The sequence below is a fragment of the Nocardioides conyzicola genome, assembly GCF_039543825.1.
Taxonomy (GTDB): Bacteria; Actinomycetota; Actinomycetes; order Propionibacteriales; family Nocardioidaceae; genus Nocardioides; species Nocardioides conyzicola.
Genome location: NZ_BAABKM010000001.1, coordinates 225881 through 338289 on the forward strand (window position 1 = coordinate 225881; position 112409 = coordinate 338289).

The 112409-nt window shown below is 72.0% G+C and carries 107 protein-coding genes, 1 pseudogene and 1 riboswitch (2 of these 109 running past the window's edge); of the genes and pseudogenes, 29 read left to right on the forward strand and 79 right to left on the reverse strand.

Annotated features, from left to right (window positions below; translation table 11 throughout):
* From ABEA34_RS01135 to ABEA34_RS01150, 4 genes are all read left to right on the forward strand, one after another.
* Window positions 1-478, forward strand: partial view of a FecCD family ABC transporter permease gene (locus ABEA34_RS01135; RefSeq protein ID WP_345518379.1) — the final stretch only. Its footprint begins 569 nt before the window's first position; 478 of the gene's 1047 nt are visible here — the last part of the coding sequence; the start codon falls outside the window, past its left edge; the stop codon is at window positions 476-478.
* Window positions 475-1545 (forward strand): FecCD family ABC transporter permease, encoded by a 1071-nt coding sequence (locus ABEA34_RS01140; RefSeq protein ID WP_345518381.1) that lies wholly within the window; start codon window positions 475-477, stop codon window positions 1543-1545. Before ABEA34_RS01135 ends, ABEA34_RS01140 begins: the two co-directional genes overlap by 4 nt.
* 68 nt (window positions 1546-1613) lie before the next feature.
* Window positions 1614-2426 carry an ABC transporter ATP-binding protein gene (locus ABEA34_RS01145; RefSeq protein WP_345518383.1) on the forward strand — a complete coding sequence of 271 codons (813 nt, stop codon included), beginning with the start codon at window positions 1614-1616 and terminating at the stop codon, window positions 2424-2426.
* A 53-nt stretch (window positions 2427-2479) separates the two neighbouring features.
* On the forward strand, window positions 2480-3427 hold the full coding sequence (locus ABEA34_RS01150; RefSeq protein ID WP_345518385.1) for an ABC transporter substrate-binding protein: 948 nt from the start codon (window positions 2480-2482) through the stop codon (window positions 3425-3427).
* Between the two features lie 15 nt (window positions 3428-3442).
* Here the strand turns inward: ABEA34_RS01150 and ABEA34_RS01155 are convergent, their stop codons facing one another.
* The 7 genes from ABEA34_RS01155 to ABEA34_RS01185 all read right to left on the reverse strand — a co-directional run bounded on the left by ABEA34_RS01155 (window position 3443) and on the right by ABEA34_RS01185 (window position 9811).
* Window positions 3443-4285, reverse strand: coding sequence for an SDR family NAD(P)-dependent oxidoreductase (locus ABEA34_RS01155; RefSeq protein ID WP_345518387.1), 843 nt, complete (start codon window positions 4283-4285; stop codon window positions 3443-3445).
* A 22-nt stretch (window positions 4286-4307) separates the two neighbouring features.
* Window positions 4308-5219, reverse strand: a complete 912-nt coding sequence (locus tag ABEA34_RS01160; RefSeq protein WP_345518389.1) for an MBL fold metallo-hydrolase — start codon at window positions 5217-5219, stop codon at window positions 4308-4310.
* A gap of 34 nt (window positions 5220-5253) precedes the next feature.
* Window positions 5254-6318 (reverse strand): ABC transporter substrate-binding protein, encoded by a 1065-nt coding sequence (locus tag ABEA34_RS01165; protein ID WP_345518391.1) that lies wholly within the window; start codon window positions 6316-6318, stop codon window positions 5254-5256.
* A complete protein-coding gene (locus tag ABEA34_RS01170) occupies window positions 6302-7324 on the reverse strand; it encodes an ABC transporter substrate-binding protein (protein WP_345518393.1) in 1023 nt (340 codons plus the stop codon). The genes ABEA34_RS01165 and ABEA34_RS01170 overlap by 17 nt, the downstream gene beginning before the upstream one ends.
* Window positions 7325-7411: 87 nt before the next feature.
* A complete protein-coding gene (locus ABEA34_RS01175) occupies window positions 7412-8491 on the reverse strand; it encodes a branched-chain amino acid aminotransferase (RefSeq protein ID WP_345518395.1) in 1080 nt (359 codons plus the stop codon).
* 91 nt (window positions 8492-8582) lie between these two features.
* Entirely contained in the window at window positions 8583-9662 is a 1080-nt protein-coding gene (locus ABEA34_RS01180; RefSeq protein ID WP_345518397.1) for a 3-isopropylmalate dehydrogenase, read from the reverse strand.
* 11 nt (window positions 9663-9673) lie between these two features.
* Entirely contained in the window at window positions 9674-9811 is a 138-nt protein-coding gene (locus ABEA34_RS01185; protein ID WP_345518399.1) for a hypothetical protein, read from the reverse strand.
* A 391-nt stretch (window positions 9812-10202) separates the two neighbouring features.
* Here ABEA34_RS01185 and ABEA34_RS01190 point away from each other — a divergent pair, with 391 nt between their 5' ends.
* Window positions 10203-10769 carry an O-methyltransferase gene (locus tag ABEA34_RS01190; RefSeq protein ID WP_345518402.1) on the forward strand — a complete coding sequence of 189 codons (567 nt, stop codon included), beginning with the start codon at window positions 10203-10205 and terminating at the stop codon, window positions 10767-10769.
* A gap of 113 nt (window positions 10770-10882) precedes the next feature.
* On the opposite strand, the gene ABEA34_RS01195 is transcribed toward ABEA34_RS01190, so the two are convergent.
* From ABEA34_RS01195 to yczE, 11 genes are read right to left on the reverse strand one after another with little or no spacing between them, the layout of a single operon-like run.
* Entirely contained in the window at window positions 10883-11581 is a 699-nt protein-coding gene (locus tag ABEA34_RS01195) for a double zinc ribbon and FHA domain-containing protein (RefSeq protein WP_345518404.1), read from the reverse strand.
* The gene (locus ABEA34_RS01200) at window positions 11578-12855 is read right to left on the reverse strand and encodes a vWA domain-containing protein (RefSeq protein ID WP_345518405.1); all 1278 of its coding nucleotides are present in this window, start codon (window positions 12853-12855) and stop codon (window positions 11578-11580) included. The genes ABEA34_RS01195 and ABEA34_RS01200 overlap by 4 nt, the downstream gene beginning before the upstream one ends.
* Complete coding sequence (locus ABEA34_RS01205; protein ID WP_345518407.1) at window positions 12848-13999, reverse strand: PP2C family protein-serine/threonine phosphatase; 1152 nt, start codon at window positions 13997-13999, stop codon at window positions 12848-12850. Before ABEA34_RS01205 ends, ABEA34_RS01200 begins: the two co-directional genes overlap by 8 nt.
* Window positions 13996-16341 carry a serine/threonine-protein kinase gene (locus ABEA34_RS01210; RefSeq protein WP_345518409.1) on the reverse strand — a complete coding sequence of 782 codons (2346 nt, stop codon included), beginning with the start codon at window positions 16339-16341 and terminating at the stop codon, window positions 13996-13998. The genes ABEA34_RS01205 and ABEA34_RS01210 overlap by 4 nt, the downstream gene beginning before the upstream one ends.
* Window positions 16338-17447: a hypothetical protein gene (locus ABEA34_RS01215; protein ID WP_345518411.1), complete on the reverse strand. Its 1110-nt coding sequence runs from the start codon at window positions 17445-17447 to the stop codon at window positions 16338-16340. Before ABEA34_RS01215 ends, ABEA34_RS01210 begins: the two co-directional genes overlap by 4 nt.
* A gap of 18 nt (window positions 17448-17465) precedes the next feature.
* The gene (locus ABEA34_RS01220) at window positions 17466-18431 is read right to left on the reverse strand and encodes a glutamate ABC transporter substrate-binding protein (RefSeq protein ID WP_345518412.1); all 966 of its coding nucleotides are present in this window, start codon (window positions 18429-18431) and stop codon (window positions 17466-17468) included.
* The gene (locus ABEA34_RS01225) at window positions 18428-19675 is read right to left on the reverse strand and encodes a hypothetical protein (RefSeq protein ID WP_345518414.1); all 1248 of its coding nucleotides are present in this window, start codon (window positions 19673-19675) and stop codon (window positions 18428-18430) included. Before ABEA34_RS01225 ends, ABEA34_RS01220 begins: the two co-directional genes overlap by 4 nt.
* Window positions 19672-21021, reverse strand: coding sequence for an AAA family ATPase (locus ABEA34_RS01230; RefSeq protein WP_345518416.1), 1350 nt, complete (start codon window positions 21019-21021; stop codon window positions 19672-19674). Before ABEA34_RS01230 ends, ABEA34_RS01225 begins: the two co-directional genes overlap by 4 nt.
* Complete coding sequence (locus ABEA34_RS01235; protein ID WP_345518418.1) at window positions 21018-21530, reverse strand: hypothetical protein; 513 nt, start codon at window positions 21528-21530, stop codon at window positions 21018-21020. The genes ABEA34_RS01230 and ABEA34_RS01235 overlap by 4 nt, the downstream gene beginning before the upstream one ends.
* Window positions 21531-21535: 5 nt before the next feature.
* Window positions 21536-22771: a toxic anion resistance protein gene (locus tag ABEA34_RS01240; protein WP_345518420.1), complete on the reverse strand. Its 1236-nt coding sequence runs from the start codon at window positions 22769-22771 to the stop codon at window positions 21536-21538.
* Window positions 22772-22811: 40 nt separating this feature from the next.
* Entirely contained in the window at window positions 22812-23492 is a 681-nt protein-coding gene (gene yczE, locus ABEA34_RS01245; protein WP_345518422.1) for a membrane protein YczE, read from the reverse strand.
* A gap of 61 nt (window positions 23493-23553) precedes the next feature.
* Here yczE and yczR point away from each other — a divergent pair, with 61 nt between their 5' ends.
* The gene (gene yczR, locus ABEA34_RS01250) at window positions 23554-24987 is read left to right on the forward strand and encodes a MocR-like transcription factor YczR (RefSeq protein WP_345518424.1); all 1434 of its coding nucleotides are present in this window, start codon (window positions 23554-23556) and stop codon (window positions 24985-24987) included.
* A gap of 203 nt (window positions 24988-25190) precedes the next feature.
* Window positions 25191-25583, forward strand: a complete 393-nt coding sequence (locus ABEA34_RS01255) for a DUF2510 domain-containing protein (protein WP_345518426.1) — start codon at window positions 25191-25193, stop codon at window positions 25581-25583.
* Window positions 25584-25627: 44 nt separating this feature from the next.
* Here ABEA34_RS01255 and ABEA34_RS01260 read toward each other — a convergent pair whose 3' ends face one another.
* The 3 genes from ABEA34_RS01260 to ABEA34_RS01265 form a co-directional block, all read right to left on the reverse strand.
* Window positions 25628-25972: a hypothetical protein gene (locus ABEA34_RS01260; protein ID WP_345518430.1), complete on the reverse strand. Its 345-nt coding sequence runs from the start codon at window positions 25970-25972 to the stop codon at window positions 25628-25630.
* A complete protein-coding gene (locus ABEA34_RS24110; RefSeq protein WP_425576850.1) occupies window positions 25930-26121 on the reverse strand; it encodes a DUF4304 domain-containing protein in 192 nt (63 codons plus the stop codon). The genes ABEA34_RS01260 and ABEA34_RS24110 overlap by 43 nt, the downstream gene beginning before the upstream one ends.
* 95 nt (window positions 26122-26216) lie before the next feature.
* Window positions 26217-26798, reverse strand: coding sequence for a hypothetical protein (locus ABEA34_RS01265; protein WP_345518432.1), 582 nt, complete (start codon window positions 26796-26798; stop codon window positions 26217-26219).
* Between the two features lie 92 nt (window positions 26799-26890).
* Between ABEA34_RS01265 and ABEA34_RS01270 the strand changes: the two genes are divergently transcribed.
* The gene (locus ABEA34_RS01270) at window positions 26891-28387 is read left to right on the forward strand and encodes an amidase (protein ID WP_345518434.1); all 1497 of its coding nucleotides are present in this window, start codon (window positions 26891-26893) and stop codon (window positions 28385-28387) included.
* A gap of 25 nt (window positions 28388-28412) precedes the next feature.
* On the opposite strand, the gene ABEA34_RS01275 is transcribed toward ABEA34_RS01270, so the two are convergent.
* The gene (locus tag ABEA34_RS01275) at window positions 28413-29192 is read right to left on the reverse strand and encodes a hypothetical protein (RefSeq protein ID WP_345518436.1); all 780 of its coding nucleotides are present in this window, start codon (window positions 29190-29192) and stop codon (window positions 28413-28415) included.
* Between the two features lie 139 nt (window positions 29193-29331).
* Here ABEA34_RS01275 and ABEA34_RS01280 point away from each other — a divergent pair, with 139 nt between their 5' ends.
* Window positions 29332-29565, forward strand: a complete 234-nt coding sequence (locus tag ABEA34_RS01280) for a hypothetical protein (RefSeq protein WP_345518438.1) — start codon at window positions 29332-29334, stop codon at window positions 29563-29565.
* 9 nt (window positions 29566-29574) lie between these two features.
* Here ABEA34_RS01280 and serA read toward each other — a convergent pair whose 3' ends face one another.
* Window positions 29575-31155 (reverse strand): phosphoglycerate dehydrogenase, encoded by a 1581-nt coding sequence (gene serA / locus ABEA34_RS01285; protein ID WP_345518440.1) that lies wholly within the window; start codon window positions 31153-31155, stop codon window positions 29575-29577.
* A 222-nt stretch (window positions 31156-31377) separates the two neighbouring features.
* On the opposite strand from serA, the gene ABEA34_RS01290 reads away from it, so the two are divergent.
* Together ABEA34_RS01290 and ABEA34_RS01295 are read left to right on the forward strand one after the other, a co-directional pair.
* Window positions 31378-32910, forward strand: coding sequence for an ABC-F family ATP-binding cassette domain-containing protein (locus tag ABEA34_RS01290; protein WP_345518442.1), 1533 nt, complete (start codon window positions 31378-31380; stop codon window positions 32908-32910).
* Window positions 32911-32912: 2 nt separating this feature from the next.
* Complete coding sequence (locus ABEA34_RS01295; protein ID WP_345518444.1) at window positions 32913-33452, forward strand: GNAT family N-acetyltransferase; 540 nt, start codon at window positions 32913-32915, stop codon at window positions 33450-33452.
* Here the strand turns inward: ABEA34_RS01295 and efeB are convergent.
* The 4 genes from efeB to ABEA34_RS01315 form a co-directional block, all read right to left on the reverse strand.
* Window positions 33434-34693: an iron uptake transporter deferrochelatase/peroxidase subunit gene (gene efeB, locus ABEA34_RS01300; protein WP_345519109.1), complete on the reverse strand. Its 1260-nt coding sequence runs from the start codon at window positions 34691-34693 to the stop codon at window positions 33434-33436. The two genes, ABEA34_RS01295 and efeB, sit on opposite strands and share 19 nt — an antisense overlap.
* Window positions 34690-35856: an iron uptake system protein EfeO gene (efeO, locus tag ABEA34_RS01305; protein ID WP_345518446.1), complete on the reverse strand. Its 1167-nt coding sequence runs from the start codon at window positions 35854-35856 to the stop codon at window positions 34690-34692. Before efeO ends, efeB begins: the two co-directional genes overlap by 4 nt.
* Window positions 35857-35882: 26 nt before the next feature.
* Window positions 35883-36731 carry an iron uptake transporter permease EfeU gene (efeU, locus tag ABEA34_RS01310; protein WP_345518448.1) on the reverse strand — a complete coding sequence of 283 codons (849 nt, stop codon included), beginning with the start codon at window positions 36729-36731 and terminating at the stop codon, window positions 35883-35885.
* Between the two features lie 66 nt (window positions 36732-36797).
* Window positions 36798-37505: a DsbA family oxidoreductase gene (locus ABEA34_RS01315; protein WP_345518450.1), complete on the reverse strand. Its 708-nt coding sequence runs from the start codon at window positions 37503-37505 to the stop codon at window positions 36798-36800.
* Between the two features lie 103 nt (window positions 37506-37608).
* On the opposite strand from ABEA34_RS01315, the gene ABEA34_RS01320 reads away from it, so the two are divergent.
* The 3 genes from ABEA34_RS01320 to ABEA34_RS01330 are packed head-to-tail and all read left to right on the forward strand — an operon-like array spanning window position 37609 to window position 39240.
* Entirely contained in the window at window positions 37609-38112 is a 504-nt protein-coding gene (locus tag ABEA34_RS01320; RefSeq protein WP_345518452.1) for an RNA polymerase sigma factor, read from the forward strand.
* A complete protein-coding gene (locus ABEA34_RS01325; RefSeq protein WP_345518454.1) occupies window positions 38109-38789 on the forward strand; it encodes a hypothetical protein in 681 nt (226 codons plus the stop codon). Before ABEA34_RS01320 ends, ABEA34_RS01325 begins: the two co-directional genes overlap by 4 nt.
* Window positions 38790-38805: 16 nt before the next feature.
* The gene (locus ABEA34_RS01330; RefSeq protein ID WP_345518456.1) at window positions 38806-39240 is read left to right on the forward strand and encodes a hypothetical protein; all 435 of its coding nucleotides are present in this window, start codon (window positions 38806-38808) and stop codon (window positions 39238-39240) included.
* Here the strand turns inward: ABEA34_RS01330 and ABEA34_RS01335 are convergent.
* The 3 genes from ABEA34_RS01335 to ABEA34_RS01345 form a co-directional block, all read right to left on the reverse strand.
* On the reverse strand, window positions 39218-40465 hold the full coding sequence (locus ABEA34_RS01335; protein WP_345518457.1) for an HNH endonuclease signature motif containing protein: 1248 nt from the start codon (window positions 40463-40465) through the stop codon (window positions 39218-39220). The two genes, ABEA34_RS01330 and ABEA34_RS01335, sit on opposite strands and share 23 nt — an antisense overlap.
* A gap of 210 nt (window positions 40466-40675) precedes the next feature.
* Window positions 40676-42460, reverse strand: a complete 1785-nt coding sequence (locus ABEA34_RS01340) for a sensor histidine kinase (protein WP_345518458.1) — start codon at window positions 42458-42460, stop codon at window positions 40676-40678.
* Window positions 42461-42494: 34 nt separating this feature from the next.
* Entirely contained in the window at window positions 42495-43886 is a 1392-nt protein-coding gene (locus ABEA34_RS01345; RefSeq protein WP_345518461.1) for a serine hydrolase domain-containing protein, read from the reverse strand.
* A gap of 77 nt (window positions 43887-43963) precedes the next feature.
* Here ABEA34_RS01345 and ABEA34_RS01350 point away from each other — a divergent pair, with 77 nt between their 5' ends.
* Entirely contained in the window at window positions 43964-44566 is a 603-nt protein-coding gene (locus tag ABEA34_RS01350) for a TetR family transcriptional regulator (RefSeq protein ID WP_345518464.1), read from the forward strand.
* 30 nt (window positions 44567-44596) lie between these two features.
* On the opposite strand, the gene ABEA34_RS01355 is transcribed toward ABEA34_RS01350, so the two are convergent.
* The 9 genes from ABEA34_RS01355 to ABEA34_RS01395 all read right to left on the reverse strand — a co-directional run bounded on the left by ABEA34_RS01355 (window position 44597) and on the right by ABEA34_RS01395 (window position 53846).
* Complete coding sequence (locus ABEA34_RS01355; protein ID WP_345518466.1) at window positions 44597-45718, reverse strand: calcium-binding protein; 1122 nt, start codon at window positions 45716-45718, stop codon at window positions 44597-44599.
* A 49-nt stretch (window positions 45719-45767) separates the two neighbouring features.
* Entirely contained in the window at window positions 45768-47123 is a 1356-nt protein-coding gene (locus tag ABEA34_RS01360) for a calcium-binding protein (RefSeq protein WP_345518468.1), read from the reverse strand.
* On the reverse strand, window positions 47117-48328 hold the full coding sequence (locus tag ABEA34_RS01365; RefSeq protein WP_345518470.1) for a calcium-binding protein: 1212 nt from the start codon (window positions 48326-48328) through the stop codon (window positions 47117-47119). Before ABEA34_RS01365 ends, ABEA34_RS01360 begins: the two co-directional genes overlap by 7 nt.
* Before the next feature lie 93 nt (window positions 48329-48421).
* Window positions 48422-49489 (reverse strand): ketol-acid reductoisomerase, encoded by a 1068-nt coding sequence (gene ilvC, locus ABEA34_RS01370; RefSeq protein WP_345519111.1) that lies wholly within the window; start codon window positions 49487-49489, stop codon window positions 48422-48424.
* The gene (ilvN, locus tag ABEA34_RS01375) at window positions 49479-50033 is read right to left on the reverse strand and encodes an acetolactate synthase small subunit (protein ID WP_345518472.1); all 555 of its coding nucleotides are present in this window, start codon (window positions 50031-50033) and stop codon (window positions 49479-49481) included. Before ilvN ends, ilvC begins: the two co-directional genes overlap by 11 nt.
* Window positions 50030-51865: an acetolactate synthase large subunit gene (locus ABEA34_RS01380; protein WP_345519113.1), complete on the reverse strand. Its 1836-nt coding sequence runs from the start codon at window positions 51863-51865 to the stop codon at window positions 50030-50032. Before ABEA34_RS01380 ends, ilvN begins: the two co-directional genes overlap by 4 nt.
* 143 nt (window positions 51866-52008) lie before the next feature.
* Window positions 52009-52695, reverse strand: a complete 687-nt coding sequence (locus ABEA34_RS01385; RefSeq protein WP_345518474.1) for a 4a-hydroxytetrahydrobiopterin dehydratase — start codon at window positions 52693-52695, stop codon at window positions 52009-52011.
* A complete protein-coding gene (locus ABEA34_RS01390; protein ID WP_345518476.1) occupies window positions 52692-53108 on the reverse strand; it encodes a VOC family protein in 417 nt (138 codons plus the stop codon). Before ABEA34_RS01390 ends, ABEA34_RS01385 begins: the two co-directional genes overlap by 4 nt.
* Before the next feature lie 33 nt (window positions 53109-53141).
* A complete protein-coding gene (locus ABEA34_RS01395) occupies window positions 53142-53846 on the reverse strand; it encodes a GNAT family N-acetyltransferase (protein WP_345518478.1) in 705 nt (234 codons plus the stop codon).
* Window positions 53847-53868: 22 nt separating this feature from the next.
* Here ABEA34_RS01395 and ABEA34_RS01400 point away from each other — a divergent pair, with 22 nt between their 5' ends.
* Window positions 53869-54219: a UBP-type zinc finger domain-containing protein gene (locus ABEA34_RS01400; protein WP_345518480.1), complete on the forward strand. Its 351-nt coding sequence runs from the start codon at window positions 53869-53871 to the stop codon at window positions 54217-54219.
* A 4-nt stretch (window positions 54220-54223) separates the two neighbouring features.
* Here the strand turns inward: ABEA34_RS01400 and ABEA34_RS01405 are convergent, their stop codons facing one another.
* Complete coding sequence (locus ABEA34_RS01405) at window positions 54224-54601, reverse strand: winged helix-turn-helix transcriptional regulator (RefSeq protein ID WP_345518482.1); 378 nt, start codon at window positions 54599-54601, stop codon at window positions 54224-54226.
* 113 nt (window positions 54602-54714) lie between these two features.
* Here ABEA34_RS01405 and ABEA34_RS01410 point away from each other — a divergent pair, with 113 nt between their 5' ends.
* Window positions 54715-55077, forward strand: a complete 363-nt coding sequence (locus tag ABEA34_RS01410) for a DoxX family protein (RefSeq protein WP_345518484.1) — start codon at window positions 54715-54717, stop codon at window positions 55075-55077.
* Window positions 55078-55089: 12 nt separating this feature from the next.
* Here the strand turns inward: ABEA34_RS01410 and ABEA34_RS01415 are convergent, their stop codons facing one another.
* Both ABEA34_RS01415 and xylB read right to left on the reverse strand, forming a co-directional pair.
* A complete protein-coding gene (locus ABEA34_RS01415; RefSeq protein WP_345518486.1) occupies window positions 55090-56295 on the reverse strand; it encodes a kynureninase in 1206 nt (401 codons plus the stop codon).
* Window positions 56292-57704: a xylulokinase gene (gene xylB / locus ABEA34_RS01420; protein ID WP_345518488.1), complete on the reverse strand. Its 1413-nt coding sequence runs from the start codon at window positions 57702-57704 to the stop codon at window positions 56292-56294. The genes ABEA34_RS01415 and xylB overlap by 4 nt, the downstream gene beginning before the upstream one ends.
* Before the next feature lie 38 nt (window positions 57705-57742).
* Here xylB and ABEA34_RS01425 point away from each other — a divergent pair, with 38 nt between their 5' ends.
* Window positions 57743-58645 (forward strand): aldose-1-epimerase, encoded by a 903-nt coding sequence (locus tag ABEA34_RS01425; protein WP_345518490.1) that lies wholly within the window; start codon window positions 57743-57745, stop codon window positions 58643-58645.
* Here the strand turns inward: ABEA34_RS01425 and ABEA34_RS01430 are convergent.
* Window positions 58632-59630, reverse strand: coding sequence for a hypothetical protein (locus tag ABEA34_RS01430; protein ID WP_345518492.1), 999 nt, complete (start codon window positions 59628-59630; stop codon window positions 58632-58634). The two genes, ABEA34_RS01425 and ABEA34_RS01430, sit on opposite strands and share 14 nt — an antisense overlap.
* Before the next feature lies 1 nt (window position 59631).
* Window positions 59632-61314 (reverse strand): dihydroxy-acid dehydratase, encoded by a 1683-nt coding sequence (gene ilvD, locus ABEA34_RS01435; protein ID WP_345518494.1) that lies wholly within the window; start codon window positions 61312-61314, stop codon window positions 59632-59634.
* A 101-nt stretch (window positions 61315-61415) separates the two neighbouring features.
* Between ilvD and ABEA34_RS01440 the strand changes: the two genes are divergently transcribed.
* Both ABEA34_RS01440 and ABEA34_RS01445 read left to right on the forward strand, forming a co-directional pair.
* Entirely contained in the window at window positions 61416-62135 is a 720-nt protein-coding gene (locus tag ABEA34_RS01440) for an HAD family hydrolase (protein ID WP_425576842.1), read from the forward strand.
* Window positions 62132-64708 (forward strand): glycoside hydrolase family 65 protein, encoded by a 2577-nt coding sequence (locus tag ABEA34_RS01445; RefSeq protein ID WP_345518496.1) that lies wholly within the window; start codon window positions 62132-62134, stop codon window positions 64706-64708. The genes ABEA34_RS01440 and ABEA34_RS01445 overlap by 4 nt, the downstream gene beginning before the upstream one ends.
* Window positions 64709-64727: 19 nt before the next feature.
* Here ABEA34_RS01445 and ABEA34_RS01450 read toward each other — a convergent pair whose 3' ends face one another.
* Both ABEA34_RS01450 and ABEA34_RS01455 read right to left on the reverse strand, forming a co-directional pair.
* Window positions 64728-65183 (reverse strand): SRPBCC family protein, encoded by a 456-nt coding sequence (locus ABEA34_RS01450; protein ID WP_345518498.1) that lies wholly within the window; start codon window positions 65181-65183, stop codon window positions 64728-64730.
* A gap of 2 nt (window positions 65184-65185) precedes the next feature.
* A complete protein-coding gene (locus ABEA34_RS01455) occupies window positions 65186-66274 on the reverse strand; it encodes a WD40/YVTN/BNR-like repeat-containing protein (protein ID WP_345518500.1) in 1089 nt (362 codons plus the stop codon).
* 42 nt (window positions 66275-66316) lie between these two features.
* On the opposite strand from ABEA34_RS01455, the gene ABEA34_RS01460 reads away from it, so the two are divergent.
* The 3 genes from ABEA34_RS01460 (at window position 66317) to ABEA34_RS01470 (ending at window position 68758) form a co-directional block, all read left to right on the forward strand.
* Complete coding sequence (locus ABEA34_RS01460; protein ID WP_345518502.1) at window positions 66317-67189, forward strand: EamA family transporter; 873 nt, start codon at window positions 66317-66319, stop codon at window positions 67187-67189.
* 117 nt (window positions 67190-67306) lie between these two features.
* Window positions 67307-67528 carry a hypothetical protein gene (locus ABEA34_RS01465; protein WP_345518504.1) on the forward strand — a complete coding sequence of 74 codons (222 nt, stop codon included), beginning with the start codon at window positions 67307-67309 and terminating at the stop codon, window positions 67526-67528.
* A 69-nt stretch (window positions 67529-67597) separates the two neighbouring features.
* Entirely contained in the window at window positions 67598-68758 is a 1161-nt protein-coding gene (locus ABEA34_RS01470) for a PQQ-dependent sugar dehydrogenase (protein ID WP_345518506.1), read from the forward strand.
* Here the strand turns inward: ABEA34_RS01470 and ABEA34_RS01475 are convergent.
* From ABEA34_RS01475 to ABEA34_RS01515, 9 genes are all read right to left on the reverse strand, one after another.
* A complete protein-coding gene (locus ABEA34_RS01475; protein ID WP_345518508.1) occupies window positions 68745-69560 on the reverse strand; it encodes an ECF transporter S component in 816 nt (271 codons plus the stop codon). The genes ABEA34_RS01470 and ABEA34_RS01475 overlap by 14 nt on opposite strands.
* Window positions 69557-71128: an ABC transporter ATP-binding protein gene (locus ABEA34_RS01480; protein ID WP_345518510.1), complete on the reverse strand. Its 1572-nt coding sequence runs from the start codon at window positions 71126-71128 to the stop codon at window positions 69557-69559. The genes ABEA34_RS01475 and ABEA34_RS01480 overlap by 4 nt, the downstream gene beginning before the upstream one ends.
* Entirely contained in the window at window positions 71125-72231 is a 1107-nt protein-coding gene (locus ABEA34_RS01485; RefSeq protein WP_345518511.1) for an energy-coupling factor transporter transmembrane component T, read from the reverse strand. The genes ABEA34_RS01480 and ABEA34_RS01485 overlap by 4 nt, the downstream gene beginning before the upstream one ends.
* The gene (locus ABEA34_RS01490) at window positions 72228-73100 is read right to left on the reverse strand and encodes a hypothetical protein (protein WP_345518512.1); all 873 of its coding nucleotides are present in this window, start codon (window positions 73098-73100) and stop codon (window positions 72228-72230) included. The genes ABEA34_RS01485 and ABEA34_RS01490 overlap by 4 nt, the downstream gene beginning before the upstream one ends.
* Window positions 73101-73102: 2 nt before the next feature.
* Window positions 73103-74680, reverse strand: coding sequence for a prenyltransferase/squalene oxidase repeat-containing protein (locus ABEA34_RS01495; protein ID WP_345518513.1), 1578 nt, complete (start codon window positions 74678-74680; stop codon window positions 73103-73105).
* 113 nt (window positions 74681-74793) lie between these two features.
* Window positions 74794-74943, reverse strand: a riboswitch (cobalamin riboswitch).
* A 100-nt stretch (window positions 74944-75043) separates the two neighbouring features.
* Complete coding sequence (gene gatB, locus ABEA34_RS01500) at window positions 75044-76537, reverse strand: Asp-tRNA(Asn)/Glu-tRNA(Gln) amidotransferase subunit GatB (RefSeq protein ID WP_345518514.1); 1494 nt, start codon at window positions 76535-76537, stop codon at window positions 75044-75046.
* Window positions 76534-78054: an Asp-tRNA(Asn)/Glu-tRNA(Gln) amidotransferase subunit GatA gene (gene gatA / locus ABEA34_RS01505; protein WP_345518515.1), complete on the reverse strand. Its 1521-nt coding sequence runs from the start codon at window positions 78052-78054 to the stop codon at window positions 76534-76536. The genes gatB and gatA overlap by 4 nt, the downstream gene beginning before the upstream one ends.
* A complete protein-coding gene (gene gatC / locus ABEA34_RS01510; RefSeq protein WP_345518516.1) occupies window positions 78054-78350 on the reverse strand; it encodes an Asp-tRNA(Asn)/Glu-tRNA(Gln) amidotransferase subunit GatC in 297 nt (98 codons plus the stop codon). Before gatC ends, gatA begins: the two co-directional genes overlap by 1 nt.
* 9 nt (window positions 78351-78359) lie before the next feature.
* The gene (locus ABEA34_RS01515) at window positions 78360-78851 is read right to left on the reverse strand and encodes a winged helix-turn-helix transcriptional regulator (protein ID WP_345518517.1); all 492 of its coding nucleotides are present in this window, start codon (window positions 78849-78851) and stop codon (window positions 78360-78362) included.
* Window positions 78852-78908: 57 nt separating this feature from the next.
* Between ABEA34_RS01515 and ABEA34_RS01520 the strand changes: the two genes are divergently transcribed.
* The 3 genes from ABEA34_RS01520 to ABEA34_RS01530 all read left to right on the forward strand — a co-directional run bounded on the left by ABEA34_RS01520 (window position 78909) and on the right by ABEA34_RS01530 (window position 83300).
* Window positions 78909-80345 carry an MFS transporter gene (locus ABEA34_RS01520; protein ID WP_345518519.1) on the forward strand — a complete coding sequence of 479 codons (1437 nt, stop codon included), beginning with the start codon at window positions 78909-78911 and terminating at the stop codon, window positions 80343-80345.
* A 61-nt stretch (window positions 80346-80406) separates the two neighbouring features.
* Complete coding sequence (locus ABEA34_RS01525; RefSeq protein WP_345518521.1) at window positions 80407-81651, forward strand: hypothetical protein; 1245 nt, start codon at window positions 80407-80409, stop codon at window positions 81649-81651.
* Window positions 81652-81707: 56 nt separating this feature from the next.
* Window positions 81708-83300 carry a SigE family RNA polymerase sigma factor gene (locus tag ABEA34_RS01530; protein ID WP_345518523.1) on the forward strand — a complete coding sequence of 531 codons (1593 nt, stop codon included), beginning with the start codon at window positions 81708-81710 and terminating at the stop codon, window positions 83298-83300.
* A 3-nt stretch (window positions 83301-83303) separates the two neighbouring features.
* On the opposite strand, the gene ligA is transcribed toward ABEA34_RS01530, so the two are convergent.
* On the reverse strand, window positions 83304-85421 hold the full coding sequence (gene ligA / locus ABEA34_RS01535) for an NAD-dependent DNA ligase LigA (RefSeq protein WP_345518525.1): 2118 nt from the start codon (window positions 85419-85421) through the stop codon (window positions 83304-83306).
* 179 nt (window positions 85422-85600) lie between these two features.
* Between ligA and ABEA34_RS01540 the strand changes: the two genes are divergently transcribed.
* Both ABEA34_RS01540 and ABEA34_RS01545 read left to right on the forward strand, forming a co-directional pair.
* On the forward strand, window positions 85601-86218 hold the full coding sequence (locus tag ABEA34_RS01540; RefSeq protein ID WP_345518527.1) for a TetR/AcrR family transcriptional regulator: 618 nt from the start codon (window positions 85601-85603) through the stop codon (window positions 86216-86218).
* Window positions 86211-87821 (forward strand): MFS transporter, encoded by a 1611-nt coding sequence (locus tag ABEA34_RS01545; protein ID WP_345518529.1) that lies wholly within the window; start codon window positions 86211-86213, stop codon window positions 87819-87821. The genes ABEA34_RS01540 and ABEA34_RS01545 overlap by 8 nt, the downstream gene beginning before the upstream one ends.
* Before the next feature lie 79 nt (window positions 87822-87900).
* Here the strand turns inward: ABEA34_RS01545 and ABEA34_RS01550 are convergent, their stop codons facing one another.
* The 14 genes and pseudogenes from ABEA34_RS01550 to ABEA34_RS01615 form a co-directional block, all read right to left on the reverse strand.
* Window positions 87901-88437: a type 1 glutamine amidotransferase domain-containing protein gene (locus ABEA34_RS01550; RefSeq protein WP_345518531.1), complete on the reverse strand. Its 537-nt coding sequence runs from the start codon at window positions 88435-88437 to the stop codon at window positions 87901-87903.
* A 35-nt stretch (window positions 88438-88472) separates the two neighbouring features.
* Window positions 88473-89468 (reverse strand): uroporphyrinogen decarboxylase/cobalamine-independent methonine synthase family protein, encoded by a 996-nt coding sequence (locus tag ABEA34_RS01555; protein ID WP_345518533.1) that lies wholly within the window; start codon window positions 89466-89468, stop codon window positions 88473-88475.
* On the reverse strand, window positions 89465-90559 hold the full coding sequence (mnmA, locus tag ABEA34_RS01560) for a tRNA 2-thiouridine(34) synthase MnmA (RefSeq protein ID WP_345518535.1): 1095 nt from the start codon (window positions 90557-90559) through the stop codon (window positions 89465-89467). Before mnmA ends, ABEA34_RS01555 begins: the two co-directional genes overlap by 4 nt.
* Before the next feature lie 10 nt (window positions 90560-90569).
* Window positions 90570-91751, reverse strand: coding sequence for a cysteine desulfurase family protein (locus tag ABEA34_RS01565; RefSeq protein WP_345518537.1), 1182 nt, complete (start codon window positions 91749-91751; stop codon window positions 90570-90572).
* Between the two features lie 22 nt (window positions 91752-91773).
* Window positions 91774-92238: an SRPBCC family protein gene (locus tag ABEA34_RS01570; protein WP_345518539.1), complete on the reverse strand. Its 465-nt coding sequence runs from the start codon at window positions 92236-92238 to the stop codon at window positions 91774-91776.
* A 100-nt stretch (window positions 92239-92338) separates the two neighbouring features.
* Window positions 92339-92908: a DUF6801 domain-containing protein gene (locus ABEA34_RS01575; protein WP_345518541.1), complete on the reverse strand. Its 570-nt coding sequence runs from the start codon at window positions 92906-92908 to the stop codon at window positions 92339-92341.
* Between the two features lie 129 nt (window positions 92909-93037).
* Window positions 93038-94000, reverse strand: a complete 963-nt coding sequence (locus ABEA34_RS01580) for an endonuclease/exonuclease/phosphatase family protein (protein WP_345518543.1) — start codon at window positions 93998-94000, stop codon at window positions 93038-93040.
* A gap of 22 nt (window positions 94001-94022) precedes the next feature.
* Complete coding sequence (proB, locus tag ABEA34_RS01585; RefSeq protein WP_345518544.1) at window positions 94023-95138, reverse strand: glutamate 5-kinase; 1116 nt, start codon at window positions 95136-95138, stop codon at window positions 94023-94025.
* A complete protein-coding gene (gene obgE, locus ABEA34_RS01590; RefSeq protein ID WP_345518545.1) occupies window positions 95135-96673 on the reverse strand; it encodes a GTPase ObgE in 1539 nt (512 codons plus the stop codon). The genes proB and obgE overlap by 4 nt, the downstream gene beginning before the upstream one ends.
* 85 nt (window positions 96674-96758) lie before the next feature.
* Window positions 96759-97013: a 50S ribosomal protein L27 gene (rpmA, locus tag ABEA34_RS01595; RefSeq protein WP_345518548.1), complete on the reverse strand. Its 255-nt coding sequence runs from the start codon at window positions 97011-97013 to the stop codon at window positions 96759-96761.
* 46 nt (window positions 97014-97059) lie between these two features.
* Window positions 97060-97368: a 50S ribosomal protein L21 gene (rplU, locus tag ABEA34_RS01600; protein WP_345519117.1), complete on the reverse strand. Its 309-nt coding sequence runs from the start codon at window positions 97366-97368 to the stop codon at window positions 97060-97062.
* 843 nt (window positions 97369-98211) lie between these two features.
* Window positions 98212-100653: pseudogene (locus ABEA34_RS01605) on the reverse strand (Rne/Rng family ribonuclease); the annotation flags it as partial.
* 346 nt (window positions 100654-100999) lie between these two features.
* A complete protein-coding gene (locus tag ABEA34_RS01610) occupies window positions 101000-101710 on the reverse strand; it encodes a TIGR03936 family radical SAM-associated protein (protein WP_345518552.1) in 711 nt (236 codons plus the stop codon).
* Between the two features lie 9 nt (window positions 101711-101719).
* Entirely contained in the window at window positions 101720-102913 is a 1194-nt protein-coding gene (locus ABEA34_RS01615; RefSeq protein ID WP_345518554.1) for a winged helix DNA-binding domain-containing protein, read from the reverse strand.
* 51 nt (window positions 102914-102964) lie between these two features.
* Between ABEA34_RS01615 and ABEA34_RS01620 the strand changes: the two genes are divergently transcribed.
* Entirely contained in the window at window positions 102965-104149 is a 1185-nt protein-coding gene (locus ABEA34_RS01620) for an MFS transporter (RefSeq protein ID WP_345518556.1), read from the forward strand.
* A 91-nt stretch (window positions 104150-104240) separates the two neighbouring features.
* On the opposite strand, the gene ABEA34_RS01625 is transcribed toward ABEA34_RS01620, so the two are convergent.
* The 9 genes from ABEA34_RS01625 to ABEA34_RS01665 form a co-directional block, all read right to left on the reverse strand.
* Complete coding sequence (locus ABEA34_RS01625; protein ID WP_345518558.1) at window positions 104241-106208, reverse strand: TIGR03960 family B12-binding radical SAM protein; 1968 nt, start codon at window positions 106206-106208, stop codon at window positions 104241-104243.
* An 86-nt stretch (window positions 106209-106294) separates the two neighbouring features.
* Window positions 106295-106453 (reverse strand): hypothetical protein, encoded by a 159-nt coding sequence (locus tag ABEA34_RS01630; protein ID WP_345518560.1) that lies wholly within the window; start codon window positions 106451-106453, stop codon window positions 106295-106297.
* Between the two features lie 28 nt (window positions 106454-106481).
* Window positions 106482-107069 (reverse strand): hypothetical protein, encoded by a 588-nt coding sequence (locus ABEA34_RS01635; RefSeq protein ID WP_345518562.1) that lies wholly within the window; start codon window positions 107067-107069, stop codon window positions 106482-106484.
* Window positions 107070-107145: 76 nt separating this feature from the next.
* Window positions 107146-108789 (reverse strand): MDR family MFS transporter, encoded by a 1644-nt coding sequence (locus ABEA34_RS01640; protein WP_345518564.1) that lies wholly within the window; start codon window positions 108787-108789, stop codon window positions 107146-107148.
* An 11-nt stretch (window positions 108790-108800) separates the two neighbouring features.
* Complete coding sequence (locus ABEA34_RS01645; protein WP_345518566.1) at window positions 108801-109460, reverse strand: hypothetical protein; 660 nt, start codon at window positions 109458-109460, stop codon at window positions 108801-108803.
* On the reverse strand, window positions 109457-110086 hold the full coding sequence (locus tag ABEA34_RS01650; protein ID WP_345518568.1) for a GTP cyclohydrolase II: 630 nt from the start codon (window positions 110084-110086) through the stop codon (window positions 109457-109459). Before ABEA34_RS01650 ends, ABEA34_RS01645 begins: the two co-directional genes overlap by 4 nt.
* On the reverse strand, window positions 110083-110778 hold the full coding sequence (locus ABEA34_RS01655) for a RibD family protein (RefSeq protein ID WP_345518569.1): 696 nt from the start codon (window positions 110776-110778) through the stop codon (window positions 110083-110085). Before ABEA34_RS01655 ends, ABEA34_RS01650 begins: the two co-directional genes overlap by 4 nt.
* Entirely contained in the window at window positions 110771-111535 is a 765-nt protein-coding gene (locus tag ABEA34_RS01660; RefSeq protein WP_345518570.1) for a lysylphosphatidylglycerol synthase domain-containing protein, read from the reverse strand. The genes ABEA34_RS01655 and ABEA34_RS01660 overlap by 8 nt, the downstream gene beginning before the upstream one ends.
* Window positions 111532-112409: the 3' portion of a glycosyltransferase family 4 protein gene (locus ABEA34_RS01665; RefSeq protein WP_345518571.1), read on the reverse strand. 25 nt of this gene lie beyond the right edge of the window; 878 of the gene's 903 nt are visible here — the last part of the coding sequence; the start codon falls outside the window, past its right edge — the gene reads right to left on this strand; its stop codon occupies window positions 111532-111534. The genes ABEA34_RS01660 and ABEA34_RS01665 overlap by 4 nt, the downstream gene beginning before the upstream one ends.

Below are 112409 nucleotides of genomic sequence, written 5' to 3' on the forward strand. Positions count from 1 at the left end.
CGACGCCTACCGGTTCTGGGCGGTCGGCTCGGTCTCCGGGCGAGGCATGGACGTCTTCTGGGAGGTCCTGCCCTTCATGGTCGTCGGGCTGGTGCTGGCCGTGCTGAGCGCCTCGACCCTCAACCTGCTGCAGCTCGGGGACGACGTCGCCGTCTCGCTCGGCATGCACCCGATGCGGCACAAGGCCATCGGCGTGCTGGGCGTGATGCTGCTGACCGGTGCGGCGACGGCGGCGTGCGGTCCGGTCGGCTTCGTCGGCCTGGTCGTGCCGCACGTGGCCCGGCACTTCGCGGGCGTCGACTACCGCTGGGTGATCCCCTACTCGGGCTTCATCGGCGGCCTCCTCGTGGTGCTCGCCGACGTCGTCGGGCGCGTCGTCGTACGCCCCGGTGAGCTGCAGGTCGGCATCGTGATGGCGCTGGTCGGCGGACCGGTCTTCATCTACCTGGTCCGCCGCACCCGGATGGTGCGGATATGAGCACGCTCAGCACGCCCCTTCGGGTCGGCCCGCTGTCGTGGCTGGTGCCGATGCGCGCCGGGATCACCGTCGTCGGCGGCCTCGTGGTGCTGGGGGTGCTGGTCGCGCTCGACCTCTCCATGGGCGACTTCAAGATCCCGGTGAGCGACGTGCTCCGCACGCTGCTCGGGGGCGGCGACGCCGGCGAACGGTTCATCGTGATGGAGCTGCGCCTGCCGCAGACCCTCGTCGCCATCCTCGTCGGCGCGGCCCTCGGCCTTGCCGGCGCGCTCACCCAGACCTTCGCCCGCAACCCCCTGGCCAGCCCCGACATCCTCGGCGTCACCGAGGGTGCCGCCCTGGGCGCGGTCGCGGTGATCGTGATCGCCGGGGGCTCCGGGTACGGCGGCGGCCTGGTCGCCGGCACCCTCCAGACCGTCGGGCTGCCGGTGGCGGCGTTCGCCGGCGCGCTCCTCACCGCCACGCTGCTCTACGTCCTGTCGTGGCGCCGCGGCATCGACGGGCAGCGCCTGGTCCTGATCGGCATCGGCCTCAGCTTCGTCCTCTCGGCCGGTACGTCGTGGCTGCTGGTGAAGGCCCGGATCCAGGACGCCGCCAGCGCCCAGGTGTGGCTCAACGGCTCGCTCAACGGGCGCGGCTGGGAGCAGGCGACGCCGTTGCTCTGGGCGCTCGTCGTGCTGGTGCCGGTGTCGGTGCTGCTCGCGCGGTCGCTCAACGCCCTCCAGCTCGGCGACGACTCGGCGCGCGGCCTCGGCGTACGCCTCCAGCTGACGCAGCTGATGACCCTGGTCGCGGCCGTCGGCCTGGTCGCGGTCTCGGTCTCCGCGGTCGGACCCCTGGAGTTCGTCGCCTTCGTCGTCCCCCAGATCGCGCTGCGCCTGACGGCCGGCTCCCGGCCGCCGATGCTGGCCTCGATGGTCCTCGGCGCCTGCCTGGTCGTGGGCGCGGACCTCGTGACGCGCGTGGTCATCCCCTTCCCGCTCCCCGCCGGGATCGTCACGGCGGCGATCGGCGCGCCGTACCTGATCTGGCTGCTCCTCCGTAGGAACCGAAAGGTGTCGGCATGAGCACCCCACGAAACTGCGGGCCTCCCCCGCTTCGCTCCTCCATCCCACACTTTCGAGGGGACCCCGCAATGAATGCACGTCTGCGCACCGAGTCCGTCACCGTCGGGTACGGCGGCGACCCCGTCGTCCGCGACCTGTCGCTCGACCTCGCCGACGGCCACGTCACGACCATCGTCGGGCCCAACGGCTGCGGCAAGTCGACCCTGCTGCGCACCATGTCGCGGCTCCTCAGGCCGACCAGCGGCACGGTCTACCTCGACGGCGAGTCCATCCACGACGTGCACACCCGCCAGGTCGCCCGGACGATGGCGCTGCTCCCGCAGAGCCCGATCGCACCGGACGGCCTGCTCGTGCGCGACCTGGTCGGCCGGGGCCGCCACCCGCACCAGCGCTGGTTCAGCCAGTGGTCGCCCGAGGACGAGCAGATCGTCGACCGCGCGCTCGAGATGACCGACACCGCCGCCCTGCGGGACCGGCCGCTCGACCAGCTCTCCGGCGGCCAGCGGCAGCGGGCCTGGATCGCCATGACCCTGGCCCAGGACACCGACCTGCTGCTGCTCGACGAGCCGACGACGTACCTCGACCTCGCCCACCAGGTGGAGATCCTCGACCTGGTGACCCGGCTCAACCGGGAGCGCGGCCGCACCGTCGTGATGGTGCTCCACGACCTCAACCTCGCCGCCCGCTACAGCGACACGATCGTGGTGATGAAGGACGGCGTCGTGGTCACCCAGGGCGCCCCCACCGACGTCTTCACGCCGGCCCTGCTCGCCACCACGTTCGGCCTCGCGGCCGACATCCTGCCGGACCCCCGCACGGGGCTCCCGATCATCGTCCCCACCACCCAGCTGAGAGAACTCGCCGATGCGCCGCACTCCTGACCCCCCCCCGACGCCGACTCCTCGCGGGAGGTGTCGCCCTGCTCACCGCGGCCGTGCTGGCCGCCTGCGGCAGCGACTCCGGCTCGAGCGCCGCACCCGTGGGCAGCGCCACCCCCAGCTCGGGCCCGTGGTCCTACACCGACGACCTCGGCCAGACGGTCAAGCTGGACAAGACGCCCGTGCGGATCGCGGCGTACGGCGACGCCGCCGCCGCGCTGTGGCACTTCGGGATCACGCCGGTGGCGATCTTCACCTGGATGGACCCGGCGAAGGACACCATGTTCGACGGCCTCGACCTCGGCGACACCGAGGTCGTCGGCTCGACGTACGGCGAGATCAGCCTCGAGAAGCTGGCCGCCGCGAAGCCCGACATCATCGTCGCGACGTCGTACACCGGCGACACCGCCGACGAGATGTACGGCTTCAAGGACAAGACCCAGCTCGCGAAGATCAAGGCGATCGCGCCGGTCGTCGCCGTGGCCCAGGTCGGGTCGATGAAGGACGTCATCGAGACCAACGAGGAGCTGGTCGCGTCGCTCGGCGTCGACACCGGCGCGGGCAGCCAGGTGGCCGAGGACAAGGCGGCGTTCGAGGCGGCCTCCGCCGACCTGACCGAGGCCGCGAAGAGCGGTCTGTCGGTGATCCCGATCTACGCGGACGGCGACGGCCTCTACATCGCGAAGGCGCCCGACGACCCGGCGCTGAAGTACTACCAGGACCTCGGCGTGAGCTTCACCGAGATCGGCGGCAAGGACTACTACTGGGAGATCCTCAGTTGGGAGAACGCCGACCGCTACGAGGGTGACGTCCTGATCAACGCGACCCGCAACTCCTACTCGCTGAAGCAGCTCGGTGAGCAGCCCACCTTCGCCCGGCTGGCGGCGTTCCAGGCCGGGCAGGTCCACCCGTGGGACTCCGCGTCGATGGACTACCCGTCGCAGACGGTCTACATGAAGGAGCTCGCCGGCTGGCTGAGCACCGACGAGGACGTCGTCTCGTAGGTCGGCCGCTACCGCTCAGGCCAGACCGACCAGCGCCGCCGACCGCTCCCAGAGCCCGTCGATGATCGCCTGGTCGTGCGCCTGCTTGTTCTCGCGGCCGTCGGCCTTGAAGCGGTCGAAGTACCGGCCGTTGAACTCGGGGTCGGGGCCGCGCTCGGCGAGGGCGATCAGCGGCGCCGCGCCGTCGGGGACGCTGATCGTGGCCCAGCGCTTGACCGGCGAGCGGTAGACGAGCCCGATGAACCACGAGTCGCGCCCGAAGGAGCTGCCGACCGGGCCGGGGTGCACGGCGACCGACACGACGCCGTCGTCGGCCCACCGCTGCTGGATGCCGCGGGTGAAGGCGATGTTCATCAGCTTGCCGGTGCCGTAGGCACGCAGCTCCATCGCCCGCCGGTGCTCGTAGTCGAGGTCGTCGAGCACGATCTTGCCCATCAGGTTGCCGATGCTGGAGGTGTTGACGACCAGCGACGAGCCGGCCGCAGCGAGCTTCGGGCGGAGCAGGTTGGTGAGCAGGAACGGCGCCAGGTGGTTGACCTGGAAGTTGGGCTCGTGCCCGTCGTGGGTCTTCCTCGACGGGGCGAACGTCCCACCGGCGTTGTTCATCAGCAGGTCCAGCGTCCCCACCCGCTCGCCGACCTCGTCGGCCAGGCGGCGTACGTCGTCCAGCCGGGAGAAGTCGGCGATCAGCGGCTCGGTGCCGACCGCCTCGGCGACCGGCCGGAGCTTGTCCGCCGACCGCCCGGTGACGTGCACCGTCGCTCCCCTGGACGCGAGCACCCGGGCCGTCTCGGCGCCGATCCCGTCGCTCGCACCGGTCACCAGGACCGTGCGGCCCGCCATCGTCTGATCGCTCATGCGCCGAGCCTAGGGCCGCCTCCTACGACCAAGGGTCCTCACGCTGCCACACGGTCGGGAAGTGGACCGTGAGGCCCGACGCCGCGGCGAGCTCCTCGAGGAGCCGCACCGTGACGTCGAGGTCGTCGCCGAGGTAGGGCAGCGCGCGCAGCGGCTGGTCGAGCGGGCGGAAGAAGTCGTCCCAGTGGGTCAGCACGACACGCGTCGCGCCGACTGCCGCGACCGTCTCGGCCCAGTAGGTCCGGATGTAGTCCTCGCTCTGGACGCCGAGCTGGCCGACGCCGAGGTAGGCGACGTCGGCACGCCGCCCGGTCAGCGAGCCCTCGACGTACCCGGCACTCCCCTGCAGCAGCGCGCTCTGCCCGCCGGCGTGCTCCACCAGGATCGACCAGGCCTCACCGCACTTGTAGGCGCCCGCCTTCACGGGAGGTACGACGGGCGCGGTGATCTCGCCCGGGAACCGGTCGGGTGGGCAGTGGTGCGACTCGATGAACGTGAGCGTGAAGGCGCCGTACGACATCGGCTCGCCGGGCGTCACCACGCGGATCCGGTCCTCGGGGAGGCCGTGGCCGCGGCCGACGTACGCCGTGGACGCGCCACCGACGAGGTCGGCGCCCGTCCGGTCGGCCACCACGGCGGAGTCCATCGCGTGGTCGTAGTGCGAGTGCACCGGGATGACGGCGGCCAGCCGGTCCGCGCCGACGCGGGCCAGGGCGGCGTCGATGCGGACCGGGTCAGGCGCGATCCTGCCGAGCGTGACCTTCCCGAGCGAGGGTCGCGAGAAGAAGCCGTCGGTCAGCAACCGCGTCTCACCGTCGTCGAGCAGCAGGCTCGTGACGCCGAGGAAGGTGACGCCGAAGAGCCCCGCGGCCGGCGGGACGTCGAAGCGGTCGGCGTACTGGCCGATGTCGGGGCGGCCGAGCTTGAGGCGCATGGCCGCACGCTACCCAGGTCGCCCCGACCCCGGGTCAGTCCTTGACCGCGGGCGGCTCCGTGGTGGGGTCGCCGTCGGCGGCCGCGGCCAGCTGCGGCACGTAGCGGTCGAGCAGGTAGGGGATGCTCAGCGGCGTCACGAAGCTGTGGGCGACGTAGTAGCTGCCGTTGGCCGGGCTGATGTCGAACCACCGGCCATCGTCGTACGCCTTGGTCTTCTCGAAGAGGCTCTTCACCTGATTGTCGGCGTCGAGGTCGATCCACACGGCCACGCCGGCGTCGGCAAGGTCCGAGGTGCGTTCGGCACTCAGCGAGACCCCGAACTCGCTGTCGTCGGCGTCGGTGATGAGCGGGTGCAGGTCGAAGCCCAGGTCGAGCAGCATCCGCGACCGCGGGTCCTCGGGGCCGTAGAGGAAGAGGCCCTCGTACGGCGTGACGACGCCCGCGGTCTGGCCCTTGAACTCCGGGTGTGCCGCGGCCTCGTCCGAGATCCGCTGCTTGACGTCGTCGATGAGCTGCTGGGTCGCCTTCGGCTTGCCGACCGCGGTGCCGATGGTCAGGGCCGCCTCGTCCCACGGCGTGCCGTAGTCGGCGTAGTCGCCGCTCTGCGCGACGACCGGGACCCCCATCGCGCTGAGCTTCTTGTAGTCCTGCTCGGTCAGGCCGGAGTAGGTGCCGATGACCAGGTCCGGCGCGAGGGACGCGACCTTCTCGAGCTGGACGCCGCCGGTGTCCTTGAGGACCGTGGGGAGCTCGGCGTCGCCGAGGCGGTCCTGGGCCCACGGGTAGACGCCCTGGAGCTTCTCGTCACCGAACCAGTACGTGACGCCGACCGGCACGATCCCCAGCGCCATCAGGGTGTCCTGGTCGGTGAGGCCGACGCAGACGACCCGCTGGGGGGCCTTCTCGATCGTGGTCTCGCCGTACTTGTGCTTGATGGTGACGGGGAACGCCGACTCCTCGGGCGCTGCGCTGCTGGAGCCACCGCCGGACGGGGTGGAGGGGGAGTCGCTGTCGCTGCCGCAGGCGGCGAGGACCGGTGCGAGGGCCAGGACCGAGAGGCCGGCCAGGAAGCGTCGGCGGTCAGGACGGGTATTCACGAGGTGCCTTTCCTTCGGATGCTCCTTCGAGCATCGGGGTGAGGTGCTCGAGCGCGTAGGCGCGGCTGAGCGGGGTGTCGAAGTAGATGGCGCCGGCGAGGGTCCCGTCGGTGTACACCGCGCGGTTCTCCTCGACAGCGGCGAGCGAGCCGACGGTGCCGAAGTCCTGCAGGGCGTCGAAGCCCTGCTGGTCCTCGGTCGCGAAGACGATGACGTCGGCGTCGATCAGGCCGACGTTCTCGGCGGAGATCTCGGCCTGCGAGCCCTTCGGCGCGTAGTCCTCGAAGCCGGTCGTCATCGTGAAGCCGAGCTCGGTCAGGAAGTCGGTGCTCAGCCCGGGCGGGTAGACGTAGAGGATCCCGTCGTACGGCGCGCCCTGGGAGAACGTCGCCGTCAGGTCGGCCCACTCCGGGTGCTCGGCGGCGACCCGCGCGTAGTCGGCCTCGAGGTCGTCGACGACCTGCTGACCGTCGGCCTCGCGGCCCAGACCCCGGGCGATCTGCAGCACCTGGTCCTGCCACGGTGAGAAGAAGTCGTTGGCGTCCTTGCTGCTGGTGATGGTCGGCGCCATAGCCGAGAAGAGCTCGTAGTCCTTCTTGGTCATGCCCGCGTTGGTGCCGACGATCAGGTCGGGCTCGAGGGCTGCGATCTTCTCGAACTCGAAGCCGTCGTCGGTCGTCAGCACTTCGGGGTGCGCGCCGTCGAGCAGGTCGTGCGCCCAGGGCCAGGTGGCGTCCGGCTGCTCGCCGTACCACTCCGTGACGGCGACGGGGACGACGCCGAGCTGCAGCAGCACGTCCTGCTCGGTGACCCCGACGCTGACGACCCGCTGGGGCTCCGCGGGCACGACGGTCTGTCCGAACTTGTGGGTCACCGTCACGGGGAACGCGCCGCCCTCGTCCGCTCCGGATGACCGGTCCGCGGCGGGCGAACCGTCGGAGCCGCACGCCGTGAGCAGCACCGGCAGGGCCAGGACGGCGGTGGCGACGATCGAACGCAGACGCATCGGCTCTCCTTGTTAGGTGAGCCTTACCTTAATCAGGTTGCGGATGGCGTCGCCACCGGGGGTCCAGCCGGTGGTCGCGCGATCGCGTCAGACGATCCGGTGCATCCAGCCGAAGGTGTCCTCGGCGCGGCCGAACTGGACGTCGACCAGCTGCTGCCGGATCCGGCGCCACAGGTCTCCCCCGCCCTCGGGGGTCGGGACGGAGCCGCCGTCCCACTTGAGCTCGCCGACGGGCGTGATCACGGCGGCCGTGCCGCAGGCGAAGATCTCGGTGATCTCGCCGCTGGTGATGCCGTCGCGCCACTCGTCGATGGAGAACTTCCGCTCCTCGACCTGGTGGCCCATCTTGCCGGCGAGCTCGATGATGCTCGCCCGGGTGATGCCCTCGAGGATGGTGCCGGTCGCGGGCGTGACGATGTGGCCGTCGGCGTACACGAAGTACATGTTCATGCCGCCGAGCTCCTCGACGTACCTGCCCTCCTGGCCGTCGAGGAAGACGACCTGGTCGCAGCCGTGCTGGGTGGCCTCCTGCTGGGCGACGAGCGAGCTGGCGTAGTTGCCGCCGGTCTTGGCCGCGCCCATGCCGCCGCGGCCGGCGCGGGTGTACTCCTCGGTGAGCCAGAGGCTGATCGGCTTCACGCCGCCCTTGAAGTACGCGCCGGCGGGGCTGGCGATCACCATGAACGTGACGTGCTGCGACGGGCGGACCCCGAGGAACGCCTCGGAGCCGAACATGAACGGCCGCAGGTAGAGGCTCTTCTCCGACGACGTCGCGTCGGGCACCCACCGCTGGTCGACCGCGACCAGGGCGTCGACGGCCTGCACGAAGTCCTCGGCCGGGAGCACCGGGAGCGCCAGCCGGTGGCTGGAGCGGACCATCCGCGCGGCGTTCTCCTCCGGCCGGAAGGACCAGATCGAGCCGTCGCCGTGGCGGTAGGCCTTCATGCCCTCGAACGTCTCCTGCGCGTAGTGCAGGACGGCCGTCGCCGGGTCCAGGGTGAGCGGGCCGTAGGGCTCGATCCGGGCGTCGTGCCAGCCGGCGTCCGGGGTCCACTCGACCGTGAACATGTGGTCGGTGAAGTGCTGGCCGAAGCCCGGGTTCTCGAGGATCTCCGCGAGGCGGGCGTCGTCGACGGCGGTGGTCGACGGCGTGGTGCTGATCTCCATGGGGGACAACTTAGTAGGCCTTCCTGGTAAATGCCGATGGCCGGGCCCACTAAGGTGAGCCCGGCCGTCGGTGCGAGTCGACGAAGGGCGGTCAGCCGGTTACTCGGGCGGCGATGGCGTCGCCGACCTCGGAGGTACGGCGGGCCGCGCCCGGCTGGCGGGCGGCCAGGTCCTCGATCACCGCGGTCTCGATGGTCGCGGCGGCGTCGGCGTACCCGAGGTGGTCGAGCAGCAGGGACGCGGAGAGGATCGCAGCGGTGGGGTCGGCCTTCTGCTGGCCCGCGATGTCGGGCGCGGAGCCGTGGACCGGCTCGAACATGGAGGGGGCCGTCCGGTCGGGGTTGACGTTGCCGGAGGCCGCCAGGCCGATGCCGCCGGTGATCGCGGCGGCGAGGTCGGTGATGATGTCGCCGAAGAGGTTGTCGGTGACGATCACGTCGAAGCGTGCGGGGTCCGTGGTCATGAAGATCATCGCGGCGTCGATGTGCATGTAGTCGGTCGTGACGTCGGGGTGCTCCGTCGCGACCTCCTGGAACAGCCGCCACCACAGGGATCCGGCGTTCGTGAGCACGTTGGTCTTGTGGACCAGGGTGAGCTTCTTGCGCGGACGGCGCGCGGCCCGGGCGAAGGCGTCGCGGATGACGCGCTCGACGCCGAAGGCGGTGTTGACCGAGACCTCGGTGGCGACCTCGGCCGGCGTACCGACGCGCAGGGCGCCGCCGTTGCCGGTGTACGGACCCTCGGTGCCCTCGCGGACCACCACGAAGTCGACCTCGCCGGGGTCGGCCAGGGGCGACGTCGCACCCGGGAAGATCCGGGACGGCCGCAGGTTGACGTAGTGGTCGAGCTCGAAGCGGAGCCTGAGCAGCAGCCCGCGCTCGAGCATGCCCGGGGGCAGGTTCGGGTCGTTGGGCTTGCCGCCGACCGCGCCGAGGAGGATGGCGTCGTGCTCGCGGATCTCGCTGAGCACGGAGTCGGGCAGCACCTCGCCGGTGGCGAGGTAGCGCTCGGCGCCGAGGTCGTAGCGGGTCTGCTCGAACTTCACGCCTGCCGGGGACGCGACCTCGAGCACCTTGAGGGCCTCGCCGGTCACCTCCTGGCCGATGCCGTCGCCGGGGATGACGGCGAGCTTGATCGTGCCGGTGCCGGCGGGATTCGAGTCAGTGGTCATGAGGCGAGAGGTTAGTTGTCGTCCGGGCGTTCGCCGCCGTTGTCCCGCAGGTCGAGCGAGGCCTGGACGGCCTGGCTGATGTTCTCGTGGCTGCGCGGGTTGTCGGGGTTGTGCTGAGCCGGTCCCCACTCGGGGTACATGTCGTACATCGGAGGTCGCTTCCTGTGTCTGTTCCAGTGGATGTTTCGTGGTGATCCATTCGGCTCGACACACCTGAAACGAAGACTCTCCGGACGAGTGATCAGTCCGGGACCCCATGGATCGCACGGGGAGGAGGAGAACCAGCAGAGCTGCGGATCGCGCGGTACTGAAGGGCGGTCACGCGGCGGAGGCGTCTTCGATTCAGATGTATCGAGAGGCCGTCAACGCCGAATCACCGCGGCGAGGTGGCCTCTCTCAGGCCCCGCCGCGGTATTCGATAAGTACGAAGACGCTCCGCATGGTGAAGCCACCGTACGGCGCCCTCCCCCGATCGGTCAGCGGATTTCACAGAGTGTTCGCCATGCGAGACAGTCGTCCCGCAATGAAAGACTCGACGGCATGAGCGCTCCCCCCGACCTCCCCGAGATCGTCCAGCGTGCGTTCGACGTCTCACGCAAGGCGGGCTACGCCTCGTTCTGCCGCAACGAGACCGGCCGGCTGCTGGCCACCCTGGCGGCGACCCGCACCGGCACGATGGCCGAGTTCGGCACCGGTTGCGGCGTGGGTACGGCGTGGCTGCGCTCCGGCGTACGCGGCGACGCGAAGATCCTCAGCGCCGAGCTCGACGCCAAGCTCGGCGACGCCGCCGCGGTCATCTTCGACGACGACCCGCAGGTCGAGGTGCGCTCGGCGGACTGGTCGACGCTGCTCGACCAGGGGCCGTTCTCGCTGCTCTTCCTCGACTCGGGCGAGCCGACGGAGGTCAGCGTCGACTCGATCGCGGACCTCATGGAGCCCGGCGGCATCGTCGTCCTCGACGACTTCAACCCGTGCGAGCTGTGGCCGCCGGTCACCTACGGCCGGGTCGACACCCTGCGCGAGCAGTGGCTCACCGACGACCGCTTCACGGCGGTCGAGGTGATGGTGGCCCCCGACGCCTCCGTGGTCATCGCCACCAAGCACTGAGGTCGAGTCGGGACCTCTGACGGTCGAGTCGGGAGTTGTGACGGTCGAGTCCGGAGTTCGTACGTCGAAAGTCCCGACTCAAGCGTCACAACTCACGACTCGACCCGTGGGGGTCAGGCCTCGCCGTCGGCGGCCCGGCGTACGACGATCCGCGTCCAGGCGCCCACGTAGATCCGGTCGTCGGCGGAGACCTCCTGCTTCTGGCCCGGCGTGAGGGGCGTGGTGGGCAGGGCCCCGACGTTGCCGCCGACGTACGTGCCGTTGGAGGAGCCCAGGTCCTCGACCCACCAGCGGGTGCCGTCGGTCGTGAGCTGCGCGTGCCGCCGGCTGATGCCGTTGTCGGAGGACAGGTCGATGTCGGGGGTGATGTTGCGGCTGCGCGAGAGGCGGCCGATCAGCACCGAGCTGTTGCGCAGCGGCACGATCAGCGGCAGGCCGGGCGACGGGAGCGGGTCGGTCGACTTCTGGTCGGTGTACCAGTCCGGGTCGATCCAGACCTCAGCCACCCACTTGTCGGCGAGCGGCGGGGACGGGTTCGCGGACGGGGCATCGGGCGCGGCCGGAGCCACCGGCGCCGGCGGCGCCGCCGGGCGCGGCATCGACCCCGTGGTGAAGTCGTAGCCGCACGCCTCGCAGAAGAGCGCGTTGGCCGGGTTGACCGCCGAGCAGTTCGGGCAGGTGCCGCTGACCGCCGACTCCACCGTCGTCGACGGTTCGGTCGGCGCGGGTGTGGGCGCCGCACCCATCGCGATGCCGCAGACGTCGCAGTAGTCGGTCGCCGTCGTCTCGTGCCCGGCGGGACAGGTGCTCACTTCTTGATCCGGGTGGTCTTGGTCGACGCGGTGTCGAGGGCCATCTCGTCCGCCTTGGCCACCGCCGCCTTGAGCCGGACGGTGCCTTCCTTCTCGTCGTCGATGTCGACCACCTTGCGCAGCTTGGACGTCGCCTCGTCGTTGCCGGTCTCGGCAGCGAGCTGTACGGCGCGGCCGAGCTTGGTCGTCGCGGTGGCCTCGTCACCCGCGGCCTTGGCGGCCAGACCCTCCTGGATCATGGCGGCGAGCTCGGTCTGGCCGGTGTAGTGCGCGACCTGCTGGTCGATGCGCGCCGTCAGCTCGGAGTTGCCGGACCAGGTCGCCTTCACCAGGCCCTGGGTGACGACGTCGTTGCCGATCGCGAGCTGGACCCGGGCGGCGAGCTGCTCCTGCCCGATCGCCTTGGCGGCGACGCGGACGCCGACGTGGTAGTCGCGGGACTCGTCGGCCCAGGCGCCGGTGGGATAGCCACCGGTGAGCGGGTTGACCTCGACGCGGCGGTCGGTGAGGTCCTCGACCGACGGCGAGACCTGTCGGACGAAGAGGATCTGGGCGCCCTGGGGCGTCCACACCCGCAGCTGCGCGTCGGCGACGCCGCGCGCCATCGAGGCGCGCATCATCTCCTGGAACTGCGCCTGCATCTCGGAGGGCTTCGGGATGATGTCGACGGTCCCGAGCAGGGCCTGCGAGATCCGGCGGAGCTCGGGCACCACCCAGTCGGTGCCGGCGCCCCGGCAGTCGCACTGGAAGAAGCCGGTGGCCCGGGCGATCGCCGTGTCGAGGGCACCCGGACGCTCGCGGTTCTCGCCGTCGGTGAGCAGGATGGCGTGCCGCTGCGTCACCTCCGGCACCGAGGTGAAGATCGTGCCGGCCAGGTCGAGCCAGGTGCTCATCGCCGTACCGCCGGCGCCGCTGAAGCGGCCGATCGCCTCGCTGGCGGCCTCGCGGGCACTGGCGTCCATCCGGACCATGCCCGGCCCCGACGCCACCGGCGGGAAGGCCAGCTCGGCGTGGTCGGAGCCGGAGATGACCGCGAACCAGGTGCCGTCCACGATCTCGGCCAGCGCGGCCTGCGCCGCGGACCGCGCGGCCTGCATCGTCTCCGGGCCCATCGAGCCGGACGTGTCGACGATGATGATCTCGCCGGCCGCGCCCCCGCCCGTCTGGCCCGCGGTGCCGGCCCCGGAGCAGGTCACGGTGACGATCGCGTTGACGTCGGTGCCTCCGTCCGGGAGGAACTCGTTCTGGTAGACGCTGGCGGTGAACTCAGCCATCGGGCTCCTCCTGGTGGTCGAGCGCGGGTGCGCTGGCATTCTGCCCCGAATCCTGCACGGTCGCGGCGGGCTCTACACGTGCCAATGCCGCGGTGATGTTGTCGCGGCCTCCCTGGGCGTTGGCGAACGCCACCAGGGCGAGCGCGAGCGCGAGCGGCTCCGTCGTCCCGGCGGCGGCGACCTGGGCGGCCAGGGCGTCGGGCTCGGACGCGTAGTTCCACAGACCGTCCGAGCACGCCAGCACCCACCCGGGGGCGGTGATCTCGACCTGACCGGTGCGGGGTCGTACGTCGGGCGCGTCCCGGCCGAGCCACTTCGTGATCGCGTGCGCCTGGGGGGACGTCTCCGCGATGGCACGGGGTACGCCGTCCTCCATCTGCTGCTGGGCCGCCGAGTCGTCGACGGTCAGCTGCACGGCGGGTCCGGCGTCCGGCAGCCAGTAGACGCGCGAGTCGCCGATGTTGGCGTAGGCCAGCAGCCCCCGCTCGACGACCGCGACCGCGAACGTCGCCGACGCGGGGTTGGTCGAGGCCGGGTCGGTGACCGCCACGACCGCCTCGTTGGCGGCCGCGGCCGCGTCCGCGAAGACCTTGGTGATCGCCCCGGTCCGGCTGGCGGCGGTGCCCATCCCCTGCGGGAACGGCGTCCGCAGCGTCTCGCGGGCCGCCTTGGCGCCGGCCAGCGACGCCACGTCGGAGTCCGTCGAGTTGGACACGCCGTCGAGGACGACCAGCACGGCCCGCTCCCCCGGGGTCTCCGAGGCGAGCAGCGCCATGGCGTCCTCGTTGCGGTGGTGCACGAGGCCGCGGTCGCAGACCCCGGCGACCCAGGCGGCCGGCGTCTCGCGGAAGTGGTCGCGCTCGGTCGGCGCCTTGGCACCACACGTCTCGCAGTAGCCGTCGGGGCCGACGACGCCCTGGCAGACCAGGCACGGACGGGGGCCGGTGTCGACCACCTCGTCGGTGGACTTGCGATGGGTCGGCGCGCTGATCGGGCTGAGCTCGTCGAGCACCGCGGCGGCGACCGGCGCGGCCGGCGCGGCATCGCCCAGCGGCTTGCCGCAGCTCTCGCAGAACTTCGCGCCCGGCGTGGCCGGGGCGCCGCAGGACGGGCAGGTGGCCGTGGGGGTGATGGTCTCGGTCATGTCAGCGTCCAGCTCCGTACGGCGTTGGCCTGGTTGACGAGCTCCACCCGGTCGGAGCGGAGCGGGGCGTCGCGGGCGAGGGCGCGGTAGGCCTTCTCGAGACCGTCCCGCAGCCCGTCCTCGGTGGCGGTGTGGCTGCCCACGGTCGCCGCCGGCCGGCTGGAGGCGGCGCCGAGCGCGGCCGCGTTGCCGGAGGTGACGACCTCGAGCGCCTGGGTGAGGATCCGCACCGTGTAGCGCTGGCGGGTGGTCGCGTCCATGGGGACCGACTCGATGCTGCGCATCGCCTGGTCGAGCACGGCGAGGTCGCTGCCGCCGCCGGCAAGCAGCGCCTCGGCGCGCAGCTGCCGGCTCTCCGGGTAGCCGCGGCTCGTCGACGGCACCTGGTCGAGCGCGGCGACCGCGCCCGCGGTGTCCTTGCGGCGCGCGCGGACCCGGGACAGCCCGAAGGCGGCCGGGGCGACGTACGTCGCGTCCGTCGCCGCGCAGGTGAGGTAGAGGCCCTCGGCGACGTCCGGCAGGCCGCCCTTCTCGCAGGCGATGGCCAGCGCGAGCTTGGGGGCCAGCTCGCCCGGCACCTGCTGGTAGACGGCGTTGAACGCCGACTGCGCGGCCGCCCAGTCCTCCTCCTGCATCGCGGCGAGACCGTCGATCCACAGGGCGCGCCAGTCCCAGGGGTCCTGGCCGAGCAGCTCGTCGGCGTACGCGTGGGCGGCCGCCGGGTCCTTGAGCTCGAGCGCGGCGTGGGAGCGGGCGAGCAGCACCTCGGCCGACGCCTCGGGCGCCGCCGCCAGGTCCTTGAGCCGCTGCGCCGGGTCGTCGCTGCCGACGCTCGAGAGCCAGGCGTGCTGGGCGTCGGTGGTGTCGGCGCGCAGGGCCGGCAGCTCGGACCAGGACAGCACCGACACCGACGCGGCGGGCGCCTCGAAGAGCACGGAGGCGGCCGAGGTCAGCGCGGTGCCGGAGGTGCGGGCCGCGACCACCTCGCGGAGCACGCCGAGCAGCTGGCCCCGCAGCTCGTCGGCGGACGCGAACCGGTCGGCCGGGTCGGGGGCGCAGCACTTGGCGATCAGGTGGTAGAGCGAGTCGTGCTGCGCGAAGAGCGGCGTCGACTCCGGCGGCGGCAGGGCGTGCAGGTAGGTCCCCTGGTAGCCGCGGAACTCCATGCAGAGCACGACCAGGGTGCGACCGATCGTGTAGATGTCGCTGGCGATGCTCGGGCCGACCTCGGCGACCTCGGGCGCCTGGTAGCCCACGGTGCCGTAGATCGCGGAGTCCTGGTCGTCGATGCGGCGTACGCCGCCGAGGTCGATCAGCTTGATCGCGTCGCCGACCTGGATCAGGTTGTCCGGCTTGAAGTCGCAGTAGACCAGCCCGAGGTCGTGGAGGTACTGGAAGGCGGGCAGCACCTCGAGGATGAACGCCAGCGCCTGGTCGACCGGGAGCGCGTCGTAGGCACCGTTGTTGGCGCTCATCCGCTGCTTGAGGATCTGCTTGAGCGACTTGCCGCCGACGTACTCCATGACGATGTAGCCGGCACCCTCGTGCGTCACGAAGTTGTAGATCTCGACGATCAGCGGGTGCTCGACCTGGGCGAGGAACTGCTGCTCCGCGATCGCCGCGGCGAGCGCGTCGGGGTCGCCGGAGTTGAGCAAGCCCTTGAGGACCACCCAGCGGTTGGAGACGTTGCGGTCCTTGGCGAGGTAGATCCAGCCGAGGCCACCGTGCGCGATCGCGCCGACCACCTCGTACTGGCCGCCGACCAGGTCGCCCGGCTGCAGCTTCGGCGTGAACGAGAACTCCTGGCCGCACTGGGGGCAGAAGCCCTCCGTGCGTCCCGGCTTGCCGTCGATGCTGCGGCCGATCGCGTGGCCGCACTTGGAGCAGGTCCGCTTGTCCTCGGGGACCTCCGGGTGGGGGTTGATCGCTTTGCTGGCGTCCACGGCGGGAGCGGGAGGTACGACGGTGAGCCCGGCGCCGAGCCGCGCGGAGCGGACCCGCTCGGAGCCGGACCGGGTACGCCGGGTCGAGGTCGAGCCGGTCGACTGGGCGAGCCGGGAGCCGATCGCGGCGGACTGCACCCGGCTGGCGGACGTGGCGACGGAGCCGTCGCCGCCCGAGAGCGGCTGCGCCTCGTGGGCGACCGAGGGCGCGGCGGTCGCGGGCGACCCGCACACGTCGCAGTAGCCGTCGAGGATCGACCCGCTGCAGCCGGGCTGCGTGCACTTCGTGCCGTCGGTCGGGGGTGCGGGCGCGCTGGCCGCCGGCGCGGCGGCCATGCCGCACACGTCGCAGTAGCCGTCGGTGATGGTGCCGCCACAGCCGGGCTGGGTGCACTTCATGCGGACTCCTTCGAGTGGTCGACCCAGGTCTGGTAGGTGCTCACGAGCTGGCGGCAGACCGCCATCGGAGCGGGTTCGCGGGCGAGCACCTCGCGCGCCCGGCGCTCGCTGTCGGCGAGGTCGGGGCGGTCGGCGACGCCGATCGAGCGGGCCTTGGCGACGTACGCGTCGAGCAGGTCGGCGAGCTGGGTCCGCTCGGCGATCGCGTCGGCGTACTTCTGCTGGGCGAGCGTCAGCGCCTGGGAGACCCGCTCGAGGCGCTGGAGGTACGGCGCCAGGCGCTCGGGTGTGTTGGGGATCGGGCCGAGTGCCTCGACGTCGGGTACGGCGTAGCGCGGCGACGGCTCGACCGTGCGCACGCAGGTCGCCTCGAGCACCCGCAGCGCCTCGGCCCGCGCCACGAGGTCGGACCGCAGCTCCCGGGCGGTGACCAGCTGGTCGCGGGCGTCGCGGCGCCGGGCGTTGCCGACGATCAGGTCGCGCTCGAAGGTCGAGGCGTCGCTCTCGAGCGGCGCGAGGAGCCCGCCGACGTCGGCGCCGCGCTGGGCCCGGTCCGTCACGTCGGCCAGCCGCTGGAGCAGCTCGGCGAGGCGCTCGACGGCGGCGTCGCGCGCGACCGCGGGCTCGAGCCCCACCTGGTCGCGGACCCGCTCGAGCTGGGCGCGCAGGTCCTTGATCCGAGCGGCGGCCGCATCGGCGCCGGGCATCAGCGAGAGCGCCGTCCGCAGCTGGCCGGCGAGCGCATCGGAGAGCCGGCAGGCCTCCGGCAGCGACACGGCCATCGCCTGGGTGGGCAGGGTGCTGTCGAGGCGGCCCCAGATGAGGGTGGTGATCTTGGTGCGCTCGGTGACGCCCACGCGCCCGCCGTCCCAGGTCGCCCACATCAGCTGCCAGCGGTCGGCGACCGCCTTCCAGAGCGCGAGGGACAGCGCCATGTCGGAGGCGACGTCGGCCCCGCGCTGCGCGGCGAGGGCGGCGGCGTCGAGCTCGTCGAGCTCGGCGCGGCGCCCGCGCACCCACTCGTCCAGCGCGTCCAGGTAGACCTGGAGCACGGCCGGCTCGGGCGCGCCCCCCATCGCGCCCGGTGGCGCGGGGGCGGTGCTCATGCGGTGCTCATCGAGGTCTCATCGGCCGTAGACCGGGGTCGGCTGGGTCGCGTCGACCTTGAGCGACGGCTTGAACCACTTCGTGTACGACGCCTGCCACGACCCGTCGGCGCGCATCCGCTCGAGGACCGCGTTGATGAAGCGCACCAGGTCGACGTGGTCGGAGTTCACGCCGATCCCGTAGGGCTCGTCGGTCAGCGCCTCCCCGGTGAGGACCTCGGCGTACGGGTCCTGCGCGGCCAGGCCGGCGAGCACGGTGTCGTCGCCGGTGATGGCGTCGGTCTCGCCGTTCTGGAACTTCAGCAGGCAGCCGGTGTGGTTGCCCGCGGTGACCGGGATGGCATCGGGCGCGAGCTCCTGGATGTTGTCGAGGCTCGTGGTGCCGGCCGGTGCGCAGGCGCGCTTGCCGGCCAGGTCCGAGACCTTGTCGATGCCGGAGCCCTTCGCCACCAGGACCTTCTGGCCGGAGTGGAAGTACTCCGCCGAGAAGGCGATCTGGTCCCAGCGCGCGCAGTTGATGGTCATGTTGCGCGCGACGATGTCGACCTCACCGGACTGCAGCAGCGGGATCCGGTCGGCGGCGGAGATGACCCGCAGCTGCACGTGACCCTCCGCGGTGCCGAAGATGGCGGCGGCGACCTGGTTGACCATGTCGATGTCGAAGCCCTCGACGACCCCGGTGAACGGGTTGCGCGACGCCAACAGGTAGCTGTCGCCGGAGACCCCGGCGACCAGGTGACCGCGGGCCTTGATCTTCGCCATCGTGGAGCCGGCCGGGAGGTCGCCGGGTGCGGGCAGCCCGCCGTCAACAGGCTTGTAGGAGCGCGTCGGGTTGCCGGTGTCGGTGCAGGGCGCAGACGAGGCCGGGGTCGCCGGCTCGGGCACGACGGCCTCGGGGACCGGCGTCGCCGAGTAGCCGCACCCGGCCAGCACGAGCAGGCTGGTCGCGGAGATGAGCAGCCGGAGCGTACGAGGGGTCTTCATGAGTACTCCCTGCGTCGTTGGCCGATGCCCCAGACCGCCATGCCCGCGGCGGCCAGGCCGAGGAGCAGGGTCACGATCCCGAGGACGAGGATGCCGGTGTTGCCGCTGCGCAGCGCGTCGGTCGTCTGGGCGCCCGAGTCGCTGATGATCTCCTGCGACCGGGTGTCGAACGCGTCCAGCTTGGCGGTCGACCCCTCGGCGTCGGTCGTCGTCGAGAGCTCGACCGCCTGCTCGTACTTGCCGCCCTCGTCGAGCTTGACGACCTGCTGGTGGACCTCGGCGTACTGGTCCCAGAGGCCGGACGTCTCGCGCGACGCGTTGTCCTGCACCACCTGGGAGGCGACGGCCCAGCGGTCCTCGTAGACCTGCCCGGAGCCGCGGGAGATGAGCCGCAGGCTCTCGTTGGCCTTGGCGTCGTTGCCGGCGGTGCGGGCGGTGGACTCGCGGTAGGACGTGGCGTAGCTGCCGTCGCGCAGGTCGCCGTTGTTGGTGGCCTGGACGGTGGCGACCACGCAGGCGACCAGGGTCAGCGCGGCCACGGTCACGAACGCGGCCGCGACGCCGAGGTTGATCCGCCGGCGGAAGCGGCGCGCCAGCTGGCGGTTGACCCACCAGAGCAGCGCGAGCGTGACCAGCCCGGGCAGCAGGATCAGGAAGGGGTGCTGGGAGCCGAGCTCGTCCTCGGCGCGCTCCTTGTTGGCGGCGACCAGGGCCTGCGCGATCGGGATGGCGGAGCCCTTGACGCTGGTGTCGCGGAGACCGGTCGAGGCGGTCCGCAGGTACTCCGCCCCCACCGGGAAGCCCTGGCGGTTGTTGGCCCGCGCCTGGGCGATGGCGGCGTTGTAGTCGGTGATCGCCGCGCTCAGGTCGGAGAGCGCCGCGCGGTCGGCGGGCTGGGCCTCGGCCGCGTCGGTGATCTGCCGGGTGACGGTCTCGATCGCGTCGTCGTACGCCGCCCGCTGCTCCGGCGGCTCGAGCCCGCCCGTGAGGAACGACGTGGTGGCGAGGGCGTCGGCACGAAAGAGCGTGGACTGGATGTTCTGCACCCGGACCAGCTGCTCGGTGTTGTCGGCGGCTGCCCGGTTGGCGTGCCAGGACAGCGCCTGCAGCCCCGCGGTCAGGGCCGCGAAGAGGACGCAGGCCAGGACGGCGATCGCCTGCCAGCGGCTGAGCAGCCGCGGCACGTCCACGGTCGCGGGCGGTGGGGCGGCCACCGCCGGTGGTGCCGCCTGGGTCTGCATCATGGCGTCTCCTCTTCGGCGGGCTCGGGTTCGGCGGGCTCGGGTTCGACGGGCTCCGGCTCGGGTGGCTCGAGGTCGTCGACCAGGATCGTGCGCAGCTGCTCCAGTGTCGGGACCTCCACGTCGCGCAGCCGCCAGGCGTGGCGGCCGATCGCTGCCTCGAGCAGGTTGCGCACGTAGCGAGCATTGCCGAAGGTCGGCCCTCGCGTCACGGTCCCGAGGATCTCGCGCAGGCGGGCGACGACGGACTCGTCGACGTCGTACTCCGCGGCCTTCGCCATCACCTCGAAGATCGAGGCCAGCTCGTCGTCGGTGTAGTCGGTGAAGTCGATGGTCGTGCGGAAGCGGCTCTCGAGACCGGGGTTCTGCGCGATGAAGACCGCCATCGGGAGCGGGTAGCCGGCGACGATGACCACCAGGTCGTCGCGCTTGTCCTCCATCTCCTTCACGAGGGTGTCGATCGCCTCGGTGCCGTACTGGTCGCCGGAGAGCGAGTAGGCCTCGTCGATGAAGAGCACGCCTCCCTCGGCGGACTTCACGACGTCGGCCGTCTTCATCGCGGTCTGGCCGAGGAAGCCGGCGACCAGCTCGGACCGGTCGACCTCGACGAGCTGGCCCTTCGACAGCAGGCCGAGCGCGCGGTAGATGCCGGCGACGAGCCGGGCGACGGTCGTCTTGCCGGTGCCCGGGTTGCCGTTGAAGATCATGTGGCGGGTGATCGTGGGCGCCTTCAGGCCCGCCTCGGCGCGCAGCCCCTCGACCCGGAGCACCGCCGCCTGGCGGTGGATCTCGGCCTTGACCTCGGTGAGCCCGACCAGACCGTCGAGCTCGGCGAGCAGCTCCTCGACCGACTTGGGCTCCGGTTCGGGGGCCTTCTCCGGCTCCGGCGTCCCCGCGGGCGGCGGCTGGGCGGCGGTCGGGGAGGTCGGCGCGGTGGGCAGGGTCGGGGCGGTCGGCGCCTCGACCAGCTGGGCCGACGCCGCCGTCGCGGCGTTGCCGACCGAGCGCGGGTTCATCTCGCCCAGGCCGCTGCCCGCGACGGCGACGTCCGCGAGCGCCCGGGCGTACGCCGCGGCGTGCGGCGAGCCGGCCAGCGCGAGTGCGCTCATCACCGGCGTCGGCGCGGACCGGTAGCGGCGTCCCTTGGACGCCGCCTCCATGAAGTCCTCGGCGCCTCGTCCGTCACCGCGGCCACCGCCGGTCTGCTCGACCCAGTCGACGTACGCCCCTCGCGACGGCTCGGCCACGGTCGCGGCGAGCCGCTCCCCCTCGGCGCGCGCCTCCGCGGGATCCACTCCCGCCTCTGCTGCTGCGGACTCGAGCGCGGCCAGCGCCTCGGTGAGGTTCATGCCGGGGGTCCCAGCGTGAGGTTCGGCCCCGACGGCGTACCGAACTTGGCCTGGAGGAACATCCCGTGCGCGATCAGCGCCTGCGCGTCGGCGCGGTTGGCGGCGTCGAGGATCTTGTCCATCGTCGAGGCGAGCAGCTCGAGCTGGTCGACCAGCACCATCAGCGAGGTCTTGTAGCCGTCGATCGGACGCGTGTCCGCCCACTCGCGTGGCAGCCGCAGGTAGCCGCCGACGGCCTCGGGCAGGTAGTCGGTCGCGGTCGCCATCACCGAGTAGCTCTCGATGGTGCCGACGCCGAGGTGGCGCAGCTGGGGCAGGGTGTCGCGGACGGTGCGGGCGATCCGCTGCACCCGCGAGGTGATGACCGGCGGAGCATTGCCCTCGACGAGCATCGCGTTGACCCGGTTGAGCGCAGCCAGGATGTCCTGCTCCGTCGGTGGGGACGGGATGGCGGTCCCGGCCGCCTCCCCCTCACCACGCAGGCGCCCCCACCACGACTTCAGGCTCACGGCTCTCAGCTGGTCGGCAAGGTAGACAGGTCCAGCGTGCCCGCGGCGTTGCGCGCGTCGTGCGCCTGGACCCGGTCGAGGTAGGCCTTCGACTTGTCCACCTCGGTCTCGAGCACGCCGATGGTCTGGGACATGGAGTCGAGCGCCTTGAGCTTGAACTCGTCGATGGAGTCCATGGTCGCGTAGATGTTGCTGAACGCCGCCTGCAGCTGCTCGATCCCGATGCTGGACGACGCCGCCTGCTCCTGGATGGCCGCGGAGTTGTCGCGGAGCATCTCGGAGGTCCTCTGGATCATCCCGGACGTGGTGGTGTTGAGCGCCGTGATCTGGTCGAGCACGAGCTTCTGGTTGCCCAGCGCCTGGGCCACGATGACCGCCGTACGCAGTGCGGAGATCGTCGTCGTCGACGCGCGGTCGACGCCCTTGATGAGCTCGATGTTGTTCTTGATGATGATGTCGATCGCCAGGTAGGACTGGATCGAGACGGCCAGCTGCGTCAGCAGGTCCTGGTGCTTCTGGCGGACGTAGAAGAGCACGTCCTGCGACAACGCCTTGGCGGCCTCGGGGTCCGAGAGCTCGAGCTCGGCGATCCGCGCCGACAGCTTGGTGTCGAGCCGCTCGGCGACGTACACATACTGGTTGAGCCGACCCATCGACGCCCAGAGGTTGGTCTTCTCCAGGTTGAGGGCGACGTTGTCCTTGGTCAGCTCGTCCTGGCCGTTGCGCAGGCTGTGCAGGATGCCGTTGAGCTGGCTCTGCGCGGACTGGTACTTGCGGAAGTAGTCGGTGACCTTGTCGCCGAAGGGCAGCAGGTCGAGCCACTTGCGCGCGCCCGTGGCCTGGCTCGGGTCGAGGTCCTCGACCGTGCGCCGCAGCTCGAGCAGCGTCTTGCCGACGGCCGAGCCCTCGGCGATCCCGCCCTCCTGGAGCGCTCGCACGGGCTGCTGCAGCATCCGGTTGGAGGTCTCGGCGGCCTTGCGGATGTCGGCATCACCCATGGTGCGCACGCTCTCGGCCTGCTTCGCGAACTCCGGGCTGTTGACGGCCGTCGCGCTCAGCGCGGTCATGAAGCCCTCGACCTTCGCGTCCAGCTCGGGCAGCGCCTCCGCCGAGACCTGCGGGGCCATCCGGGGCGCCTGCGTGGTGGTCACCGCGGCCGGCGCCTCGGGGGCCACCAGTGTCAACGACGCGTCCGGCGGAGCCAGCGGTGCGACCGCGGCCTCGCCCTGGTTCTCGGTCATGCCGTCCCCTCCCGATCGTGGTGACCGGAAGTCTGTCAGATCAACCGAGGCGGCGGGACCCAACGCTGGTCGAACGAGGCTCGATCGTCCACGCCGGCAGCCACAGCTGGGTCAGCGGACCGATCGCCAGCGCGTAGAGCACGGTGCCGACGCCGATCCCCCCACCCAGGAGCAGCCCGAGCACGACCACCGTGACCTCGAGCCCGGTCCGCACCAGCCGCAGCGAGAGCCCGGTACGCCGCGCGAGCCCGGTCATCAGCCCGTCGCGCGGGCCGCGGCCGAGCTGGGCGCCGATGTACATCGCGGTGGCCAGCCCGCAGAGCACGATCCCCCCGAGCATCAGCGCGACCCGCAGCACCATCGAGTCGGGCGTGTCGAGGAGCGCGAGGGTGCCGTCCGCGGCGAACCCGACGACCAGCGCGTTGGAGATCGTGCCCAGGCCCGGCTTCTCGCGCAGCGGGATCCACAGGAGCAGCACCACGAAGCTCATCCCGACGACCGCCTCGCCGAAGGTGATCGGCAGGTAGCGCGTGAGCCCGGAGTGCAGCACGTCCCACGGCGCCAGCCCGACGTCGCCACGCACCATGAAGGCCAGCGAGACGCCGTAGGCCACCAGGCCGACGTACAGCTGCGGCAGCCGGCGGCCGAGGCGGCCGGTGCGCAGCTGGGCGATCGGGCCGAGGTCGGCGAGCTGCGGGGGCGCGGTGGCGATCGTGGTCACGCATCCATGGTGACCACGATTGGCCTTCTCTGAAATAGCCAATCGTGGAAGAGTGGCCTGCATGACCCGCCTCATCGGCGCCGGCCGGGTAGCCACCCTGGTCGGCGAGTTCGACCGCTCCCCCGCGTACGCCGGCCTGGCCGACGCCCTGATCCTGCTGATCGGCGACGGCCGGATCTCGGTGGACACCCGACTGCCGAGCGAGCGCGAGCTGACCGAGGCGCTCTCGGTCTCGCGGACCACGGTCACCCGGGCGTACGCCGCGCTGCGCGACGCCGGGTACGCCGAGGCGCGGCGCGGTGCCGGGACGTTCACCCGGGTGCCCGGCGGCCGCAGCCGCGCCCACGACCGGGCGCTGCTCCCCCGGCCCGGCGACGGCGACGCGATCGACCTCAACTGCGCGGCCCCGTCCGCCCCGCCCGGCATCGCCCACGCGTACGCCGACGCCGCGGCCGACCTCCCGGCGTACCTCGGCGGGCACGGCTACTTCCCCGCCGGGCTACCCAGCCTCCAGGCGGCCATCGCCGCGTCGTACGACGACCGCGGCCTGCCCACCTCGCCCGACCAGATCATGGTGACGCCGGGTGCGCTGACCGCGGCGTCGGTCGTCGCGCAGGCGTTCAGCGGGCTGGGCGACCGGGTGCTGGTCGAGACGCCGACCTACCCCAACGCGACCGACGCGCTGCGGCACGCCGGCGCGCGGCTGACGCCGAGCCCGGTCGACCCCGACGGCTGGGACCTCGACGCCGTCGCGGCCACCCTGCGCCAGACCTCGCCGCGGCTGGCCTACCTGATCCCCGACTTCCAGAACCCGACCGGGCACCTGATGACCGACGAGCAGCGGGAGGTCTACGCCGCGCACCTGCGCCGCGCGCACACCGTCGCCGTGGTCGACGAGGCCCACCAGGCGCTCCCTCTCGAGGGGCAGCCGATGCCGCGCCCGTTCGCGTCGTACGCCCCCGACGCGATCACGATCGGCAGCGCCAGCAAGTCCTTCTGGGGCGGCCTGCGCCTCGGCTGGATCCGCGCGCCCCGCGGTCAGATGGAGCGCCTCACCCAGGCCCGGGTCAGCATGGACCTCGGCGCCCCGGTCCTCGAGCAGCTCGTCCTGGTCCGCCTCCTCGCCGACGCCGACGAGATCCTCGCCGCCAACCGCCTCCGCCTGCGCGCCCAGCGCGACGCCCTCGTCACCGCCGTCCGCGACCAGCTTCCCGACTGGACCTTCCGCCTCCCCACCGGCGGCCTCGCCCTCTGGTGCGAGCTCCCCGGCGCCTTCGGCACCGCCCTCGTCACCGAGGCCGAACGCCGCGGCGTCATCATCGCCCCCGGCCCCGTCTTCGCCGCCGAAGGCGGCCTCGACCGCTTCGTCCGCATCCCCTGGACCCGCCCCGTCGACGAGATGACCGAGGCCGTACGCCGGCTCGCGGCAGCGTGGTCCGTCGTCCGGGAGCGACCCACCTCGTCGAGCCGCTCCACCCGCGTCATGGTGGCCTGAGTTCCGGATGAGTGCACGTCAAATCGTCGCGATCGAGCCTCAGGCGCGGAGGGTCGACCCGTGCCCGGTGACACCACCAGGTACGCCTGACAATCGGGCCCGCGCGGCCTCGCCCGTCGCACGACACGTCCACCTTGCGTCCGACCGGGCTCAAACAGTCTTAGCCTGACCAAGCGCAAGAGGCGCACACAGAGGGGTTGCACATGTCGAACACTCCAGCCGGCTGGTACGACGACGGTTCGGGAACGGGCGCAAAGCGCTGGTGGGACGGCCAGACTTGGAGCGACGAGCTCCAAGCGCCAGCCGAGGGCGGTGGCATCACTGGAGTCGTCACCCGGATCCAAGAGAGCGCGGTTGCTGGCGCCCAACCCCGGCCCGCTGCGCAAGGCGCGAGCTACGTGGTGCTCCAGGTCATCCTCAAGGAGAAGCTCTGGGGCACAGGCTCGGGCAACCTCACCGAACTGGAAGGCGTACTGAACCGTCAAGCCGCTCTCGGGTATCGGCTGCACACGATTACCACCGCCGCGTCCGGCAGCAAGGGACTCGGCGGTGGGGACCGTATTCAGGCGACCATGGTGTTTGAGAAGGTCGTATAAATCTTTCCGCCGCTTCTAGGACGTGCGACCCGCCGACGAGCGGCTCACCACGAGGTCGGCAGGTGGTATCCCTGCGGCGTCAGATAGTCACGAAGAGCGCGGGTCGCGAGCCACGGCTTGGCCGTCAGCATCGGGACCAGGTCGAGCATCGACACGGTGCTGTCCAGGAGATCCGCGACCGGAGTCGCGATGACTGCCGCCACCTCCTCGATCAGCTCGTCAGGCGACATCGCCTCGTACATGTCTGCGTCGAGCAGGCTGATTCCCGGGATCTCGGTTGTCGTGATCCCGTCCGGGCGGATCCTCTGGATCGACGGGATCACGTCGGCCTGTTCCGCACGCATCGTCAGGCAGCACTCGTGCTCGGGACGAAATCCTTTGTCGGGCACGGCGGGTCCCAGCCCAGGTTGAGGTAGCGGCTGCCGCCTCCCCAGGACGACTTCTGCAGGTTGACCACTTGGTACTGATTCGCAGACGTGGTGCGGAACCAGTTGCGTCCGCGCTTGCGGAAGCCGCGCGACTTGAAGACCGTCGCCATCGTCGACTCGATGAGCTCAGCTCCACCCACTTCGCCAGCCTTGCACAGCCGCGAGCTCTGAGCTCGCTAAGCGGACCGGCTCCGTCACGACCTACCTATTCGGTCGGCGTCGGGCCGACCGCCAAGTCCTCGTCGCTCGCCTCAACCGCACGGATCGGCGGTGTCCCAGCCGACCCGGCGGACTTCACGCGACGGAGGCGTTCATCCGCCTTGCGGTCGGCCCGCCCGTCAGCACGCCGTCGTGAGACGGCGACGACGATGCCGCTGCGCTGGCGGGTCTCGAGGTCGTCGGTGAGGCCGGTGCGGAAGTACGAGGCGGCCTCCCTGACCGCCTGGTAGTGCTGCGCGGCCTTCTCCTCGTCCATCGACAGCACGGCATCGAGGACGACCTGGAGGTGCTCGTACCTGGCCCGGGCACGACTCGACAGGTAGAGGCCGCCGGCGCCGTAGTACCAGGTGCGCAGGTCCTCGTGGAGGCGGAGGAACTCCTCGCGGCCGGCGTCGGTGCGCGGCCAGCGGGAGACGACGCCGGTGCGCTTCCAGACGGCGGGGTACGTCGCCATGCGCTGGGTGCGTACACCCTCGGCGACGTGCTCACGGCCGGACAGCCAACTGTTGACCATGGCCAGCACAGCCGCAGTGACGAATCCGATGGCCGCTGCCACGAGGGCGTCCATGGACCTACGGTGCCACCGCCGGCGCGAGCGGTCCAGGAGGGCGAGGGACTAGACCGGTCACACGGGAGCACAGACGTTCCTACACTCTGCCCATGCGACTCGATGAGTACCTCAGTGCGGACGCCACCACGCTGGCCGGCCTGGTGGCCGGCAAGGAGGTGACCGCCGCCGAGCTGCTGGCCCTCGCCCGCGAGCGCGCCGACCAGGTCAACCCGAAGATCAACGCGATCGTCCGGACGCTGGACGAGGTGGCGGACGCGCGCGCAGTGGAGTCCCTGGAGGGTCCGTACGCCGGCGTGCCGTTCCTGGTCAAGGACCTGGCCCAGGAGTACGCCGGCTTCCCGACCACCAGCGGCTCGCGCTCCCTGGAGCACGACGTGGCCGACGAGCACGCCCTGCTCACGCAGCGCCTGCTCGACGCCGGGACGGTCATCTTCGGCAAGACCAACACCCCGGAGTTCGGCGCGAAGGGCATCACCGAGGACGAGCTGCTGGGGCGGGCGCGCAACCCGTGGAACCTCGACCACACCCCCGGCGGCTCCTCCGGCGGATCCGGGGCCGCGGTGGCCGCCGGCATCGTCCCGGCCGCAGGCGCGAACGACGGCGGCGGGTCGATCCGGATCCCGGCGGCCTGCAACGGCCTCGTCGGGCTGAAGCTCAGTCGCGGGCTCACGCCGTACGGTCCTCAGACCAGCGAGTCGATGTTCGGCATGGTCACCCAGGGCGTGGTCTCGCGCACGGTCCGCGACACCGCCGGCCTGCTCGACGCCGTCGCGGGTGCGCCGACGCGCTACGCGGCGTACGTCGCTGCCAGGCCCGAGCCGTTCCTCGAGGGACTCGACCAGGCGCCGGCGCGCCTGCGCATCGGGTTCACCACCGCCTCGGCCATCAACCCCGATCCGGACCCGGAGGCGATCGCGGCCGTCGAGAAGGCAGCCGCTCTCCTCACCCAGCTCGGTCACGAGGTGGAGCCGGTTGCACCGCCCCACGACGACGAGGCCCTGGCGCGCGACTTCCTGACGATCTGGTTCGCCCAGCTCCACGGGCAGATCACTGCGATCAAGCGCAGGCTCGGCTCTCCCGACAGCGCCTTCGCGGCCGACTCGCTCGCCGTCGCCGAGATCGGCCGGTCCGCCGGTGTCGGGGCGCTCTTCCAGGCGCTGGACAACGTCAACCTCTACATCCGCGCGCTCGCCGACTTCCACGACCGCTACGACCTCCTGCTCACGCCGACGCTGGCCAAGCCGCCGCTGAAGGTCGGCTCCGTCGACACACCACCCCTGCTGCAGAAGGCATCGCGGGTGATCGCCAAGGTGCACGCCGGCAAGCTCCTCAACGCGACCGGCGTCCTGGACCAGCTCATCACCGACAACCTCGGCTGGGTCCCCTACACACAGCTCGCCAACCTCACTGGCCGGCCGGCGATCTCGGTGCCCCTGCACTGGACGACGTCCGGGCTGCCGCTCGGGGTGCAGTTCGTCGGCCCGCTCGGCTCCGACCGCCTGCTGGTCCGGCTCGCGGCGCAGCTGGAGGAGGCACAGCCGTGGTTCCACCGGTACGCCGCCCTGGACCCCGCGCTCACGCCCTGAGCGGGGTACAGCCCGGCGTCAGCGCTCAGTCCGCGGCGACGGGGAGCGTGTTGACCTTGCAGTGCGCGCGGGGCAGGACCAGGAAGGCGTAGCGATCGTCGGGCCGGGAGACGAACAAGCTGTTGGCGGCGGACGCGTCCAGGTCGGCGAAACCCTTCAGCGCCTCGCCGCCAGTCACCGCCACGTCCGTGGTGTCGCCACTCTGCTCGAAACGCACGGTGCGGGTCTCGCCCTGGTCGCCGTCCCCCAGCCCGACCTGGGCGACGACCTGGTCGCACTGCTGGGCGAGGTTCCAGTAGAGGTAGGAGCTCTCGCCCATGGCGAAGGTGTGGGCGGGCGGCTTCCCACCTCCGATGGTCGTGGTCTCGTAGGCACCGCGGCCCACGACGCCGCCACCGGTCAGGTACGGCTGGTCGTACAGGTCGAGCCAGCGCCAGGACTGCAGGGCGACGGTCTTGCTGGTGCCCTTGCCGACGGTCTTGCTCCTCGGCACGACGACCCGGTAGGAGGTGGTGCCGGCGCTGGCGACCTTGGCCTTGTACGTGTACTTGCCCGTCTTCGTGGTCGTGGTGGTCCCGAGGCGCTTCCAGGCGCTGCCGTCGGTGCTCACGTCGACGCCGACCTTCTTCTTGCCCGCGCCGCGGCCGGAGACCTTGCCCGTCAGGACGGTCACCTGCCCGACGTCGGCAACGCTGCGACTGGAGGCGAGGGTGACCTTGTAGACGCCGGCGGCCGTTGCCGGCGCGACGGCGAGACCGCTGCACGCGACGAGAACGGCGACCACGGCCAGGGCAAGACGGTGCATCGATCCTCCTGGGTCGGCAGCAGGCTGCCGTCGGATGTCCAGCTCGGTGCGGACACCCTAATGTCCGCGACGGTCACCCGTGGTCGATCGCGGGACCCTCCCCTGGGCGAGTGTCGGTGTCCTGGTGCATCCTCGTGTCATGGTCGACGAGGACACGATGGAGCTCATCCACCGCCGCATGCGCAAGCTCGACGAGTTCGTGACGCCCGGTGCGGCGTCCAAGCGGGTGGGCTACGACCGGTCCACCCTGAGCGTCGCGTTCCGGGAGGGGCTCGCGCGCGGGTGGTACGAGACCCGCGGCAGCGCGAAGTGGAAGAACCCGCAGACCGGCGCCCCGGCGACCGAGTACCGGGCCGTGCCCCGCAAGGGCTAGCCGGCCGGCTCAGACCAGGTCGACGGCGCGCACCGAGTCGGCCTCGATGGCGTGCTGCAGGTCCGCGAGCACGTCGGCGGGGATGGCGGAGTCGACGGAGAGCGCGACCAGCGCCTGGCCGCCCTTGCTGTCGCGGGAGACCTGCATGCCGGCGATGTTGATGCCCGCCTCGCCGAGGATGCCGCCGACGGTGCCGACCATGCCCGGGCGGTCGCCGTACGTGAGGAAGGCGAGGTGCTCCGTGGGCTCGAGGTCGACGTCGTACCCGTTGAGCTCGACCAGGCGCTCGCGCTGGTTGATGCCGACGAGGGTGCCGCTGACGGAGACCTGGGAGCCGTCGGCGAGGGTGCCGCGGATCGTGATCAGGTTGCGGTGGTCGGGGCTCTCGGGGTCGATGACCAGGCGCACCGCCATGCCACGCTCGGCGGCGAGGAGCGGGGCGTTCACGTAGGAGACCTGGTCCTCGACGATGTCGGCGAAGATGCCCTTGAGGGCCGCGAGCTCGAGCACCTTGACGTCGTAGTCGGTGATCTCGCCGCGCACCTCGACGTCGACCTGCTGGGCGACCTCGCCCGCGAGGCCGGTGAAGACCCGGCCGAGCTTCTCGGTGAGCGGGATGCCGGGACGCACGTCCTCGGCGATCACGCCGCCCTGCACGTTGACGGCGTCCGGGACCAGCTCGCCCGACAGCGCGAGCCGCACCGAGCGGGCGACCGAGATGCCGGCCTTCTCCTGCGCCTCGTCGGTCGAGGCGCCGAGGTGCGGCGTGGCGACGACGTTCTCGAGCTCGAAGAGCGGGCTGTCGGTGCAGGGCTCGGACGCGAAGACGTCGAGGCCGGCGGCCGCGACCCGGCCCTCCTTGAGGGCGGCGTACAGCGCGGGCTCGTCGACGATGCCGCCGCGGGCGGCGTTGACCAGCACCAGCGACGGCTTGACCTTGGCGAGCTGCTCGACGCCGACCAGGCCGACGGTCTCGGGAGTCTTGGGCAGGTGCACCGACATGAAGTCGGCCTCGGCGAGCAGGGTGTCGAGGTCGACCAGGCGCACGCCCATCTGGGCGGCGCGGCCGGCCTGGACGTAGGGGTCGTAGGCGATCACCTTCATGCCGAACGCCGAGAGGCGCTGGGCGACGAGGACGCCGATCCGGCCGAGGCCGACGATGCCGACGGTCTTCTCGTAGAGCTCGACGCCGGTGTAGCGCGAGCGCTTCCACTCACCGGCCTTGAGCGCGGCATGGGCGGGCGAGACGTGCCGCGCCGCGGCCAGCATCAGCGCGACGGCGAGCTCGGCGGCGGAGACGATGTTGGAGGTCGGCGCGTTGACGACCATGACGCCGGCCTGGGTCGCGGCCCGTACGTCGACGTTGTCCAGCCCGACTCCCGCGCGGGCGACCACCTTGAGGCGGGTCGCGGCGGCCAGCGCCTCGGCGTCGACCTTGGTGGCCGAGCGGACCAGCAGGGCGTCGGCATCGACGATCGCCGCCAGCAGCTCTCCCCGGTCGGCGCCGTTGCAGTGGCGGATCTCGAAGTCCGGGCCGAGCGCCTCGACGGTGGCGGGGCTCAGCTCTTCGGCGATGAGTACGACGGGCATGCTCACAGCTGTTCGTCCTAGCGGTGGTGCGGCTTCGGATGGCCGGTGACCGGCCGGGCACGACGCTGTGCTGTCCCGCGACTCTACCCCGCCGGTGTCGGGAAATGCGGTGGCGTCCGGCCGGGTCGGTGCCTACCCTGGCGAGGTCGTATCCCCTCCCCCCGGCAGGTCGCGTTGAAGCTCTGAGGTGCCGTCCGTCCACCACCTCTCAGGAGCTCCGCCATGCCCGCACCCACCTCAGTCATCGCCGCGTCCGGCCTCACCTTCGCCTGGCCCGACGGCACCCCGGTCCTCCGCGACCTCGACCTCCTCGTCTCCCCCGGCCGGTCGGGACTGGTCGGCGTCAACGGCGCCGGCAAGTCCACCCTGCTGCGCCTCGTCGCCGGGAGCCTGACGCCCACGTCCGGGCACCTGGCCGTCAACGGCACGGTCGGCTACCTGCCGCAGGACCTCCACCTCGACGCGCAGCAACCAGTCGTCGACTTCCTGGGCATCGGCGCGGTGATCCGGGCGATCCAGGCCGTCGAGGGCGGCGCCACCGACCCTGAGCTGTACGACGTCATCGGCGACGACTGGGACGTCGAGGACCGGGCCGTCGCCGAGCTCGGCCGTCTCGGGCTCCCCCGCGACGTCATCGACCGGCGGCTCGGCCAGCTCTCCGGCGGCGAGGTCACCCAGCTCGGGCTGTCGCGGCTGCTGCTCCAGCGTCCCGACGTGCTCGTCCTCGACGAGCCCACCAACAACCTCGACGCCGACGCCCGGCACCGGCTCTACGAGGTGGTCGAGGGCTGGACCCGGTCGCTGCTCGTGGTCAGCCACGACCGCGACCTGCTCGAGCGGATGGACCGGATCGGCGACCTGCGCGGCGGCTCGGTCCGCTGGTACGGCGGCGGCTACTCGTCGTACGCCGCCCAGGTCGCGGCCGAGCAGGAGGCCGCGGAGCACGCGGTCACCGCGGCGCGCTCCGACCTCCGCCGGCAGCGCAACGACCGCGCCGAGGCCGAGCGGCAGCTGGCCGGTCGACGCCGGCAGGCCAAGAAGGCCGAGGCCAGCGCCGGGCTCGGCAAGGCGCAGATCAACTACAAGCGCAACCGCGCCGAGGCGTCGGCGGCAGGCCTGCGCGGCGTGCACGACGCCCGGCTCGAGCAGGCCCGCGAACGCCTCGACGCCGCCGAGTCCCGGCTGCGCGAGGACCGCGAGATCCGGGTCGACCTGCCCGGCACCGAGGTCCCGCGCGGTCGGGTCGTGCTCGAGAGCGACGACCTGGACATCAGCGGACCCGACCGGGTCGGGGTGGTCGGCCCCAACGGGTCCGGCAAGACGACGCTGCTGCACCGGCTGGTCGACCACGCCCAGGTCCCGGTGGCGCTGCTCCCCCAGCGCCTCGACCTGCTCGACGACGACGACACCGTGGTCGGCAACGTCGCCGGGCGGGCGCCCGGCGCGGACCCCAACACGGTGCGCGCCCGGCTCGCACGCTTCCTCTTCCGGGGCGGCGCGGCGGACCGGCTGGTGGGCGAGCTCTCGGGAGGCGAGCGCTTCCGCGCGACGCTGGCCGCGCTGCTGCTGGCCGATCCGCCGCCCCAGCTGCTGCTGCTCGACGAGCCGACCAACAACCTCGACTTCGCGTCGTACGACGCCCTGGTCTCGGCGCTGGAGTCCTACCGGGGCGCGCTGGTCGTGGTCAGCCACGACCCGGCCTTCCTGGAGGACATCGGGGTCGAGCGCATCGTCGACCTGGCTGAGAGGGTGTGAGCGTGTACCTGGAGACCGAGCGACTGATCATCCGTCTGTGGCGCTACGACGAGGCCGACCGGCTGCTCGACCTGCTGAGCCGCCTCGAGGTCGTGAAGTGGCTCGGCGACGGGCCGCCGCAGCCGATGAAGGACCTCGACGAGGCGCACGCCCGGATCGACCGCTACACCACGCGCGACAACCCGCCGCTGGGGATCTGGGCGATCGAGCGGCGGAGCGACGGCGTCGTCGTCGGCACCGCGCTCCTGGTGCACCTCCCCAACGACGACGACGGCGCCGTCGAGATCGGCTGGCACCTGCACCCCGACTCGTGGGGCCACGGCTACGCGACCGAGGCCGCGCGGGCCGTGCTGGCGCACGGGTTCGCGGGCGGGCTGTCCGAGATCATCGCGGTCAGCCACACCGACAACCACCCGTCGCAGGCGGTGATGCGCCGGCTCGGCATGGAGGACCGGGGCATCGTCGAGCGGTGGTACGAGGGCGAGTCGGCGTACTTCGCGATCACCCGCGAGCAGTGGGCTGCTCAGGCGAAGAGCGACTGACCGACGTACTCCCCCGGGCCGATGCCGGGAGGTACGGCGAACAGCGCGGAGCCGGTGACCTTGAGGTACTCCATCATCGCGTCGTGCTTGGCCATCGTGTTCTGGATCGGGATGAAGTGCGTGTCCGGGTCCGTCACGTAGGCGATGAAGAACAGCCCGGCGTCCAGGCCGCCCAGCGGGTTGGACCCGTCGACGAAGTTGTAGCCGCGCCGCAGCATCCGGGCGCCATTGTTGAAGTCGGGGTGGACCAGCCGGACGTGCGCGTCCTCGGCGATGACCGGGCCGGTGCTGCCCGGCATGTCGAAGTCGGGCTCGGTGAACTCGGTGCCGCCGGACAGCGGGGCGCCGGTGTCCTTGGTGCGGCCGATGAAGTCCTCCTGGTCGCCCAGTGACTGCCGGTCCCAGATCTCGATATGCATGTTGATCCGGCGCGCGACCAGGTAGGAGCCGCCCGCCAGCCAGTCGGCCTGGGCGTCCGCTCCCGGAGCGACCCAGACGTGCTTCTCGACGTCCTTCTTCTCCTGGGACTTGATGTTGGCCGTGCCGTCCTTGAAGCCGAAGAGGTTGCGCGGCGTCGACTGCGCGGTCGAGGTCGTCGAGGTCCGGCCGAAGCCGAGCTGCGACCACCGGACGGCGACCGTGCCGAAGCCGATCCGGGCCAGGTTGCGGATCGCGTGCACCGCGACCTGCGGGTCGTCGGCACACGCCTGCACGCAGAGGTCGCCGTACGACTTGTCGGGATCGAGCACGTCGGCCGGGAAGTGCGGCAGCGTGCGCAGCGCCTTCGGCTGCCGGTCGGCGAGGCCGAACCGGTCCTTGCCGTCGTCGTCGCGGAAGAGCGTGGGCCCGAAGCCGAACGTGATCGTCAGACCGCCGGCGTCCAGCCCGATCGCCTCGCCGGTGTCGTCGGGCGGGAGGTTGATCGAGCCCTGGGTCGGGCCGATCTCGCCCGCGGGCAGGCCGCGGGTCATCCGGTCGGCGGCCGCGGTCCAGGCCGTCAGCAGGGCGATCAGCTCGTCGCGGGAGTCGGTGGTGACGTCGAACGCGGCGAAGTGCAGGCGGTCCTGGGCGGGGGTGGTGATGCCGGCCTGGTGGGCGCCGCGGAACGCGTACTCCACGCGGGCGTCCGGGTGCGGCGCACCGTCCGCGGCGGTCGAGCGACCGGCGGCGTACGCACCCGCGGCGAGGCCGGCGGCGGCAACGCCACCGCCGACCAGTCCGCGTCGGGAGACTCCGGTCAGGACAGCACCGCCGCGGTGAGCTGCGACAACGGCTCGGAGAGCGCGTTGACGGCGTTGGCCAGGTCCTGGACCTCGTCCGGCGTCAGGTCGTCGTAGAACGTGAAGCCGGTCGCGGTCTTCTGCGCGTCGAGCAGCTTCTGCAGGTCGGCGAAGCGGGTGGTCAGCGTCTTCGCGAGCGCCGGGTTGGTCTGCTCGACGATCGGCTTGAGGCCCTCGAAGCCCACGCGGGCACCGTCGACGTTGGCCTGGAAGTCCCACAGGTCGGTGTGCGACCAGTACTCCTCCTCGCCGGTGACCTTGCCCGAGGCGACCTCCTCGAGCAGGCCGCGGGAGCCGTTCGCGATCTGGTCGACGGTGTAGTCGAGGCCCTGGACGCGCGTGTCGAGGGTGGTGATGTTCTTCATCAGGTCATCAGCGTAGGTCGCGCGCTGCTGGGGCGTGAGCGGGGTGTAGTTCTTCGCCAGCTCGGGCCAGAGGTCCTTCTCGATCCGGTGCCAGCCGGTCCACTTCTCGCCGGGCTCGAGGTCGGCCTCGCGCGCGTCGGTCTTCGGGTCGAGGTCACCGAAGGACTCGGCCACGGTCTCGATCCGCTCCCAGTGGGTGCGGGCCTCGGGGTAGAGCGTGCGAGCGGCGTCGTCGTCGCCGGCCTTGTAGAGCTTGACGAACTCCTGCGTCTTGGCCACCAGCTGGTCGGACTGGTCCTGGACGTACGCCGAGTAGTTGGCCAGCGCGGTGTCGACCAGCTGCTGGTCGTCGGCGGAGACGGTCGGCTCGTCGCCGGACTTGGTGACGGTGAAGTCGGCCCGGATGCCGTCGCCCTTCATGCCCGGCTTGCAGGCGGTGAAGTAGGTGCCGGCCGGCGCGTTGACGACCAGCTGGCGGGAGAGCTGGGGGCCGACGTTCTCGACCTCGGCGACGATCCGCAGGCCGTCGTCGCCGAGCAGGTAGAACTCCGTGACCTGCGAGCCGTCGTTGGTGACGTTGAACGTGACCGTCCCGGCCGGCACCTTGGCGGTCGAGACCTTGCACTCGTCGTCGGTCGACGTGACCGAGACCGAGCGTCCGTCGGCGGACTTGCCGCCGTCGTCCTTGGCGTTCTCGGTGCAGGCGGCGAAGAACGGCGTGGTGACCAGCAGTGCGGCCACGAGCAAGGGCTTGCGCATCGGAGTCTCAGTTCCTTCGGGACGGGTCAGCTGTGGACGGGGGCAGGGGCAGGAGGAGAGGTACGCCGGCGGGCGCCGCGGACGAAGAGGAACATCACCGGCACGACGTACAGGACCCAGACGGTCGCCTCGAGGACGGTGGTGGCCGGCGAGAAGTTGAAGATGCCCTTGAGCAGGGTGGCGTACCAGGTCGTGGGATCGATCGTGTCCGAGACGTCCCACGCGAGGCGGTGGAGCCCGGGCAGGACACCGGCCTCCTGGAGGTCGTGGACGCCGTACGACAGGACGCCGCCGGCGACCAGGATCAAGAAGCCGCCGGTCCAGGTGAAGAACGTGCTCAGGTTGATCGAGATGGCGCCGCGGTAGAGCAGGTAGGCCAGCACCACGGCGGTGACGATGCCGAGCGCGGCGCCCACCAGCGGCTGCCAGGTCGAGTCGGTGTCGCGGGAGACCGCCTCGGTGGCGGACCAGAGGAAGAGGGCCGTCTCGAGGCCCTCCCGACCGACGGCGAAGATCGCGACCAGCACGAGACCCCACCAGGGTCCTTCGGCGGCGTCGTCGATCTGGCCACGCAGCTCGCCGCTCAGCGAGCGGGCCGCGCGCGCCATCCAGAAGATCATCCAGGTGACGAAGACGACCGCGACGATCGACAGGGTGCCGCCGATCGTCTCCTGCGCCTCGAACGTCAGCCCGCGCGGACCGTAGAAGAGCGCGAACCCGAACCCGAGCGAGACCAGCACGGCGATCGCGACGCCGAACCAGATCCGCGGCAGCAGGCCGCGGCGCTTCGTCTTGACCAGGTAGGCGACCAGGATGCTGACCACCAGGGCAGCCTCGAGGCCCTCGCGCAGGCCGATCAGGTAGTTCGCAAGCACAAGCCGCGATGCTACGCCTGCTTTATTAGGTTTGCCTAAGCAACGTGAGGCTTACCTCACCCGAGGTCAGATCGCGCAGCCGTCGGGGCCGCACGCGTCAGCGTCGCCGCCGGCCATCTGGAGCGTCGGGTGTGACGCGGTCCACGCCTGGTCGAGGACCTGGCTGAAGACCTCGGCCGGCTGGGCGCCGGAGACGCCGTACGCCTGGTCGACGACGAAGAACGGCACGCCCGTCGCGCCGTACGCGCGGGCCTGGGCGATGTCGGCCGCGACCGCGTCGGCGTACTCGTCGCTCGCAAGGACCTCGCGGACGCGGGCCTCGTCGAGGCCGACGCTCGTCGCGGTGGCGGTGAGGACGTCGTGGTCGCCGACGTCGGCGGCGCCCTCGAAGTACGCCGAGAGCAGCGCCTCCTTGAGCTGGCGCTGGAGCGCCGGGCCACCGGTGCCGAGGGCCAGGTGGAGGAGGCGGTGGGCGTCGATGGTGTTGGTGTGCACGGTGTCGAAGAGCCGCATGGCCAGGCCCTCCTCGGCCGCGACGTCGATCAGCTGCTGCTGCATCTGGCGCATCTCGGCCTCGGGGCGCCCGTACTTGCGCGCGATCACGCCGGTGCTCAGCTCGTGGCCGTGGTGCGGCGCGGTCGGATCCAGCTCGAAGGAGCGGTAGACCACCTCGACCTCGTCGGCGTGCGGGAACGTGGACAGGGCCGTCTCGAGACGACGCTTGCCGACGAAGCACCACGGGCAGACGACGTCACTCCAGATCTCGATCTTCACGTCGGCTGAACGTCGAGCGGAGCGGTGATTTTCCTGCCTCCGCGTGTGACACCGGTATCGGTGCCGGACGTTTCCTAGTGTGAGGTCACACGAGGGAGACCAGGTGGACGTCGCGGAGTTCGAGGCGTGCTGGCACGCGCACCTCCGCCGCGTCAGCGCGTACGCCGAGCGGCACGTCGGGCGCGATGCGTCGTACGACGTCGCCGCCTCGACGTTCCTGACCGCGTGGCGGACGTGGGACGCGGTGCCCGCCGAGCCGTTGCCGTGGCTGATCGCCGTGGCGCGCGGGCACGTCCGCAACCACCTCCGCTCGCACCGACGCCGGGCGGGCCTCGAGCAGCGGCTCCGCCTCCTCGACGACGCGACCCCGTCCGCGACCGACGCCGGCACGACGGCGGCCGAGCGCTCGGACGCCCTCGCCGTACTCGCTGCGATGCCGGACGGCGAGCGCGAGGCGCTGCTGCTCGTCGCGTGGGAGGGCCTCACGACCGAGCAGGCCGCCGAGGTGCTGGGCTGCCGTCCCGGCACCCTGCGGATGCGCCTGCACCGGGCCCGAGCCCGCATCGAGGCCACCACCCCTCTCCCCCTGATCAGGAGCACCCCATGACCGTCCTCGACGACCTCCGTCCCCGTGCCGAGCACCTCACCGAGGAGCGGTCGCACGCGATGCTCGACGCCGTGCTCACGGCTCCCGACCCTCGACGCCGCCGCGGCCGCTGGATCGCCGCCGCCGGCCTGTGCGGCGCGATCGCCGCCGGCGGTGGCGCGTACGCCGGCGGCCTGGTCCCCCACATCGTGACCGAGCGCTTCGACCAGATGCGGTCCGGCGACGACGCCTGGCCCTCCCCGATCGACCACGAGCGCCAGGTCGCCGACGTCGTGCTCAGCAACGGCAAGCACGCGCGCGTCTGGTACGCCGACACCACCGACGGGCAGTGCGTGATCCGCGACATGACCGGCACCGTCACGGAGCCCGAGGGCTTCGGCGTCGGCTGCGCCCTCTGGGGCGGCTCCGAGCACGACCCGCGCCGGGGCACCTACTGGCAGACCGCGCCGGACGGGCCGGCCGTCGTGTACGGCGAGTTCGCGGGAGTCTCGGCCCACGTCGCCTCCGTCGAGGTCACCGGCCCCGGCTGGTCACGCACCTTCGCCGTCATGGACGGCGCGTTTGCCGGCGAGGTCCCGGCCGGGGACGAGGGCGACCGGGTGCGCTTCGACTACCTGGACGCCGGTGGGCGCTCGCTGGCGCACAAGTCCGACACCGTGTTGCTGGAGTCGGAGTAGCGGCATCATCGGGGCTGTGAGCTTCGACGACGACGCATGGGCGGAGCTGCTCGCGTCACTCAACCGGTGGAGCACCGCAAGCGAGCCCCGAGCCGGGCGGATCGAGGTCACAGCGCCACGCCCCGACGGGTCCACGACCTCGGTGACGATCGTGATGACTCCAGGTGAGTGGTCGGACCTCGTGTCCATCATGTACGGCGCCTCCGAGGTCAACGTCGAGGCCGCGGCCCACGACCTCCGGGCACTCGTGCTCAGCCGGCCGCCGGAGCTGGGGTACCTCGTCTACGCGGACTACCGGCTCGTGCCGTCCGCGACGCCCGGCCTCCCGGTCGATCCCGACCAGGCGCGGCTCGACGAGCTCAGCCGGCAGCACCCGGGCGGCATCCCGGGTGGGGGCTGGTCTGCTCACCGGCCCGCGAGGGGTCGACCTAGGGCCGACGGTGGAACCTGACCTTGCCGTTGGGTTGATGGGTCGTCTCGTACGTCGGGTCGTGGGCTCTCGCGTGGTGTCTCGGGCAGAGCAGTCCGCCGTTGTCGAGATCCGTCGGGCCGTCGTCGGTCCAGCGGGTCCAGTGATGTCCGTGGCAGAGCCAGGGTGGCCAGTCGCACCCCTCGGCGACGCAGCCGCCGTCTCGGATGCTCATGGCGGTGAGGTGGGCCTTGGTGAAGAAGCGCTTGGCGCGGCCGACGTCGAGGACCTCGGACTTGCCGTTGAGGACGACGGGGAGGATCCGGGCGGTGCAGGCGAGCCGGCGGACCTGGCTCGGGCTGATCTTCTCGCCGGTGTCGAGGACCCCGGCCTTCTGCAGCTTCCCGGTCAGCACGTCGAGGTCGATGTGGATGACGACGGTGGCGTCGGTGCCGCCGACCTTCGGGAGGTCCTTGGCGGAGATGCGTTCGATGAGCTCGGCGAAGGCGCGTCCCATCCGCTCGGGTCCCGGGCGGCGTTCGACCCCGGGTCCGTGGGTCGCAGCCTGATGCTTGGGCGCGGCCAGGGCGAGCAGCATCTTCTTGAACATCGCCGCCTGCAGCGTCGGAAGCGTGAACCGGCCACATGTCTTCCCGTGACCGTCGTCGGTCATGGTGAGCCGCATCGCTTGGGCTGCTTTGGCTTCTTCCTTCTCGAGGAGGTCGGCCTCATGCTGGTCCGCCAGGTCCGGGGCGACGACCTCCAACAGCCGGCGGCCGAGGATCCGCAACGTCTTGGCGTCGTGCTCGCTCGCGGCGTCGACCAGGTGCCGCTCCGCGCGGATCACCAGGTCCGGGTCCAGGCCTTGCGGTAGCTCCTTGACCGCCCGGAGGATCACGACCGCTTGCTCGGGCCGGAGGTCACCGGCGGCGAGGGCATCCCGGACCACGTCGTGGGTGTCCAGGTCGTAGCCGAGGTGCACCACCCCCGCCGCAGCCGGCCGCGTGAGCCGAGTCTGATGAGCGAGCCAGGTCGCGGTCGACGTCGCACCGACATCGGTGCCGACCTGCAGCTCGTCGGCGTGCCGCGCCACCCGGGCCCGGAGCTCCACAACCTGCGCCTCCAACCGAGTCAGCTCCACCAGCGTCGAGGCTGCCTCGGCAGAGGACATGGACCACACCGACGCGTCCACCACGGCGTCGGCAACAGCGCGCATCCGCGCGGTCGCCGTGGCCACCTGGTGGTGGGGTGTGGTCATCGCTGTCATGGGACTAGCCAAGCACTGGCCACCGACAGTCAGAGGCCTCAGAGGGCCTTATCCACAGGGATCCAGGTCACGAAAAGGTCACGATCTCGACCACGGGAAGGCGGCCGGAAAGCCGGGAGGCGACCGCAACCCACCGCCCGCCGCACCCGCGTAACTGCCTATCGGCGGCCAACCCGAGCGGACCCGCGGGCTACTGCCAGTCGGTGTCCGTCAGGCACCAGGCAACGTGACGGTGAAGATGGAGCCCTGACCGAGGTGGGAGTCGACCTCGACCCGACCGCCATGACGCTCGACGACCGTGGCGACGATGGCGAGGCCGAGCCCGGTACCGGGTTCGCTCAGGGCCTCGGGATTCTCGGTGCGGTAGAAGGCGCGGAAGATGCGCGCCTGGTCCTCCTCGGCGATGCCGAGGCCGTCGTCGGCGACCCGGACCTCGACGTCGTCGTCGCGACGGCGTACGGACAGGGTGACGGTGCCGCCGGAGGGGGTGTACTTGACGGCGTTGCTCACCAGGTTGGCGAGCAGCTGGTCGATCTCGGCCGGGTCGCCAAGGACCAGCAGCGGGCCGTCGTCGAGGTGGACGTCGAGGGTGAGCCCCTTCGAGATCGCCGTCGAGTCCAGCAGCGTGACGACGTCCTCCGCGACCTCACGCAGGTCGACCGAGATCCTCGTCAACGGGTGCCGCGGATGAGTCACCCGCGCGAGGAGCATCAGGTCGTCGACGACCTTCTGCATCCGTTCGGCGCCACGGCCCATCGCGTCGAGGAAGACCTTCGCCCCGTCGTCGATCGCGAGCCCACCGACGATCTCGAGGTTGCCGGAGATCACCGTCAGCGGCGTGCGCAGCTCGTGCGAGAGTGTCGCGAAGAGCTGGCTCCGGTAGTCGTCGAGCTCCTGCAGCTGACGCACCAGGCCACGCTCGCGCTCGAGCGCCCGGGCGGTGAGGAGCGCGGCGCCGAGGTCGTGGCCGATCTCGAGCGCCGACGCCTGCTCGACCGACGACCACACCGGCTGCGCGAAGTTGCGGGTGAGCACCAGCAGGCCGAGGCACTCCGCACCGGCACCGAGAGGTACGGCGAGCACCCGGTCGAGGTCGGCCGCCATCGTGTACTGGACGGCCTCGTCGACCAGGTCGCCCGGCAGGACCGCATCCGCCGCAGGTGCGGGCTCGTTGCCCATCACGAACACCTGCTGCTCGGCCCACAGCAGCGGAGCGATCGCGCGGGCGAGCTCGACGATCGCGTCGGGCACCTCGATGATCTCCCGCTCCCGGTCGCAAGCATGTCCTCGGTGCCGCTCGTCCCCGTCGAACATCTCGATCCACAACCCGCTGGCCTGGAAGCCCTCGACCAGTGGGGCGTGCGTGTGCACGAGCACCGCCTCCACCGAGGCCTGGGCCGGCATCGCGGCGGAGCGGATCAGCCGGCGTGCCGCATCGGCCTGGGCGACCTGGTGCACGAGCTCCTCACGCTCGAACGCGGTCAGTACGGCGCGCTCCGCCTGCGCGGCGTACCTCTCGAGCAGGTCGCGCTGCGCGGCGTCGGGACGACGTCCCGAGACCGGCTGGTCGACCGACAGCACCCCCACCAGCTCACCGTCGTCCCCGGCGAGCAGCCCGATCAGCACGTTCTCCGGGTTCCAGGAGTCGGGGTGGTCGGAGCGGTCCGGCGCCACCATCACCCAGTGCCCCTCGAGCTCGACGTGGTCGACGTCCGCGTCCAGGAATCGGTAGCGCCCCCACGTCTCGGCCCGCTCCAGGACAGGGTCCAGCACGGAGACCGGGTCCACGGCGTTCATCAGGTAGTCGCGGTACTCGTCCGGCCCGGTGTACGCGACCGTGACCAGGTCCCCGTCGAGCACCACCGACAGCGCCGCGATCTCGAAGCCGATGAGCTCGGCCACGGACTCCACCATCAGCTGGAGCACGGCGCGCGCGGACGAGTCGGACCAGCCGGTGTGGTCCGAGCTGCTAGGACGTGTCTCGTCGAACGCCACGCGAGGAACCTATCGGTGCCACGACGTGCTCCGGTCAGATGCGCTGGTGGGCGCGGCCTCCGAAGTGCAGGTACGTCGGCGCCGCGGTCGCGTCGTCCGGGTTGAAGAACACGGCCAGCAGGTCGCTGTCGGCGATCGGCACCCTCAGCAGGAACGAGTCGGACCGCTCGACGGGCACCAGCGGCAGGTCGTCCATCGGCGGCATGCTCTGCATCTCCGCGGCCGCATGGGTGACGTGGAGGCCGGCGACCAGGGACCCGTCCCCCGTCGCCGAGATCTCGAAGCTGACGCCCTCGCGACGGTAGGTGCCGACGTACCGGTCGGGGTCGTCGACCACCCGCGTCGGAAGGGCTGCGGGGTCCTGCCGCAGGCTCACGCCGAGCCGCTGCGAGAAGAGCCAGTCGGCCAGCTCGCGGTACATCGCGAGCGCGCTCTCGACGTTGGTCTGCAGGCAGAAGCCGAACCGCTGCTCGGGAGCGAGCCGCATGAAGGCGTTCTGGCCCAGCGAGTTGCCGTCGTGCCCGATGACCGCGACGTCCCCGAAGTGGTCGAGGATCCACCCCAGCCCCCACGCCTCGCCGAGGACGGTGTCGTCGACCAGGGACACCTGCGGCACCTGGGCGGCGGCGACGAGCTCCTCCGAGAGCAGCTGGGTGCCGTCGGCGGCGACGCCGCCGTCGAGGTGCAGCAGCGCGAACCGGAGGACGTCGCCCGCGCTGGCGACGAGCGACGCGCCCATCGGGCCGCACGAGCGGTAGAGCCCCCACGGGTTGCTGACGACGTGCGAGTCCGGGTCCTCCGGGTCGGGCTCGTGGCCCACCGAGAGCGGGTGCGGGATCGCGTCCTCGGCGAAGACCACCGACTGCTGGAGACCGAGTGGAGCGAGCAGCCGGTCACGCAGGGCGGTCTCGAAGACCGTGTCGCCCACGACCTCGACGAGCCGGCCGAGGATCGAGAAGCCGCTGTTGCTGTAGCTCCAGATCGAGCCGGGAGCAGCGATCTGCGGCAGGTCGCGGATGGCGTCCAGGTAGCGCGGCAGGGCATCGTCGCCGCGGCCGGTGTCGATGAAGACGTCACCGTCGAAGCCGCTCGTGTGGCGCAGCAGGTCGCGGACCGTGACGGTGTCACGGGCGTGGGTGTCGCGGACCTCGAAGTCGGGGAGGTAGCTGCGCACCGGACGGTCGAGGTCGATCAGGCCCTCGTCGACGAGCATCAGCACGAGCGTCGCCGTGTAGAGCTTGCCGATGGAGCCCGGCAGGAAGAGGGCGTCCGTCGTCACCGGGCTGCCGGTGCGGATGCTGAGCACGCCCGCCGCCACCTCGGTGATCGTGTCCCCGTCGAGCACAGCGAGCTGTGCCCCCGGGACGCGGTGCTGGTCGATGAGCTCGGCGAGCTTCTTCTCCAGATCGATCTGGGTGAGCGACACGGTTCCTCCTCGGCGTACCTACAGTGTAGGTAACTGTTAACCTACAGCGTAGGTTTGTCAAGGGGAACGAGGCGGAGATGGCGGCACTGACGCGCGAGCGGATCCTGCAGACCGCGGTCCGGCTCGCGGACCGGGACGGACCGGACGCCGTCACGCTGCGCAAGATCGCCGGCGAGCTCGGCGTCCACGTCACCTCGCTCTACAACCACGTGCCCACCCGGGACGCCGTCACCGACGGGATCGTGGAGCTGCTGCTCGACGAGGCGAAGCTCCCGACCGGACCGGTGGCCTGGGACGACTGGATCCGCCAGTTCGTCGAGGGCGTCACCGGCATCGCCGCGACGCACCCCGGCGCGTTCCACGCCCTGCGGCAGCGGCCGGTCCAGGGCGCGCGGGCCACGGCGTCCTTCGAGGTCGCCCTCACCGCGCTCGCGGAGGCCGGCTTCAGCCGCACCGACTCGTTCGCTGCCGTGAAGACGGCGTCGTACCTCGCCCTGATGATCGGCATGGAGCGGAGCATGGTCGCCCGCGGCGAGCTGCTCGAGACCCAGCTCGATGACCTTCCGGAGGAGTCCTTCCCCCTGGTGCGGTCGATCGCGACGGACGTGAGCGACTACGAGTACGTCTGGTCGTTCTCGGTGGACACTCTCGTCGCCGGGCTCCGCAGCAGGCTCACCTAGCTCCGGGCGGAGGACCGCGCCGGACAGACGTCAGCAGGTACGCCGTACCTCGGCCGCGCAACGGTCCTGTCCCGGTCCACCGATGGCCGTGTCCCGACCGCCGCGGCCGACCAGGACGTCGTTCCCCCGTCCGCCGACGAGCCGGTTGGCCCGGGCGTCACCGCGGATGACGTCGGGGCCGCTGCTCCCCAGCACGTCCTCGAACGAGCGGAGCGTCGCGCGGCCGTGCTCGGTGCGCGACCGTCCGGCCGCCAGGTCCACGACGCCGCGGTTGACGAACCGGAGGGTGTCGCGGCCGCCGCCACCGTCGAGGTCCGCGACGGCGCAGACCGCCGAGCAGGCGTCGCCCTCGCGGTTGACGACCGGGTGCAGGATCACGTCCCTGCCCGCCCCGCCGTGCACGACCAGCCGGGATCCCTGCGGCGGTAGCCCGAAGTCCACGGTGCTCACGATCGGGTAGATGCTGTCGTCGCCCGGGCCACCCTTCGCGACGCCGTTCGTCACCAGGTAGAGCTCGTCGTCCCCGGCGCCGCCCGTGACGGTGCCGCCCGCGACCGTCGCGTCGTCGTCACCGGCGCCGAGGTCCACCGAGCCGAGCCGGACCCTCGCGCTGTCGTCGCCGGCGCCCATGGCGACGTGGTCACCGTCGACGAGCACGTCCTCGGACGCCGCCACGTAGTAGTCGCCGCTGTTGTAGGTGTCCCTGCTGGCCGTCCCGACGAACGTGTCGTCGTACTTGCTCCCCATGACCGCGTGGATGCCGGTGACCGTGTCGGTCTCGCCGCCGTCGACGACGGTGCCCGCGGCGAGGTCGACCTGGACGCCCGCCGCCGCGACGTTGTAGGCCAGCATCGTCGAGCGCACGCCCGAGAAGCTGTCGGCTCCCGGCCCACCCTCGATCACCGAGTCACGGCCGGCGCAGACGATGTCGTCGCCTCCCTTGGCGTCGATCGTCACGTCGGTGAACCCGACCGAGCTGATGACGTCGGGCCCGTCGGTGCCAGTGACCGGACGACCGGTGCCGGTCGCGGCGATCGTGACGGCGTGACCTTGGCAGGTCGCCCCGGCCGCCTGCGCGGGCGTCGTCGCCACCGCGATCCCGCTCACACCGAGCGCCAGCAGCGCCATCGCGCCCATGGTCCGAGTCCTCATGTGCCAACCCCGTCGTGTCGTCGAGCCCCAGTGGACCACGTCCGGACGCTCAGCACGACGACTTCCGCTCCGCAACGCAGCGGTCCCGTCCGGGTCCGCCCACCGCGCGGTCCTTGCCCGAGCCGCCGATGAGCTGGTCCGAACCGCCACGTCCGACCAGCACATCCGCACCGTCGTGTCCTCGGAGGACGTTGGCGCGGTCGTCGCCGAGCAGCCTGTCGGCGAACCGCGTGCCGCTGACGTCCTCGATCCCGCGGATCTTGCCTCGCGCGTCCTCGTGCCGGATGCGCCCGGCGTGGAGGTCGACCACCATCCCGAAGCGGTACGTCGTGAACGCGACCGCGTCCTGGCCGGTGCCCCCGTCGAGGACGGTGCGGCAGGTGCCGGGATCGGCGCACGGCGTGGCCCAGTCCGTCCCCATGAACTGGACCTCGAACCGGTCGGCGCCGCCGTCGCCGAAGAGGCGGACGGCTCCCCTGGCCTCCTTCTTCTGCCACTGCACGCTCAGGTGGTCGTTGCCCGGCCCGCCTCGCGCCGTGCCGGAGACGCCGACCCCGACGTGGTCGTTGCCCGCGCCACCCGAGGCCGTGCCGCCGTCGACGACCCCCACGGAGTCGTTGCCGTCGCCGCCGTCCACGGTGCCGCGCGCCACCACGAGGCTGTCGCGGCCGCCTCCGCCGGTGGCGACATCCGTGTTGAGGGCCGATCCGGGGGCGTCACCACGCCCGAAGTGGTCCGCGCCGTCCGAGCCGATGAAGGTGTCCGGCCCCGGCGACCCGGTGAACTGCCAGATGCGGGTGAACGTGTCGTGTCCCTCCCCGTCGGCGGTGCCGGCCGCTACCTCGATGCGGACTCCGGCGGTCCCGCCGAAGTGGAGCTGGGTGTGCTCCGAGCCCACGATCGTGTCGTCGCCGGGGCCGGGCGTGAGGTCGGCGTACTCCACCTCGGAGATGAGCTGGTCGTCGCCCTCGCCGCCGTACGCCTTCGAGTTGTCCACGGCGTAACCACCGGCGGACGGGTCGCCGGCGAGCCGCAGGGTGTCGTCACCGGCCTCGCCGTACAGCTGGGTGGGCCCGCCGAGGCCTCCGACGATCTCGCTCTCCAGCGAGTCGTCGCCCTCGCCGCCGTGCACCACGATCTGGTGACCTGGCCCGGTGCAGATCACGTCGTCACCACCGAGCCCGTTGATCGTGAGCCGCACCCGGCCGACCCCGTCGATGACGTCCGGCCCCTCGGTGCCAGTGACCGTCGTGTCGCTCGCGGTCGCCTCGATGGTGACGAGCTGCCCCTGGCAGTAGCGGGTGGCGGCGCCCGCAGGTGCCGCCCCGACCGCCCCGGCGGCCACGACCAGCACGCCGCTGGCGAGGACTGCCGCACGCCGGGTCCACCGCTCGATGCTCAGCACGACGACTTCCTCTCCGCCACGCAGTGGTCATGGCCCGGGCCGCCCACGGCCCGGTCGCGGCCGGCGCCACCGAGGAGGCGGTCGGGACCACCTCGTCCGACCAGGAGGTCGTCGCCACCGTAGCCGTCGAACCGGTTGGCGTGCCCGTCACCGCGGATGATGTCGCGCCGCTTGCTGCCCCGCACGTTCTCCACGGCCGTGATGCTGGACCGTCCGCCCACGAAGCGGACCCGTCCGGACCGCAGGTCGACCACGGAGCTGCCGGCGCCGGCGACGTCCAGCCGGTCCGTCCCGGATCCTCCGTCGAGGGCGCCCCGCGCGCAGAACCCCGGACAGTCGCCGAGGTCATCCCCCGAGGACGCATCGGTCGAGTACGCGACGGGCGGCCACAGCACGTCGTTCCCCGGCCCGCCGCGCAGCAGGATCGGCCCTCGACCGCTCAGCTCGTCCACGTCCACGAAGCCCGCGACGACGTCGCGACCCGCGCCGCCGTCCGCAGTGCCGCCCTGGTTGACCGAAATGACGTCGGCACCGTCCCCACCGTCCATCGTTCCGCCGGTGACCGACCCGCTGTCGTCGCCGGAGCCGAGGTCGACCGTGGCGCCGTAGCTGTCGACGAAGTCGACTCCCGCACCCATCGCGACCTGGTCGCCCGGTCCGGCTCTGTAGAGGTCCGGGCCGGACGAACCGCGGAAGGTGTCGGGGTGCGCGCTGCCGCTGAGCCACCGGATCCCGTCCACGGTGTCCGTGCCCCCGGCGTGGACGACGGTGCCGGCCACGAGGTCGAACGCGACGCCCGTCTCGGAGTCCCCGTAGGACAGCTGGGTGTCGCGTCCCCCGATGAACTGGTCGTCCCCGGCGTCACCGCCGCGCAGGGTCGTCCGCTCGTTGTCCTCGACCTTCCGCGTGCTCGGCAGGTCCTCGAGGACGTCGCTGCCGGGTCCGCCGTCGAGGACCGCATCGTGTCCGGCCGTCGCGCAGATGACGTCGTCGCCGCCGTTGCCGTCCACGTGCACCTGGTCGAAGCTGCCCACGACGATCACGTCGGCGTCCTCGCTGCCCTGGAGGTTTTCGCCATCGGCGGTGGCGACGATGGTCGCCGCCTGGCCTCGACAGGTCGCGACCGCGGCGTACGCCGGCGAGACAGCGGCCGTGCCGGCACCGATCAGCAGAAGAGTCGCGGTAGCCGCGGTGAGGTGTCTCATGACCCGTACAGCGCTCGACATGGCCCCAGCGTTACATGGATTGAAATGCCGAGTCGGCGCCAGTTTTCTCAAACTGGCGCCGACTCGGGGTGGTCAGCGGGCGGAGGTGCCTTCGACGTAGTCGGAGTCGTGGCCCTTGACCCAGGCCATCAGCTTGCGCAGCTCGCGACCGGTCTGCTCGATCGGGTGGGACTCACCCTTCTTGCGGAACTCGGTGAACTCGGGCGAGCCGTTGTCCATGTCCGTGATGAAGCGCTCGGCGAACGTGCCGTTCTTGATGTCGGCGAGCACGTCCTCCATGTTCTTCTTCACGTCGGGCGTGATGACACGGGGGCCGGACACGTAGTCGCCGAACTCGGCCGTGTCGGAGACCGACCAGCGCTGCTTGGCGATGCCGCCCTCGTACATCAGGTCGACGATCAGCTTGAGCTCGTGGAGGCACTCGAAGTAGGCCACCTCGGGCTGGTAGCCGGCCTCGGTCAGCACCTCGAAGCCGTACATGACGAGCTGCGACGCGCCACCGCAGAGGACGGCCTGCTCACCGAACAGGTCGGTCTCGGTCTCCTCGGTGAAGGTCGTCTTGATGCCGCCGGCACGCAGGCCACCGATGGCCTTGGCGTACGACAGGGCGAGCGGCCAGGTGGTGCCCGACTCGTCCTTCTCCACGGCGACGAGCACGGGCACGCCGCGGCCGTCGACGTACTCGCGGCGGACCAGGTGGCCCGGGCCCTTCGGCGCGACCATGAAGACGTCGACGCCCTCGGGCGGGGTGATGTAGCCGAAGCGGATGTTGAAGCCGTGGCCGAAGACCAGGGTGTCGCCGGCGGCGAGCTGCGGCGCGATCTCCTCGGCGTACAGCTTCCGCTGGTGCTGGTCGGGGGCGAGGATGACGATGACGTCGGCCTCTTCCGCGGCCTCGGCCGGCGTCAGGACCTTGAGGCCCTCGGCCTCGGCCTTGGCGCGGCTCTTGGAGCCGGGCTGCAGGCCGATCCGGACGTCGACGCCCGAGTCGCGCAGGGACAGCGCGTGGGCGTGGCCCTGGCTGCCGTAGCCGATGACCGCGACGTGCTTGCCCTGGATCAGGGACAGGTCAGCGTCGTCGTCGTAGAACATCTCAGCCACTGGGGCTTCTCCTTCGTGTTGTTGTGCTTCAGCCCGCAGCTGGCGGGGCTGGGATCGTGACCGGGCGCAGGGTGCGCTCGGAGATGGAACGGGAGCCGCGGCCGATGGCGACCATGCCGGACTGCACGAGCTCTCGGATGCCGAAGGGCTCCAGCACGCGCAGCAGGTCGGCGAGCTTGTCAGCGTTGCCGACCGCCTGGAGGGTCACGGCGTCGCTGGCGATGTCGACGACCTTGGCCCGGAAGAGCTGGACCACGTCGAGGACCTGCCCGCGCGTCTCCGCGTCGGCCTTGACCTTCACGAGCAGCAGCTCGCGGTTGACCGAGCTCGAGCCGTCGAGCTCGACGATCTTGATCACCTCGACCAGCTTGTTGAGCTGCTTGGTGACCTGCTCGAGCGGGGTGTCCTCCACGTCGACAACGATCGTCATGCGGGAGACCTCGGGGTGCTCGGTCGGGCCCACCGCGAGCGAGTCGATGTTGAAGCTGCGACGGCTGAAGAGACCGGCGATCCGGGCCAGCACACCGGGCTTGTTCTCGACCAGCACGGACAGCGTGTGCTTCGTGTTGATGGTTGTGCTCATGGGCGGAGCTCCAGGTCGGCGTCGTCCTCGAACTGAGGAGCCAGGTCGCGGGCGTACTTGATGTCGTCGTTGCTCGTGCCGGCGGCGACCATCGGCCACACCATGGCGTCGCGGTGCACCCGGAAGTCGACGACCACGGGCACGTCGTTGATCTCCATCGCCTTGTTGATCGTGGCGTCGACGTCGTCCGGGCTCTCGCACGACAGGCCCACGCAGCCGTAGGCGTCGGCGAGCTTGACGAAGTCCGGGATCCGCTTCGAGTGCAGGTCGGTGTTGGAGTAGCGCTCGTTGTAGAAGAGCGTCTGCCACTGCCGGACCATGCCGAGCGACTCGTTGTTGATGATCGCGACCTTGATCGGGATGTCGTTGATCGTGCAGGTCGCGAGCTCCTGGTTGGTCATCTGGAAGCAGCCGTCGCCGTCGATGGCCCACACGGTCGAGTGCGGCATGCCGACCTTGGCGCCCATCGCGGCGGGCACGGCGTACCCCATCGTGCCGAGACCCCCGGAGTTGATCCACGTGTTGGGGTTCTCGTAGCCGACGAACTGGGCCGCCCACATCTGGTGCTGGCCCACGCCGGCGCAGTAGATGGACTCGGGGCCGGCGATCGCACCGAGCCGCTCGAGCACGTACTGCGGCGCGAGCGCGCCGTCGGTGGGGGTGTCGTAGCCGAGGGCGTACTTCTTCTTCACCCCGGCGAGGAGCTCGACCCAGGCCTCGTAGTCGCCGGTGTGGCCGGCGTCGGCCTCGGCCGTGAGGGCCACGACCAGGTCGCTGATGACCTCGCGGCAGTCGCCGACGATCGGGACGTCGACCGCGCGGTTCTTGCCGATCTCGGCCGGGTCGATGTCGGCGTGGATCACGCGGGCGCCGGGCGCGAACGAGTCGAGGTTGCCGGTGACCCGGTCGTCGAAGCGGGCGCCGAGGCTGATGATCAGGTCGGACTTCTGCAGCCCGGCCACCGCGGCGACCGTGCCGTGCATGCCGGGCATGCCCAGGTGCTGCGGGTGGCTGTCCGGGAACGCGCCGCGGGCCATCAGCGTGGTGACGACCGGCATGCCGGTCAGCTCGGCGAGCACCTTGAGCTCACGGGAGGCGCCGGCGCGGATGCAGCCGCCGCCGACGTAGAGCACCGGACGACGCGCCTCGAGGATGAGCTTGGCGGCTTCGCGGATCTGCTTGGCGTGCGGCCGGGTCACCGGGCGGTAGCCGGGCAGGTTGAGCTCCGTCGGCCAGGCGTACGACGTCATCGCCTGCAGCGCGGACTTCGCGACGTCGACGAGCACCGGGCCGGGGCGGCCGGTGCTGGCGATGTAGAACGCCTCGGCGACCGTGCGCGGGATGTCGGCCGGGTCGGTGACCAGGAAGTTGTGCTTGGTGATCGGCATCGTGATGCCGCGGATGTCGGCCTCCTGGAAGGCGTCCGTCCCGATCTGCGCGGCGCCGACCTGGCCGGTGATCGCGACGAGCGGGACCGAGTCCATGTGCGCGTCCGCCAGCGGCGTGACGAGGTTGGTCGCACCCGGGCCCGAGGTCGCCATGCAGACGCCGACCCGCCCGGTCGCGGCGGCGTAGCCCTGCGCGGCGTGACCGGCACCCTGCTCGTGGCGTACGAGGATGTGCCGGATCGACGAGTCCATGAGGGGGTCGTACGCCGGGAGGATCGCGCCGCCCGGGATGCCGAAGATGTCGGTCGTCCCTGCGGCTTCCAGCGACCTGATCAGGCTCTGGGCGCCTGTCATCTGCTCGCTCATCGATGTGTTCCTTCTCCTGGAGACCTGCCGTGCCTGCCCAACAAAAAACCCCTCGGCCCGGTTGGGCGGCGAGGGGATGACGTGCGCGCTCGAGTCGTTTCGGACTCAGCCCACACGTCGCGTGCGTACAAGAAGGTGCTTGCGCATGGCACCACGGTAACCGCACGCCCTCCCGACCGCATCCGAGTGTGACAGGCGTCCCAGCATCCGGGACGCCCGTCTCACTCCGCGTCGTCCGTCGAGGACGGCTCCCGGCCGTCGGCGGTGCACACGCAGACCTTGTTGCCGTGGGCGTCGGCGAGGATCCAGTACGCCGGCACGGCCCGCTCGCTGACCAGGGTCCCGCCGGCCGCGACGGCCGCCTGCACCCGCTCCTCGGCGACCTCGCGGGGCACCACGATGTCGAGGTGGAAGCGCTGCTGCACCTCCCCCGTGGCCTCGGGCGCGTGCTGGAACCACAGCGTGCTGTTGCGGCCGCCGGGGTCCATCACCTCGGTCGGGTACTGCGTGTCCTCGTAGCCGAGCACCGCCGACCAGAACGGCTTGACCTCGGCGGCGTCCGGCACGTCGAGGGCGAGCTCGAGGGTCGAGACGTCGCGCGGAGCGGAGTCGATGCCCAGCTCGGCCGCGATCGCGGAGATCCGTCGGGCCAGGTCGATGTCACGGCTGGTGACGCCGTGGACGTCGTGGCTGTACAGGTCGACGTCGACCTGGGGGTAGGTCAGCACCACGTCGGGGTGGTGGTTGGCCTCTTCAGCCGCCTCGGTGATCCGGGTGACGAGCTCGAGGCCCTTCACGAAGCTGCCCGTCGTGAAGCGGGCGTGGATCCGCTCGAGGAAGAAGCGCCAGTCGGCGAGATCCTCCGCCACGACCTGCGGGTAACGGAGCTTCTGCTTCGGGTCGCTCATGGGAGCACCACCTGTCCTATCGGTCCGGGGTTGGTCGCGATCTCCCAGCGGTAACCGTCGGGGTCACCGAAGTAACCCGTGTAGCCGCCCCACTCGCGCTCGACCGCGTCGTGCACCGGGTCGGCGCCGGCGGCCCGCGCCGTCGCGAGCACGGTGTCGACCTCGGCCGGTGTCGCGACGTTGTGGGAGAGCGTGATCGGCGCGACGCCCTCGCCACGCACGATCGGGCCGACCTCGGCCTCGAAGTGCTCGGCCACCCAGAGCGAGAGCACCACGTGCTCACCGACCTGGATCATCAGGACGTCGCCCTCGACCTGGAGGGCGGCCTCCCAGCCGAGGCCGTCGACGTAGAAGGCCCGGGACCGCTCCAGGTCTCGGACCGCGAGCGTCACGAAGCTCAACCGCTGGTCCATGCCCTCCACCTTGGCACAGCCCGCCGACATCGCTCAGGACGCCGGACGAGGGACCCGGAGCCTCGTGACCTGAGCGCCGTCGGCGTCGAAGTTGGCAGGGTCGAGCCAGCGCTCGTGCTCGGCCTTCACGGCGGGCCACTCGGCGTCGGTCACGGAGAACCAGTCGGTGTCGCGGTTGCGGCCCTTCGTGATCATGTGGTGGCGGAACCTGCCCTCGTAGGTGAAGCCGAGCCGGGCCGCCGCGCGCCGCGACGGCTCGTTGAGGCTGTCGCACTTCCACTCGAACCGCCGGTAGCCGAGCTCGTCGAACGCGTGGCGCATGCTCAGGTGGATCGCCTCGGTCGCGGCCCGGGTGCGCTGCAGCGTCCGCGCGTAGAGGACGCCCGCGATCTCGACCTGGCCGGTCGCCGGGTCGATACGGGTGTACGACGCAATGCCCTGCGCCTGCTGGCCCGTCGGCACCAGGGCGAAGGTCACCAGCTCGGCCGCCGCCAGCGTCTGCTCGATCAACGCGGACATGGCCGGTACGCCGGCGGGCGGGTCCGTCGGCCGGTAGGTCCACAGCTCCTCGTCGCCGGGGTTGCAGAGGGCGTCGTACAACGCCTCGGCGTGAGCGGTGCTCAACGGCTCGAGGCTGACGTACCGACCCGCCAGCGTGACCGGCCCGGGCCGCGGCCTGACGGTCCAGTCGGGCACGAGGTCGCCGACCTGCTGGCCGAAGGCGTTGGTCGAGGGCACGATCGCACCCTAGTGTCGGGGCATGGCCGAACGCGCTGGCATTGATCCGACCATCCCCCCGAGCGGCACCGGCTGCGTGGAGTGCGAGCAGGCCGGCGGCTGGTGGGTGCACCTGCGACGCTGCACCCAGTGCGGCCACATCGGCTGCTGCGACACCTCACCCGCCCAGCACGCCACCGCCCACTTCCACGCCACCGGTCACCCGGTGATCACCAGCTTCGAGCCCGGCGAGGACTGGTTCTGGGACTTCCCCACCGAGTCCGGCTTCCTCGGCCCCGCGCTGGTCGATGCCCAGGCCCACCCCGAGGAGCAGACCGTCCCCGGTCCCGCCGAGCGCGTGCCCGCCGACTGGCGCGACCACATCCACGAGTAGCGGCTCAGGGGTGCTCGGCGTCGTACGACGCCTGGCTCTCCTCGATGCCGGGGTTGTTGTCCACGGCCCACTCCGCCAGCGCCACCGCGGGTCCGATCAACGTGCGGCCCATCGCGGTGAGCTCGTACTCCACCCGCGGCGGGACCTCCGCGAAGACCGTGCGCGTCACGAGGCCGTCGCGCTCGAGGTGGCGCACCGTGCGCGTCAGCATCCGCTGGGAGATCCCGGGGATGCGTTGCTGCAGCTCCGTGAAGCGCAGGGACGCGCCGTCCAGCGTCGCCACCACCAGCAACGACCACTTGTCGCCGACCCGGTCCAGGATGCCGCGGATGGCGCGACCGCCGTCGCCCCGGATCAGGCAGGTCTTCTCGTACCGCGACACTCTCGACCCCCGTCCTCTCGATGTCCGTCACGCACATCCGTGTGCCTTTTGCAGACCCTCCGATCGTCACCCACGATGTGCCTACTTACAACTCGTAACCATAGGAGATCGTCGTGGAGATCGCGTACTGGATCGTGGCCGGCCTGCTCGGCGTCTTCTACCTGTACGCCGGCAGCAAGAAGGTCCTGCAGAGCAAGGAGCAGCTCGCTCCCATGATGGGCTGGGTCGACACCATCCCGATGCCGCTGGTGCGGACCGTCGGCGTCCTCGAGATCCTCGGCGCCGTCGGCCTGGTCCTGCCTCCCTTGACCGGGATCGCCCCGTGGCTCGCCATCGTCGCCGCCCTCGGCTTCCTCGTGCTCCAGGTGCTCGCCACCGCCCTCCACCTGTCACGCGGCGAGGCCAAGGTGATCGGCCTCAACCTGATCCTCGTCGTGCTCGCCGGGCTGACGGTCTGGCTCGCGACCGCTTGGTGACCGCCGAGGTTCTCAGCCAGCGACGCCGGTGAGCACCTCCGCGACCAGCCCGATGCCGCGCTCGACCTCGGCGAAGGACGTCGACAGCGGGGACAGGCCGAGGCGCAGGCCGCCGGGGTCGCGGTAGTCGGGGATGACGTCGCGCTCCCAGAGGGCGGCGGTGACCTCGCGCATCCGGGGGTGGTTGAAGGTCACGTGACCGCCGCGCTCGGCAGCGGACCGCGGCGAGGCCAGCACCACGCCGAGAGGACCGAGGACCGACTCGCCGACAGAGATCGCGTACGACGTGAGCGCGATCGACTTCTCACGGACGGCGTCGATCCCGGCGTCCGAGATCAGCGAGATCATGTCCTGCATCGCGAGCATGCCGACGACGGCCGGCGTGCCGGAGGTGAAGCGGCGGATGCCGGCGGCGGGCGCGTAGGACGGACCCATCAGGAACGGGTCGGCGGAGCCCAGCCAACCCTGGATGGGTTGGGTGAGCGACGCGAGGTGGCGGGACGCGACGTAGCAGAAGGCCGGCGAGCCAGGGCCTCCGTTGAGGTACTTGTAGGTGCAGCCGACCGCGAGGTCCACGTCCCACTCGTCCAGCGACACCGGGACCGAGCCCGCCGAGTGGCACAGGTCCCAGAGCACCAGCGCCCCCGCCTCGTGGGCGATGGCGGTCAGCTCCGGAGCGTCGGCCAGCCACGCCGACCGGTAGGCGACGTGGGAGAGCACCACGAGAGCGGTCGACGGCCCGACGGCAGCGGCCAGCAGCTCGGGCGTCACCCCGGCATCCAGCGAGACGTCGATCCAACGCAGCGTCAGCCCGCACTCCTCCGCGATGCCGGCCGCGATGTAGCGGTCGGTCGGGAAGTTGTCGCGGTCGATCACGATCTCGGTGCGTCCGGGCCGCGCGGCGACAGCGGCGCGCATCAGCTTGTAGAGCAGCACCGTGGTGGAGTCGCCGATCGTCGTCTGCCCGGGCGCGGCACCGAGGGCCACCCGGCCGAGCTCGTCGCCGATCGCCTGCGGGAGCTCCATCCAGCGCTCATCCCAGCCGCGGATCAGCCGCCCGCCCCACTCCTCCTCGACGAACGCCGCCAGCCGCGGGCCCGTCACCGCCAGCGGCCGCCCCAGCGAGTTGCCGTCGAAGTAGACGAGGTCCGAGGAGGCGCCGACGAAGCGGTCGCGGTACGACGCCAGCGGGTCCGCGTCGTCCAGCGGATGGGTCATGGCCGGACGGCCGTCAGATCACGCACGTCGGCGTACCGCTCGCGCACGGACGGCGTCGGCTCGACCTCCGTCGAGACCACGCCGGACAGCGGCCACACCGGCGGCTCGGCACCGCCCGACAGCACCCACGCGGCCTGCCGGGCAGCGCCGCGCGCGACGTACTCCCCCGGCTCGGGGACGGTCACCGGCAGCCCGAGGACGGCCGACGCGATCTCGCGCACGGCGCGGGAGCGGGCGGCTCCGCCGACCAGGATGATCCGCTCCACCGGCGTGCCCAGGGCACGGACGGCGTCGACGGCGTCGGCGAGGCCGCAGATCATGCCCTCCACGGCGGCGCGGGCGAGGTACGCCGGGTTGGCGGTCTCGAGCCGGAGCCCGTGGATCGCGCCGGTGGCGTCGGGCTTGTTGGGCGTGCGCTCGCCCTCGAGGTAGGGCACCAGCACGAGGCCGCCGGCGCCGGCCGGCGCGGACAGCGCCAGGTCGGACAGCTCCTCGTGCGAGACACCGAGCATCCGGCCCGCGGCGTCGAGCACCCGCGCGGCGTTGAGGGTCGCGACCAGCGGCAGGAACCGCCCGGTCGCGTCGGCGAAGCCGGCCACCGCACCCGTCACGTCACCGACGGGCGCGTCCGCGACGGCGCAGGCCACCCCCGACGTACCGATCGAGACGACGACGTCGCCGGCGACGGCGCCCAGTCCGAGGGCAGCGCCGGCGTTGTCGCCGGTGCCGGGGCCGAGCAGCGCGCCCGACGGCATCCGGAGGCCGGACTCGGCGGGTCCGAGCACGCGCGGCAGGACCGCGTCGTGCCCGAGGCCGAGGGTGAGCAGGTCGCGGCGGTACTCCCCCGTCGCCGGCGACCAGTAGCCCGTGCCGCTCGCGTCGCCGCGGTCGGTGACGAGCGCGTCGATGCCCGGCCCCGAAGATCCGGGGAGCCCGGCCAGCCGCCAGGTCAGGTAGTCGTGCGGCAGGCAGACCGCCGCCGTACGCGCCGCGTTGTCGGGCTCGGCGTCGCGCAGCCACCGCAGCTTGGTCACGGTGAACGACGCGACCGGCACCAGGCCCACCGCGTCGACCCACTGCTGGGGCCCGCCCAGCTCGTCGATCAGGTCGAGCGCGGCCTGCGCGGAGCGGGTGTCGTTCCACAGCAGAGCAGGACGTACGACGGCGCCGGACTCGTCCAGGCAGACCATGCCGTGCTGCTGCCCGCCGACCGCCACGGCCTCGACGTCGTCGAGGCCGCCGGCGACCTCGATCGCCGCCTGGAGGGCGTCCCACCAGGCCTCGGGGTCGACCTCGGTGCCCTCGGGATGGGACGCGTGACCACTGCGGACGACGTGTCCGGTGTCGGCGTCGCAGACGACGACCTTGCAGGACTGGGTGGAGGAGTCGACACCGGCTACGAGAGGCACGGTGCAGACCCTAGTCAACGTCTGCCAGGGTGTGCTTCGTGCGTGCTGCTGCGGGCCTCCCGCTCCCTCTCTCCCACGGTCCCTACGAGGCCGAGGTCGTCACCGTCGGGGCGTGCCTGCGGACGCTCACCCGCGACGGCGTGGACCTCGTCGCCGGCTCCGAGCCCGGCGAGATGTGTCGCAGCGCGCGCGGTGCGGTCCTGATGCCGTGGCCCAACCGCGTCGCCGATGGCGCCTACGACTTCGGCGGCCGCTCCTACCAGCTGCCGCTCAGCGAGCCCGCCAAGCACAACGCCATCCACGGGCTCGCCCACTGGGTCGCCTGGGAGGTCGCCGAGCACACGACCGACCACGTGGTGCTGACCTACGAGCTCCAGCCGCAGACGGGCTACCCGTTCGCCCTCGACCTGCAGGTCGACTACCGGCTCGGCGACGACGGACTGACCACGACCCTGTCGGCCACCAACGTCGGACCCGACACCGCGCCGTACGGCGCCGGGCTGCACCCCTACCTCACCGTCGGCCGCCGAGTCGACGAGTGCCTGCTGACCCTGCCGGCGTCGACCTGGTGCCCGATGAGCGAGCGCGGGCATGCCTCGCCGGCGCAGCCGGTCGACGGCACGGCGTACGACTTCCGCGCGGGCCGCGCGATCGGCGACCTGGTCCTCGACCACCCGTTCGGCGGCGTCGCCGACGGTGCGACGGCGACCCTGCTCGACCCCGACACCGGGCGCAGCGTGTCGCTGACCGGCCGCCAGGGCATCGGCTGGCTGCACGTCTTCACCGGCGACACGATCAAGGGCCGCGAGCGCGAGGCGCTGGCCGTCGAGCCCACGACCGCGCCGCCTGGAGCCTTCAACTCCGGCGTCGACCTGGTCGCGCTGGAGCCGGGCGACACCCACCGCGCGATCTTCACGATCGCCGGCGTCACTGGAAGCTGACGAACCGGACCTTCGGCCGGATGGCGTGCACGCCGGGCGCGCGGAGCCGGCGTACGTCCTCGTCGTAGAACAGCTTGAAGCCCATCGTGAACTGCTGCGGGCGCGCGACCGCGTGGTACGTCGCCAGCTTCTGCCGCGGCGTCCCGAACCCGTCGACGTGCTGGACCGAGGCGAGCTCCGGCCGCTGCTTCACCCGACCGATGTCGCGGATCATGTCGGTGCGGAACTGGTGCAGCACGAAGAGCTTCTGGGGCAGCCCCTCGCGCTTGGTCAGGCGAGCCAGCCACAGGGAGGTGCGGTTGATCTCGCCCGCGCCGACCTGCCCGACGGTGTGAGCGGGGACCTGCCGGGGGCCCATCCGCCACTCGGGGTCGAGCGCGAGGCCGACCCAGGGGTCGCGCAGCGCCCACTCCCACCGCTTGGCCACCTCGGGGAAGGTGGACCGGCCCGTCTGGAGGTCGAGCAGCAGCAGTGCGCCGTTGCGGTGGGCGGCCCGGATGTAGCGGCGCACCTCGGAGCGGGCGATGTCGTGGCTGTAGTCGCCGCCCGGGCCCGGGTGGCCGTCCGCGATCGTCACGATCAGCTCGTAGACGTAGCGCAGCGGCCGGCCGGGGCGGTGGAACGACGCGGCGGCGTGGTGCAGCCGTCGGTTCATGGTGTCGGGGTCGGTCTCGCCGAGCACGCCGAGCGACCCGGTCCCCCCGGTCCCGTAGTAGGCCACCAGGAAACGGTGGCCGGCGAAGACCTTCGTGCCACCACCGGGCAGCGCGTCGGTCCCGGTGGGCGGTCGGGCCGCGGGGGTCTCGACCGGGTCGACCACCGACGGGGAGGGCTCGCCCACCCGCGGAGAGGGGTCGACCGCCCGCGGTGCACCGTCGACCTCCGTGGGGTGGTTGACGCCCCAGGCGATGACGATCAGCCCGACCATCACCAGGAGGACCAGGCAGAGGACCGGCCAGCGGTTGTCCGGTGCTCGGTCGGGCACGTCAGCCGGTGATCGCGCCGTGCGCGGCGGACTGGACCATCTTGGCGTACTTGCCGAGCACGCCGCGGGTGTACTTCGGGGGCAGCGGCTCCCAGCCGACCTTCCGCTTCTCCCAGTCGTCCTCGTCGACGCCCTCGATCTCGAGCAGCCGGTTGGCCACGTCGAGGGTGATGGTGTCGCCGTCGCGGACGTAGGCGATCGGGCCGCCATCGACGGCCTCCGGCGCGATGTGGCCGACGCAGAGGCCCGTCGTGCCGCCGGAGAAGCGGCCGTCGGTGATCAGCAGGACGTCCTTGCCCAGGCCGGCGCCCTTGATCGCGCCGGTGATCGCGAGCATCTCGCGCATGCCGGGGCCGCCCTTGGGGCCCTCGTAGCGGATGACCACGACGTCGCGGGCCTGGATCTGGCCGGCCTCGAGGGCGTCCATCGCGGCGCGCTCGCCGTCGAATACCCGGGCGGTGCCCGTGAAGACCGAGTCGTCGAAGCCGGCGGTCTTGACGACCGCACCCTCCGGGGCGAGCGAGCCCTTGAGGATCGTCAGGCCACCGGTCGCGTGGATCGGGCGATCCATCTTGCGGATCACGTCGTCGTCGAGGTCGGGCGGGGCGAGGTCGGCGAGGTTCTCGGCCAGCGTCTTGCCGGTGACGGTCAGGCAGTCACCGTGCATCAGGCCGGCGTCGAGGAGCGCCTTCATCACGACGGGGATGCCGCCGATCTTGTCGACGTCGTACATGACGTACTTGCCGAAGGGCTTGAGGTCGGCGAGGTGCGGGACCTTGTCGCCGATCCGGTTGAAGTCGTCGATGGTGAGGTCGACCTCGGCCTCGCGGGCCATGGCCAGCAGGTGCAGGACGGCGTTGGTGGAGCCCCCGAGGGCCATCACGACGGTGATGGCGTTCTCGAACGCCTCCTTGGTCATGATCTGGCGGGCGGTGATGCCCTTGCGGAGCAGGTTGACCACGGCCTCCCCGGAGCGGTGGGCGAAGCCGTCACGGCGCCGGTCCACGGCCGGCGGGGCGGCCGAGCCGGGCAGCGACATGCCGATCGCCTCGGCGACCGCGGCCATCGTGTTGGCGGTGTACATGCCGCCGCAGGCGCCCTCGCCCGGACAGATCGCCTTCTCGATCCGGGTGACCTCGTCGCGGGAGATCTTGCCGGCCAGGCAGGCGCCGACCGCCTCGAACGCGTCGATGATGGTGACGTCGTGGCCGTCGACCTGGCCGGGCATGATCGAGCCGGCGTACAGGAAGACGCTGGAGAGGTCGAGCCGCGCGGCGGCCATCAGCATGCCGGGCAGCGACTTGTCGCAGCCGGCCAGCAGGACGGAGCCGTCCAGGCGCTCGGCCATCATCACGGTCTCGACGGAGTCGGCGATCACCTCACGCGAGACCAGCGAGAAGTGCATGCCCTCGTGGCCCATCGCGATGCCGTCGGACACCGAGATGGTGCCGAACTCGAGCGGGTAGCCGCCGGCCGCGTGGACGCCGTTCTTGACCGCCTGGGCAAGGCGCTGGAGGGAGAGGTTGCAGGGGGTGATCTCGTTCCAGCTCGAGGCCACGCCGATCTGCGGCTTCACCCAGTCGTCGTCGCCCATGCCTACGGCCCGGAGCATCCCTCGCGCGGCGGTCGCCTCGAGACCGTCGGTCACATCGCGGGAACGGGGCTTGATGTCGGGCTCGGTCATGCCACCAGACTATTCGCCGACCGGTCGCTCGTCTCGACCTGCCCGGCACCCGAGAGGCAGACCTCACTGCGCGCCGGAGCCGGCACCCCTAGCCTTGGTCCGTGACCCGGGTGCAGTGGAGCGACTATGACGCAGTCCTGTTCGACCTCGACGGTGTGGTGACACCGACGGCCGAGGTGCACATGCGGGCGTGGGCGGAGATGTTCAACGCCTTCCTGAAGGAGTACGACGGGCCGGGCGACACCGCGCCGTACGACGACTCCGACTACTTCGCGCACGTCGACGGCAAGCCGCGGTACGACGGGGTGCGCGACTTCCTCACCTCCCGCGGCATCCCCGCGCCGCAGGACCTCGTCGTCGAGCTCGGCGACCGCAAGAACGACGCGTTCAACGACGTGCTCGCGCGCGACGGCGTGACGGCATACCCCGGCTCGGTGCTGCTGCTGGACCACCTGCGCGACCTCGGGATGCCGCTCGCGGTGGTCTCCTCGTCGGTCAACGCGCCGGCGGTGCTGGCCGCGGCCGGTCTCGCCGACCGCTTCAAGACGGTGGTGAGCGGCGCGGTCGCCACGGAGCTCGGCCTGCCGGGCAAGCCGGCTCCGGACACGTTCCTGCACGCGGCCGAGGTGCTGGGCGCCACCGCCGCGACGTCGGTCGTCCTCGAGGACGCGGTGTCGGGGGTGCGGGCGGGGGCCGCCGGCGGCTTCGTCCTGGTCGTCGGCGTCGACCGAGGGGTCGGCGCCGCGACGCTCACCGAGGCGGGTGCGACGATCGTCGTCACGGACCTGGCCGAGCTGGTCCCGACGGGAGACGCAGCATGAAGGGCGACGCCGTGGGACCGGACCCGCTCGACCGCGGCCGCTTCCCGATCGAGCCCTGGGCGCTGATCGAGACCGGCTACCGGCCCGACGACCTCGGCGTGACCGAGACGCTCTTCTCGGTCGCCAACGGCTACCTCGGGATGCGCGGCAACCCCGAGGAGGGGCGGCCGTCGTACGCCCACGGGACCTTCCTCAACGGCTTCCACGAGACCTGGCCGATCCGGCACGCGGAGGCGGCGTTCGGCTTCGCCCGCACCGGCCAGACGCTCGTCAACGTGCCCGACACCAAGGTCATGAAGATCTACGTCGACGACGAGCCGCTGACCTTCGGCACCGCCGACCTCGAGCACTACGAGCGCTGCCTGGACTTCCGCGACGGCGTGCTGCGGCGGAGCCTGATCTGGCGCACGCCGTCCGGCAAGCGGGTCCGGATCGACTCGACGCGGATGGTCTCGATGACCCAGCGGCACCTCGCGATCCTGACCCTCGAGGTCGAGGTGCTGACCGGCGACGCCCCGATCGTGATCTCGTCGCAGATCCTCAACCGGCAGGACGGCATCGACGAGTACCGGATGCCGATGTCGGCCACCGGCGAGGTCGTCGACCCGCGCAAGGCCGGGGCGTTCGGCGCCCGGGTGCTGCAGCCGCGGATGAGCTACGCCACCGACGACCGGCTGATGCTCGGCTACCAGTGCGCCCACTCCGGCATGACGATCGCGGTCGCGGCCGACCACTCCCTCCACACCAGCGACGAGTTCGAGATCGTGTCCCGCGCCGAGGAGGACCTCGCCAAGGTGGTCTACCGGGTCGACGCGACCCAGGGCACCACCATGCGGCTGCAGAAGACGGTCGCCTACCACTCCTCGCGCGGCGTTCCCGTCCGCGAGCTCTCCGACCGCTGCGACCGCACCCTCGACCGGGCGGCCCGGCACGGGCTCTCGCACTACGTCGCCGACCAGCGGGCCTGGTACGCCGACTTCTGGGCCGCGGCCGACGTCGAGATCGCCGGGGAGACCGACGAGCTCCGCGCGGTCCAGCAGGCGACCCGCTACAACCTCTTCAGCCTGGCCCAGGCGAGCGGCCGCATCGACGGTCTCGGCGTACCCGCCAAGGGCATGACGGGGTCGGGCTACGAGGGCCACTACTTCTGGGACACCGAGGTCTACGTGATCCCGTTCCTCACCTACACGCAGCCGGAGGTGGCCCGCAACGCGCTGCACTTCCGCTCGGTGATGCTGCCCGCGGCCCGCGAGCGCGCCCGGGAGATGGCGCAGAGCGGGGCGATGTTCCCGTGGCGCACGATCAACGGCGAGGAGGCCTCGGCGTACTACGCGGCCGGCTCCGCGCAGGTGCACATCGACGCCGACATCGCCTGGGCCCTGATCAAGTACGTCCGCGCGAGCGGCGACGAGGGCTTCCTGGTGCGCGAGGGCATCGACATCCTCGTGGAGACCGCGCGGATGTGGGCCGACCTGGGCTTCTGGCGCAGCAACGGCGACGACTCCTTCCACATCCACGGCGTGACCGGGCCCGACGAGTACACGACCGTCGTCAACAACAACCTCTTCACCAACGTGATGGCGCGCTTCAACCTCGAGCAGGCCGTGGCCTCGGTGGAGCGCATCCGCGACGCCTACCCGCAGGACTACGTCCGGGTGGCCGCCCGGCTCGGGCTGTCCGACGAGGAGACCGAGGAGTGGCGCGCCTGCGCGGAGGGCATGACGATCCCGTTCGACACGGGTCTCGGCATCCACCCGCAGGACGACTTCTTCCTCGACCGCGAGGTCTGGGACCTGTCCAAGACGCCGTCGGAGCTGCGGCCGCTGCTCCTGCACTACCACCCGCTCGTCATCTACCGGTTCCAGGTGCTCAAGCAGGCCGACGTCGTGCTCGCGCTCTTCCTGCAGGGCGACCGCTTCTCGCTGGAGGAGAAGCGCGCCGACTTCGAGTACTACGACCCGATCACCACCGGCGACTCGACCCTGTCGGCCGTCGTGCAGTCCGTGATCGCCGCCGAGGTGGGCTACCACGAGGCAGCACTGCACTACTTCCACGAGTCGTTGTACGTCGACCTGATGAACCTGCACGGCAACACCGTCGACGGTCTCCACATCGCGTCGACCGGCGGCGTGTGGAGCGCCCTGGTCTTCGGCTTCGGCGGCATGCGCGACCACGCCGGGCTGCTGAGCTTCGACCCGCGCCTGCCCGTGTCCTGGCCGGCGCTGCGCTTCCGCTTCTGCTGGCGGGGCTCGCGGGTGCTGGTCGAGCTGACCGAGGACCGGATCACGTTCTCGCTCCCCGACCCCGACTCGGCCGACGTCGACCTCAGCGTCCGCGGCACGTCGTACGTCGTCACCGCGGCGGCGCCGCTCGTGGTCGAGCTCGACGGCCAGGGCGACCGGATCGACGGGCTGCTCGGCGACCACCCGGTCATCGGCGGCACCCGCGCCGATGGCAGCACGATCACCGCCGGCGTACCCGACCCGATCCTGCCGCCGGAGGAGTTCGACAACACCGGCGAGCTGCCGATCTACGCCCCCGAGACCACGGTGCACCAGAGCTCGCAGTTCTGAGGCGACGGTCGCCGGGACGTCAGGACTCGAGCACTGCCTTGAGGCGCGCGAGTCCCTTGTCGAAGTCCTTGCCGACGAGCCGATCCATGGAGACGACCTTGCCGAGGACGCCCCAGAGGCCCTTCTGCTCGCCGCGCATCCGCCAGGTGACCTGGGTGCCCGAGTCGGTCGGCACCAGCTCGAACGTCACCTTGCTGGCGGAGTCGAACGGCTTCATGAACACCAGGTCGACGTCGATGCGCTCCGGCGTCGAGCCGGTGATCTCCATGGTCCCCTGGCCGGCCTTGCGGTTGCCCTGCCAGGCGTAGTGGGCGCCGACGCCGGAGTCGGGCCCGGTGTAGGTGCGCTGCAGGTCGGGGTCGAGGTCCTCCCACGGCGACCACGCCGGCCACTCGTGGAAGTCGTCAACCAGCGCGTGCACACGCGTCGGGTCGACGGCGATGGTCGTCGTCCGTGCGACCTCGTAGGAGCCCATCGCTAGATCCTCGCCGCCCGCACGACCATCACGTCGGGCAGGTCCGCGACGACCTGGTGCCACGTCTCACCCTCGTCGGGCGAGCTCCAGACCGCGCCGTTGCGCGCGCCGAAGTAGAGGCCGGTGCGCTCGTGGTCGTCGGCGCACATCGCGTCGCGCATCACCGCGACGTAGAAGGAGTCGGGCAGGCCGTCGCCGAGGGCCTCCCAGGTCTCGCCAGCGTCGCGGGAGCGCCAGACCCGCGCCTTGGCCTCGGGCGGGTAGCGCTTGTCACCGCCGTTGATCGGGAAGACGAAGATCGTGTCGGGCTCGTGCGGGTGCACCACGATCGGGAAGCCGAAGTCCGCGGGCAGCCCGTCGGCGATCGACTTCCAGATCAGGCCCTCGTCGTCGGAGCGGTAGACGCCGCCGTGGTTCTGCAGGTAGAGCCGCTCCGGGCGGCTCGGGTGCCGGGTGATCTTGTGGACGCACTGGCCGAACTCGGGGTACTGCTGCCCCTCGGGCAGGAAGTCCGCGCGGATGCCGTGGTTGCGCGCCTCCCAGGAGCCGCCTCCGTCGGTGGACTGGTAGACGCCGCCGGACGAGAGCGCAGCCGTCACCGACGCGGGATCCGTCGGGTGCGGCAGCAGCGTGTGGAAGGCCTGGCCGCCGAAGCCGGCACCCCAGTCGGGCCGGTGCGGGTGGTCCCACAGCGCCTGCTCGAGCGCGAAGGTCTCGCCCCGGTCGGACGAGCGCCACACCGCGGCGGGCTCGGTGCCGGCGTACACCACGTCGTCCTCGGCGCCGGGCACGAGCTGCCAGACCCGTTCGACGGTGGCGTCGGCGCCGTCGGGGAAGCGTACGGCGCCGTTGGGTGTCTCCTGCCAGCTCGCACCGAGGTCGTCGGAGCGCCAGACCTGCGGGCCCAGCCAGCTCGACGACGCCCCGACCAGCAGCCGCGGTGAGGCGCCGCGGGTGTCGACGAGGCAGGAGTAGACCTCCTCCATGTCGAAGTGCGGGCCGGTGAACTCCCAGTCCGCACGCGCCTCGTCCGACGTACCGATCCACAGGCCCTTGCGGGTCCCGACCATCAACAGGGTCCGGTCTGCCATGCCGCCTCCTCGGTCCTCCGGTCATTCTTCTAGATTGACCCGGTGACCGGTAGAGACTCATCGCGCCGGCTCGTGTCTCCCGTCTGGCTGGTGCTGATCGGCATCCTGTCGGTCCAGTTCGGCGCCGGCATCGCCAAGGGTCTCTTCGACGAGATCGCCCCGACCTCCATCGTGTGGCTGCGGCTCGTCACCAGCGCCGTGGTGCTCGTGGCGATCGCCCGGCCGGTGCTGCGCGGTCGCTCCCGGTCCGACTGGCTGGTCGTGCTCGCCTTCGGCACCTGCCTCGGGGTGATGAACTGGGCGATCTACCAGGCCTTCGCCCGGATCCCGCTGGGCATCGCGGTGACGCTGGAGTTCATCGGCCCGCTGACGCTGGCGGTCATCGGGTCGCGGCGCCTGCGCGACCTCCTCTGGGTGCTGCTCGCCGGCCTCGGCGTCGCGGTGCTCGGCCTCGAGGGCGGCAGCGACGTCAACCTGGCCGGCGTCCTCTTCGCGCTCCTCGCCGGCGCGATGTGGGCGTCGTACATCCTGCTCGCAGGCCAGACCGGTCAGCGTTGGCCCGGCTTCGACGGGCTCGCTCTCGCCAGCGTCGTGGCCACGGTGCTGCTCACGCCACTGGCCATCGGCGAGGGCGGCGGCGACCTCCTCGACCTGCGCATCCTCGCGCTGGGCGCCGCCGTCGGACTGCTCAGCTCGGTCGTGCCCTACAGCTGCGAGCTGGTCGCGCTGCGCTCGATCAAGGCGTCCGTCTTCTCCATCCTGATGAGCCTGGAGCCGGCCGCCGCCGCCCTGGCCGGCATCGTCGTGCTGCAGGAGTACCTGACCTGGGAGCAGTGGCTGGCGATGACGTTCGTCGTCATCGCGTCCGTCGGCGCCACCCGCTCGTCGCGCACCCTGGCGCCCGCCCCGGACTGAGGTGACCGAGGCGTGACCGAGTTCACGCAACCGTCACACGACGTTGACCCGAGCGAAGCGGCCGGCCCCTAGCGTGGAGCGCACGTTGTCACTCGGGACACACATGGGGAGCCCGTCATGCACCTGCTACCGCGTCGTGCCGCTCGTCCGGTCGGACGGGCCGTGGACGCCGTACGCCGGTGGCCGGTCGAGTCCCAGCAGCGCTCCCGTCGCAACGCCATGATCGCCTCCACCGCTCTCGCACAACGGCGTGCGGAGCTCAACGACGTCGAGGACTTCCTGGCCGCAGCTGGCCCCTCCCCGGCGCCGGAGGTCGCAGCCCAGGCTGCACACGGCTGAGCCCACCGGGCGGGACCTGCCTCTCCCTGGCCGCCCGGTGGGTTCAGCCGCACTCGCTAGGGTCGGGCCATGAGACGCCTCGCCGCCCTGGCCAGCGCCACGGTCCTCGCCGCCACCGGTCTGACCGCCTGCAGCGACGACGGCAGCGACGCGCCCGGCGCGACCGCATCGTCGCCGACGCAGACCACCGACAGCGCGTCGCCGCCCGCGAGCCCGTCGACGAGCGGGTCGCCGTCCGCCGACACGACGCCCCCGAAGGTCGTCGACACGATCGCGACCGGCCTGGCCGCACCCTGGGGCATCGGCTTCCTGCCCGACGGCGACGCCATCGTGACGGAGCGCGACACGACCAAGGTGCTCCTGCTCACGAGCCCGTCGTACGACGTGAGCGAGGTCGGCACCCTGTCGGAGGCCGTGGGCCTCGGTGACCAGGGCGGGGAGGCCGGGCTGCTCGGCGTCGCGGTCTCGCCGGACTTCGCGACCGACCACCTGCTGTTCTTCTACTACAGCACCGCCACGGAGAACCGGATCGTCAAGGCCACCCTCGAGGACGGCAGGCTCGGCACGCCGACGACGATCCTGGACGGCATCCCGCGGGGCTTCATCCACGACGGCGGCCGGCTCGCGTTCGGCCCGGACGGCTACCTCTACGCCTCGACCGGCGAGACCGGCAACGGGGAGCTCGCCCAGGACAAGGACACCCCCGCCGGCAAGATCCTGCGGATCACGACCGACGGCGAGGCCGCGCCGGGCAACCCGGTGCAGGGCAACCCGTACTGGTCCTACGGGCACCGCAACGTGCAGGGCCTCGCGTTCGACGACCGGGACCGGCTCTGGGCCTCGGAGTTCGGGCAGGACACCTACGACGAGCTCAACCTGATCGGCGAGGGCAACAACTACGGCTGGCCGATGGTCGAGGGCATGGGCGACGGGGACAGCTCCCTGCAGGACCCCGAGCTCGTCTGGGACACCGACGAGGCCTCGCCGTCCGGTCTCGCCTGGCTCGACGGCCACCTCTGGATGGCCTCGCTCAGGGGCGAGCGGCTCTGGCGGGTCGACGTGACCGGCACCCGGGCGAAGGACCCGACGGCCTTCTTCGTCGGCACCTACGGCCGGATGCGCACCGTCGCGGTCGCCCCCGACGGGCGGCTCTGGGTGACCACCAGCAACACCGACGGCCGCGGTGACCCGCAGGACGGCGACGACCGGATCCTGGTCATCGAGCCCTGACGACCCCGGTCACGGTGGCGCGCCGTGCCGCCCGTCGCAGGGTGGCCAGGATCGCCGGCCCGAGCACCACGATCGCGACGGCGGTCGTGATCGCGCGCATGGTGTCCCAGCTCCCGGTGGACGTCAGCACCGTGTAGACGAGGAACCGGTGCAGGTTGTCGGCCAGCTCCGCGCCGGGCACGTAGGACAGCGACCCCTCGTGCCCCTCGACCGCGATGCCGGCGATGAACGGCCAGCCGGACAGGTTCATCAGCAGCCCGAACGCGTAGGACGCGACCACGCCGTACGCCGCCAGCGCGGCGATCTCGGCACGCCCGGTGAGCCGGCGCGGCAGCAGCCCGGCGCCCATCCCGACCCAGGCGGAGCAGAGCATCTGGTAGGGCAGCCACGGCCCGACGCCGGCGGTCATCAGGGCGGACGCGAAGAGCGAGGTGCAGCCCAGCACGAAGCCGAAGCCCGGCCCGAAGACCCGGCCGCCGAGGATCAGCAGGAAGAACGTGAGCTCGACCCCCGCCGTACCCGGGGAGATGCCACGCAGGATGGCGTTGGCGGCGCTCAGCACGCCGAGGACGGCGAGCACCCGTGGGTCCAGGCCCCCCTCGTTGAGCTCGGCGAGCACCACCGCGATCACGATCGGCAGCAGGGCGAGGAAGACGAACGGCGGGTCGACGCGCTCGCCGGTGCCCGCGCGCAGCAGGAGCGGCCAGCACAGCATCATCAGTCCGGCGACCGACGCGACGGCGAGCACCAGGGCCGAGCGGGGCGAGATGCGGACGGCTGCCCGGTGGTGATCGAGCTTCACAGGGCCGCCACGACCTCGTCGACGCGCAGCCACGGCGCGCCGAGCACCTTGGTCACCTGCGGCGCGAACGCCGGCGACTCGGCCACGACGCGACGCACCGGGCCGGACGAGACGACCTCGCCGTCGGCCAGCACGACGACGTCGTCGGCGACTTGGGCCACGAACTCCACGTCGTGCGTGGCGACGAGCACGGCACACCCGTCGGCGGTGAGGCCGCGGAGGATGCCGGCGAGGACACGCTTGGCCGCGTAGTCGAGGCCCCGAGTCGGCTCGTCGAGCAGCAGCACCGGGGGCCGGGACACGAGCACCAGCGCGAGCGCGAGCGCCAGCCGCTGACCCTCGGAGAGGTCGCGCGGGTGCTGGCCACCGGGGATCCCGGGCACCAGCCGGTCGAGGAGGCCGCGGCAGGCGCTGCTGCCGCCGTCGGCGGCGGCGCACTCCTCGTCGACGGTCTCGAGGTAGAGCAGGTCGGCGGCGTTCTGCGGCACCAGGCCGACCAGCGCGCGCCGGCCGGCAGGGGCGAGCGCGGCGGGGTCGCTCCCGGCGACGTCGACCCGGCCCGCCGTACGCCGTCCGCTGCCCTGGACCGCCCACAGCAGCGACGACTTGCCGGAGCCGTTGCGGCCCATCAGCGCGGTCACCCGGCCGGAGCCGAGGTCGAGGTCGAGGTGGCGTACGGCGACGGTGTGGCCGTGCACGACCTCGAGACCGCGGACGGCGACCGCCGTGGCGGCCGGCGCGTCGACCGGGACGGGCGGCGGGCCTAGACGGGCGGTGAGGTCGCGGGCCAACCGGCGGGCGTCGCGGACGCTGAGCGGCAGCGGGCTCCAGCCGGCGGCCCGGCCGAGCTCGACGATCGGCGGCACCACGGGCGAGGTGACCAGCAGCTCGCCGGGCTCCCCCACGGTGACCCGGCCGTCGCCGGTGAGCAGGCACATCCGGTCGACGAACGGGATGACCCGCTCGAGCCGGTGCTCCGCCAGCAGCACCGAGACCCCGAGGTCGTGCACGAGCCGGGTCAGCGTCGCGAGCACCTCCTCGGCGGCGGTCGGGTCGAGCGCGGAGGTGGGCTCGTCGAGCACCAGGAGCCGCGGGTGCATGGTCAGCACCGAGCCGATCGCGACGCGCTGCTGCTGCCCGCCCGAGAGGGTGCGCAGGTCGCGGTGGCGCAGCTCGGCGATGCCGAGCAGGTCGAGGGTCTCCTCCACGCGGCGGCGCATCGTCTCCGGCGGCAGGCCGAGCTGCTCCATGCCGTAGGCGAGCTCCTCCTCGACCGTGTCGGTGACGAAGCCGGCGGCGGGGTTCTGGCCGACGTACCCGATCGCGTGGGCGCGCTCGCGGGGCGGCGTGCGCACGATGCTGACGCCGTCCAGCAGCACGTCGCCGTCGAGGGTGCCGCCCGAGAAGCGCGGCACCAGCCCGGTCACGACGCCGAGGAGCGTGGACTTGCCGACGCCGGTCGGCCCGGAGACCAGCACCAGCTCGCCCTCGTCGACGACCAGGTCGACGTCGGTCAGCACGGCCGGCGCGTCGTCGTAGGAGAAGGCGATCCCGCGGAGCTCGATCATGCCGCCACCTCCTCGAGGACGGGGACGACCGGGACGACGTCGGTGCGCGCCGCGGGCGGTGAGCAGAGGGCACCCAGGAGGGCGACGACCCCGACGGCGAGGGCCGCGACGCTGAGGGCCGGGAACGCGTCGAGGGGCGGGTAGGCGACCACGACCTGGTGGCCGCTCACCCACCAGCCGAGGCCGCCGGCGACGAGGCCCGAGGCGACCACGACCAGCTCCGGCCAGCGCCACGGGTCGGGCCGGTAGCGGGTGCGCTCGACGCGGCGCCCGGCGCTGCGCAGGCCGGCGACGGCGGCGGCGACCCCGAGTCCGAGCATCGGCAGCGCGAGGACGCGCGGTGCGGTGTGGTCGAGGACGGCGTAGGTCCCGACGCAGATGCCGACCAGGCCGGTCAGCATGAGGGCGCCGGTCGTACGACGCTGCGCGCGCGTCGCTGCGCCGGCGCGGCCGTAGCCGCGGGCGTCCATCCCGGCGGCGAGGGCGAGGGAGCGTTCGAGGGCGTCCTCGAGCACGGGCACCAGCAGGCGGCGCAGCGAGGCGACCCGGCCGGTCTCCCCCGCCCGGAGCGCCTGTGCCGCGCGCACCCGGCGCAGGCTGTCGGCGAACTGCGGCAGCACGCTCACCGCGACCACGAGGGCCGTCCCGATCTCGTAGAGGGCCGGCGGCACCGAGCGGAGCAGCCGCTTGGGGTTGGCCAGCGAGTTGGCGGCGCCGACACAGATCACGATCGTCGCGAGCCGGAGCCCGTCGTACAGCGCGAAGAGGAGCGCCTGCGAGTAGAGCGGTCCGAGCAGGGTGATGCCGGCGACCCAGTCGGGCAGCGGGATCGCCGGCAGGTCGAGCAGCACCCGGCCGCCGAAGTAGCCGCCGAAGACGATCCGGAACGCCACCCGGATCACCACGATCGCGACGCCCAGCCAGACGTAGATCCGGAAGGACTGGCCCCAGGGCTGCTCCGAGCGCCGCAGGGACACCACGAGGGCGGCGACGCCGATCAGCATCAGCAGGACCAGCGGGTTGGTGGTCAGCGACGCGGCGACCGCCAGCCCGATGGCCCACAGCCACCAGGCCACCGGGTGCAGGTCGCGGGGGCGGCTCACGGGGACGGGTTCCTCCGTCGGCGTACGACGGCGACGGCGCCCCCGGCGGCGAACAGCCCGACCACGACGACCGGGCCGACCCAGGTCGGCAGGCCGCCGTCGGCGGGGTCGGCGGGGTCGGCGGGGTCGGCGGCCGTCGAGGTGAGCGGCGACGGGGTCGTCGACGTCGACGTCGACTCGGGCAGCATCTCCCCGTCCACGCCGCCGGGCGACTTCGTCGGCTGGCCGACCTTGCCGGGCGCCAGGGTCGTGACCGACGGGCTGGGAGAGGTCGGCGTGCCCGATGACTCCGACGGCGCCGCCGACGTCGTGCTGGAGGGCTTCTTCGTGGGTGCGGCGCTCGCGTGGTGGGTCGGCCTCACGCTCGGCCTGGTCGTCGGCTTGCTGGTCGGCGTCGGCGCCGCGTGGTGCGCGGCCGGACTGACACCGGGGGCGGACCGCGAGGAGCTGCCGTTCCAGGAGAACGCGACGTACCCGCCGTCGGGGACGGTCTGGGAGCCGGCGCCGCGGGTGGCGTAGGTCCACTGGCCCGAGGTCCCGTCCGACCACCACAGTCCCCAGTAGGCGTCGGCCGGCGGGGTGTTGACGCAGGAGCTGCTCGGCTTGGCGTCCACCTGGCACACGAAGCCCGGCTGGCGCTGGACGTAGGACAGGTCGAAGCCGCCGGCCTCGAAGAGCGTCGAGGCGGCCTTCCCCCCACCGTCGGCGATGCAGGCCGTCTGCACCCCGCCGCCGAGCTCGTGGAAGTCCACCACCACGCTCACCCCGTCGCCGGTGGAGCAGGTCGCGGCTTCGGCACCCGAGAGAGGGACGACGCTCGCCGCCGCGGCCAGGAGGCACGCGGCGGCGAGGCGTACGCCGTGGGACATGGTCAGCGGACGACCTTGAAGGTCTTGCTGCCCTTGCGGTTGGCGAACTCGCCGACCACGGTGACCTTGAAGGTGCCCGGCTTGCCGTACTTGCCGGTCGCCTTCGCCGAGGCGACGAAGACGCCCTTCCTGGTGGCCTGGCCGCTCCTGGTCTTGCCGAGCAGCTTGACCCTGACCGTCTCGCCGGGCGCGAGCCCGGTGACCCTGACGGTCTGGGTCGTGCCCTTGCGGACCTTGGCCTTGAGCTTGATCGGCAGCTTCTTCGCGCCGAGCGCCTTGATCGTCGCCGTGTCAGCGACGCCGCCAGCCGTCGAGATCGTGACCCGGGTCGTGGCCGTCTTCGCGCCCAGCGCGATCGGGAACTGCGCCTCGCCGTTGGCGTCGGCCACGCGGGCGACCTTCTGGGTGCCGGCGGCTGCGCACAGGGTCTCGCCGGGAGCGGCACCGACGACGCCGACGCGCGGCTTGGTGCCGGCCTTGACGTACTCGGCGGTGAAGAGGGCGGAGACGCCCGGGCCGGCCGGCGCCCACTGCAGGACCGGGAGCGCCTGCGCGGTCGCTCGGCGGAACTGGTCCGCGGTCTCGGCCGCGATCGGGGTGGTGTCGACCTCGCTCAGCGCGGTGTCGTCGTACGCGATGGACCCGGTGTCGGCCGCGGCGTACGTCGTGCAGGATCCGGCATTCGTGACCTGGTGCGCGCGGACCCAGACGGCGGCCTTGGCGGCAGCCGAGGTGTCGCCCAGGGCGGCGAGCGCCGTGCCGGCGAGGCCGGTGCTGTTGGCGTTGGCCGCCTCGGTGGACGGGCCACCTCCGAAGGAGCCATCGGCCTTCTGGCTCGACTCGAGCCAGCTCTTGGCCAGTGCCAGCTTCTCCGCCACGTCGACGTCCGCGGACTGCGAGGTCAGCGCGAGGACGGCGATCGCGGTGGCGTCGGTGTCGGGCTGGCTCGTGGCGTCGCCTTCGCAGGTCTGGATCTCCGAGCTGCGGGACGGGAAGTCCAGCCGGAACCAGCCCGCGGCGCACTGCTGCTCGAGCAGGTAGTTGGTCACCGCACCGGCCTTGGGGCTGTCGGCGGCGACGAGCGCCTGCGCGGCGTAGGCCTGGCCGAAGGCGTTGGTGTCGCCGTACTCGTTGTTCTCGTCCACGACGCGCCCGTTGATCGGCGCGGTCGACCCCACCCGGCTCTCGAGCTCGGCGATCAGGTCGTGCCCACCGAAGTCGGCGGTGCTGCTGCCGGCCGCCTGGGCCAGCACGGCCGCCTTCGCGAGCGAGCCCGCGTAGAGCGTCGTCTGGCCCTCGTACGTCGAGGTGTACCACTCGTCGTGGGCGCGCGGCTCGATCGCGTCGGCGATGGCCGACACCGTGGCGTCATGGCCGCCGATGCGGTGCAGGCCGAGCGCGACGTCCGCGCTCAGGCCGAGGTCGTCGAAGTCGTACTGGTCGTTGTGGACGATCCCGCTGCTCAGCTGAGAGGTGAGCCAGGTGGCCGCAGAGTCGGCGGCGACGGGGTCGGTCCCGGCGGCCGAGGCGGTCCCCGGGGTGGCGGCGAGCGCCGCGAGGGCCAGTGTGGGGACGGCCACGAGGGCGGCCCCACGTCGTACGGAGCGAAGCATGGTGTCCTTCCCGCTGCTCAGCGGGAGGTGCTCGAGGATGCTCCTCGGGTCGCCACCCGCTGCTTTCCACGACAGCGATGTGATCAGGACGCGTCGTGTCGGGTGCTCCGGCTCGTCGTCGGCCCAAGGACCGACGACCCACGGTTGCGGGTCAGCGCCGGAATCTCACCGGCTTCCCCCGCCACGGGCGTGCGTTGATGTGCCCGCGCAGCATAACCCGGCCCTTCCCGGAGCCTGTGGTCGCCGCCAGATCCCGTCGAGTGACGTGAATCGGCCCTCAGAACGGTCTGCTGAGGGCGAATCCGCGTCACTCGACGCAGCAGGCGCCCCTCAGGACAGCTTCTCGAGGACCAGCTCGCGGACCCGGCCGGCATCGGCCTGGCCGCGCATCTCCTTCATGACCGCGCCGATCAGGGCGCCGGCGGCGGCCACCTTGCCGTCCCGGATCTTGTCGGCGACGTCCGGGTTGGCGGCGATCGCCGCGTCGACGGCGGCCGAGAGAGCACCCTCGTCGGACACGACGGCAAGGCCACGGGCCGCCACGATCTCCTCGGGAGTCCCCTCGCCGGCGAGCAGCCCGTCGAACACCTGGCGGGCGAGCTTGTCGTTGAGCGAGCCGCTGTCGACGAGTGCCTGTACGGCGGCCACCTGGGCGGGCGTGACGTCGAGGTCGGTGATGTCGAGACCGGCGTCGTTGGCCCGACGACCGAGGTCGGAGAGCCACCACTTGCGGGCCGCCTGCGGCGAGGCGCCGGCCGCGACCGTCTCCTCGATCAGGCCGACCGCGCCCGCGGCCACGACGTCACGCATCTCGAGGTCGGTGTAGCCCCAGTCGGTCTGCAGGCGGGCCCGCTTGAGCAGCGGGTTCTCCGGCAGCGTGCCGCGCAGCTCCTCCACCCACTCGCGCGACGGCGCGACCGGCACCAGGTCGGGCTCGGGGAAGTAGCGGTAGTCGTCGGCGTCGGACTTCTCGCGACCACTCGTCGTGACCCCGGTGTCCTCGTGCCAGTGCCGGGTCTCCTGCAGGATCGAGCCACCGGCGTCGAGGATGGCGGCGTGCCGCTGCATCTCGTAGCGGACCGCGCGCTCGACCGAGCGGAACGAGTTGACGTTCTTGGTCTCGGTGCGGGTGCCGAGCACGTTGGAGCCCTTCGGCGCCAGCGACAGGTTGACGTCGGCACGCAGGTTGCCCTGGTCCATCCGCGCCTCGGAGACACCGAGGGCGAGGATCAGGTCGCGCAGCTGGGAGACGTACGCCCGGGCCACGGCCGGCGCCTTCTCGCCCATCCCCCGGATCGGCTTGGTGACGATCTCGATGAGCGGGATCCCGGCGCGGTTGTAGTCGACCAGCGAGTGGTCGGCGCCGTGGATGCGACCGGTCGCGCCGCCGACGTGCAGCGACTTCCCGGTGTCCTCCTCCATGTGGGCGCGCTCGATCTCGACACGGACGGTCTCACCGTCGACGTCGACGTCCAGGTAGCCCTCGAACGCGATCGGCTCGTCGTACTGGCTGGTCTGGAAGTTCTTCGGCATGTCCGGGTAGAAGTAGTTCTTCCGGGCGAAGCGGCACCAGTCCGCGATCTCGCAGTTGAGCGCGAGGCCGATCCGGATCGCCGACTCGATCGCCTTGGCGTTGACCACCGGCATCGCGCCGGGCAGGCCGAGGCAGGTCGGGCAGACCTGGGTGTTGGGCTCGCCGCCGAAGACCGCGGGGCACCCGCAGAACATCTTGGTGTTGGTGTTGAGCTCGACGTGGACCTCCAGGCCCAGCGCCGGATCGTACGACGCCAGCACGTCGTCGAAGCCCACCAGGGTGTCGGTCATCGGGCTGCTCCTTCGAGGGTCGGGGCCTGGTCGAGCAGCGGTCCGCCCCACTGCTCGAGCAGGGCGGCCTCGAGGGCGGCACCGACCCGGTAGCAGCGGTCGTCGGCCAGCGCCGGCGCCAGGATCTGGAAGCCGGCGGGCAGGCCGTCCTCCTCGGCGAGGCCGCTGGGCACCGAGATGCCGGGCACGCCCGCGAGGTTGGCCGGGATCGTCGCGAGGTCGTTGAGGTACATCGCGATCGGGTCGTCGAGCTTCTCCCCCAGCTTGAACGCCGTGGTCGGCGCCGTCGGCGAGACCAGCACGTCGGCCTTCTCGAAGGCCGCCTCGAAGTCGCGCGAGATCAGCGTGCGCACCTTCTGGGCCTGGCCGTAGTAGGCGTCGTAGTAGCCGCTGGACAGCGCGTACGTGCCGAGGATGATCCGGCGCTTCACCTCGTCACCGAAGCCGGCGTCGCGGGTCGCGCGCATCACCTCCTCGGCGCTCGCGTCGGGCTTGCCCTCGGGCCAGACCCGCAGTCCGTAGCGCATCGCGTCGAACTTCGCGAGGTTGCTCGACGCCTCCGCCGGCAGGATCAGGTAGTACGCCGCCATCGCGTGCACGAAGTGCGGGCAGGAGACCTCGACGACCTCGGCGCCCGCCTTGACCAGCAGGTCGACCGACTCCTGGAAGCGGGCCATCACGCCCGGCTGCCAGCCGTCGCCGGAGAGCTCGCTGATCACGCCGACCCGCAGACCGGTCAGGTCCCCGGTAGCGCCCTGCTTGGCCGCGGCCACCAGGTCGGGCAGCGGCTGGTCGATGCTCGTGGAGTCCATCGGGTCGTGGCCGCCGATGACCTCGTGCAGCAGCGCCGAATCGAGCACGGTCCGGGTCACCGGGCCGGCCTGGTCGAGCGAGTTGGCCAGGGCGACGAGGCCGTAGCGGGACACCCCGCCGTACGTCGGCTTCACACCGACCGTGCCGGTGACGGCGCCGGGCTGGCGGATGGAGCCGCCGGTGTCGGTGCCGATCGCGAGCGGTGCCTCGAACGCGGCGACGGCCGCGGCCGAGCCACCGCCGGAGCCGCCGGGGATCCGGTCGAGGTCCCAGGGGTTGTGCGTGGCGCCGTACGCCGAGTGCTCGGTGGAGGAGCCCATCGCGAACTCGTCCATGTTGGTCTTGCCGAGGATCGGCAGACCGGCCTCACGGAGCCGGCGCACGACGGTCGCGTCGTACGGCGGGATCCAGCCCTCGAGGATCTTGGACCCGCAGGTCGTGGGCAGGCCCTCGGTGGCGAGCACGTCCTTGACCGCGATCGGTACGCCGTCCAGGGCGGACAGCAGCGTGCCGGACGCACGACGGGCGTCGGACGCGGCGGCCTGGGCGAGCGCGCCCTCGGCGTCGACGTGCAGGAAGGCGTGGACGGCGCCGTCGACGGCGGCGATCCGGTCGAGGTAGGCCTGGGTGAGCTCGACCGAGGTCGTCTCACCGGCGGCGAGCGCGTCGGCCAGCTCGGCGGCGGTGCGGTGGATGAGCGACATCAGTCCTCCTCCAGGATCCGCGGCACGGAGAAGCGCTGCTGCTCGACGGCCGGGGCGCCGGAGAGCGCCTGCTCGGGCGTCAGGCTGGGGCGGACGACGTCCTCGCGGAAGACGTTGGTGAGCGGCAGCGCGTGCGAGGTCGGCGGGATGTCCTCACTGGCGACGGCGCTGATCGACGCCACCGACTCCAGGATCACCGACAGCTGCGGTGCGAGATGGTCGAGCTCGGCGTCGGAGAGGTCGATCCGGGCGAGGTCCGCCAGGTGCGCCACCTCGTCGCGCGTGATTTCGGGCATGAACCAATCCTAGGAGAGAGCAGCATCGGCGCGTCGGCCGGTCACCACGACCTCGTCCTCGGCGACGTCGTGACCGGCGGCGCAGCGGACGGCCACGTGCACGGGCTCCCCGCAGCCGAGGTGGCTGACCTCCGGACCGCCGCCCGTCCCCGCCCAGGCGGCCCCCCATTCCAGGAGTCCCAGGACGACCGGCATCAGCGCGTGTCCAGCCTCCGTGAGCGTGTACTCGTGCCGGGTGCGCTGGCCCGGCTCGCGGTAGGGCACCTTCGCGAGCACGCCGGCCTCGACCAGCTCCTTGAGCCAACGGGCCGCGACCGCCTCGGTGACCCCGACCCGCGCGACGAGCGAGTCGAAGCGCGTCGACCCGTAGAAGACCTCGCGCACGAGCAGCACGGCGGACCGGTTGCCGACGACCTGCATGGCTCGGTCGATCGGGCAGCGATCGCCCAGGGGTCGGTCTCCCCGCTCCGCGAGGCTGCCTGCTGTCCGGACTGGTGGCATGACCTCATCGTACGACCTGGCTTGCCCTTTCCATAGTCAGGTGCTTGGGTTCTGGCTATGAACAACCAAAGTCAGGTACGCCGGCAAGCGCTGGTGACCGCGATCCTGGTCGGCTCCGCCTTCCTCGCCGGGGTCGACCTCTTCATCGTCAACGTCGCCTTCGACGAGATCGGCCACGACTTCGCGGCCGCCGCGCACCCGCCGACGCTCTCCCAGCTCAGCTGGATCCTCAACGCGTACGCCGTGATCTTCGCCGCGCTGCTGGTCCCGATGGGGCGGCTCACCGACCGCTACGGCCGCAAGGCAGGCTTCGTGCTCGGCATCGCGGTGTTCACGGCGGCCAGCGCCGCGTGCGCGCTGAGCGGGAACGTCTGGGAGCTGGTCGCCTTCCGCGGGCTGCAGGCCGTCGGCGCCGCGGCGATGACGCCGGCCAGCCTGGGGCTGCTGCTGGCCGCGCTGCCGCCCGAGCGCAAGGCCCCGGCCGCTCGGCTGTGGGCGACGACCGGCGCCCTCGCGGCGGCCTTCGGTCCCGCGGTCGGCGGTGGCCTGGTCCAGCTGTCGTGGCACTGGGCCTTCTGGATCAACGTGCCGATCGGCCTCGCGCTGATCGCCGGCGCGATCCGCTACGTCCCCGACGTCCGCCACAACGTCGGCGCGCCCCGCCCCGACCTCACCGGCGCCCTGGTCCTTGCGGTCGCCGTCGGCGCGCTGGTGCTCGGGCTCGTCCAGGGCCCGAGCTGGGGCTGCACCGCCGGGGTGCTGGGCTCCTTCGCGGTCGCCGCCATCGGGCTCGCGACGTTCGCGTGGCAGACCGCGCACCACCCGTCGCCGGTCGTCGACCCTGCGCTGCTGCGGGTGCGCGCCTTCGCCTGGGCCAACGGCGCGACCCTGGTCTTCAACACCGGCTTCGGCATCAGCCTGCTCGCCGGCATCCTGTGGATGCAGCAGGTCTGGGACTACTCCGCGCTCCGCACCGGCTTCGCGGTCGCGGCCGGCCCGTTGTTCGTGCCGGTCACCTCGATCCTGTCGCAGCGGCTCTTCCCGCGAGCCCGCCCCAGCCTCCTCGTCACGGTCGGCGCCCTGGTCGCCGCGGCCGGTGCGACCCTGATGGCGGTCCGGCTCGACGAGCAGCCGTCGTACTGGACCACGTTCTTCCCGGGCTGGGCCGTCGTCGGCATCGCGGTCGGACTGGTGATGCCCAACCTGATCGCCGCAGCGACGTCCACGCTGCCGCCCGCCCAGGCGTCCACCGGCGGCGGGGTGATCTCGATGTCGCGGCAGCTGGGCCTGGTGCTCGGGGTCAGCATCCTGGTGAGCATGCTCGGCGGCTCGGGGCCGGCCTCCGGGACCTTCACCGCCGCCTGGCTGGTGGTGGCGGCCGCGTCCGTGCTGGCCGCCGCATCGGCGTACGCCATGGAGGCGAGCCGCCGTCGCCCCGTCGCCGAGGCCGAGCCGGCTCCGTTTGCCCCGGCGAGCACCCGGGAAACCGGGTGACGTGCCGACGAGCCGGACAACCGCGACCCTGACGCTGAGGCAGGGTCGTGCCGACGAGACCGTGGCCACCGCAGGCTGGACCCGCCTGGTGGCGACCCTCGCCGCTCGGGCCGCAGGGCGGGTCGAGGTCGACGTAGGCCTGGTCACGACCACCTTCCGCGGCAGCACGGAGCGCCTCGACCGGGTCCGGGCCTGGCTCGACGCTCCCGACCTCACCGATCTGGACGCCGTACGCCGCGAGCTCGCCGCCGACCCGCCCGACGTCGGAGCCGTCGAGGTCGCCCTCCTGGTCCGCTACGGCGCGCAGGGCCCGGGTCTAGCGGGCCTCGGCGAGACCGGTCTGGGCTCGGTGACGCCCGATGCCCTGCGCGCGCACGTCGAGCGCTGCCTGGCGGGGACACCGCCGGCAGCGGTGCGCATCCCCCGCGACCCGGCGTACTCGCACGGCTACGCCTACGGGACGTCCGTGGTGATCGCCAGCGGCGTCGTGCCGGTGGACGCGGCCGACGCGCTGGGCGAGGACCTGGCGCGCGCACTGCGCGAGGAGGTCGGCGGGACCGGCGAGGAGGCGCCCTGGTGGCGGGCCGAGCAGGTCGACGCCGACCATGCGGTCCTCGTGGTCGCCGGTTGGCGGACCCGCAGCACGACGAGCCGGTGGCGGGAGGCACGGCCCCTGCTGCTCGACGAGGTCGGCCTGCCGGGCGCGACGGACTTCGCCGAGACCCTGCTCGTCGGCGCCCACCCGAAGGTGCTCGACTTCGTGCTCGGCGTCCCGGAGGCCGGGTGGCAGCACGCCCCCAGCGAGGGCACGGGGTATCGCCACCGGGGCAACGAGCAGCACCACCTGCGCGTCGACGGCCGCGGGGTCCACTTCGACTACGGCTGGGGCGGGCCGTTCTTCCCGGCCGATCAGCTGGCCGCCGTGCTCGCGCACCCGGGTGGGGCGCGGACCCTCGTCGCCCAGGACGGGCTGAACATGACGGTGCAGCCGCAGGACTGGCGGGACGGAGCCGGCGCGGTCGCCGAGATCGACGAGCTCGCCGGGTCCCGCCTCCTCCCCCAGCTCACGGACCCCGCGGCGGAACGGGAGCAACGGCTGCCGGGGCCGCCGCGGGTGCCGGAGCCGCGGACGACGGTTGCGCTGCTGGTCGGCGCCTTCGCCCTGTTGCTCGCCCTGGTCGTCAGCGTCGTGGTGGCGTTCACCCTGGCCGACGTCCCGCCGACGCCGTTCGTGCTGGTCGGCGGGGTCGCGGCGCTCACGGCCGGCCTGGTGGTCCGCAGGCGCGCCCGACGCGCGGAGGGCTGACCCAACCGATCCGGCGGTCACCGCATCTACCGTGGTGACCCGCTCGAGGAGGATTGATGGCGAGACCGCCCAGGACGCTGACGGACGAGGAGTTCGCGGAGTTCGTGCATGCCAGCTGGCCCGGGCTCTATCGGACGGCGTACCTGATGCTGGGTGACCACCAGCTCGCCGAGGACCTCGTCCAGACGTCCCTCGCCAAGACCTACGCCTCCTGGCGCCAGGTCAAGGAGCCCGCCGCCGCCCCGGCGTACGCCCGGGTGGTGCTCGCCAACACCGCCGCCTCCTGGTTCCGACGCCGTGGCTGGCGCAACGAGCACCCGACGGAGCACCTCCCCGACAGCGGCACCGACCACGACCTCACCACGCGGACCGCGGTCGTCGACGCACTCGCCACTCTCGCCCCGCGCCAGCGCGCCGTCGTGGTGCTCCGCTACTACGACGACCTCTCCGTGCGCGAGGTCGCCCAGGCCCTCGGCATCAGCGAGGGCACCGTCAAGAGCCAGACCTCCGACGCACTGGCCCGACTGCGCGACGTCCTAAGCGACGAGGCCGCCTCGGTCAGCGTCCCCACCGTCGACCCGGTCGCCGTGGTCGGCAACGGTCGCCGGATCCAGCGCGACCGCCGGGTCCGCGTCGCCGCTGCGGTCTCCGCAGTCGTCGCGGTGGTCGTTGTGATCGTCGCCGCCGTCGCTGCTCCGGGAGGCGACCGCGCGGACGAGATTCCGCCCACCCACACTGGAGAGTCGAAGGACTGGGCGGTGGCGTCGGGGTCGACCGTCCAGCTCGGCTCGGGGTCCGTCATCGACCTCGATGACGGACCGGTCGGCTATCTCTTCTCCACGTCTGCCGGGCTGCTGGTGAACTACGGCAAGGACGGCGCGCCCTGGAGTGGCAGCTCGCGATGGACGGTCATCGCGCCCGACGGCAGCACCTCCGACTTCACCCTCGACGTCGGGGACCAGCTCACCGACACCGACCCGTCCCAGCCGTACGTCGTCTACGTCGAGGCAACCGGGTCACCCACCGCGTGGGACGTCGTGGTGCGTGACCTCCGCACCAACGAGGTCACGGACACCATCCGGGTCGACGGATCCTTCAGCTGGGCGGACGACGGCGGGGTCCCGGACGCCTTCGTGGACCGGGACCACGTCTACCTGAGCCTGGACGAGACCGCGGTCGACGTGGACCTGACGACGCGCCAGGTGTCGCCGATCGACACCTTGCCCGCGAAGACGCCGCTGACGGTGGACGGCGGGCTGACGATCCTCTTCAGCGGCGACCTGGACGCCCATGCGGAAGTGGTCGACATCGACACGGGCGAGGCCCTGATGGACTACGACCAGGGAGACCGCTACCTGCAGCTGTCGCCCGACGGCCAACACGTCGCCGCCCTGCCACGTCGCTCCTGCAGCGACGTCGACGCGTGCACCTTCGACCTTCCGACGGCGTTCGTCTACGACCTCACCACGGACAAGCGGGTCGAGATCGACGTCGAGGGCTCCTCCACCGGCTGGACCCTCGACGGTGACCTCGTGCGGGTGACCAAGGACGACGTGTCCGTGTGCGACGCGGACGGCGGCGGCTGCAGCTCGACGCCCCTCCAGGTCGGGGCGGACAACCCCGTGGTGGCCGACACGGTCAACTGGTGAGTCCTACTCCGCGGCCGGCGGCGGCCCATCGGCGAGCAGCGCCTTGAACCCGTCCTCGTCGAGGATCGGTACGCCGAGCTGCTCGGCCTTGTCGGCCTTGGAGCCCGCGTTGTCGCCGACCACGACGTAGTCGGTCTTCTTCGACACCGATCCGGCGGCCTTGCCGCCGCGCGACAGGATCGCCTCCTTGGCGGAGTCGCGGCTGAAGTCGACCAGCGAGCCGGTCACCACGACGGTCAGTCCCTCCAGGGTGCGGTCGATCGACTCGTCGCGCTCGTCCTCCATGGAGACCCCAGACCGTTCCCACTTCTCGACGATCGCGGCGTGCCACGGCTCCTTGAACCACTCGATCACCGCCTCGGCGATGGTCGGTCCGACGCCCTCGGCGGCGGCCAGCTGCTCCTCGGTCGCCGCCCGGATCGCGGCCATCGACCCGAACTCCTGCGCGAGCGCCCGCGCCGCGCTCGGCCCGACGTGTCGGACCGACAGGGCCACCAGCACCCGCCAGAGCGGGACGTCCTTGCGCGCACCGAGGTTGTCGAGCAGTCGCTGGCCGTTGGCGCTGAGCTGCGGTCCCTCCTCGCCCTTCTTCGGGGCGCGGGTGAAGAGCGGCGCCTTCAGCAGCTGCTCGGGCGTGAGGTCGAAGACGTCGCCCTCGTTGGTGATCACCCCGGCGTCGAGCAGCGCGACCGCCGCCTCGTAGCCGAGACCCTCGATGTCGAAGGCGTTGCGGCTGGCCACGAAGAACACCCGCTCGCGCACCTGGCCGGGACACTTCTCGTGGTTGGGGCAGCGGAGGTCCTTGTCGCCCTCCTTCTGCTCGGCCAGCGGGGTCCGACAGGACGGGCACGTCGTGGGCATCCTCCAGGGCCGCAGGCCCTTCGGCCGCAGTGCCAGCACCGGGCCGAGGATCTCCGGGATCACGTCGCCGGCCTTGCGCAGGATCACGGTGTCGCCGGGGCGGACGTCCTTGCGCTTGACCTCGTGCGCGTTGTGCAGGGTGGCGTTCTCGACGGTCGAGCCGGCGACCAGGGTCGGCTCCATGACGCCGTACGGCGTGACGCGGCCGGTCCGACCCACGTTGACCCTGATGTCCAGGAGCTTGGTGTTGACCTCCTCGGGCGGGTACTTGAAGGCGATCGCCCACCGCGGCGCCCGGCTGGTCGAGCCGAGGCGGCGCTGGAGCGAGACGTCGTCGACCTTCACCACGACCCCGTCGATCTCGTAGGGCACGATCGTGTGGCGGTGCTCGCCGGCGTGCTCGATGTAGGCCTCGACGTCCTTGAGGGTCGGCACCACCTTGACCTGCTCGCTCACCGGCAGACCCCAGGCCCGGAGCGCCTCGTAGGCGTGCGACTGCGCCTGGGGCTCGAAGCCACGCCGCTCGCCGATCCCGTGGCAGACCATGTCGAGCGCGCGGCTCGCGGTGACGCGCGGGTCCTTCTGGCGCAGCGACCCGGCCGCGGAGTTGCGGGGGTTGGCGAACGGCGCCTTGCCCGCCTCGAGCAGCGAGTCGTTGAGCCGCTCGAACGCCTCGACCGGCAGGAACACCTCGCCGCGCACCTCGATCAGGTCGGGCACCGGGAACTCGTCGCTGCCGGTCAGCCGGTCGGGCACCGACTCGATCGTGCGCACGTTGGGCGTGACGTCCTCGCCGGTGCTGCCGTCGCCGCGGGTCAGCGCCCGCTGGAGCCGGCCGCCCTCGTAGAGCAGGTTGATGGCGAGCCCGTCGACCTTCAGCTCGCAGAGCAGGGCGGGAGCCTCGACGCCGTCGCGGGCCAGGCGGGCGTGCCACGACTCGAGCTCCTCGAAGGAGAACGCGTTGTCGAGGCTCTCCATCCGGCGCAGGTGGTCGACCGCGGTGAACTCCGTCGAGACCGCTCCGCCGACCTTCTGCGTCGGCGAGTCCGGCGTACGCAGCTCGGGGAACTCCTCCTCCAGCGCCTCCAGCCGGCGCAGCCGCTTGTCGAAGTCCGCGTCGTCGAGCGTCGGGCTGTCGAGCACGTAGTAGCGCCAGCGCGCGTCCTCGATCTCCTCGGCGACCCGGCGGTGCTCCTCGCGCGCCTCGACGGAGGCGGCGTCGACCTGGGCATCCACGGCGGGCTCGGAGGGGGTGGTCATGCCCGCATTCTGCCGCGCCGTACCGACACCGCCGACGACCGGTGGACGCCCCGAAAAAAATTCTGAGAAAAAACCCGCTTGGCCGGAATGAACCGACCGACCTACGCTGTTCCTGATGAAACGAAACCGTTTCGTTTCATCCAGGTTAACGGCTGCCGAACACCGTGAGGAGGACTCCCGTGACACCGAGCGAACGCCCCCGCATCGAGGGTGACCGTGAGCAGGAGATCCTCGACGCCACGCTCGAGGTGCTGGGGGACGTCGGTTACGACCGGCTCACGATGGACGCCGTCGCCGCGCGGGCCAAGGCCTCCAAGGCGACGCTCTATCGGCGGTGGACCAACAAGGTCAGCCTGGTGATCGAGGCGCTCCAGCACACCAAGGGACCCCAGGAGATCCCGGACACGGGTTCTCTCCGCGGTGACCTCCAGCAGGTCTTCTGCGGTGTCGGCGGTCTCTCCGACCCCACGTCCATCTCGACCTTCGCCAGCGTGCTGACCGCGATCTCCCGGGACGCGGCCTTCGCGGAGGCGTTCCGCACCGAGGTCATCGGCCCCAAGATCGCGGTCTCCCGCAAGCTCTGGGAACGCGCCCGCGACCGGGGCGAGCTCCGCCCGGACGCAGACCTCGACCTGCTCGAGCCGGCGCTCGCCGGCATCATCCTCCATCGCGTCTTCGTGATGGGCGAGGTCCCCGACCTCGACGTGATCACCCGTGTGATCGACCAAATCATCCTGCCGGCCGCCACCCGCGACCCGGCCTCGCTCCAGACGACCCAAAGGAAGACTGATGACTGAAGTCGCCAGCACCGAGGCGATCCACACGGCCTCGGGCAAGAAGTTGAACCTCGGATGGGCCCTCGTGCTCATCTCCATGGCGCAGCTGATGGTGGTGCTCGACGCCTCCATCGCCAACATCGCCCTGCCCTACATCGGCGCCGACCTGAACATCAGCAGCGCCAACCTGACGTGGATCGTCACGGGCTACGCACTGGCCTTCGGTGGCCTGCTGCTGCTCGGCGGTCGCCTGGGTGACCTCTACGGCCGCCGCAAGGTCTTCATGATCGGCCTGTCGGTCTTCGCGATCGCCTCGCTGCTCGGTGGCCTCGCGCAGAGCGAGGCCCTGCTGCTCGCCTCGCGCGGTCTCCAGGGTCTCGGTGCGGCGCTCGCGTCGCCCGCAGCCCTGGCGCTGATCACCACGACGTTCCCCGCCGGCCCCGCCCGCAACCGGGCCTTCGCGGTGTACGCCGCGATGTCCGGCGCCGGCGCTGCCGTCGGCCTGATCCTCGGTGGCTGGCTGACCGGCACCAACAGCTTCCTCGGGCTGGTCGACATCGACGGATGGCGGATGACGTTCCTCATCAACGTCCCGATCGGCCTGATCGCGGCGGCGCTCGCGCCCCGCTTCCTCAACGAGTCCGAGTCGCACCCCGGCCAGCTCGACGTCCCCGGCGCCATCACCGGCACCCTCGGCCTGCTCGGCCTGGTCTACGGCTTCAGCCGCGCCGGCGAGGCCGCGCACGGCTGGGACGACCCGTGGACCATCGCGTCTCTCGCGGCCGGTGTCGTGCTGCTCGCGGCGTTCGCGTTCGTCGAGTCCCGCGTGAAGCACCCGCTCCTGCCGGTCCGGGTCTTCGCCAACCGCACCCGAGCCACCAGCTTCCTGGTGATGATGGTCGTCCCGGCGGCGATGTTCGCGATGTTCTACTTCCTGAGCCTCTTCATCCAGCTGGTGATGGGCTACAGCCCGCTGCACGCCGGCTTCGCGTTCCTGCCGTTCTCGTTCGGCATCGTGATCGGCGCGGGCCTGTCGTCCAACCTCGTCAACCGGATCGACGCCCGCTACATCGCCGGCGTCGGCACCCTGATGGCCGCGGTCGCCCTGGTGGGCTTCTCCCGGATCTCCGTGCCGGACTCGGCCGGCGGCGTCCTCTCGGCGATGCAGGGCGGCAGCCTCGGCGACAGCGTCAACTACTGGACGTCGATCTTCCCCTTCATCGTGCTGATGTCGATCGGCATGGGCGCGGTCTTCGTGCCGCTCACCCTCACCGCGGTGCACCACCTCCGCTCCGAGGACTCGGGCATCGGCTCCGGCGTGCTCAACACGATGCAGCAGGTCGGCGGCGCCCTCGGCCTGGCGATCCTGAGCACCGTCGCCCTGAGCGCGGCCTCCGACAAGAAGTCCGAGCTGGCCAGCGCGTTCACCCAGCAGGGCCTGCCGAAGGAGCAGGTGAGCCAGCTGGCCTACCTGGGCTCGTTCACCAACGGCGCGACGGCGGCCTTCCTGGTCGGCGCGGGCCTGATCACGCTCGGCTCGCTCGCGACCTGGCTGTTCCTGAACGTCAAGCACCAGGAGCTCGCCACCGACGGTCCCGAGGACGTCCCGGTCCACGTCGGCTGACCGGACGCACTGCCGAAGCGGGTCGTCCGCCTCTCGAGGGTCTCTAGACCCACGTGAGGCGGACGACCCGTTCGTGCGTTCAGGACAGGGCGTCCTCGATGGCCTGGATGAACGCCGGCAGGTCGTCGGGGTTGCGGCTGGTGATGAGGTTGCCGTCGACGACGACCTCCTCGTCCACCCAGGTGCCGCCGGCGTTGCGTACGTCGTCGGCCAGGCTCGGGTAGCTGGTCAGGCGACGGCCCTGGACGAGACCGGCCGAGACCAGCAGCCAGGGGCCGTGGCAGATGACCGCCAGCGGCAGCTCGTCGGCCATCGCCTGGCGGACGATGTCCTGCGCGCGCTCCTCCACCCGGATGTGGTCGGCGTTGATCGTGCCGCCCGGGACGACCACCGCATCGACGGAGCCGACGTCTAGCTCGTCGAGCGTGCCGTCGACGTCGACCTTCTGGGTCGGCGTCGTGTCGCCCTCGACCGCCTGGATCGGGTCGGTCCCGGTCGAGTACACCTTCACCTCGGCACCCGCGGCACGCAGCGCGTCGCGCGGCTTGACGAGCTCGGCCTCCTCGAAGAAGTCGGTCGCGATGATGGCTACCTTCTTGCCGTTGAGATCACTCATGCCCGGTCGGTACCCGACGCGTCCGCCGGGATGCGTCAGTCGGTGAGGTGAGCGGCGGCCTTCGCCAGCAGCTCGAGCGCCTGGCGGGACCACGCCGGCGAGGCGCCCGCGAGCCCGCAGGTCGGGGTGAGCACGAGCCGCTCCCCCACCTCCGTCGGGTCGAGTCCGAGCATGTCGAGCCAGCGCAGCACCCGCTCGGTGATCTCCGTGTCCGTGGGGGCGGCCGCCGGGTCGAGGGTGGGTACGACGCCGAGCGCGACCGTGTCGCCGGCCTCCAGTGCCTCGCCGAGCGCGTCGTGGTCGGCGGCGGTCATCAGGCCGAGGTCGACCGAGATCCCGCGGGCGCCCGACGTGCGCAGCAACGGCAGCGGCGTGCCGGACGCGCACGTGTGCACCCACGGCTCGGCTCCCGCCTCGGTGACGGCGTCGAGCACCCACGCCAGCGCCTCCGAGGCCTCCGGCGGGTGCACCATCCGGTGCCGGCCGAAGCCGGACGCGGTCGGGACCTTCGCACCGAGGACGGCCGCCAGGGCCGGCTCGTCGACCTGGACGACTAGGCGGTCCACGCCCGGCAGCCGGCGGCGTACGTCGGCGACGTGGACCCGCAGGCCCTCGGCCAGCGCCTGGGCCAGCTCGCGCCGGGCACCGAAGTCGCTGAGCACCTTGTCGCCACGGGGCTTCTCGACCGTCGCGGCGAGCGTCCACGGCCCGGCGACCTGGATCTTGAACGCGCCGGTGTAGCCGTCGGTCAGGTCCTCGAGCGTGTCGAGGTCCTGGCCGAGCAGGCTGCGCGCGCGCCGGTGGTCGACGCCGGCGGCGTCGGTGAGCCGCCACCCGGCCGGCTGGAGGTCGGCACCGAGCTCGGCCATCACGGCCAGCGCGCGACCGGTCATGTTCGCGATGGCCCCGCGGCCCGGGACCTCCGGCAGGTGCGGCAGGTCCGGCAGCTGGTCGAGGACCAGGCGGACCGCGTCGTCGTACGCCGCCTGGTCGTCGCCGGGCATCGAGCCGATGCCGCTGGCGATCGTCATGCTGAGACCCGCTGGGTGGCGGCGATCGTGGCGGACCCGACGACCCGGGTGCCGTCGTAGATCACCGCGGCCTGGCCGGGTGCGATGCCGTACGCCGGGTCGAGCAGCTCGACCTCGACCCCCTGGTCGGTTCGCACCACCACCGCGCGGTGCTCGTCGCCGTGGGCGCGGAGCTGGACCGTCCCCTCGAGACGCGAGGGCACCGAGCCGCACCAGCGCGGCCGGACGCCGGTGAGCCGGTCGACCGCCAGGTGCTCGCGGGGGCCGACGGTCACGGTCCCGGACACGGGCTCGATGTCGAGCACGAACCGTGCCTTGCCGTCGGCAGCCGGACGCCCGAGCCGCAGGCCCTTGCGCTGGCCGATCGTGAACCCGTAGGTCCCGTCGTGCCGGCCGAGCACCTCGCCAGCCTCGTCGAGGATCTCGCCCTCGTGGTTGGGCGCCTTGTCGCCGAGCTTCTCGCGCAGCCAGCCGGCGTTGTCGCCGTCGGCGACGAAGCAGATGTCGTGGCTGTCGGGCTTGTCGGCGACCAGCAGGCCCCGCCGCGCCGCCTCGAGGCGGACGTCGGCCTTGGTCGAGTCCCCGAGCGGGAAGAGCGAGTGCGCGAGCTGCTGCTGGTCGAGCACGCCGAGCACGTAGGACTGGTCCTTGCCGTGGTCGACCGCGCGGTGCATCTCGATCAGCCCGTCGGCGCCGGTGCGCAGCTGGGCGTAGTGACCGGTCGCGACGGCGTCGAAGCCCAGCGCCAGCGCCCGGTCGAGGACGGCGGCGAACTTGATCTTCTCGTTGCAGCGCAGGCACGGGTTGGGGGTGCGCCCGGCGGCGTACTCGTCCATGAAGTCCTCGACCACGTCCTCGTGGAAGCGCTCGGACAGGTCCCAGACGTAGAACGGGATGCCGATGACGTCGGCGGCCCGGCGCGCGTCGTTGGCGTCCTCGATGGTGCAGCAGCCGCGGGCTCCGGAGCGGTACGACGCCGGGTTGCGCGACAGCGCCAGGTGGATGCCGGTGACGTCGTGGCCGGCCTCGACCGCGCGGGCGGCGGCGACGGCGGAGTCGACGCCGCCGGACATGGCAGCGACCACCTTCATGGGCGCAGCCTCATCGGTGCGCTGCCCGGGCCCGTTCGACGACGGGGACGATGGCCTCCACGACGGCGTCGACGTCGTCCTGGGTCGAGGTGTGGCCGAGCGAGAAGCGCAGCGAGTGCCGCGCGGCCTCGTCGTCACGGCCCATCGCCAGCAGCACGTGCGAGGGCTGCGGGACCCCGGCGGAGCAGGCCGAGCCGGTGGAGCACTCGATGCCGCGGGCGTCGAGGAGCATCAGCAGCGAGTCACCCTCGCAGCCGGGGAAGCCCAGGTGCGCGTTGCCGGGCAGCCGCTCCCCGCTGTCGAGCGCGGGGCCGTGGAGGTGGGCGTCGGGCACGGCCTGGATGACCCGGCGCACCAGGTCGTCGCGCAGCGCGCCGACGCGGCCGGCGTGCTCGGCCTGCTGCTTGACGGCGAGCTCGACGGCGGCGGCGAAGCCGGCGATCGCCGGCGGGTCGATGGTGCCGCTGCGGATGTCCCGCTCCTGGCCGCCACCGTGGACCAGCGGCGTGACGTCGAGCTCGCGGCGTACGACGAGCGCGCCCACGCCGAAGGGCCCACCCACCTTGTGACCGGTGAGGGTCAGCGCGTCGACGCCCGACCGGGCGAAGGCGACGGGCACCGATCCGACCGCCTGGACGGCGTCGGTGTGCACCGGGATGCCGTGCTCGGCGGCGATCGCCACGACCTCGTCGATCGGCTGCAGCGTGCCGACCTCGTTGTTGGCCCACATCACCGAGATCAGCGCGACCGAGCCCGGGTCACGCTCGACGGCGGCGCGGAAGGCGTCGACGTCGAGGCGGCCCTGGGAGTCCACGGGCAGCGACCACACCGCGGCGCCCTCGGCCTCCTCCAACCAGTGCAGCGGGTCGAGCACCGCGTGGTGCTCGACCGACGTGGCGAGGATGCGGGTACGCCGCGGGTCCGCGGCCCGACGCGACCAGTAGACGCCCTTGAGCGCCAGGTTGTCGGCCTCGGTCCCGCCGGAGGTGAAGACGAGCTCGCCGGGCCGGCAGTCGAGGGCCTGCGCGATGGTCTCGCGGGCCTCCTCGACGACCCGGCGCGCGTGCCGCCCGGAGGCGTGCAGGGAGCTCGGGTTGCCGACCTCGAGCAGGTGCGCCGTCATCGCCTCCACCGCCGCCGGGACCATCGGGGTGGTCGCAGCGTGGTCGAGGTAGACGGTCCGGTCGTTCATGGCAACGACCAGCGTACGGCGATCAGCTGGAGACTGCCGAAGCGAGGTTGCCCAACGAGTCCTCGAGCGCCGACTGCGGGACCAGCGGGAAGCCGATCTTGGCCAGCAGGGCCTGGTCGGTGACCTTGCCCCAGTCGTAGGTCAGGGTGACCGCCGTGGCGTCGGAACCCTCCGCCTTCAGCTCCCAGACCCACTCCCATCCGGGCGGCTCGGTGCCGGCGGGCGCGGTCTGCCAGGCGAGCAGGTGGTTCTTGTCGTAGCCGGTGACCGTGTTGTCGGTCTGGTAGTCGCCACCCATGTGGGGACCGGACATGTTCATCCGGAAGACCTGGCCGGTCGCGGTGATCCGGTCGGACTTCTCGTCGCTCAGGACGAAGCCGGACCCGTCGAGCTCGGCGTGGCGCTCCGGGTTGGACAGCACGTTGAAGAGGTCCTGCGACGAGGCGTCGATGGTGCGCTGGACGGAGATGCTCGTATCGGTGGTCATGCCTCCACCGTTGCTCGCCGGGACGGGCAACTCAAGGTTTAGATGCGCGACGGCCCGGTGCCGAGGCACCGGGCCGTCGTCGTACGGCGTCGTCGGGTGGTTACTTGACGACCTTGAGCTTGCCGAGCTTGGTCGGCGCTCCCTTGACCACCGTGCACGGCGCGTTGTTGAGCAGCGGGTTGCCGTTCTGGTCCTTGGCCGTGAACTTGAACGACTTCGGGATGGACACGACGTACGTGCCCGGCTTCTTGATCTTGAAGGCGCTGGCGGTGCCGGCAGCCTTGATCTTCATGGGGCCGCTGGCCGGCACGTTCGTGGCCGGGAACTTGACGCCCTTGACCGCGACCTTGGTGGTGCCCACCGACGCCTTCACGCCGCTCGCGGAGCCCGACAGGCTGGTGATGCCGACGGTGCGCATCAACGTGGCCAGGCTCTCCGGGATGACCACCAGCAGCTTGACCGGCTTGGCCGCCACCAACTTGTTCTTCTTGACCTTGGCCGGCAGGACCATCGTCGTGGTCACCCCGACCTCCTGGGCGCCGAAGTCCGTCTGGCAGCTGTAGCTGCTCTTGAGCGAGGCCGTCTTGGCCTCGGCCGCGGGTGCGGCGACGAGTACGGCGGCCGCGGCGAGTGCCGCGGTCCCACCGACGGCGGCGAAACGGGTGCGCATGGCAACAGACAACTTCTTGCTCCCTCCGAGGGCGCCCCCTCCCGGGGCGCGTCTTTTAGTCCACTACCCGTCCGGAATTCATGCAAACCCGAGTTGCAACATCTGTCCGGGACAGCGGTCGCCCCGACGTCACTTGAGGGCGACGGTCGCCACCACGCCCCGGTGGTCACTGCCGGGGACACCGACCGTCGTCATGCCCAGCGCGGCCAGGCGGTCGCCGACCAGGACGTGGTCGATCTGCGCCAGCGGCATCCCCAGGACGTCGAACGCGCCGTCGGCGGGCCAGGTCGGGTGCCACCCGTCGTTGGCCAGCTCCCCCACGTCGCGGTAGCCGCGGTCGGCCAGGGTGCGCAGCGACCGGTGGTCGACGGTCGCGTTGAAGTCACCGACGACGAGGTCGGGCTCGCCGTCCGTCACGGACCGGACGACGGCGGCCTGGTCCTTCGTCCAGCCGTCGACGTCGACGGGGTACGTCGGGTGCACGGCCTGAACGCGGAGGTCACCCAGGTCGAAGCTCCAGCTGCCCAGGGCGGTGGGCAGGCGCTCCGAGTCGGTCAGCGGGGTCTGCGCGAACGCCATCGTCCCGCTCGCCATGCTGCCGGCCAGTCCCACCCGGTAGGGCAGCAGGTCGCGCAGACCGGCGCGGTCCATGTCGGCCAGCACGGCCGGCGTGACCTCCTGGAGCACCAGCAGGTCGACGTGCTGGTCGTTCGCGGTGCGCACCACCTCGATGCCGTCGGCATCGCCGAGGCGGAGGTTGGCCGTCATCACGACGATCGGGGTCGCGCCGGCCGCGGCCGGAGGGTTGGCACCGGTCACCTGCGGGGCGTACCACCACCCGTGCAGCAGCAGCCCCGCCAGCGCGACCAGCGCGAGCGGCAGCGCGGCGGTGCGCCAGCGGCGGCGTACGGCGAGCCGGGCCAGCGCGAGCAGCAGCGCCACGGCATACAGCGGGAGCGCCAGCGGCGTGAAGGCCACCAGCTCGACCGCGACGCGGAGGTCGGGCTCGGTCAGGCGGGCAGCGGTGATCGCCAGCGCCGGCAGCAGCGCGAGCGCGACCACGACCCAGAAGGCCACCATTCGCGCACGCACGCGCCGAACCTACCGGGCGCTGTCAGAGCAGCACGAGGTCGTCGCGGTGCACGACCTCGCGCTCGTAGCCCGCGCCCAGCTCGCGCTTGAGGTCGCTGGAGGTCCGGCCGAGCAGCTGCGGGAGCTCCTCGGCGTCGAAGTTCACCAGGCCGCGGGCGATCGGGGTGCCGTCGGGCGCCGCGATGTCCACGGGCTCGCCGGCGTGGAAGGTGCCCTCGACGGCGGTGATGCCCGCGGCGAGGAGCGAGGCCCGCCGCTCGACCACGGCGCGCACCGCGCCGGCGTCGAGCACGAGCGTGCCCTTGGGCTCGGTGGCGTGGGCCAGCCAGAGCAGGCGGGTCGGGCGACGGCGCCCCGTGGTGTGGAAGAGGGTGCCGACCGGCTCACCGGACAGCGCGGCGCTCGCGTTGTCGGCCGAGGTGAGCACCACGGGGATGCCCGCCCCGGTGGCGATCCGGGCGGCGTCGACCTTGGTCTGCATGCCGCCCGTCCCGAGACCGGCCGCGCCGGTCCTCCCGATGCGGACGTCGCCGAGCGCGTCGACCGAGGTCACCTCGGAGATCAGGGTGCTGCCAGGGGACGCCGGGTCGGCGTCGTACAGGCCGTCGACGTCGCTGAGCAGGACCAGCAGGTCCGCGTGCACGAGGTGGGCGACCAGCGCCGCCAGCCGGTCGTTGTCGCCGAACCGGATCTCGCTGGTCGCGACCGTGTCGTTCTCGTTGACGATCGGCAGGACGCCGTACTCGAGGAGCTTGGCGAAGGTCTGGTAGGCGTTGCGGTAGTGCGAGCGCCGGGTCACGTCGTCGACGGTCAGCAGGATCTGCCCGGCGATCACGCCGTGCCGGGCGAGCTCCTCGGTGTAGCGGTGGACCAGCAACCCCTGGCCCACGGACGCGGCCGCCTGCTGCGCGGGCAGCGCCTTGGGCCGCTTCTTCAGCCCGAGCGGGGAGAGCCCCGCCGCGATCGCACCCGAGGAGACCAGCACGACCTCGGCCCCGTCGACCCGCAGCTTGGCCAGCACGTCGACGAGCGCACGGACCCGGCCGGGGTCGATGCCGCCGGCCGCGGTCGTCAGGGAGGAGGACCCGACCTTGACGACGATCCGCTTCGCCTCGGTCACCTGGGGGCGGGAGGTCATTCCTTGCCGGGGTCGTTCTCGGCCCAGTCGGGGTCGTCGGCGCTGCCGACCACGTAGGACTTGGGCCCGTAGGTCTCGGGCTTGTCCAGGCGACGGGCGACGTCGGCTCGCGTCTCGCCCTCGGCCCGCTCGGGCAGGCCCTCCTGGATCGCCCGGCGGCGGTGGGCCGCGGGCCGGTCGTCGGCGAAGCGCTGGTCCTCGCCGCGGCGGCTGAGGATCTCGACGCCGGCGTCGATGCCGGGCTTGAAGTCGAAGACCACGGCGTTGTCGGGGTCGCCGATGAGGACGGCGTCGCCCTCCTCCGCGCCCAGCTTGAGCAGCCGGGTCTCGACACCGAGACGGTTGAGCCGGTCGGCCAGGAAGCCGACGGCCTCGTCGTTGCTGAAGTCGGTCTGCCGGATCCAGCGCTCGGGCTTCTCGCCACGCACCCGCCAGCCGTCCTGGGTCTTGGTGATCGTGAACTCTTCCTTGCCGTCCGCCGACGGCGGACGCAGCACGATCCGGGTGGCCTCGACGGCGGGCGTCTCGGCGCGCTTCGCCTCGACGATCGCGGCCATCGCGAAGGTCAGCTCGCGCGTCCCTTCGCCGGAGGCGGCCGAGATCTCGAAGACGTCGAGACCGCGCTCGCGCAGCTCCTGGACCACGAAGCCGGCGATGTCGCGGCCGTCGGGCACGTCGACCTTGTTGAGGGCGACCAGGCGCGGCCGGTCCTCGAGCCCGCCGTACCGGCTCAGCTCGAGCTCGATGATGTCCAGGTCGTCGACCGGGTTGCGGTGGGGCTCGATGCTGGCGGTGTCGACGACGTGCACGATGGCGGCGCAGCGCTCGATGTGGCGCAGGAAGTCGTGGCCGAGGCCACGACCGTCGCTCGCGCCCTCGATCAGGCCGGGTACGTCGGCGACGGTGAACGTGGTGTCACCCGCGGTGACCACGCCGAGGTTGGGCACCAGGGTCGTGAACGGGTAGTCGGCGATCTTGGGCCGAGCCCGGGAGATTGCGGCGATCAGGCTGGACTTGCCGGCGCTCGGGAAGCCGACCAGGCCGATGTCGGCCACGACCTTGAGCTCGAGGACGATCTCGAGCTCGTCGCCAGGCTCGCCGAGCAGCGCGAAGCCGGGCGCCTTGCGCTTGGAGGAGGCGAGCGCCGCGTTGCCGAGGCCGCCGCGGCCGCCCTGCGCGACCACGAGCTCGGTGCCGGGGCCGACGAGGTCGGCGAGCACGTTGCCCTGCGGGTCGGTCACCAGGGTGCCGTCGGGGACCGGCAGCACCAGGTCGGAGCCGTGGCCGCCGTTCTTGTGGTCACCGGCGCCGTGGCCGCCGGACTCGGCGCTGCGCTTCGGGCTGTGGTGGTAGTCGATCAGGGTCGTGACGTCGGGGTCGACCCGCAGGATCACCGAGCCGCCGGGGCCGCCGTTGCCGCCGTCGGGACCGCCGAGCGGCTTGAACTTCTCGCGGTGGACCGAGGCCACACCGTGCCCGCCACGGCCGGCGCTGATGTGCAGCGACACCCGATCGACGAAGGTGGGTACTGCCATGGTCTCTCCTGAGAAAATGATCGAAGGACGTCCCGAGTTTCAGGGACGCCCTTCGATGGTGAAGCGAATGTGGGTGAGCGTCAGGTCACTCGCCCGGGACGACGTTCACGACGCGGCGACCGCGACGCGTGCCGAACTCGACGGCACCCGCGACGAGCGCGAACAGGGTGTCGTCGCCGCCCCGGCCGACGCCGGCGCCCGGGTGGAAGTGGGTGCCACGCTGGCGCACGATGATCTCGCCCGCGTTGACGACCTGGCCGCCGTACCGCTTGACGCCGAGGCGCTGGGAGTTGGAGTCGCGGCCGTTCTTGGTGGACGCGGCGCCCTTCTTGTGAGCCATGAGTTCAGTCCTTTGTGCGCTGCGAGCGGTGCCGGAGAGGCAGGGCTCAGAGGGAGATGTCGGTGACCTTGACCTGGGTGTACTTCTGGCGGTGACCCTGGCGCTTCTTGTAGCCGGTCTTGTTCTTGTACTTCTGGATGATGATCTTCGGGCCCTTGGTCAGACCGACGACCTCGACGGTCACCGACGCCTTGTCCAGCGCCTTCGCGTCGGACGTGACGGTCTCGCCGTCGACGACGAGGACCACGGGAAGCTTGACCGAGTCGCCGGCCGCCGTGGTGATCTTGTCGATCTCGATGACGTCACCGACGACAACCTTCTGCTGCTTGGCGCCTGCGCGCACGATCGCGTACACCGCGGTCTCCTTCATCGATCTTGCTGAGCTGGATGGAACGTCTGGGTCTGGCAGGTCTGTCCGGGGCACAACGCTTGGGCGGCGCCGCACAGAGACAGGCGCACAGAATGCGCACCGAGGGTCAATAGTACGGACGAGCGCGGCTTACGGCAAAACAGCGCCGCGCCTGGGCCCTCAGCGCTTGCGCGTGCCCTTCTTCTTGATCGGGACGTGCTCGACGTGCGGGTGGTCGCCGTCCAGGTCGCCCCCGACCGAGGCGCCCGGGTCCGAGCCCGCGGTCCCCGGCTCGACCGAGCCGTGCTCCGGCGGCACGCCCACGCTGCCCACGACTCCCGACGGCGAGGACGCGGGGTCCTCGGCGACGGGCGGTCCGGCGGGTCGGCGAGCCGACCGGCCTCGGGTGCGGGTGACGACCTTCGGGGGCTCCGGCGGCGCCGGGGGCGTCACGACGGGCTCCTCGATCACGGGGGCCTCGACGACCGGCTCCTCGACGGCGGGCTCCTCGACGGCCGGCTCCTCGACGGCCGGGGCCGCCTCCACCACGACGGGTGCGGGCTCTGCCGCCGGCCGCGGCGTGCTGCTGCGGCGACGGCTGCGCGTCGTCACCTTCGGGGCCGCCGGCTCGACGGGCTGCTCGGGCGTCTCGTCGGGCTCGACCACCGGGGTCGGCTCGACCTCTGCCTCGGCCACCTGCGTGGCGACGTCGTCGACCGGGGTGGACTCGTCGGCGTGGCCGTCGTGCTCGTCGTGCTCGGAGTGCTCCGGGCGGGCCATGGCGGCGACGTCCTTCGGCGAGGGCGGCTTCGCTCCCCCACCGTTGCCCGCGTGGCCGCCGTCGTGGCCGCCGGCCTGGTCGTCCTGGCCGCGGCCGCGGCCGCGACCACGTCGGCCACCGCCACCGCCACCGCCGCCTCCGCCGCCCCCGCGGCGCGGCTCGTCGTCCGAGCCGTCCTTCGGGGTGACCGGGGTGTCCTGGATGATCACGCCACGGCCCTGGCAGTGTGGGCAGTTCTCGCTGAACGCCTCGACCAGGCCGGTGCCGATCCGCTTGCGGGTCATCTGCACCAGACCGAGCGAGGTGACCTCGGCGACCTGGTGGCGGGTGCGGTCCCGGCCGAGGCACTCGACCAGGCGCCGGAGCACGAGGTCGCGGTTGGACTCGAGGACCATGTCGATGAAGTCGACGACGATGATGCCGCCGATGTCGCGCAGCCGGAGCTGACGCACGACCTCCTCGGCCGCCTCCAGGTTGTTCTTGGTGACGGTCTCCTCGAGGTTGCCCCCGGAGCCGGTGAACTTGCCGGTGTTGACGTCGACGACGGTCATCGCCTCGGTGCGGTCGATCACCAGCGAGCCACCCGAGGGCAGCCAGACCTTGCGGTCGAGGCCCTTGGCGATCTGCTCCTCGATGCGGTACTCCGCGAAGACGTCGGCCTTGCCGCCACGACCGTTGGCGCCGGGCTCGTAGCGCTCGAGGCGCTCCTCGAGGTCGGGGGCCACCTGCGCGACGTACCCCTGCACGGTGTCCCAGGCGTCGTCGCCCTGGATGACCAGCTTGGAGAAGTCCTCGGTGAACAGGTCGCGGACGACCTTCAGGGTCAGGTCCGGCTCGCCGTACAGGAGCTGCGGGGCGTTGCCCTTGAGCTTGCCCTCGATGTCCTCCCAGCGCGCCTTGAGCCGCTCGACGTCGCGGGTCAGCTCGTCCTCGCTGGCGCCCTCGGCGGCGGTCCGCACGATGACACCGGCGGTGTCCGGGACGATCTCCTTGAGCAGCGTCTTGAGGCGGTTGCGCTCGGTGTCGGGCAGCTTGCGGGAGATGCCGCTGGTCGTGCCGTCCGGTACGTAGACCAGGAACCGGCCGGCCAGGCTGACCTGGCTGGTGAGCCGGGCACCCTTGTGGCCGATCGGGTCCTTGCTCACCTGGACCAGGATCGTCTGCCCGGAGGACAGGAACGACTCGATCTTGCGGGGCTGGCCGTCCTTGTGCCCGAGCGCCGACCAGTTGACCTCACCGGCGTAGAGGACCGCGTTGCGGCCCTTGCCGATGTCGATGAACGCGGCCTCCATGGAGGGCAGCACGTTCTGGACGCGGCCGAGGTAGACGTTGCCGATCAGCGACGTCTGCGACGCGCGGGCGACGTAGTGCTCGACGAGGACCTTGTCCTCGAGGACGCCGATCTGGGTCAGGTCCTCGCGCTGGCGCACGACCATGACCCGGTCGACGGACTCGCGGCGGGCCAGGAACTCGGCCTCGCTGGCGATCGGCGCCCGGCGGCGACCGGCCTCGCGGCCCTCGCGGCGGCGCTGCTTCTTGGCCTCCAGGCGGGTGGAACCCTGGATCGAGGTGATCTCGTCCTCGGCGGAGCGCTGGCGGCGGACCCGGGTGACGGTGTTGTCCGGGTCGTCCCCGCCACCGTCCTCGCCATCACCGGCGCGCCGGCGGCGGCGCCGGCGCCGCGACGACGGGCTGTCGCCGCCGCCGTCCTCGCCACCAGCGGAGGAGTCGTCACCGGCCGCGGCGGTCTCGTCCTTGGCGGCCGCGTCGTCGGAGTCGTCGGCGTCGTTGTCGGAGTCGCCGGAGCCGTCGCCCGAGCTCTCGCCGGGCTTGCGCCGGCGGCGGCCACCGCGACGGCGACGGCGGCGGGCGGGGCCGGAGCCGTCGCCCGACTGGTCGTCGCCCTCGTCGGACTCGTCGGACTCGTCCTCGGCCGTCGCGTCGGTGGCCTCGTCCTCGTCGGCGGGCCGGGTCTGCTTGGGCGCCGACTTCTTCTTCGGCTTCTGCTGACGCGGCTGGGCGGGCGGCTGCTCGGCGCCCTCCGCGTCGTCGGTGGTCTCGCTGGGCTCGGACGCCTCGGCGGTGGCCTCGACAGCGGCGGCCGCGGTCTTGCGCGTGCGCCGGGCCGGGGCCTTCTTGGGGGCGTCGGGCGCCTGGAAGAGCAGCGCGGTGGCCGCCGTGTCCTCGGCGGGGGCGTCGGGCGCCGCGTCGCCCGTGGGCGCGTCAGCAGCCACCTTGGCGGTGGTCTTCTTGGCCGCCGCCTTCTTCGCGGGTGCGCGCTTGGCGGCCTTCTTGGCCGGTGGTGCGTCGACGCCGAGGTCGAGCTGGCCGTCGCCGGCCGGCTCGGCAGCGGGCTCGGCGACCGCCTTCTTGGCGGCCGCCTTCTTCGCTGGCGCCTTCTTGGCCGCCGCCTTCTTGGCGGGGGCCTTCTTGGCCGCCGCCTTCTTGGCCGGCTTCTCAGCTGCCGTGGCGGGGGCGGTGGTCTCTTCGGCCTGGAGGTCGTCGGCCATGTGGTGCGCTCCTAGCGCCCAGCGGCTCGCGCCGGGCGGTCCGACGCCATCCGCCCGGGTGCTCAGGGCGGACGACGCAAAGCCTTCGTGTGGCGGCGACACCCTCCGCAGGTGCGTCACCCGGGAGCACCGTCCGGCGCCTGCCGCGGTCGAGGGTCCGGGCCCGGTAGGGCCACTCGGTTGGTCGCTGTCACCGACCCGCCGGCCGCGTCGCGGTCTGGCGACGATCGAGCCTCAAGGTGTGCCGGGCCACAGGGGGACCGGCCGAGAACGTCGTCGGGTCACACCGATCTGTCCGGTGCAACCACGGCGAGTATCGCACACGACACACCGGGATCCACCACCGTCAGTCCTTGAGCGGGTCGCCGATCTCGCCGGTGGCCGCGTCGAGGGGGCCCTGGGCGAGCCTGGTGAGCAGCGGCGAGCCCGTGATGACGAGGTCCGTGAGGGCACCGAGACCGGTCAGCACGTCGTCGGGCCGGACGGCCGGTACGGCGTGTCGCAGCACCAGGTCCAGACGGGTGCCGTCACCGTGGGCGGCCGCCGAGAGCGCAATGACCGCGGACCGGCAGTCGAACTCCCGCAGCCCCTTCTTGGTCATCCGCTCGACCGTCACCGACTCGGCCGCCAGGAACGTCGCGACCGCGGCGGCGCACACGTCGGGGTCGGCGGCCAGGTCGACCAGCCAGTGACTGCCCGTCAGCAGGTCGGCGAGCGAGCCGCCGGCCGACTCCACGACCTCGAGCACGTCGAGCCCGACGGGCAGCGCCTCCACCAGCAGGGCGTGGATGGCCGCGGGGTCGACGACCTGGGCGAGGCCGATCTCGACGTACTCCGCCTCGCTGGCGGCACCGGTCGGCGAGGCGCCGGCGTACGAGATGCGCGGGTGCGGGTTGAAGCCCGACGAGTACGCCATGGGGAGCCGGGCCCGGAAGATCGCCCGCTCGAAGGCCCGGCTGAAGTCACGGTGGCTGGTGAACCGGAGCCGGCCGCGCTTGGCGTAGCGGATCCGGAGCCGCTGGACCGGCGGGGCTTGTTGTTCGGGCTGCTCACGCACCGGCCAAGGTTACGGCTGGAGGGCGGTCTTCATCGCAATCGACGGGTAGACCGTGCTCACCCGGTGGCCGTCGAGCCAGGACGTCAGACGCCCGGCCTCGGCATCCAGCGCGGCCCGGGCCTCGGCACCGACGTCCTCGAGGAGGTGCAGCACGACGACGCCGTCGGGGTCCTGCACCCAGCACCCGACGATCCGCCCGTCCCACCACGCGGTGGTGCCGACGTTGCCGTTGGTGTCGAAGAGCAGCGGGCCGTGCGGGCCGAGGTAGAAGTCACGCTCCTTCCAGCCCATCACCGTCGGGTCGAGGACGGGCAGCAGGGCGGCCCACGGCGCGACGACGGGCGCCTCGTCCAGGTCGTCGGGCAGCACCCACCCCGTGGCGCCGTCGTCGAGCCCGACCTCGACGGCGCCGACGTCGGCCAGCGCGGCGCGGACGGCGGACTTGGTCGAGCCGAACCACCAGACGAGGTCGGCCTCGGTGCCGGGCCCGAAGGTGGCCAGCCAGCGGCGGACCAGCTCGGCGTACCCCTCCCGCTCCTTCAGCGGCTCGGGCACACCGTCCCCGTCCTGGCCGAGCCAGGTCTCCATCGCGGTCCACTGCGGCCGGGCCGTGCGCCAGTGACCGGCGTTGCGGCCGCGCACGATCCTGGCCTCGACCCCGAGCTGGGTCAGCACCCGGGGCGCGATCGGGACGTTGGCACCGTAGGACTTGCCGGGCGACATCTCGAGGCGGCCGGCGAGCTCGGGGACCTCGTCCCGGAGCTGCTGGGCGGACAGCTCGGCACCGCCGGCGAGGCGCGCGAGGGTGGCCCGCTCGGCGGCGTCGATCCAGGCGTCGCCGTCGGTGGCGATGCCGGCGGCCGCGACCTCCTTGGCCAACCGGGTCCGCAGGGCAGTGGCGACGCGCGCCGACGCGCTCCCCCACGCCGCCGGCAGCAGGTCGCGCGGGAAGACGAAGAGCGTGCGCCGCATCGCGAGCTGCTTGACCAGGGTGCGGTCGTCGTACAGCGCGCGGTCGACGTCGGCGACCGTGACGCCCTCGACCCGTGCCCACAGCGACAGGTAGACGCTCGGCGCCTCGGTGGCGTGCAGGACGGTCATGGCCCGGGTCGCCGACTCGGGGTCGGCGGCGCGATGGCCGGGAGCCAGGGCGTGGCGCCGCGCCAGTCGATGGCGTCTTTCGCTGTCACTGACCTGCCGCATGGGGACATCCTGCCGAAGACCGCCGACGTCGTTGCTGAGAGCATCGGGCGAGTGACTGCACCCCGCCGTACGTCGATCCTCGTCCTGGTCGGCCTGGTCGCCCTCTCGTTCAACCTCCGCCCGGCGGCCGTCAGCATCGGGCCGGTGCTCGCGGAGGTCCGGCGCTCGTTCGGGATGTCGGCGGCCACCGTCGGCCTGCTGACATCGTTGCCGGTCATCGCGTTCGCGGTCTTCGGCGCGCTGGCGCCGGCCGCGGCCCGCCGGATCGGCATCCACCGGGTGACCGCGCTCGCGACCCTGGCGGCGGTCGTCGGGCTGCTGGGCCGCGCGGCGACGCACAGCGAGGCGCTGTTCCTGCTCCTGTCGCTGCTCGCGCTGATCGGCATGGCGATGGCCAACGTGCTGCTCCCGTCGCTGGTGAAGCTGCACTTCCCGGACCGGATCGGGCAGATGACCGCGATCTACACCACCGCGCTCTCGATCGGCCTCACCGCAGCCCTGGTCTTCACCGTCCCGATCTCGGACGCGCTCGGCGGCTGGCGCTACGGCCTCGGCGCCTGGGCCGGGCTCGCGATCCTCGCCGCGATCCCGTGGGTGCCGCTGGCCAGGAAGGACCGGCACCTCGAGCGCACGGTGCGCTCGATCACCTTCCGCGACGTCGCCCGGACCCGGCTCGGCGCCGCGATGGCGCTCTTCTTCGGGCTCCAGTCCCTCCAGGCGTACGCCGTGTTCGGGTGGATCGCCCAGCTCTGGCGCGACAGCGGCTACTCGGCGACGGTCGCGGGCGTCCTCGCCGGCCTGCTCGCCGGCACCGCGATCCCGCTGTCGTTGTGGCTGCCCAACGTGCTCGCCCGCAGCGCCGATCCGCGCCGGGTGATGTTCGCCGTGATCGCCTGCTACCCGATCGGCTACGTCGGCCTGATGATCGCGCCGTACCGCCTGGCCCCGCTGTGGGCGGTCATCGTCGGCATCGCGACCGTGACCTTCCCGCTGATCCTGACCCTGGTCGGGCTGCGTGCGCGCACGCCCGAGGGGACGGCCGCCCTCTCGGCGTTCACCCAGTCGACCGGCTACCTGATCGCCGCGGCCGGGCCGTTCACGATCGGCGTGCTGCACTCCGCGACCGGCGGCTGGACCGTGCCGCTGGCGGTGCTGCTCGTGCTGTCGATCCCGCTCTTCGCGCTCGCGGCGTACGTCGCGCAGGTGCAGTACGTCGAGGACCAGCTCGCGGGTTGAGTCGGGACTTCTGACGGTCGAGTCCGGACTTCTGGGGTAGGCGCCGCGTCAGAACTCCCGACTCAACGGTCAGAAGTCCCGACTCAACTCCTCAGACGACTGCGAGGGGCAGCAGCTGCCGGCCGGTGGGGCCGATCTGGATCTCGGTGTTCATCTCCGGGCACACGCCGCAGTCGTAGCAGGGCGTCCAGCGGCAGTCCTCGACCTCGACGTCGGAGCTGCCGTCGGCGACCGCGAGGGCGTCCTCCCAGTCGGCCCACAGCCAGTCCTTGTCCAGCCCGGAGTCGAGGTGGTCCCAGGGGAGCACCTCGTCGTACTCGCGCTCGCGGGTGGTGTACCAGGCGAGGTCGAGCCCGGTGCCGGCCAGCGCGGTCGCGGCAGCCTCGGCCCAGCGGTCGTAGGAGAAGTGCTCGCTCCAGCCGTCGAACCGACCGCCGTCGCGCCACACCTGCTCGATGATCGCGCCGACCCGGCGGTCGCCGCGCGACAGCAGTCCCTCGATGATGCCGGGCTTGCCGTCGTGGTAGCGGAAGCCGATCGCGCGGCCGTACTTCTTGTCGTCGCGGACCGTGTCGCGCAGCTGCTTGAGCCGGTGGTCGGTGGTCTCGTGGTCGAGCTGCGAGGCCCACTGGAAGGGCGTGTGCGGCTTGGGCACGAAGCCACCGATCGACACGGTGCAGCGGATGTCGTTGCGCCCGGAGACCTCGCGGCCCTTGGCGATCACCCTCCGCGCGAGCTCGGCGATCTGCAGGACGTCCTCGTCGGTCTCGGTCGGCAGGCCGACCATGAAGTAGAGCTTCACCTGCCGCCAGCCGTGGGAGTACGCCGTGGCGACGGTCCGGATCAGGTCCTCCTCGGTGACCATCTTGTTGATCACCTTGCGCATCCGTTCGCTGCCACCCTCGGGCGCGAACGTCAGGCCGGAGCGCCGGCCGTTGCGGGAGAACTCGTTGGCCAGCGTGATGTTGAAGGCGTCGACGCGCGTCGACGGCAGCGACAGCGAGACGCTGGTGCCCTCGTAGCGGTCGGCGAGCCCCTTGGCGACCTCACCGATCTCGGTGTGGTCGGCGCTGGAGAGCGAGAGCAGGCCGACCTCGTCGAAGCCGGTCTTGCGGATGCCGTTCTCGACCATGTCGCCGATGGTCTCGATGGACCGCTCGCGCACCGGGCGGGTGATCATGCCGGCCTGGCAGAAGCGGCAGCCACGCGTGCAGCCGCGGAAGATCTCCACGGAGAAGCGCTCGTGCACGGTCTCGGCCAACGGCACCAGCGGCTTGGCCGGGTAGGGCCACGCGTCGAGGTCCATCAGCGTGTGCTTGCGGACCCGGAAAGGAATCCCGGGGCGGTTGGGCACGACGGCCTCGATGGTGCCGTCCTGGGCGTACGCGACGTCGTAGAAGCGCGGCACGTAGATGTTGCCGCTGACGGCGAGCCGGCGCAGCAGCTCGTCGCGGCCACCCGGGCGACCCTCGCCCTTCCAGTCGCGGACCACCTCGGAGATCGCGAGCACGACCTCCTCGCCGTCACCGAGCACGGCGGCGTCGAGGAACTCGGCGACCGGCTCGGGGTTGAAGGCCGCGTGGCCGCCGGCGAGCACGATCGGGTCGTCCTCGGTGCGGTCCTTGCTGTGCAGCGGGATGCCGGCGAGGTCGAGCGCGTTGAGCATGTTGGTGTAGCCGAGCTCGGTGGAGAAGCTCAGGCCGAAGACGTCGAACGCCCGGACCGGGCGGTGGGCGTCGACGGTGAACTGCGGGATCGGGCCCTGGCTGTCGCCGGTGCGCATCACCTGCTCCATGTCCGGCCACACCGCGTAGGTGCGCTCGGCGACGATCCAGTCGCGCTCGTTGAGCACCTCGTAGAGGATCTGCACGCCCTGGTTGGGCAGGCCGACCTCGTACGCGTCCGGGTACATCAGCGCCCAGCGGACCGTGTCGCCCTCGGGGGCACAGTCCCAGTCCTTGACGGTCGAGTTGAGCTCACCGCCGACGTACTGGATCGGCTTCGAGACCGACGGGAGCCGGGGCTCGAGCCGTGGGAAGACGCTCAAGGGCGCGGACATAGAGAAGACAACCTCGCAGGTCGGGCGTTGGGGAAGCCCCCAGCGTACGACGGGCGGGTGCCGTGCCGCGAACCGTCAGGCGCCGGTCAGTCGGCGTCCGCGGCCAGCTGCTCGAGCGCCTGCCGCGCGATCGGCAGCTCCTCCTGGGCGAGGGTGATCAGGTCCTCGAGCCCGGCGACGCCGTACCTGTTGGCGACGTGCTGCACGGCGTCGACGATCTCGGGCTCGTAGTCACGGTCCGTCATGGCTCCATCCAAACAGACGAGTCCCGGCTCACGGCGTGGTGCCCACCGAGGCTGACTTCCGAGTGACGTCCTGGACGCTGCAGGACACGCCGACCCTGCCCCACTGGTCGAACGTTGCCTCGCCCCGGAACCGCCAGGTCTTGCCCGGCTTCAACCTGAGGCCCCAGACGATGATGGTCTTGCCGCGCGTCTTGACCTTGAGGTCCGGGCCGCCCGGTGTGGAGGGGTTCCCGCCATCGGCCGCCCACGCGGCGAGTTTGACCTTGCCGCCCTTGGTCCAGCGCTCCGCGTGGACCGTGAAGACCGCGTCGCCGCCGCGGTAGGCGAACCAGTCGAACGTCTGGTACTGGTTGTCCTTCGGCTTTGGCAGGCGCGCCACCCTGAGGGTGGCCCGCATCCGCCAGGCGCCCCCGTCCCGGTCCTGGTAGATGGTGGTCGACATCTTCCGCACGTCGAGGGCCATGGCGCCCGGGGCGTTCGTGCACCGACCCGTCGGTTTCTGGTCTCCCGCCGGATCGCTGACCAGGCGGTAGGACGCGTGCGCCGGGACGGTGGTCGCGGCGACGGCGACGAGTGCGGTGGTGGCGGCGACGGCAGCGCGCAGCAGGTTCTTCATGGTGGACCTCCCCGTAGCGGCCTCCCCCGTTGGCGGCCCCTACAGGTGACTGCCCGTGCGGCGCACGCCGGAAACGTCAGACCGGTGGCTCGGCCGACTCTGCCCGGGCGGCGGCGCTCGCGGACGTGGCGCGCAGCTCGACGGGAGGGAGCAGCAGCAGGATCAGGAACGCGAGCACGCCCACGCCGGCGGCCAGCATGAACACGAGGTCCATCGACTCGGCGAAGCCCACCTTGAACGGGTGCGCGATCACCGGCGGGAGGGTCTCGATGAACGACGAGTCGTCCTGCACCTGGGCGACGACCGAGGGGTCGAGCCCGTGTCCCTCGGCGACGGCCTGCTGCCAGGCCGGCGTCTGGGAGTCCGCCTTGATCGCGCTCTCGATGTTGCCGCCGACGGTGCTGAAGAGCACCGACAGGAAGATCGCGACGCCGAGCGTGCCGCCGATCTGGCGGAAGAACGTGGCCGAGCTCGTGGCCACGCCGATCTCGGTCGGGGGCACGGCGTTCTGGACGATGAGCAGCAGCGGCTGCATGCAGTTGCCGAGACCGAGGCCGAGCACCAGCATCGACAGGCTCACCCAGAGCAGCGACGTGTCCGCACCGCACAGCGACAGCAGGGTGAGACCAGCGACGATGAGGGCCGAGCCGACGATCGGGAAGAGCCGGATGTGACCGGTCCGGGAGATGATCTGCCCGGAGCCGATCGACCCGGCCATCATCCCGGCCACCATCGGCAGCGTGAGCAGCCCGGCCTCGGTCGGTGAGGCGCCGTGGACGATCTGCATGTAGAGCGGGAGCAGCATGATGCCGCCGAACATGGCGACGCCGACGAGCACGCTCGCGGAGATCGTGACCGCGGCGGGCCGGATCCGGAACAGTCGGAGCGGGATCAGCGCGGCGTCGCCCATCATCCGCTCGGCGAAGAAGAAGCCGACCACGCCCAGCGCGCCGACCACGTAGCAGGCCAGCGACCAGGGCGAGCCCCAGCCCCACTCGCGACCCTGCTCGGCGACCGTGAGCAGCGGCACCAGCCCCACCACCAGCGCGATGGCGCCCCACCAGTCGACGCGCACGTGCCGCGGGGTGTGGTGGATGTGGAGGGTGCGGAAGACCACGACGAGGGCGCCGATGCCGATCGGGACGTTGACCAGGAAGACCCAGCGCCACCCGGTGAGTCCCAGGATGGTGTCCTGCCCGGCGAAGAAGCCGCCGATCAGCGGGCCGAGCACGCTCGACGTGCCGAACATGGCCATGAAGTAGCCGGTGTAGCGAGCACGCTCACGCGGCGACACGATGTCGCCGATGATCGCGAGGACCAGCGTGAAGAGGCCGCCGGCGCCGAGTCCCTGGAAGGCGCGGAACGCGGCGAGCTGGTACATCGAGGTCGCGAACGAGCACAGCGCGGAGCCGATGATGAAGACGGAGATCGCGAACATGAAGAGCTTCTTGCGACCGTAGTTGTCGCCCAGCTTGCCGTAGATCGGCGTCGTGATCGTGGCGGTGATCAGGTACGCCGTCGTCACCCACGCCTGGACCGACAGCCCGTTGAGGTCGTCGGCGATCGTCCGGATCGAGGTGCTCACGATCGTCTGGTCGAGCGCGCCCAGGAACATGCCGAGCATCAGCCCGGAGAGGATGGTCAGGATCTGCCGGTGGGTGTACTCGCCGGCCGGGGACTCTGCCGCCGGTGCCGCCACGGGGCTCGCGTGCTCGCTCATCGCGGGCGATCCTATTCCGCGAGGCGCTGCCTCCGGGACCGGAGCGTCAGCTCGCAGGTGGTGATCAGGATCACCATGGCGACGAACGCTCCGAACGCCAGCACCAGCGACCAGAACGGCGCCGCGAGGCAGTCGTCGCCCTCGCCGGTGCACTGCGCGTCGCCGTACGACGCGCCGACGAGGCCGGCCACGAAGACCAGGCCGACCGCCAGGGCGAGGTAGACGAGCGCGCGGACCCGCCACGACGCCCAGGTCGAGGGAGGGGCCGGCGGGACGAGGGCGGGCTCGGTCTCGTCGGCCGGGCGACGCGAGCCGGTGGCGACCAGCAGCAGCCCGGCGCACACCAGCACCACGTCGAAGGCGAACAGCTCGAGCTCGTCGCCGGCCCAGACGAAGCGGAAGCCGTCGACGGTCGCCTGCAGCACGACCAGGACCCCGACTCCCGCGACGAGCACGACACCGAGGGCACGGCGCGCCCGGGCGTCCGGCAGGGCGACCAGCAGCGCCGCGACGCCGAGGACGCCGGCTGCTGCCCCGAGGGGCAGGTTCCACTGGTCGCTGCCGAAGCCCGAGGTGTCCTGCAGCTGCACGAAGTGACCGAGGACGAGCACGAGGACGGCGAGGTCGACCAGCAGCAGCGACGCCACGAGACGGAAGTGGGGCTGCGTCACGCCTGCACTGTGACAGGGACGGAGGCACCTTCGTGGCCGTTCAGGTGACCATGTCGCACCTTGGCCGCGAGATAGCGGGCGTTGCTCGCCGACCGGTGCACCCCGGTCGGCACCAACCGCGTGACGTCGATCCCGAGCGCCGCCAGCTGACGTCCCTTGTCGGGGTTGTTGGTGAGCAGCGCGACGCGTCGCTCCCCCAGGGCCTGCAGCATCTGGGCCGCCACCGTGTAGTCGCGCTCGTCCTCGCCGTACCCGAGCGCGACGTTGGCTTCGTAGGTGTCCAGGCCGGCGTCCTGGAGCGCGTAGGCGTCGAGCTTGGCGGAGAGGCCGATCCCACGGCCCTCCTGGCGCAGGTAGAGCAGGTAGCCCCCCGCCTCCGCGACCCGCTCGAGCGACTCCCGCAGCTGCGGGCCGCAGTCGCAGCGGGCGCTGCCGAACACGTCCCCGGTGAGGCACTCGCTGTGCAGCCGCACCAGCGGCTCGCGTCGTACGGCGGGACCGAGGCGCAGCGCCACGTGCTCGCGGCCGTCGACGAGACCGTCGAAGCTGACGACGCGCGCCGTGGTCGACCAGCCGTCGGTGAAGCGCAGCGGCAGCTCCAGGTCGGTGCGGAGGGTCGCGGTCACGCCGACTCCTCGAACCGGTCCGAGAGCCGGTAGCGCAGCAGCACGACCTCGCCGATGCGGCGTACGTCGGCCAGCGTCGCCGGTCGGTCCGGGCGGACCGGGAACGGGCCGTCGTCGACGAAGCGCCGGGCTGCCGAGTCGCCGACGAAGAAGGGCGCGACCACCAGCTGCAGCTCGTCCGCAAGACCCTCCGCGAGGAACTGGGTGTGGATCGTGCCGCCACCCTCGACCATCAGGCGCCGTACGCCGCGGTGGTGCAGGTCCTCGCTGACGGAGCGCATCGTGACCCGGGGCCCGCCGTCGACGACCGTCGCGACGGCGCCGAGCCGGGACCGGGCGGTCGCGACCCGGTCGGAGGGGCTGTAGACGAGCCGCTCCGCGTCGCCGGTCGTGAAGAACCGGCCGGCCGGGTCGAGGTCGGCGTGGCAGGTGACGGTCACCTTGACCGGGGACGGCTTGAGCCCGCGGGCGACCCGCTCGAGCTGGCGGTCCGGGCGGCGGACGAGCAGCCGCGGGTTGTCCTTGCGCACCGTGGTGGCGCCCACCAGGATCGCGTCGCACCCGGCCCGCACCTCGTCGACCCGGTCGAGGTCGGCCTCGTTGGAGAGGATCAGGCGTTCGTCGCCGGCACTGTCGAGGTAGCCGTCGATCGACATGCCGCAGCTGAGCAGCGTGTAGGGACGGTCAGGCACGGACGGCTCCTCTCCCCCAGCTCCGGGCCAGGAGCACAGCGCCGGGCAGCGTCGCGACCAGCGCGAGCACGCCGTACAGCACGGCGACGGTCGCGCCCTGCGCGGCGCCTAGCCCGGCGGCGGCGAACGCCCAGGCGGCCACCCCCTCGCGCGGACCCCACCCGGCGACGTTGAGCGGGATCGCGGCGGCGAGCAGGACCAGGAGCGCGAGCGGCAGCAGCTCGCCCGGCGACGCGTCCGTGCCGGCCGCCCGGGCCGCGACCAGGAAGACCAGCACGTGACCGACCGACGCCAGCAGGGACGCCGCGACCACCTGCGGCCACCGGAGCAGGGCGAGGCAGACCCCGGCGGCCAGCACGGCCGACGCCCACGGCGCCGGGCCGAGCAGGAGCACGGCGCCCGCGGCCGTGGCCTGGACCGCCTGGCCCGACCCGCGGTCGGCCACCACGGGCAGGGCGCCGTGGCGCACCGCCCGGTGCACGTCGCCGAGCACGCCTCCGGGCAGCGTCGCGTTGAGGAACTGCGAGCGGTAATAGGCGGCGACCGCGTCGCGGAGCGGCACCTCCACGCCGAGACCCCGGGCAAGCACCCGCCAGCGCCAGGCGCAGCAGACCGTGGTCAGCGCCGTCAGCACCAGGGCGACCACGATCGCCGCCGGGCCGGCCGACCGCACCGCCGTCACGAACGGGTCCGGGCCGACCCACCACGCGACCCCGGCGAGGATCGCCAGGCCGCCGCCGAGCCTCAGCCACCTCATCGCAGCACCTCCAGCGCCGCGGCCACCCGCCCGACCGTGTGGTCCCACCCGGTCAGCGTCGTACGCCGGGCCCGCGCGGCCGCTCGCTGCTCGGCGCGGTGCTCCGCGTCGGTCAGCCAGTGACGGAGCGCTCGCGAGAGAGCCTCCGGGTCGCCGGGCGGCACCAGCACGCCCGCTCCCCCGAGCGCCTCGCGCACCCCGCCCACGTCGCTCCCGACCACCGGCACCCCGTGGGCCAGCGCCTCGGTCACGACCATCCCGTACGTCTCGGCACGGGAAGCCAGCACCAGCAGGTCGACCTCGGCGTACGTCGCGTCGAGGTCGGCACGGCTCAGCGGCCCGGTCAGCCGCACCGCGTCACCGACCTCGGCCGCGAGCGCGGGCTCGACCGACGTCGCACCGACCCCGCGGCAGGACCACGCGAGGTCGTCGAGCGTCCGCAGCGCGGCCGCCAGGACGTCGTACCCCTTGAGCGTCGTCACCGCGCCCACGCAGAGCAGGGCGGAGCCGTCGGCGGACCCAGGCGCGAGCGGCGCCGGGTCGACCCCGGGCTCGGCGACGATCACGCGCCGCGGGTCCAGGCCGTAGGTCGCGACCAGCCAGCCACGGGTCCACCGGCTGGTGGCGACGACCCCGGCGACGGCACCCAGCAGCTCGCCCTCCCACGGCTCGCGCCGCGGCATGTGGACGAGCACCACCACCCGGAGCCGACCGGTCTCGTCGAGGAGCGCGGGCGACGAGAGGAGCCCGTCGACCAGCACCACGGCGCCATCCGGGACGGTGCGTGTCGAGACGTGCTCGACGGCGCCGAGACCGTCGGCGACGCGGCGGTCGTAGACGTTCCCGCCCGACGGCCGGTCCGGGTCGTCGACGC

Bases quoted from the DNA above. Each gene is read 5' to 3' on its own strand.
- ABEA34_RS01275 (WP_345518436.1), bottom strand. From the start codon at position 29,192: ATGCACCGTCTTGCCCTGGCCGTGGTCGCCGTTCTCGTCGCGTGCAGC.
- ABEA34_RS01225 (WP_345518414.1), bottom strand. From the start codon at position 19,675: ATGATGCAGACCCAGGCGGCACCACCGGCGGTGGCCGCCCCACCGCCC.
- rpmA (WP_345518548.1), bottom strand. From the start codon at position 97,013: ATGGCTCACAAGAAGGGCGCCGCGTCCACCAAGAACGGCCGCGACTCC.
- gatC (WP_345518516.1), bottom strand. From the start codon at position 78,350: ATGCCCGAAATCACGCGCGACGAGGTGGCGCACCTGGCGGACCTCGCC.
- ABEA34_RS01470 (WP_345518506.1), top strand. From the start codon at position 67,598: ATGAGACGCCTCGCCGCCCTGGCCAGCGCCACGGTCCTCGCCGCCACC.
- obgE (WP_345518545.1), bottom strand. From the start codon at position 96,673: ATGGCAGTACCCACCTTCGTCGATCGGGTGTCGCTGCACATCAGCGCC.
- ABEA34_RS01455 (WP_345518500.1), bottom strand. From the start codon at position 66,274: ATGGCAGACCGGACCCTGTTGATGGTCGGGACCCGCAAGGGCCTGTGG.
- ABEA34_RS01335 (WP_345518457.1), bottom strand. From the start codon at position 40,465: ATGACAGCGATGACCACACCCCACCACCAGGTGGCCACGGCGACCGCG.
- ABEA34_RS01265 (WP_345518432.1), bottom strand. From the start codon at position 26,798: ATGGACGCCCTCGTGGCAGCGGCCATCGGATTCGTCACTGCGGCTGTG.
- ABEA34_RS01230 (WP_345518416.1), bottom strand. From the start codon at position 21,021: ATGAACCTCACCGAGGCGCTGGCCGCGCTCGAGTCCGCAGCAGCAGAG.
- ABEA34_RS01565 (WP_345518537.1), bottom strand. From the start codon at position 91,751: ATGAACGACCGGACCGTCTACCTCGACCACGCTGCGACCACCCCGATG.
- ABEA34_RS01465 (WP_345518504.1), top strand. From the start codon at position 67,307: ATGCACCTGCTACCGCGTCGTGCCGCTCGTCCGGTCGGACGGGCCGTG.
- ABEA34_RS01390 (WP_345518476.1), bottom strand. From the start codon at position 53,108: ATGGACCAGCGGTTGAGCTTCGTGACGCTCGCGGTCCGAGACCTGGAG.
- mnmA (WP_345518535.1), bottom strand. From the start codon at position 90,559: ATGAAGGTGGTCGCTGCCATGTCCGGCGGCGTCGACTCCGCCGTCGCC.
- ABEA34_RS01220 (WP_345518412.1), bottom strand. From the start codon at position 18,431: ATGAAGACCCCTCGTACGCTCCGGCTGCTCATCTCCGCGACCAGCCTG.
- ABEA34_RS01450 (WP_345518498.1), bottom strand. From the start codon at position 65,183: ATGGGCTCCTACGAGGTCGCACGGACGACGACCATCGCCGTCGACCCG.
- ABEA34_RS01325 (WP_345518454.1), top strand. From the start codon at position 38,109: ATGACCGTCCTCGACGACCTCCGTCCCCGTGCCGAGCACCTCACCGAG.
- ABEA34_RS01660 (WP_345518570.1), bottom strand. From the start codon at position 111,535: ATGAGGTGGCTGAGGCTCGGCGGCGGCCTGGCGATCCTCGCCGGGGTC.
- gatA (WP_345518515.1), bottom strand. From the start codon at position 78,054: ATGTCGCTCATCCACCGCACCGCCGCCGAGCTGGCCGACGCGCTCGCC.
- ABEA34_RS01530 (WP_345518523.1), top strand. From the start codon at position 81,708: ATGGCGAGACCGCCCAGGACGCTGACGGACGAGGAGTTCGCGGAGTTC.
- ABEA34_RS01210 (WP_345518409.1), bottom strand. From the start codon at position 16,341: ATGAAGTGCACCCAGCCCGGCTGTGGCGGCACCATCACCGACGGCTAC.
- ABEA34_RS01270 (WP_345518434.1), top strand. From the start codon at position 26,891: ATGCGACTCGATGAGTACCTCAGTGCGGACGCCACCACGCTGGCCGGC.
- ABEA34_RS01290 (WP_345518442.1), top strand. From the start codon at position 31,378: ATGCCCGCACCCACCTCAGTCATCGCCGCGTCCGGCCTCACCTTCGCC.
- ABEA34_RS01155 (WP_345518387.1), bottom strand. From the start codon at position 4,285: ATGAGCGATCAGACGATGGCGGGCCGCACGGTCCTGGTGACCGGTGCG.
- ilvN (WP_345518472.1), bottom strand. From the start codon at position 50,033: ATGAGCACAACCATCAACACGAAGCACACGCTGTCCGTGCTGGTCGAG.
- ABEA34_RS01145 (WP_345518383.1), top strand. From the start codon at position 1,614: ATGAATGCACGTCTGCGCACCGAGTCCGTCACCGTCGGGTACGGCGGC.
- ABEA34_RS01365 (WP_345518470.1), bottom strand. From the start codon at position 48,328: ATGAGACACCTCACCGCGGCTACCGCGACTCTTCTGCTGATCGGTGCC.
- serA (WP_345518440.1), bottom strand. From the start codon at position 31,155: ATGCCCGTCGTACTCATCGCCGAAGAGCTGAGCCCCGCCACCGTCGAG.
- ABEA34_RS01545 (WP_345518529.1), top strand. From the start codon at position 86,211: ATGACTGAAGTCGCCAGCACCGAGGCGATCCACACGGCCTCGGGCAAG.
- ABEA34_RS01255 (WP_345518426.1), top strand. From the start codon at position 25,191: ATGTCGAACACTCCAGCCGGCTGGTACGACGACGGTTCGGGAACGGGC.
- ABEA34_RS01555 (WP_345518533.1), bottom strand. From the start codon at position 89,468: ATGACGATCGCCAGCGGCATCGGCTCGATGCCCGGCGACGACCAGGCG.
- ABEA34_RS01640 (WP_345518564.1), bottom strand. From the start codon at position 108,789: ATGAGCGAGCACGCGAGCCCCGTGGCGGCACCGGCGGCAGAGTCCCCG.
- ABEA34_RS01515 (WP_345518517.1), bottom strand. From the start codon at position 78,851: ATGCCACCAGTCCGGACAGCAGGCAGCCTCGCGGAGCGGGGAGACCGA.
- ABEA34_RS01550 (WP_345518531.1), bottom strand. From the start codon at position 88,437: ATGAGTGATCTCAACGGCAAGAAGGTAGCCATCATCGCGACCGACTTC.
- yczR (WP_345518424.1), top strand. From the start codon at position 23,554: ATGACCCGCCTCATCGGCGCCGGCCGGGTAGCCACCCTGGTCGGCGAG.
- efeO (WP_345518446.1), bottom strand. From the start codon at position 35,856: ATGCGCAAGCCCTTGCTCGTGGCCGCACTGCTGGTCACCACGCCGTTC.
- ABEA34_RS01205 (WP_345518407.1), bottom strand. From the start codon at position 13,999: ATGACCGAGACCATCACCCCCACGGCCACCTGCCCGTCCTGCGGCGCC.
- ABEA34_RS01480 (WP_345518510.1), bottom strand. From the start codon at position 71,128: ATGATCGAGCTCCGCGGGATCGCCTTCTCCTACGACGACGCGCCGGCC.
- ABEA34_RS01615 (WP_345518554.1), bottom strand. From the start codon at position 102,913: ATGCGGCAGGTCAGTGACAGCGAAAGACGCCATCGACTGGCGCGGCGC.
- ABEA34_RS01170 (WP_345518393.1), bottom strand. From the start codon at position 7,324: ATGCGTCTGCGTTCGATCGTCGCCACCGCCGTCCTGGCCCTGCCGGTG.
- ABEA34_RS01175 (WP_345518395.1), bottom strand. From the start codon at position 8,491: ATGGAGATCAGCACCACGCCGTCGACCACCGCCGTCGACGACGCCCGC.
- gatB (WP_345518514.1), bottom strand. From the start codon at position 76,537: ATGACCGACACCCTGGTGGGCTTCGACGACGTGCTGGCGTCGTACGAT.
- ABEA34_RS01635 (WP_345518562.1), bottom strand. From the start codon at position 107,069: ATGAAGAACCTGCTGCGCGCTGCCGTCGCCGCCACCACCGCACTCGTC.
- ABEA34_RS01400 (WP_345518480.1), top strand. From the start codon at position 53,869: ATGGCCGAACGCGCTGGCATTGATCCGACCATCCCCCCGAGCGGCACC.
- ABEA34_RS01490 (WP_345518512.1), bottom strand. From the start codon at position 73,100: ATGTCCCACGGCGTACGCCTCGCCGCCGCGTGCCTCCTGGCCGCGGCG.
- ABEA34_RS01520 (WP_345518519.1), top strand. From the start codon at position 78,909: ATGAACAACCAAAGTCAGGTACGCCGGCAAGCGCTGGTGACCGCGATC.
- ABEA34_RS01350 (WP_345518464.1), top strand. From the start codon at position 43,964: ATGGCGGCACTGACGCGCGAGCGGATCCTGCAGACCGCGGTCCGGCTC.
- ABEA34_RS01445 (WP_345518496.1), top strand. From the start codon at position 62,132: ATGAAGGGCGACGCCGTGGGACCGGACCCGCTCGACCGCGGCCGCTTC.
- ABEA34_RS01630 (WP_345518560.1), bottom strand. From the start codon at position 106,453: ATGACGGACCGTGACTACGAGCCCGAGATCGTCGACGCCGTGCAGCAC.
- ABEA34_RS01185 (WP_345518399.1), bottom strand. From the start codon at position 9,811: ATGTACGACATGTACCCCGAGTGGGGACCGGCTCAGCACAACCCCGAC.
- ABEA34_RS01200 (WP_345518405.1), bottom strand. From the start codon at position 12,855: ATGGCTGAGTTCACCGCCAGCGTCTACCAGAACGAGTTCCTCCCGGAC.
- ABEA34_RS01240 (WP_345518420.1), bottom strand. From the start codon at position 22,771: ATGACCGAGAACCAGGGCGAGGCCGCGGTCGCACCGCTGGCTCCGCCG.
- ABEA34_RS24110 (WP_425576850.1), bottom strand. From the start codon at position 26,121: ATGGCGACGGTCTTCAAGTCGCGCGGCTTCCGCAAGCGCGGACGCAAC.
- proB (WP_345518544.1), bottom strand. From the start codon at position 95,138: ATGACCTCCCGCCCCCAGGTGACCGAGGCGAAGCGGATCGTCGTCAAG.
- ABEA34_RS01280 (WP_345518438.1), top strand. From the start codon at position 29,332: ATGGTCGACGAGGACACGATGGAGCTCATCCACCGCCGCATGCGCAAG.
- ABEA34_RS01190 (WP_345518402.1), top strand. From the start codon at position 10,203: ATGAGCGCTCCCCCCGACCTCCCCGAGATCGTCCAGCGTGCGTTCGAC.
- ABEA34_RS01215 (WP_345518411.1), bottom strand. From the start codon at position 17,447: ATGAGCACCGCCCCCGCGCCACCGGGCGCGATGGGGGGCGCGCCCGAG.
- ABEA34_RS01415 (WP_345518486.1), bottom strand. From the start codon at position 56,295: ATGACCCATCCGCTGGACGACGCGGACCCGCTGGCGTCGTACCGCGAC.
- ABEA34_RS01140 (WP_345518381.1), top strand. From the start codon at position 475: ATGAGCACGCTCAGCACGCCCCTTCGGGTCGGCCCGCTGTCGTGGCTG.
- ligA (WP_345518525.1), bottom strand. From the start codon at position 85,421: ATGACCACCCCCTCCGAGCCCGCCGTGGATGCCCAGGTCGACGCCGCC.
- ABEA34_RS01575 (WP_345518541.1), bottom strand. From the start codon at position 92,908: ATGCGCACCCGTTTCGCCGCCGTCGGTGGGACCGCGGCACTCGCCGCG.
- ABEA34_RS01160 (WP_345518389.1), bottom strand. From the start codon at position 5,219: ATGCGCCTCAAGCTCGGCCGCCCCGACATCGGCCAGTACGCCGACCGC.
- ABEA34_RS01180 (WP_345518397.1), bottom strand. From the start codon at position 9,662: ATGACCACTGACTCGAATCCCGCCGGCACCGGCACGATCAAGCTCGCC.
- ABEA34_RS01385 (WP_345518474.1), bottom strand. From the start codon at position 52,695: ATGAGCGACCCGAAGCAGAAGCTCCGTTACCCGCAGGTCGTGGCGGAG.
- ABEA34_RS01625 (WP_345518558.1), bottom strand. From the start codon at position 106,208: ATGTCCGCGCCCTTGAGCGTCTTCCCACGGCTCGAGCCCCGGCTCCCG.
- ABEA34_RS01570 (WP_345518539.1), bottom strand. From the start codon at position 92,238: ATGACCACCGATACGAGCATCTCCGTCCAGCGCACCATCGACGCCTCG.
- ilvD (WP_345518494.1), bottom strand. From the start codon at position 61,314: ATGACCGAGCCCGACATCAAGCCCCGTTCCCGCGATGTGACCGACGGT.
- ABEA34_RS01355 (WP_345518466.1), bottom strand. From the start codon at position 45,718: ATGAGGACTCGGACCATGGGCGCGATGGCGCTGCTGGCGCTCGGTGTG.